General features: G+C 67.9%; 105 protein-coding genes, 1 tRNA gene and 2 other RNA genes (1 of these 108 cut by a window edge). 37 read left to right on the top strand and 71 right to left on the bottom strand.

Annotated elements, in window-relative coordinates:
- The 13 genes from Q8S30_RS10465 to Q8S30_RS10405 all read right to left on the bottom strand — a co-directional run.
- On the bottom strand, positions 1-1,104 hold the 5' portion of the coding sequence (locus Q8S30_RS10465) for a hydantoinase B/oxoprolinase family protein (RefSeq protein ID WP_305665966.1). 597 nt of this gene lie to the left of the window's left edge; only the first 1,104 of its 1,701 coding nucleotides appear in the window; its start codon is at positions 1,102-1,104; the stop codon falls past the left edge of the window.
- An 87-nt stretch (positions 1,105-1,191) separates the two neighbouring features.
- The gene (locus Q8S30_RS10460; protein ID WP_305665965.1) at positions 1,192-3,249 is read right to left on the bottom strand and encodes a hydantoinase/oxoprolinase family protein; all 2,058 of its coding nucleotides are present in this window, start codon (positions 3,247-3,249) and stop codon (positions 1,192-1,194) included.
- A gap of 3 nt (positions 3,250-3,252) precedes the next feature.
- Positions 3,253-3,948: an ABC transporter ATP-binding protein gene (locus Q8S30_RS10455; RefSeq protein WP_305665964.1), complete on the bottom strand. Its 696-nt coding sequence runs from the start codon at positions 3,946-3,948 to the stop codon at positions 3,253-3,255.
- Entirely contained in the window at positions 3,949-4,659 is a 711-nt protein-coding gene (locus tag Q8S30_RS10450) for an ABC transporter ATP-binding protein (RefSeq protein ID WP_305665963.1), read from the bottom strand.
- Positions 4,647-5,594 (bottom strand): branched-chain amino acid ABC transporter permease, encoded by a 948-nt coding sequence (locus Q8S30_RS10445; RefSeq protein ID WP_305665962.1) that lies wholly within the window; start codon positions 5,592-5,594, stop codon positions 4,647-4,649. Before Q8S30_RS10445 ends, Q8S30_RS10450 begins: the two co-directional genes overlap by 13 nt.
- Positions 5,591-6,472 carry a branched-chain amino acid ABC transporter permease gene (locus Q8S30_RS10440; RefSeq protein WP_305665961.1) on the bottom strand — a complete coding sequence of 294 codons (882 nt, stop codon included), beginning with the start codon at positions 6,470-6,472 and terminating at the stop codon, positions 5,591-5,593. The genes Q8S30_RS10445 and Q8S30_RS10440 overlap by 4 nt, the downstream gene beginning before the upstream one ends.
- Before the next feature lie 76 nt (positions 6,473-6,548).
- Positions 6,549-7,835 (bottom strand): ABC transporter substrate-binding protein, encoded by a 1,287-nt coding sequence (locus tag Q8S30_RS10435; protein WP_305665960.1) that lies wholly within the window; start codon positions 7,833-7,835, stop codon positions 6,549-6,551.
- 129 nt (positions 7,836-7,964) lie between these two features.
- Positions 7,965-9,353 (bottom strand): hypothetical protein, encoded by a 1,389-nt coding sequence (locus tag Q8S30_RS10430; protein ID WP_305665959.1) that lies wholly within the window; start codon positions 9,351-9,353, stop codon positions 7,965-7,967.
- Complete coding sequence (locus Q8S30_RS10425) at positions 9,353-9,934, bottom strand: amino acid synthesis family protein (RefSeq protein WP_305665958.1); 582 nt, start codon at positions 9,932-9,934, stop codon at positions 9,353-9,355. Before Q8S30_RS10425 ends, Q8S30_RS10430 begins: the two co-directional genes overlap by 1 nt.
- On the bottom strand, positions 9,921-10,772 hold the full coding sequence (locus Q8S30_RS10420) for a UPF0280 family protein (protein WP_305665957.1): 852 nt from the start codon (positions 10,770-10,772) through the stop codon (positions 9,921-9,923). Before Q8S30_RS10420 ends, Q8S30_RS10425 begins: the two co-directional genes overlap by 14 nt.
- Positions 10,769-12,217: a 6-hydroxynicotinate reductase gene (locus Q8S30_RS10415; RefSeq protein WP_305665956.1), complete on the bottom strand. Its 1,449-nt coding sequence runs from the start codon at positions 12,215-12,217 to the stop codon at positions 10,769-10,771. Before Q8S30_RS10415 ends, Q8S30_RS10420 begins: the two co-directional genes overlap by 4 nt.
- Entirely contained in the window at positions 12,214-14,967 is a 2,754-nt protein-coding gene (locus Q8S30_RS10410; protein WP_305665955.1) for a molybdopterin cofactor-binding domain-containing protein, read from the bottom strand. Before Q8S30_RS10410 ends, Q8S30_RS10415 begins: the two co-directional genes overlap by 4 nt.
- A complete protein-coding gene (locus Q8S30_RS10405) occupies positions 14,964-15,824 on the bottom strand; it encodes a xanthine dehydrogenase family protein subunit M (RefSeq protein WP_305665954.1) in 861 nt (286 codons plus the stop codon). The genes Q8S30_RS10410 and Q8S30_RS10405 overlap by 4 nt, the downstream gene beginning before the upstream one ends.
- A gap of 135 nt (positions 15,825-15,959) precedes the next feature.
- Here Q8S30_RS10405 and Q8S30_RS10400 point away from each other — a divergent pair, with 135 nt between their 5' ends.
- Positions 15,960-16,382, top strand: coding sequence for a MarR family winged helix-turn-helix transcriptional regulator (locus Q8S30_RS10400; protein ID WP_305665953.1), 423 nt, complete (start codon positions 15,960-15,962; stop codon positions 16,380-16,382).
- Between the two features lie 3 nt (positions 16,383-16,385).
- On the opposite strand, the gene Q8S30_RS10395 is transcribed toward Q8S30_RS10400, so the two are convergent.
- A complete protein-coding gene (locus tag Q8S30_RS10395; protein ID WP_305665952.1) occupies positions 16,386-17,207 on the bottom strand; it encodes a VOC family protein in 822 nt (273 codons plus the stop codon).
- 155 nt (positions 17,208-17,362) lie between these two features.
- On the opposite strand from Q8S30_RS10395, the gene Q8S30_RS10390 reads away from it, so the two are divergent.
- Positions 17,363-18,130 carry a type 1 glutamine amidotransferase gene (locus Q8S30_RS10390; protein WP_305665951.1) on the top strand — a complete coding sequence of 256 codons (768 nt, stop codon included), beginning with the start codon at positions 17,363-17,365 and terminating at the stop codon, positions 18,128-18,130.
- On the opposite strand, the gene Q8S30_RS10385 is transcribed toward Q8S30_RS10390, so the two are convergent.
- The 9 genes from Q8S30_RS10385 to Q8S30_RS10345 all read right to left on the bottom strand — a co-directional run bounded on the left by Q8S30_RS10385 (position 18,114) and on the right by Q8S30_RS10345 (position 31,313).
- Complete coding sequence (locus tag Q8S30_RS10385; RefSeq protein ID WP_305665950.1) at positions 18,114-18,992, bottom strand: transglutaminase family protein; 879 nt, start codon at positions 18,990-18,992, stop codon at positions 18,114-18,116. The genes Q8S30_RS10390 and Q8S30_RS10385 overlap by 17 nt on opposite strands.
- 42 nt (positions 18,993-19,034) lie before the next feature.
- A complete protein-coding gene (locus Q8S30_RS10380; RefSeq protein ID WP_305665949.1) occupies positions 19,035-21,437 on the bottom strand; it encodes a circularly permuted type 2 ATP-grasp protein in 2,403 nt (800 codons plus the stop codon).
- 2 nt (positions 21,438-21,439) lie between these two features.
- A complete protein-coding gene (locus Q8S30_RS10375; protein ID WP_305665948.1) occupies positions 21,440-24,766 on the bottom strand; it encodes a DUF2126 domain-containing protein in 3,327 nt (1,108 codons plus the stop codon).
- A gap of 197 nt (positions 24,767-24,963) precedes the next feature.
- A complete protein-coding gene (gene arsJ, locus Q8S30_RS10370) occupies positions 24,964-26,241 on the bottom strand; it encodes an organoarsenical effux MFS transporter ArsJ (protein WP_305665947.1) in 1,278 nt (425 codons plus the stop codon).
- A complete protein-coding gene (locus tag Q8S30_RS10365) occupies positions 26,238-27,245 on the bottom strand; it encodes an ArsJ-associated glyceraldehyde-3-phosphate dehydrogenase (RefSeq protein ID WP_305665946.1) in 1,008 nt (335 codons plus the stop codon). Before Q8S30_RS10365 ends, arsJ begins: the two co-directional genes overlap by 4 nt.
- Before the next feature lie 163 nt (positions 27,246-27,408).
- Positions 27,409-28,245 (bottom strand): ArsR family transcriptional regulator, encoded by an 837-nt coding sequence (locus tag Q8S30_RS10360; protein WP_305665945.1) that lies wholly within the window; start codon positions 28,243-28,245, stop codon positions 27,409-27,411.
- 275 nt (positions 28,246-28,520) lie between these two features.
- Complete coding sequence (locus Q8S30_RS10355) at positions 28,521-28,793, bottom strand: glucose-6-phosphate isomerase (protein WP_305665944.1); 273 nt, start codon at positions 28,791-28,793, stop codon at positions 28,521-28,523.
- Positions 28,794-28,919: 126 nt separating this feature from the next.
- Complete coding sequence (locus tag Q8S30_RS10350; protein ID WP_371135489.1) at positions 28,920-29,852, bottom strand: SDR family oxidoreductase; 933 nt, start codon at positions 29,850-29,852, stop codon at positions 28,920-28,922.
- A gap of 126 nt (positions 29,853-29,978) precedes the next feature.
- Positions 29,979-31,313, bottom strand: coding sequence for an 8-oxoguanine deaminase (locus Q8S30_RS10345; protein ID WP_305665943.1), 1,335 nt, complete (start codon positions 31,311-31,313; stop codon positions 29,979-29,981).
- Between the two features lie 240 nt (positions 31,314-31,553).
- On the opposite strand from Q8S30_RS10345, the gene Q8S30_RS10340 reads away from it, so the two are divergent.
- Together Q8S30_RS10340 and Q8S30_RS10335 are read left to right on the top strand one after the other, a co-directional pair.
- Positions 31,554-32,102 carry a MarR family winged helix-turn-helix transcriptional regulator gene (locus Q8S30_RS10340; RefSeq protein ID WP_305665942.1) on the top strand — a complete coding sequence of 183 codons (549 nt, stop codon included), beginning with the start codon at positions 31,554-31,556 and terminating at the stop codon, positions 32,100-32,102.
- 9 nt (positions 32,103-32,111) lie between these two features.
- Positions 32,112-32,570: a VOC family protein gene (locus Q8S30_RS10335; protein WP_305665941.1), complete on the top strand. Its 459-nt coding sequence runs from the start codon at positions 32,112-32,114 to the stop codon at positions 32,568-32,570.
- 209 nt (positions 32,571-32,779) lie between these two features.
- Here Q8S30_RS10335 and Q8S30_RS10330 read toward each other — a convergent pair whose 3' ends face one another.
- Together Q8S30_RS10330 and Q8S30_RS10325 are read right to left on the bottom strand one after the other, a co-directional pair.
- Positions 32,780-33,595 carry an inositol monophosphatase family protein gene (locus Q8S30_RS10330; protein WP_305665940.1) on the bottom strand — a complete coding sequence of 272 codons (816 nt, stop codon included), beginning with the start codon at positions 33,593-33,595 and terminating at the stop codon, positions 32,780-32,782.
- A 91-nt stretch (positions 33,596-33,686) separates the two neighbouring features.
- Positions 33,687-34,046, bottom strand: a complete 360-nt coding sequence (locus Q8S30_RS10325; RefSeq protein WP_305665939.1) for a helix-turn-helix domain-containing protein — start codon at positions 34,044-34,046, stop codon at positions 33,687-33,689.
- A 364-nt stretch (positions 34,047-34,410) separates the two neighbouring features.
- On the opposite strand from Q8S30_RS10325, the gene Q8S30_RS10320 reads away from it, so the two are divergent.
- Positions 34,411-35,373, top strand: coding sequence for an NADPH:quinone oxidoreductase family protein (locus tag Q8S30_RS10320; protein WP_305665938.1), 963 nt, complete (start codon positions 34,411-34,413; stop codon positions 35,371-35,373).
- A gap of 20 nt (positions 35,374-35,393) precedes the next feature.
- On the opposite strand, the gene Q8S30_RS10315 is transcribed toward Q8S30_RS10320, so the two are convergent.
- Positions 35,394-36,284, bottom strand: coding sequence for a LysR family transcriptional regulator (locus tag Q8S30_RS10315; protein WP_371135488.1), 891 nt, complete (start codon positions 36,282-36,284; stop codon positions 35,394-35,396).
- An 82-nt stretch (positions 36,285-36,366) separates the two neighbouring features.
- On the opposite strand from Q8S30_RS10315, the gene Q8S30_RS10310 reads away from it, so the two are divergent.
- The gene (locus Q8S30_RS10310) at positions 36,367-36,588 is read left to right on the top strand and encodes a DUF1127 domain-containing protein (protein WP_305665937.1); all 222 of its coding nucleotides are present in this window, start codon (positions 36,367-36,369) and stop codon (positions 36,586-36,588) included.
- Positions 36,589-36,717: 129 nt separating this feature from the next.
- A complete protein-coding gene (locus tag Q8S30_RS10305) occupies positions 36,718-37,440 on the top strand; it encodes a Bax inhibitor-1/YccA family protein (protein ID WP_305665936.1) in 723 nt (240 codons plus the stop codon).
- 69 nt (positions 37,441-37,509) lie between these two features.
- Here Q8S30_RS10305 and Q8S30_RS10300 read toward each other — a convergent pair whose 3' ends face one another.
- The 5 genes from Q8S30_RS10300 to Q8S30_RS10280 all read right to left on the bottom strand — a co-directional run bounded on the left by Q8S30_RS10300 (position 37,510) and on the right by Q8S30_RS10280 (position 41,135).
- A complete protein-coding gene (locus Q8S30_RS10300) occupies positions 37,510-38,271 on the bottom strand; it encodes an SDR family oxidoreductase (protein WP_305665935.1) in 762 nt (253 codons plus the stop codon).
- 102 nt (positions 38,272-38,373) lie between these two features.
- Positions 38,374-38,892, bottom strand: a complete 519-nt coding sequence (locus Q8S30_RS10295; protein WP_305665934.1) for an AAA family ATPase — start codon at positions 38,890-38,892, stop codon at positions 38,374-38,376.
- A gap of 85 nt (positions 38,893-38,977) precedes the next feature.
- The gene (gene rpmG / locus Q8S30_RS10290; protein ID WP_017928995.1) at positions 38,978-39,145 is read right to left on the bottom strand and encodes a 50S ribosomal protein L33; all 168 of its coding nucleotides are present in this window, start codon (positions 39,143-39,145) and stop codon (positions 38,978-38,980) included.
- 218 nt (positions 39,146-39,363) lie between these two features.
- An RNA gene (gene rnpB, locus Q8S30_RS10285) (RNase P RNA component class A) lies at positions 39,364-39,806 on the bottom strand.
- A gap of 126 nt (positions 39,807-39,932) precedes the next feature.
- Entirely contained in the window at positions 39,933-41,135 is a 1,203-nt protein-coding gene (locus tag Q8S30_RS10280; RefSeq protein ID WP_305665933.1) for an MFS transporter, read from the bottom strand.
- A gap of 70 nt (positions 41,136-41,205) precedes the next feature.
- Between Q8S30_RS10280 and Q8S30_RS10275 the strand changes: the two genes are divergently transcribed.
- On the top strand, positions 41,206-41,658 hold the full coding sequence (locus tag Q8S30_RS10275; RefSeq protein ID WP_305665932.1) for a helix-turn-helix domain-containing protein: 453 nt from the start codon (positions 41,206-41,208) through the stop codon (positions 41,656-41,658).
- Positions 41,659-41,783: 125 nt separating this feature from the next.
- On the opposite strand, the gene Q8S30_RS10270 is transcribed toward Q8S30_RS10275, so the two are convergent.
- The 3 genes from Q8S30_RS10270 to Q8S30_RS10260 form a co-directional block, all read right to left on the bottom strand.
- A complete protein-coding gene (locus Q8S30_RS10270) occupies positions 41,784-43,031 on the bottom strand; it encodes an MFS transporter (RefSeq protein ID WP_305665931.1) in 1,248 nt (415 codons plus the stop codon).
- Between the two features lie 31 nt (positions 43,032-43,062).
- Positions 43,063-43,404, bottom strand: coding sequence for a helix-turn-helix transcriptional regulator (locus Q8S30_RS10265; protein ID WP_305665930.1), 342 nt, complete (start codon positions 43,402-43,404; stop codon positions 43,063-43,065).
- Positions 43,405-43,542: 138 nt separating this feature from the next.
- Positions 43,543-44,229, bottom strand: a complete 687-nt coding sequence (locus Q8S30_RS10260; RefSeq protein WP_305665929.1) for a GNAT family N-acetyltransferase — start codon at positions 44,227-44,229, stop codon at positions 43,543-43,545.
- A 280-nt stretch (positions 44,230-44,509) separates the two neighbouring features.
- Here Q8S30_RS10260 and Q8S30_RS10255 point away from each other — a divergent pair, with 280 nt between their 5' ends.
- Positions 44,510-45,217: a DNA helicase gene (locus Q8S30_RS10255; RefSeq protein WP_305665928.1), complete on the top strand. Its 708-nt coding sequence runs from the start codon at positions 44,510-44,512 to the stop codon at positions 45,215-45,217.
- Between the two features lie 6 nt (positions 45,218-45,223).
- Here the strand turns inward: Q8S30_RS10255 and Q8S30_RS10250 are convergent, their stop codons facing one another.
- On the bottom strand, positions 45,224-45,820 hold the full coding sequence (locus Q8S30_RS10250; protein ID WP_305665927.1) for a TetR/AcrR family transcriptional regulator: 597 nt from the start codon (positions 45,818-45,820) through the stop codon (positions 45,224-45,226).
- Between the two features lie 104 nt (positions 45,821-45,924).
- On the opposite strand from Q8S30_RS10250, the gene Q8S30_RS10245 reads away from it, so the two are divergent.
- Together Q8S30_RS10245 and Q8S30_RS10240 are read left to right on the top strand one after the other, a co-directional pair.
- Complete coding sequence (locus Q8S30_RS10245) at positions 45,925-46,170, top strand: hypothetical protein (RefSeq protein WP_305665926.1); 246 nt, start codon at positions 45,925-45,927, stop codon at positions 46,168-46,170.
- Entirely contained in the window at positions 46,167-46,787 is a 621-nt protein-coding gene (locus Q8S30_RS10240) for an FMN-dependent NADH-azoreductase (protein ID WP_305665925.1), read from the top strand. Before Q8S30_RS10245 ends, Q8S30_RS10240 begins: the two co-directional genes overlap by 4 nt.
- A gap of 20 nt (positions 46,788-46,807) precedes the next feature.
- Here the strand turns inward: Q8S30_RS10240 and Q8S30_RS10235 are convergent, their stop codons facing one another.
- Genes Q8S30_RS10235 through Q8S30_RS10215 form a run of 5 tightly spaced genes read right to left on the bottom strand, consistent with a single transcriptional unit; the run spans position 46,808 to position 50,822 of the window.
- The gene (locus tag Q8S30_RS10235) at positions 46,808-47,488 is read right to left on the bottom strand and encodes an N-acetylmuramoyl-L-alanine amidase (protein ID WP_305665924.1); all 681 of its coding nucleotides are present in this window, start codon (positions 47,486-47,488) and stop codon (positions 46,808-46,810) included.
- A 4-nt stretch (positions 47,489-47,492) separates the two neighbouring features.
- Positions 47,493-48,302 (bottom strand): hypothetical protein, encoded by an 810-nt coding sequence (locus tag Q8S30_RS10230; protein WP_305665923.1) that lies wholly within the window; start codon positions 48,300-48,302, stop codon positions 47,493-47,495.
- Positions 48,303-48,334: 32 nt separating this feature from the next.
- Positions 48,335-49,822, bottom strand: a complete 1,488-nt coding sequence (gatA, locus tag Q8S30_RS10225; RefSeq protein WP_305665922.1) for an Asp-tRNA(Asn)/Glu-tRNA(Gln) amidotransferase subunit GatA — start codon at positions 49,820-49,822, stop codon at positions 48,335-48,337.
- Complete coding sequence (gatC, locus tag Q8S30_RS10220; RefSeq protein WP_305665921.1) at positions 49,819-50,106, bottom strand: Asp-tRNA(Asn)/Glu-tRNA(Gln) amidotransferase subunit GatC; 288 nt, start codon at positions 50,104-50,106, stop codon at positions 49,819-49,821. The genes gatA and gatC overlap by 4 nt, the downstream gene beginning before the upstream one ends.
- A 41-nt stretch (positions 50,107-50,147) precedes the next feature.
- Entirely contained in the window at positions 50,148-50,822 is a 675-nt protein-coding gene (locus Q8S30_RS10215) for a ceramidase domain-containing protein (protein ID WP_305665920.1), read from the bottom strand.
- 80 nt (positions 50,823-50,902) lie between these two features.
- Between Q8S30_RS10215 and Q8S30_RS10210 the strand changes: the two genes are divergently transcribed.
- Positions 50,903-51,586 carry a metal-dependent hydrolase gene (locus Q8S30_RS10210; protein ID WP_305665919.1) on the top strand — a complete coding sequence of 228 codons (684 nt, stop codon included), beginning with the start codon at positions 50,903-50,905 and terminating at the stop codon, positions 51,584-51,586.
- Between the two features lie 149 nt (positions 51,587-51,735).
- Here the strand turns inward: Q8S30_RS10210 and Q8S30_RS10205 are convergent, their stop codons facing one another.
- Positions 51,736-52,209, bottom strand: a complete 474-nt coding sequence (locus tag Q8S30_RS10205; protein ID WP_305665918.1) for a nucleoside deaminase — start codon at positions 52,207-52,209, stop codon at positions 51,736-51,738.
- A 139-nt stretch (positions 52,210-52,348) separates the two neighbouring features.
- On the opposite strand from Q8S30_RS10205, the gene Q8S30_RS10200 reads away from it, so the two are divergent.
- The 9 genes from Q8S30_RS10200 to dtd all read left to right on the top strand — a co-directional run bounded on the left by Q8S30_RS10200 (position 52,349) and on the right by dtd (position 61,478).
- Complete coding sequence (locus Q8S30_RS10200; protein ID WP_305665917.1) at positions 52,349-54,271, top strand: pseudouridine synthase; 1,923 nt, start codon at positions 52,349-52,351, stop codon at positions 54,269-54,271.
- A gap of 157 nt (positions 54,272-54,428) precedes the next feature.
- Positions 54,429-54,638, top strand: a complete 210-nt coding sequence (locus Q8S30_RS10195) for a hypothetical protein (RefSeq protein ID WP_305665916.1) — start codon at positions 54,429-54,431, stop codon at positions 54,636-54,638.
- Positions 54,638-55,549: a 5-bromo-4-chloroindolyl phosphate hydrolysis family protein gene (locus Q8S30_RS10190; protein ID WP_305665915.1), complete on the top strand. Its 912-nt coding sequence runs from the start codon at positions 54,638-54,640 to the stop codon at positions 55,547-55,549. Before Q8S30_RS10195 ends, Q8S30_RS10190 begins: the two co-directional genes overlap by 1 nt.
- A 49-nt stretch (positions 55,550-55,598) precedes the next feature.
- Complete coding sequence (locus Q8S30_RS10185) at positions 55,599-56,783, top strand: toxic anion resistance protein (protein WP_305665914.1); 1,185 nt, start codon at positions 55,599-55,601, stop codon at positions 56,781-56,783.
- A gap of 3 nt (positions 56,784-56,786) precedes the next feature.
- Positions 56,787-57,749, top strand: coding sequence for a DUF2927 domain-containing protein (locus tag Q8S30_RS10180; protein WP_305665913.1), 963 nt, complete (start codon positions 56,787-56,789; stop codon positions 57,747-57,749).
- Positions 57,750-57,773: 24 nt separating this feature from the next.
- Positions 57,774-58,904, top strand: coding sequence for an SPFH domain-containing protein (locus tag Q8S30_RS10175; RefSeq protein WP_305665912.1), 1,131 nt, complete (start codon positions 57,774-57,776; stop codon positions 58,902-58,904).
- A gap of 4 nt (positions 58,905-58,908) precedes the next feature.
- On the top strand, positions 58,909-60,009 hold the full coding sequence (locus Q8S30_RS10170) for a primosomal protein N' (replication factor Y) - superfamily II helicase (RefSeq protein WP_305665911.1): 1,101 nt from the start codon (positions 58,909-58,911) through the stop codon (positions 60,007-60,009).
- 75 nt (positions 60,010-60,084) lie between these two features.
- Positions 60,085-61,020, top strand: a complete 936-nt coding sequence (locus Q8S30_RS10165; RefSeq protein WP_305665910.1) for a carbohydrate kinase — start codon at positions 60,085-60,087, stop codon at positions 61,018-61,020.
- On the top strand, positions 61,020-61,478 hold the full coding sequence (gene dtd / locus Q8S30_RS10160) for a D-aminoacyl-tRNA deacylase (protein ID WP_305665909.1): 459 nt from the start codon (positions 61,020-61,022) through the stop codon (positions 61,476-61,478). The genes Q8S30_RS10165 and dtd overlap by 1 nt, the downstream gene beginning before the upstream one ends.
- A 3-nt stretch (positions 61,479-61,481) precedes the next feature.
- Here dtd and Q8S30_RS10155 read toward each other — a convergent pair whose 3' ends face one another.
- Positions 61,482-62,405, bottom strand: a complete 924-nt coding sequence (locus Q8S30_RS10155; protein WP_305665908.1) for a DMT family transporter — start codon at positions 62,403-62,405, stop codon at positions 61,482-61,484.
- Positions 62,406-62,621: 216 nt separating this feature from the next.
- Here Q8S30_RS10155 and metH point away from each other — a divergent pair, with 216 nt between their 5' ends.
- The 4 genes from metH to Q8S30_RS10135 all read left to right on the top strand — a co-directional run bounded on the left by metH (position 62,622) and on the right by Q8S30_RS10135 (position 69,312).
- Positions 62,622-66,389, top strand: a complete 3,768-nt coding sequence (gene metH / locus Q8S30_RS10150) for a methionine synthase (RefSeq protein ID WP_305665907.1) — start codon at positions 62,622-62,624, stop codon at positions 66,387-66,389.
- Between the two features lie 48 nt (positions 66,390-66,437).
- Positions 66,438-68,222, top strand: coding sequence for a protein-disulfide reductase DsbD (gene dsbD, locus Q8S30_RS10145; RefSeq protein WP_305665906.1), 1,785 nt, complete (start codon positions 66,438-66,440; stop codon positions 68,220-68,222).
- Positions 68,219-69,016, top strand: coding sequence for a TlpA disulfide reductase family protein (locus tag Q8S30_RS10140; RefSeq protein WP_305665905.1), 798 nt, complete (start codon positions 68,219-68,221; stop codon positions 69,014-69,016). Before dsbD ends, Q8S30_RS10140 begins: the two co-directional genes overlap by 4 nt.
- Before the next feature lie 77 nt (positions 69,017-69,093).
- Positions 69,094-69,312 carry a DUF6324 family protein gene (locus Q8S30_RS10135; protein WP_305665904.1) on the top strand — a complete coding sequence of 73 codons (219 nt, stop codon included), beginning with the start codon at positions 69,094-69,096 and terminating at the stop codon, positions 69,310-69,312.
- A 3-nt stretch (positions 69,313-69,315) separates the two neighbouring features.
- On the opposite strand, the gene Q8S30_RS10130 is transcribed toward Q8S30_RS10135, so the two are convergent.
- Positions 69,316-69,780 (bottom strand): MmcB family DNA repair protein, encoded by a 465-nt coding sequence (locus Q8S30_RS10130; protein ID WP_305665903.1) that lies wholly within the window; start codon positions 69,778-69,780, stop codon positions 69,316-69,318.
- A gap of 105 nt (positions 69,781-69,885) precedes the next feature.
- Here Q8S30_RS10130 and ssrS point away from each other — a divergent pair.
- Positions 69,886-70,042, top strand: a non-coding RNA gene (ssrS, locus tag Q8S30_RS10125) — 6S RNA.
- Positions 70,043-70,132: 90 nt separating this feature from the next.
- Here ssrS and Q8S30_RS10120 read toward each other — a convergent pair.
- From Q8S30_RS10120 to Q8S30_RS10085, 8 genes are all read right to left on the bottom strand, one after another.
- Positions 70,133-70,963 carry a YdiY family protein gene (locus Q8S30_RS10120; protein ID WP_305665902.1) on the bottom strand — a complete coding sequence of 277 codons (831 nt, stop codon included), beginning with the start codon at positions 70,961-70,963 and terminating at the stop codon, positions 70,133-70,135.
- Between the two features lie 266 nt (positions 70,964-71,229).
- Complete coding sequence (locus Q8S30_RS10115; protein WP_305665901.1) at positions 71,230-72,030, bottom strand: YoaK family protein; 801 nt, start codon at positions 72,028-72,030, stop codon at positions 71,230-71,232.
- 124 nt (positions 72,031-72,154) lie between these two features.
- Positions 72,155-72,490 carry a hypothetical protein gene (locus Q8S30_RS10110; protein ID WP_305665900.1) on the bottom strand — a complete coding sequence of 112 codons (336 nt, stop codon included), beginning with the start codon at positions 72,488-72,490 and terminating at the stop codon, positions 72,155-72,157.
- 133 nt (positions 72,491-72,623) lie between these two features.
- Entirely contained in the window at positions 72,624-73,109 is a 486-nt protein-coding gene (gene nusB / locus Q8S30_RS10105; RefSeq protein WP_305665899.1) for a transcription antitermination factor NusB, read from the bottom strand.
- A 15-nt stretch (positions 73,110-73,124) separates the two neighbouring features.
- A complete protein-coding gene (locus tag Q8S30_RS10100; protein ID WP_305665898.1) occupies positions 73,125-73,643 on the bottom strand; it encodes a 6,7-dimethyl-8-ribityllumazine synthase in 519 nt (172 codons plus the stop codon).
- A 5-nt stretch (positions 73,644-73,648) separates the two neighbouring features.
- Positions 73,649-74,749 (bottom strand): 3,4-dihydroxy-2-butanone-4-phosphate synthase, encoded by a 1,101-nt coding sequence (ribB, locus tag Q8S30_RS10095; protein ID WP_305665897.1) that lies wholly within the window; start codon positions 74,747-74,749, stop codon positions 73,649-73,651.
- 97 nt (positions 74,750-74,846) lie between these two features.
- Positions 74,847-75,410, bottom strand: a complete 564-nt coding sequence (locus Q8S30_RS10090; protein ID WP_305665896.1) for a hypothetical protein — start codon at positions 75,408-75,410, stop codon at positions 74,847-74,849.
- Positions 75,407-76,027 (bottom strand): riboflavin synthase, encoded by a 621-nt coding sequence (locus tag Q8S30_RS10085; protein ID WP_305665895.1) that lies wholly within the window; start codon positions 76,025-76,027, stop codon positions 75,407-75,409. Before Q8S30_RS10085 ends, Q8S30_RS10090 begins: the two co-directional genes overlap by 4 nt.
- A 544-nt stretch (positions 76,028-76,571) precedes the next feature.
- Between Q8S30_RS10085 and Q8S30_RS10080 the strand changes: the two genes are divergently transcribed.
- The 3 genes from Q8S30_RS10080 (at position 76,572) to Q8S30_RS10070 (ending at position 81,138) form a co-directional block, all read left to right on the top strand.
- On the top strand, positions 76,572-77,861 hold the full coding sequence (locus Q8S30_RS10080) for a capsule biosynthesis protein (protein WP_305665894.1): 1,290 nt from the start codon (positions 76,572-76,574) through the stop codon (positions 77,859-77,861).
- Between the two features lie 80 nt (positions 77,862-77,941).
- The gene (locus Q8S30_RS10075) at positions 77,942-79,072 is read left to right on the top strand and encodes a polysaccharide biosynthesis/export family protein (RefSeq protein ID WP_305665893.1); all 1,131 of its coding nucleotides are present in this window, start codon (positions 77,942-77,944) and stop codon (positions 79,070-79,072) included.
- 11 nt (positions 79,073-79,083) lie between these two features.
- Positions 79,084-81,138: a capsular polysaccharide biosynthesis protein gene (locus Q8S30_RS10070; RefSeq protein ID WP_305665892.1), complete on the top strand. Its 2,055-nt coding sequence runs from the start codon at positions 79,084-79,086 to the stop codon at positions 81,136-81,138.
- On the opposite strand, the gene ribD is transcribed toward Q8S30_RS10070, so the two are convergent.
- From ribD to Q8S30_RS10015, 11 genes are all read right to left on the bottom strand, one after another.
- The gene (gene ribD / locus Q8S30_RS10065) at positions 81,135-82,229 is read right to left on the bottom strand and encodes a bifunctional diaminohydroxyphosphoribosylaminopyrimidine deaminase/5-amino-6-(5-phosphoribosylamino)uracil reductase RibD (RefSeq protein WP_305665891.1); all 1,095 of its coding nucleotides are present in this window, start codon (positions 82,227-82,229) and stop codon (positions 81,135-81,137) included. The genes Q8S30_RS10070 and ribD overlap by 4 nt on opposite strands.
- On the bottom strand, positions 82,226-82,693 hold the full coding sequence (gene nrdR, locus Q8S30_RS10060; protein ID WP_305665890.1) for a transcriptional regulator NrdR: 468 nt from the start codon (positions 82,691-82,693) through the stop codon (positions 82,226-82,228). The genes ribD and nrdR overlap by 4 nt, the downstream gene beginning before the upstream one ends.
- A 120-nt stretch (positions 82,694-82,813) precedes the next feature.
- Complete coding sequence (locus tag Q8S30_RS10055; protein ID WP_066814406.1) at positions 82,814-83,074, bottom strand: Txe/YoeB family addiction module toxin; 261 nt, start codon at positions 83,072-83,074, stop codon at positions 82,814-82,816.
- Positions 83,071-83,325 carry a type II toxin-antitoxin system Phd/YefM family antitoxin gene (locus Q8S30_RS10050; protein WP_305665889.1) on the bottom strand — a complete coding sequence of 85 codons (255 nt, stop codon included), beginning with the start codon at positions 83,323-83,325 and terminating at the stop codon, positions 83,071-83,073. The genes Q8S30_RS10055 and Q8S30_RS10050 overlap by 4 nt, the downstream gene beginning before the upstream one ends.
- 57 nt (positions 83,326-83,382) lie before the next feature.
- Positions 83,383-83,958: a hypothetical protein gene (locus tag Q8S30_RS10045; protein ID WP_305665888.1), complete on the bottom strand. Its 576-nt coding sequence runs from the start codon at positions 83,956-83,958 to the stop codon at positions 83,383-83,385.
- On the bottom strand, positions 83,955-85,943 hold the full coding sequence (gene rpoD / locus Q8S30_RS10040; protein ID WP_305665887.1) for an RNA polymerase sigma factor RpoD: 1,989 nt from the start codon (positions 85,941-85,943) through the stop codon (positions 83,955-83,957). Before rpoD ends, Q8S30_RS10045 begins: the two co-directional genes overlap by 4 nt.
- 150 nt (positions 85,944-86,093) lie before the next feature.
- Positions 86,094-88,055 (bottom strand): DNA primase, encoded by a 1,962-nt coding sequence (gene dnaG / locus Q8S30_RS10035; protein WP_305665886.1) that lies wholly within the window; start codon positions 88,053-88,055, stop codon positions 86,094-86,096.
- Positions 88,056-88,116: 61 nt separating this feature from the next.
- The gene (locus Q8S30_RS10030) at positions 88,117-88,668 is read right to left on the bottom strand and encodes a sarcosine oxidase subunit gamma (protein ID WP_305665885.1); all 552 of its coding nucleotides are present in this window, start codon (positions 88,666-88,668) and stop codon (positions 88,117-88,119) included.
- Positions 88,661-91,606, bottom strand: a complete 2,946-nt coding sequence (locus tag Q8S30_RS10025; RefSeq protein WP_305665884.1) for a sarcosine oxidase subunit alpha family protein — start codon at positions 91,604-91,606, stop codon at positions 88,661-88,663. Before Q8S30_RS10025 ends, Q8S30_RS10030 begins: the two co-directional genes overlap by 8 nt.
- Positions 91,603-91,881: a sarcosine oxidase subunit delta gene (locus tag Q8S30_RS10020; protein ID WP_305665883.1), complete on the bottom strand. Its 279-nt coding sequence runs from the start codon at positions 91,879-91,881 to the stop codon at positions 91,603-91,605. The genes Q8S30_RS10025 and Q8S30_RS10020 overlap by 4 nt, the downstream gene beginning before the upstream one ends.
- 12 nt (positions 91,882-91,893) lie before the next feature.
- Positions 91,894-93,144: a sarcosine oxidase subunit beta family protein gene (locus Q8S30_RS10015; RefSeq protein ID WP_305665882.1), complete on the bottom strand. Its 1,251-nt coding sequence runs from the start codon at positions 93,142-93,144 to the stop codon at positions 91,894-91,896.
- Between the two features lie 207 nt (positions 93,145-93,351).
- On the opposite strand from Q8S30_RS10015, the gene metG reads away from it, so the two are divergent.
- Positions 93,352-95,070, top strand: coding sequence for a methionine--tRNA ligase (metG, locus tag Q8S30_RS10010; RefSeq protein ID WP_305665881.1), 1,719 nt, complete (start codon positions 93,352-93,354; stop codon positions 95,068-95,070).
- Positions 95,071-95,115: 45 nt separating this feature from the next.
- On the opposite strand, the gene Q8S30_RS10005 is transcribed toward metG, so the two are convergent.
- The 4 genes from Q8S30_RS10005 to Q8S30_RS09990 form a co-directional block, all read right to left on the bottom strand.
- Positions 95,116-95,802 carry a hemolysin III family protein gene (locus tag Q8S30_RS10005; protein WP_305665880.1) on the bottom strand — a complete coding sequence of 229 codons (687 nt, stop codon included), beginning with the start codon at positions 95,800-95,802 and terminating at the stop codon, positions 95,116-95,118.
- 66 nt (positions 95,803-95,868) lie between these two features.
- Entirely contained in the window at positions 95,869-96,513 is a 645-nt protein-coding gene (locus Q8S30_RS10000) for an exopolysaccharide biosynthesis protein (protein ID WP_305665879.1), read from the bottom strand.
- Positions 96,514-96,726: 213 nt separating this feature from the next.
- The gene (locus Q8S30_RS09995; RefSeq protein WP_066814430.1) at positions 96,727-96,933 is read right to left on the bottom strand and encodes a cold-shock protein; all 207 of its coding nucleotides are present in this window, start codon (positions 96,931-96,933) and stop codon (positions 96,727-96,729) included.
- A 235-nt stretch (positions 96,934-97,168) separates the two neighbouring features.
- Positions 97,169-97,252: transfer RNA gene (locus Q8S30_RS09990), tRNA-Leu, on the bottom strand.
- 480 nt (positions 97,253-97,732) lie between these two features.
- On the opposite strand from Q8S30_RS09990, the gene Q8S30_RS09985 reads away from it, so the two are divergent.
- Positions 97,733-98,941: an META domain-containing protein gene (locus Q8S30_RS09985; RefSeq protein ID WP_305665878.1), complete on the top strand. Its 1,209-nt coding sequence runs from the start codon at positions 97,733-97,735 to the stop codon at positions 98,939-98,941.
- 7 nt (positions 98,942-98,948) lie between these two features.
- Here the strand turns inward: Q8S30_RS09985 and Q8S30_RS09980 are convergent, their stop codons facing one another.
- Positions 98,949-99,416, bottom strand: a complete 468-nt coding sequence (locus Q8S30_RS09980) for an Lrp/AsnC ligand binding domain-containing protein (RefSeq protein ID WP_305665877.1) — start codon at positions 99,414-99,416, stop codon at positions 98,949-98,951.
- Positions 99,417-99,538: 122 nt separating this feature from the next.
- On the opposite strand from Q8S30_RS09980, the gene putA reads away from it, so the two are divergent.
- The 4 genes from putA (at position 99,539) to Q8S30_RS09960 (ending at position 105,555) form a co-directional block, all read left to right on the top strand.
- The gene (putA, locus tag Q8S30_RS09975; protein WP_305665876.1) at positions 99,539-102,973 is read left to right on the top strand and encodes a bifunctional proline dehydrogenase/L-glutamate gamma-semialdehyde dehydrogenase PutA; all 3,435 of its coding nucleotides are present in this window, start codon (positions 99,539-99,541) and stop codon (positions 102,971-102,973) included.
- Between the two features lie 455 nt (positions 102,974-103,428).
- Entirely contained in the window at positions 103,429-104,325 is an 897-nt protein-coding gene (locus Q8S30_RS09970; RefSeq protein WP_305665875.1) for a hypothetical protein, read from the top strand.
- Between the two features lie 100 nt (positions 104,326-104,425).
- Positions 104,426-105,166: a rhomboid family intramembrane serine protease gene (locus Q8S30_RS09965; RefSeq protein ID WP_305665874.1), complete on the top strand. Its 741-nt coding sequence runs from the start codon at positions 104,426-104,428 to the stop codon at positions 105,164-105,166.
- Entirely contained in the window at positions 105,163-105,555 is a 393-nt protein-coding gene (locus Q8S30_RS09960; protein WP_305665873.1) for a GFA family protein, read from the top strand. Before Q8S30_RS09965 ends, Q8S30_RS09960 begins: the two co-directional genes overlap by 4 nt.
- Here Q8S30_RS09960 and Q8S30_RS09955 read toward each other — a convergent pair.
- The 3 genes from Q8S30_RS09955 to Q8S30_RS09945 all read right to left on the bottom strand — a co-directional run bounded on the left by Q8S30_RS09955 (position 105,552) and on the right by Q8S30_RS09945 (position 108,731).
- Positions 105,552-106,343: an inositol monophosphatase family protein gene (locus tag Q8S30_RS09955; RefSeq protein WP_305665872.1), complete on the bottom strand. Its 792-nt coding sequence runs from the start codon at positions 106,341-106,343 to the stop codon at positions 105,552-105,554. The genes Q8S30_RS09960 and Q8S30_RS09955 overlap by 4 nt on opposite strands.
- 70 nt (positions 106,344-106,413) lie before the next feature.
- A complete protein-coding gene (locus tag Q8S30_RS09950; RefSeq protein ID WP_371135485.1) occupies positions 106,414-107,634 on the bottom strand; it encodes an MFS transporter in 1,221 nt (406 codons plus the stop codon).
- Between the two features lie 191 nt (positions 107,635-107,825).
- Positions 107,826-108,731, bottom strand: a complete 906-nt coding sequence (locus tag Q8S30_RS09945) for a LysR family transcriptional regulator (protein WP_305665870.1) — start codon at positions 108,729-108,731, stop codon at positions 107,826-107,828.
- A gap of 93 nt (positions 108,732-108,824) precedes the next feature.
- Here Q8S30_RS09945 and metF point away from each other — a divergent pair, with 93 nt between their 5' ends.
- A complete protein-coding gene (gene metF, locus Q8S30_RS09940; protein WP_305665869.1) occupies positions 108,825-109,691 on the top strand; it encodes a methylenetetrahydrofolate reductase [NAD(P)H] in 867 nt (288 codons plus the stop codon).
- Positions 109,692-110,089: 398 nt separating this feature from the next.
- Entirely contained in the window at positions 110,090-110,563 is a 474-nt protein-coding gene (locus Q8S30_RS09935; RefSeq protein WP_305665868.1) for a PaaI family thioesterase, read from the top strand.
- Between the two features lie 4 nt (positions 110,564-110,567).
- Here the strand turns inward: Q8S30_RS09935 and Q8S30_RS09930 are convergent, their stop codons facing one another.
- Complete coding sequence (locus tag Q8S30_RS09930) at positions 110,568-111,674, bottom strand: DUF2235 domain-containing protein (RefSeq protein ID WP_371135502.1); 1,107 nt, start codon at positions 111,672-111,674, stop codon at positions 110,568-110,570.
- Positions 111,675-111,787: the final 113 nt, after the last annotated feature.

The following is a 111,787-nucleotide window of genomic DNA, read 5'->3' as shown; positions in this document are numbered from 1 at the left end:
TGCGGTGACGAGGTCCGGGATCCCCTGCACCAGCGCGGCGAACACAGCCTCGGCAATGCGCTGGCTGACCTCGGCGGCGCAACCAGAGACCGGGCGGGGGTAATGGGCATCGAGGAAAGTGCCCTCGATGCCGATGACCTCCAGCGGCTCGAACGCGCCCGCCGACATCGGCACATCGGGGAAGATGTGGCGCATGGCGAGGTAGACTGACGACAGCGTGGTGGCGCGGACCGAGTTCATCGGCCCGGCGCAGGGCAGCGAGGAGCCGGTGAAGTCGAAGGTCAGCGTTTCCTCGCCCGGCGCGCCGCTGCGGGTGACGGTCAGCGCGATTGTCAGGGGCTCATTCACCACGCCGTCGCTGTCGATGAAGGCACTGGCGGTCAGGCGCCCCTCGGGGATCTGCGCGATGCTGGCGCGCATCTGCCGCGCCGCCAGCGCGCGCACCCGGGCAATCGCCTCGCGCACATCGCCGTCGCCATAGCGGTCGAGGATCGTCGTCAGCCGTTCCGCCCCCACCAGCAGCGCCGAGGCCTGTGCCTTCACATCGCCGATGCGCTGGCCCGAGACGCGGATATTGGAGCAGATCACCTGCCACAGCTCGGGGTCCATCACCCCGCGCTTGAACAGCTTGACGGGCGGCAGGCGCAGCCCTTCTTGCTCCGCGCTGGTGGCGCTGGCGCTGAAGCCACCGGGCACCGCGCCGCCGGTATCGGGCCAGTGGCCGGTGTTGGAGAGCCAGCAGAAGATCTGGCCGTCCCGGTAGAAGGGCATGGCGAAGCGCACATCCATCAGATGGGTGCCGCCAAGGTAAGGGTCGTTGACGATGTAGATGTCACCCGGCTCCGGCGGCAGCGTCTCGCCGCTGGCAATGCGTTGGATCAGGTGGCGGGTGGAGAATTGCATGGTGCCAACGAAGACCGGCAGCCCCCGCGCGCCTTGCGCGATCAGGGAGCCGTCGCTGGCGTCATAGATGCCGTCGGAGCGGTCATCGGCTTCGGCGATCACCGGCGAGAAGGCGGCGCGGGAAAAGCTGAGGTCCATCTCGTCGCAGACCTGCTGGAGGCCGGCCTGGATGACGGCGAGGGTGACGGGGTCGAGGCTCATGGGGTTGCGCCTCTGGCGAGCGAAGCCGGGGGGCTGTCTGCCCCCCGGAGCCCCCCGAGGATATTTGGAAAAGGCAAAGCGGGCATGTCAGGCGCTCCTTACCGTGACGATCAGGTTGCCGTCCGCATCCATCCTCGCATGGTCCCTCGGGTCGAGAACCAGCGTCGTGTCCATCTGTTCGATGATCGCCGGGCCGGTGAGGTTCAGGTCCGCCGGCAGGTGGTCGCGCCAATAGACCGGCGTGTCGGTCCAGCCTTCGAACCAGACCGGGCGGGTGCCAGTCCGGGCTTCCGAGAGGGTGGCGCGGCGGCCGGCGGGGTCGATCAGGGCGGCGAGGTCGATCTCGGGGCGGGCGCCGATGACGGAGGTGTTGAGGTTCACGAGGTTGGCGGGGATGCTGTCCAGATCGACGCGGAAGCGGGCGTGATAGGCGCGCTCGAAGGCGGCTTGCAGTTCGGCCCGGGTGGGCTGGCCGCTTGGCAGCGGCACCCGCAGCAGGTGGGTCTGGCCGACGAACTGCATATCTACGCTGTATTCGGCCGTGATGCCGGTCAGGGCGATGCGCTCGGCCCCGATCAGGGCGCGGCCCTCGGCCTCTTGCGCGGCGAAGATGGCGTGGACGGTGGCCATATCCGCGAGGTCCAGAGGGCGGTTGAGGGTACGCACGAAGTCATGGCGCAGGTCGGCCACCACGCAGCCAAGCGCGTTGGTGATGCCGGGGCGGGCGGGCACCAGAACCTGCGGGATCGCCAGTTCCCGCGCCAGCGCCGCGGCGTGCAGCGGGCCGGCGCCGCCGAAGGCGAAGAGCGCGAAGTCGCGCGGGTCGGCGCCCATGGAGATGGAGACCATGCGGATCGCGCCGGCCATATGGGTATTGCCAAGCCGCAGCACCGCCATCGCCGCTGCCTCGGGCGTCAGGCCAAGGGGCGCGCCGATCTGCTGCGCGAAGGCCTCGCGCACGGCGGCCCGCAGCTCACCCCCGAACCGCTCGGGTGGCAGCCGCCCCAGCAGCAGGTTGGCGTCGGAGATGGTCACTTGCGTGCCGCCGCGGCCATAGCAGATCGGCCCCGGCGTGCTGCCGGCGCTTTCGGGGCCGACGCGCAGCATCCCGGCCGCATCGACCCGGGCCAGCGAGCCGCCCCCTGCCCCGACGGTGCGCACATCGACCATCGGCACATGGATCGGCATTGCATATTCGATCTCGATCTCGTTCGACACAGGCGCGCGGCCGCCGCGGATCAGCGCCACATCGGTGGAGGTGCCGCCCATGTCATAGGTCACGAGGTTCGGCATCCCCGCCCGCCGCCCGGTATAGACCGCCGCCATCACGCCAGAGGCGGGGCCGGACATCACCGTCTTCACCGCCTCGCGCGCCACCAGCCGGGACGAGACCATGCCGCCGTTGCCGTTCATCACCAAGAGCTCGCGGGTGTAGCCGCGGGCGCTCAGCTCCGTCTGAAGCCGGGCGATGTAGCGCTCCAGCAGCGGCTGCACGGCGGCGTTGACGGCGGCCGTCACCCCGCGTTCATATTCGCGGCTTTCGGAGAGGAGGCGGTGGCCGATGGTGATGTGGGTATTGGGCCAGACCTCAGCCGCGATCTCCGCCGCCCGCAGCTCATGCGCGGGGTTGGCATAGGAATGCAGGAAATGGATGACCAGCGCCTCGCAACCCTTCGCCAGCAGGTCCGCGAGGGCGGCGCGCAAGGCGGGTTCATCCAGCGGCGTCAGCACCTGCCCCCGGGCGTCCATCCGCTCGGGCACCTCGGCCCGCAGGTCGCGCGGGATGATCGGCGCGAAGCGCCCGGTCATGCCATAGGGCTGCGGGCGGGTGCGGCGGCCAAGCTCCAGCACGTCGCGGAAGCCCATGGTGGTGACGATGCCGGTGCGGGCCAGCTTGCGTTCCAGCACGGCATTGGTGGTGGTGGTGGTGCCATGCACGATGAGGTCGAGGCCGGTCAGATCCTGATCCGCCGCCGCAAAGGCCGCGAGCACCCCGAAAGCCTGATTGTCGAGCGTCGTCGGCACCTTGGCCAGCCGGACGGTGCCGGTGGCAGGATCGAAGATCACGAGGTCGGTGAAGGTGCCGCCGACATCGACGCCGGCGACGAGGCCGCGCGGGGTGGTCTCCAGTTCCCCTTTGGCCATGGCTCAGATCCCAACGTATTTCAGGAATTCGGGCGAATTGTGCGTCATCCCCGCCGCCGGAACCACCTCGGCGACGCGGCCGTGGTCGACGAAGGCCACGCGGTCGGCGACCGACAGCACCGCATCGACGCGCTGTTCCACCAGCACCGTCGCGACGCCCGTCGCCTTCAGCGCCACCACCGTCTCGCGGATCAGCGCGATCATCGAGGGTTGCAGCCCCTCGGTCGGCTCGTCCAGCAGCAGCACCTTGGGCTCGATACACAGCGCGCGGGCGATGGCGAGCATCTGCTGCTCACCGCCCGACAGGGTGCGCGAGACCTGCCCCATGCGTTCGCGCAGGCGCGGGAAGAGGTCGAGCACCCGCTCGCGGGTGGCGGCGCCGTGGCGGCGGGTCATCAGCCCGATCTCGATATTTTCGGCCACCGTCAGATCGCCAAAGAGCCGCCGCCCCTGCGGGACATAGCCGATCCCCAGCCGCGGCACCTCATGCGCGGGCAGACCGCTGACGCGTGAGCCGTCCAGCGTGATCTCGCCGGCATTCGCAGGCACCAGCCCCATGATCGCCTTCATCAGCGTGGATTTGCCCGCACCGTTGCGGCCCATCACGCAGAGCACCTCGCCCGGCGCCGCCTGCAGGGTCAGCCCCCGCAGCACCGTCACCGCGCCGTAACCGGCCTCGAGTTCGCGCACCTGCAGCATTCAGCCCCCCAGATAGGCGGATTGCACCGCCGGGTTGGCGCGGATTTCGTCCGGCGTGCCGGTCGCCAGAACCTGCCCGAAGTTCAGCACGGTGATCCGCTGCGCAAGGTCCATCACCACATCCATGTTGTGCTCGATCAGCAGCACGGTCATGTCCGGCACCACGCCGCGGACCAGATCCTTGAAGGCGTCGATCTCGGAGTTCGCCAGCCCCTGCGTCGGCTCGTCGAGGATCAGGAGGCGCGGGCGCAGGGCGAGGCCCATGGCCACCTCCAGCAGGCGCTGGTGGCCGTAGGAGAGCTCGCCCGCCAGCATGTCTGCGCGGGAGGCAAGGCCGACGCGGTCGAGCGCGGCCATGGATTCCGCCGCGAGGTGGGAGGCCCCCCGCGACTGCACGGCCAGCGCGATGTTGTCGAGGACGCTCAGCCGCGCATAGATCGCGGTGATCTGGAAGGTATAGGCGATGCCGGCGCGGACGCGGGCGTGCGCCGGCAGGCGGGTAATGTCCTGCCCGGCAAAGCGGATGCTGCCAGACTGCACCGGCACCCGGCCGCAGAGCAGGCTGACGAAGGTGGTCTTGCCCGCGCCATTGGGGCCGATCAGGGCGTGGATCTCGCCCTGCGCCAGATCGAAATCCACCCCGTCCACGGCGCGCAGGCCGCCGAAATGCCGGGTCAGGGCGCGGGCTTCCAGCAAGGTTACGGCAGCCATTTCAGCCCCCTGTCTCGCAGCGCGCCCAGAATGCCCTTGGGCGCGAACAGCACCAGCACCAGCAGCGCGACCCCCACCACCAGCAGATGCGCGGTGGTGATGCCGCTGGCGAGGTCGATCAGGTAGAACATCAGCGCCGCGCCGAGGAACGGCCCGAGCACGGTGCCCGCCCCGCCGAGGAGGACATACAGGAGGGGCAGGATCGAATACTGGATCGAGGCGAAGCTGGCCCCGACATAGCCGAACAGCAGCCCATAGGCCGCCCCCGCCGCGCCTGCATAGATGCCAGACAGCACCAGCGCCGCCAACTTGATGCGGAAGGGATCGTAGCCCAGCATCCGGCTGCGCTCTTCATTCTCGCGCATCGCCACCATGACGCGGCCGAAGGGCGAGCGGACCAGCGCCAGCTTGACCAGCAGCGCGGCGGCGAAGAGGGCGAAGGCGGCGAAGTAGCGCACCCCATCGTCCGACAGGTCGAACCCCAGCAGCACCCTTGCGGCGCGGTCGATGACGATGCCTTCCTCGCCGCGGGTATAGGGGGTGTAGTAGAGGATGGTCAGGTAGCCGGCCTGCGCGAACATCAGCGTGACGATCATGAAGGACACGCCCGCGGTGCGCAGCGCCAGCAGGCCCACGGCCAGCGCCATCGCCCCGCCCGCGGCGATGCCGGCGGTCAGCGCCGCCCCGGCGCCCCAACCGGCCAGCGCGACCAGCATTCCCATCCCGTAAAGCCCCGCTCCGAAGAACAGCGCGTGGCCGAGGCTCAGCAGCCCCGTATAGCCAAAGGCGATGTTGAACCCCATCGCATAGACCGCCAGCACCATAATCCGGGCGAGGTTGCCGTTGTGATAGGCCGGCAGCACGAACTGCGCCGCCAGCAGCGCCGCCAGCACCCCCAGATGCAGGGCCCAGACCTTGAACGCGTTGCCGGTCATGCTGCGCGCCTTCCCATCAGGCCCTGCGGGCGGAAGACCAGCACCAGCGCCACGAACAGCGTGGCAAGGATCTTGGCCAGCGTGGGCGAGAAGAAGACAGAGATCACCCCGTCCGAAAGCCCGATCAGCAGCGCCGCGACCAAGGTGCCGCGCAGGCTGCCAAGCCCGCCGATGATGACCACGATGAAGGACAGCAGCAGCGGATCATGCCCCATCAGGTAATGCGCCTGCTGGATCGGCACGATCAGCACCGCCGCCACCGCCGCGAGGCCTGCGCCAAGCGCGAAGACCCCGGCATAGACCCGGTCCACATTGATGCCGAAGGCGCGGGCGGTTTCCCGGTCGATCTGGGTGGCGCGCATCACAAGGCCGATCTTGGTGCGCGCCAGCAGCAGCCAGACCCCGGCAAGCAGCAACGCCGCCGCCACGATCACCGCCAGCTTGTAGCCCGAATAGCCGAACCACGGGAATTGCACGCGCAGGGTGAAGGGCGCCTCCACCGGGCGGGCATCGGGGCCATAAAGGCTCAGCGCCGCCTGCTGCAGGATATAGAGCAGGCCGATGGTGGCGACGATGGTGGCGTCGGGATCGTAGTTCAACCGCTTCAGCACCAGCGTATCGGCCAGCGCCGCGACCGAGGCGACCAGCAGCGGACACAGCACCAGTGCGGCGATGAAACCCACCGCGGGCGGGCCGGGGATCCAGGTGGTGACGAACCACGCGGCGACAGCGCCCAGCATGAAGAACTCGCCATGCGCGACGTTCACCACGCGCATCACGCCGAAGACCAGCGCGAGGCCGACCGCCGTCAGCGCCAGCACCGCGGCCGTCACCAGCCCCTCCATCAGGGCCAGAAGCAGGAAAGGTCCGAAATCCACGAAATGCCCCTTCTGGAGGACGCCGCTCTGCGGGGCGAGGGCGCGCGGCCCCCGCCCTGCCCCAGATCAGCTCACCTTAAAACGACATCGCGGTGTAGTCGGCCTCGTCGGGATACATCCCGTCCTCGGGCGAGGTGGTGTGCACCTTCACCAGCTTGCCGCCCTCGACCTTCGAGATGTATTGCAGCCCGAACACCTGATGGGTCTTGCCGTTGAAGGTTTTCGCGCCCTGCGGATGCTCGATGCTGTAGGGCATATCGGTCATCGCCTCGATCGCCTCGACCAGCTTCTGCCGGTCGGCCGGGCCCTGATAACCCGCCGCCTCCATCCCCGCCTTCAGGATGAACAGCGTCTCCCAGACCGAGAACATGTGGGCGTAGGTCGAGATGTCCTTGGCATCGGCCACCGAGGCGCCGGTGTCATCCACACCCACCGCGGCGCGATAGGTCGCCTCATGCTCACCCGCATCGGCCTGAAGGTAGCGGCAATGGCCTTCCCAGAAATGCGTGCCCTCGAGGAATTCCAGCCCCGGCGAGGCGATGTTCACCGCTTCCAGCGAGTCGATGAAGCCGAAGATCTGCGGCCGGTCGCCAGAGCCGTAGAACTCGCCCAGTTCCTTGACGAAGGTCAGCACCGCGGGGCCGACCATGACGTGATAGATCACCTCGGTATCGGACGGGATCCGCGGCAGGTAGCGGGTGAAGCTGGTCTCGGTCGGCGGGATGGCGATCTGCTCGATCACCTCGCCGCCCGCGGCCTGAATCGCCGGCACGAAGGCGTCGCGGTGGTCATGACCGAAGGCATAGTCCGGGAAGATCATCGTGACCTTCTTGCCAAGCGTGGAGGAAATCCACGGCGCCATCGCCTGCACCTGCGATTTCACATCGGTGATGCCGGGTTGCAGCGTCCAGCGGTTCAGCTTGCCCGAGGCGACGTGGTGGCCTTCGGAGCAGACAAGGTAAGGCATCTTCAGCTCGCCCGCGCGGGGCGCGGTGCCGACGACGACATGGCTGAACAGCGCGCCGAATACGGCATCGCAATTCGACTGGCTGGCGAATTTCTCCATCACCTCGGCGCCGCGCTTGGGGTCGGTGCCGTCATCCTCGAACAGGATCTCTACGGGCCGGCCATTGATGCCGCCAGCCTCGTTCACCAGCGTCAGCGCCGCCTGCGCCGTACGCTCATACCAGCGACCATAGGCGGCGCCGATGCCGGTGCGGTGCAGCTGGAAGCCCAGCTTGATGGGGGCCGCGCTTTGGGCGCTGGCAAAGCGGGCCGGCAGCGCCAGCGCCGCGCCCGAGGCCGCAAGCCCGCCAAGCACCGTGCGCCGGGACGGGGTCAGTCCGATCAGTCTGGAAGTCATGGGAAGATCTCCGCTGTTGGGGGCTTGGCCCTGATCTTGCGCGCCGGGCCTTGGGAAAATAATGTGAGTGTGCAAATGAAAAGTCCACGCATTTCTGCACGCCTCGATGGATGCCGAACCGCCCTTTTGTCAGGCGCCCGTCGGGGTCGATAGCAGCCAGAGACCAAGCACCGTGTAAAGCACCATCAGCACTGTGACCGGCAGATGTGACCAGCCAGAGAGGCGCGGGGGGGCGTCCGACAGCCGCATCGACAGCACCACGGCCAGCACATGCGCGCCGAGGATCACCACGAACTGCACCGCCCAGATGGCGTGGACCGAGGCTGCATCCGACAGAAACCCGAAGGACACCCAATGCTTGGGCAGGCCCAGAAGCGCCCAGTCCCGGTGCAGGGGGTCGTTCAGCGCGGCAAGGACGTATTGGCCTTGCGTCAGCAGCGCGATGAAATAATGCGCAACGTGATAGCCCGCGGCGATCGGCAGGAAGGACAGCAGCACCGGGCCCGCCAGCGCGCCGAACCTTGCCAAAGGCGCGCCCGTCTGTGAAATTCGGACCAGCCGCAGGCCAAGTGCCAGCGCCGCAAGGATGGTGGCGCCGGTCAGGGCCCAGAGGGCCAGCAGCCCGGCGGTGTTGACCCCGGTCACGGCAGAGCGGCCCGGAAACTCCAGCGGGTTGATGCCGATCAGGGCCAGCCACCAGAAGGTCTCGGCCAGCCCGTCGAAGGTGACGCCGGCCAGCACCAGCGTCACGAAGGCGATGGCGGTCGGCGGCAGCGGCGCCATCCGCAGCACCTGCGCGCCAGGCAGACCGCAGAAGCGGCGCACCGTGGTGCCTTGGGTTTCGTGCCAGAGCGGCGCGATCTTGGAAATAAAGCCGAAATAGACCGTGAAGGCCTCGCCCCGCTCCAGCCAGTCCTCGCCCTCGGCCACCGCCAGCACGAAGACCAGCAGCCAGTACCCCGCCACCACCCGCGCCAGAACGGCGGGGTCGGCGGGGCTCAGCGACACGATCTCGAACCAGGCGAAGGCCAGGTAGAACAGCACCGCGGGCAGGTAGCCAAGCCGCACAAGGCCTATGCTGCCGGTCCGCCCCAGCAGGCGGCGGGCGCTGCGCACCGGGCCGGTCCAAGGGTCGATCCCGCGCCACAGGTCGCCGAAGATCACGCAAGCCAGCGTCAGCGCCACCCACATCACCGTCCAGACCACCAGCGGCAAAGGGTTCGCCATCGGGTCGCGGCTGCCAAGGAGGCCGGTGACCACCAGCGCCGCCCAGACCAGCGCGGCGATCCAGCTGACGGCGGGGCGCGGCACGATCACCCGCCGCTCCCACAGCTGCCGCGCCGTGAAGGCCGGAAGCCGCCCCAGCAGCGCCAGCGCCCCGGTCAGCGCCACGGCAACCGCGGCGCCAAGGATGTACCAGCCGGTCGGCAGCGTCAGGATCACCATCCGCTCCGACGCATGGGCCAGCGCTGCACCCGGCAGCAGCGCCAGCGCCGCCGCGGCGGGCAGCTGACGCATCAGCGCAGCCCGTCCGTTCCGGTGACCTGCCAGACCTCGAGCCCGCCCATCCGCGAATGCACCCGCCCGCCGCGGGCCATCGCCAGCACGAACAGGATCTCATCGGCGCGGGGGCCGTCGGGCATCGACACGGTGAAGGCATCGAAATGGCTGCGGACATAGGCGGCGTTGATATGGCCCAAGGGCACATCCAGCGTCGCCCCCATCGCGCCAACCTTCATCGCCGAGGGCACAATGGCCCGCGATTCGCCCAGAAGCTCGCGCATCGCATAGCCGCCGGGGACGTGCCACAGCGCGCCATGCTCCGCCTCGCCGCTCGCGCCGACCAGCGCGCCCTTGCCATAGCCGTCGATGCCCTCCGGCCCGTCCAGTGCCGCGATCAGGCGGTGGCTCATCGCAAGGCCGAGGGGCTTGAGATCCTCCATCGCCGGTTGCAGATCGGGCTCATGGCGGCCCGCGAAGGGGTTGCGCACCAGCGCCAGCATCGCGGCGCGGCGGCGCGGCTGCTCGGGCGCGGGGCCGCCGTCATGGTGGATGTCTTCCACGATCAGGGCGGTCTTGCGGATCTCAAACTGGGGCAAGGCGGGGCTCCACGGGTTGTTGCAGCAAGGGGCCGGTGACTTGCGCGGCACCCTGCAGGAAAAGCGCCGCCCCGGCAATCAGCCCGCGGGCCTGCAGGGCGCTTGCGAAGGTTGCGCCGCGGTCGAGGGCGGTGGCGATGTCTTCGGCGGGCAGAGGGGCGACGGCGCAGGTGACGAGGCGGTCGCCAAGGTCGCTGTCATGGCTGACCTCGCAAGCCGGGCGGCGGCTGATGGCGGGATGGCCGGGTAGATCCACCGCATTGGCTATCATCGTCGCGGCGGCATCGGCGGCGGCGGCAGTCGCGGCCAGCACCGTCACCGCGTCGGCGATGCCGAGCGACAGGGAGCGCCCGTCCCGGCCCGAAGTGGCGATGCCGCGCACGGGATCGGCGTGGGCGATGCGCAGCCGGTCCGGCGCGCCGGGGCGGGCGGCGATGGCAGCGGTCAGGCCCTGCCCCGGCGCCAGCCACAGCGCGATGTCGCCGCCGTTGTTGACATAGGCGCGGCTGAGCCCGCCCCCCGCCACCAGCGCTGCGCAGACAGAATCGGCCACCGCCCCCGCCACCGCGGCCATCGGGGTGATGAAGTCCGGGCGGAAGGGCGCAACCGCATCGGCCATCGCCTGCGCCACGCGGCCGCGCAGCACGCCGGGTGTGTTGCTGCGCAAGGCCGGCAGTTCTGCAACCAGCGCCGGCAGCACCCCCTCGAACCGGGCCGTGGCGCGGGCATAGGCCGCCCGCACCGCCTCCGGCGCGCCGAAGGCCTCCACGATCAGGTCGATGGGGCCGTGCTGCAGATGCAGGCGGCCATCGGGCAGCAGGGCGGACCAAGCGCTCACTCCGCCGCCCCCGGCCAGGGCTCTACCCGTGCCGCGATCACATACTCCCCGCCCTCCACCCCGATCTCGGCCAAGGGCCGGATCGCGCCGCCATGCCCGCCAAGCGCCAGATAGGCCGCGCGCGGCAGGGTGAACTCCAGGGGCGCCACCAGCGCCGGGGTCGGCACCTGGCCGAACGCCCCCTCCGGCAGCCGCGTCACATCGACCATGAAGGTGATCCCGCCGCCGGGCCAGAGGAACACCCCCGCCCCGCCCACCGTCAGCCGCGTCTCCCCCGCCTGCACCGACCGCGTCAGCCGCACCGGGTTGCGCGTGACCCCGGCGCGCAGGCTGCCGCCCGCCCCGCCGACGAACAGCACGGTACACAGCGACGGCTCGCAATTCTCGTCGATCAGCGCGACCGAGGGTTTCAGCTCCTCGGGCAGCGGCTGCTGTACCGGCTGCAGCGCCTCATCCAGCACGTAATACCCGCAATCCTCGCCAGTGGTGGAGACCATCAGCAGCCGCAGCCCCGGCCGCGCGCCCTTCTTGGCATTCCACGGGCCAAGGATCGCAAGGGGGTCGGTCAGCCGCGTGCCGCCCCATCCCAGCCCCGGCTCCGACACCCGGAAATACCGCCCCGGAGTCGATCGCTGGCCGAGGATCTTGATGCCGGTCTCGGGCCAGCCAATCACCTTGCCCGCCTGATGCTCGGACACGACGCCGGTGATATGGTCATCGACCACCACCACCTCATCCACCAGCCCCAGCCACTGATCTGCGAACATGCCAATGGTGGCCGACCCGCAGCCGACCCGCATCCGCCGCTCCGGCACTCCGTCGACAATCGGCGCGTGGCCCGCCTGCACCACGACGCTGGACCCGCCGTCGATGGCCAGTTCCACCGCAGCGCGGTTGCACAGCGCCAGCAGCGCGGCAGAGGTCGCCCGCCCCTCGGCCTTGGAATGCCCGGTCAGGTGGCTGACCCCGCCAAGCGACAGCATCTGGCTGCCATATTCGGCGGTGGTGACATGGCCGACGGCCTCGCCCCCCGCCCGCACCACTGCGCCTTCGCTGCCAAGGTGGCGGTCGGTGTCGATCTTCACCTTGACGCCGCAATAGGAAAAGATCGCCTCGGTGACCACCGTCACCATATCGGCCCCCTCGATCTGCGAGGAGACGATGAAGGGCGCGGGCTTGTAATCGGGGTAGGTGGTGCCCGATCCGATGCCGGTGACGAAGGCATCCTCGGGCAGCATCCCGTCCTGCCAATCCGCGCCCGCGAAGGGCACCACCGCCCCGCCCGCCGCCACGCTGCGCGACAGCAGCGTCACCGGATCGGTGCGCAGAATCCGGCCCGCGACATTGCCATAGCGGTCGCAGGCGCCGGTCTGGCCGGGGGCGATGTAGCACATCACCGGGCAGGCATCGCAGCGGATCTTGGGGACTTCAGGACGGTCGGTCATGGCGTTCCCTTGGCAAGGATCGCGGCGCGCAGGCGGTGCGGCAGCAGCGGCACGCGGGTGACGGTGACGCCGGTCGCATGGCGCACCGCGTTCAGGATCGCGGGCGCGGTCGGGATCAGCACATGCTCGCCAAGGCCCTTGGCGCCGAAGGGGCCCTCGGGGTCCGCCCGCTCGATCAGCAGGCTCTCGATGGGGGGCACGTCGCCGAAGGTGGGGATCAGGTAGTCATGCAGGTTCTCGGTCCGCCCCGGCAGGTACTCCTCCATCAGCGCAAGGCCGATGCCCTGGGCGATGCCGCCCTCGATCTGGCCCTCGGCCAGCGTGGGGTTGATGACCCGGCCAAGATCATGCGCGGCGGTGATCTTCAGCAGGCGCACCGTCCCCAGCTCGGTGTCCACCTCCAGCTCTGCGATCTGCGCACCGTAGCCATAGACGGCATAGGGCGTGCCCTGCCCGTCGGCATCCAGCGGCGCGGTGGGCGGGTCATAGGTCTCCTCGGCCATCAGCGCGTAGCCGTGTGGGTTTGCGGCCAGCGCGGCAAGGTCGATGCGGTGTGAGGTTTCGCCCTCCACCACCAGTTCCGCCCCCTCCAGCCGCAGGCGCACCGCACCGTTCAGCCCGGCCAGCCGCAGGATCTGCGCACGCAGGGCCGCGCCCGCCGCCTGCGCCGCCCGGCCCGACACATAGGTCTGGCGCGAGGCAGAGGTCTTGCCGGCATCGGGCGTCAGGAAGGTATCAGGGCCGACGAGGGTGAAGCTCCCCACCGGCAGGCCAAGCGCATCGGCGCAGATCTGGGTGATGACGGTGTTGGCGCCCTGCCCGATATCCATGGCGCCCTGATGCAGCACCAGCGTGCCCTCGGGCGTCAGCCCCAGCCGGATGGTGGAGGGGTTGGGCAGCGAGGTGTTGCCGCAGCCATACCAGCAGGAGGCGACGCCGACGCCCCAGCGCAGGTGGCTAGACTTGGCATTGGCGGCGGCGGCATCCGCCAGCGCGCGGGTCCAGTGCGGGGCCAGCGCGGTCAGGCACTCATGGATGCCGGTGCCTTGCAGCACCTGCCCCGTGGCGGTGGCATCGCCGTCGCGGAAGGCGTTGCGCAGGCGGAGCTCCAGCCGGTCGATGCCCGCCGCATCCGCCAGCTGGTCATAGAGCGTCTCCTGCGCCAGTGCCGCCTGCGGCACGCCGAAGCCGCGGAAGGCACCGCCACTGGGGCCGTTGGTGTGGATGGCGCGGGCACGGGCCAGCACCGCAGGGGTGCGGTAGGGGCCGGTGGCATGGACCGGCACCCGGTTCGCCACCGTCGGCCCCCAGCTGGCATAGGCGCCGGTGTCGAAGAGGCCATCGAAGGTCAGGGCGGTGACCCGGCCTTCCGCATCGCAGCCGATCTGCGCCGTGATCCGCGCCGGGTGGCGCTTCGTGGTCGAGGTCATGCTTTCGGCGCGGGAATAGACCATCCGGCACGGCCGCCCGGTCTTCAGCACCGCCAGCCCCAGCAGCGGCTGCAGCGAGACGTCGAGCTTGGACCCGAAGCCGCCTCCCACCGCCGTCGGCAGGATCCGCACCCGCTCGGGCGGCAGGCCGAGGATCGCCGCGGTGTCGTCGCGGTCCATCACCGGGGCCTGGGTGCAGGCGCGGATGCACAGCACCTCGCCCTCCATCCAGGCAGAGCCGGCTTCAGGTTCGATATAGGCATGTTCGACGAAGGCGGTCTCGATGCTGCCCGTCGCCAGATGCACCGAGGCGGCCAGTGCGGCGGCGGCGTCTCCGCGGCGGACAAGGCCCGCGACAAGGTGGTTGCCGGGGCGGCCCGCGTGGACCAAGGGAGCGCCTGTGGCCTCGGCCTCGGCGGGATCGAGGAGGTGCGGGAGTGCCTGCCAAGTCACGGGGAAGTCGGTCAGATCCGGCTCCGCCCCCGGCTCGAAGGCGACCAGAGCCACCGCCTCGCCGCGCAGCCTTGCGGTGCCCTCGGCCAGCGCCGGCTGATCGGCAAAGGCCGGGATCACGCCAAAGCGGTTGCGGCCGGGGATGTCGGCGGCGGTGAAGATCGCGGCCACTCCCGAGCGCACGGCCTGCCAGCCCGAAAGATCGCCAAAGTGAAAGGCCGCGTGGAAGTGGGGCGAGCGGACCGCCTTCAGCAGCAGCGCGCCTTCGGGCCATTCATCTGCGCCGAACCGGTCCGCACCCGTCACCTTCGGCGCCCCGTCCAGCCGCCGAACTCGCGCGCCCACGGCAGCGCCGGCGGGCAGCGCGGCCTCGGGCACATCGACGCGCCAGGCATCACAGACGGCGGCGAGGATCTTGCGATAGCCGGTGCAGCGGCAGAGCACCCCGCCAAGCGCCACCTCTGCCTCGGCCTCGGTCGGGCGCGGGTATTCGGCCAGCAGCGCGGCGGCGGCGGTCAGCATCCCGGGCGTACAGATCCCGCATTGCGCGGCGCCGTGGCGCAGGAAGGCCGCTTGCAGGCGCGAGAGCGCGCCCTGCCCCGCCTCGCCCGGCGCATCGGCCAGCCCCTCGACGGTGGTCACCCGGGCGCCCGCCAGTCGCCCCATCGGCATCAGGCAGGCGCAGACCGCGGCGCCATCGACGATCACCGTGCAAGCCCCGCAATCGCCCGCATCGCATCCCGATTTGGTGCCGCGCAGCCCCGCCTCCTCGCGCAGGAAATCCGACAGGCGGCGGGCGGGATCGCCGGTAGCGGCAATCGCGCGGCCGTTGACGGTGATGGTGGCGAAGCGGCCTGGCTGGTTCATGCGACCTCCTCCACCGGCAGCGCCTGCGCCACCGCCCGGCGCAGCAGCACGCAGGCGGCCTCGAGGCGGTAGTCGGCGGTGCCGCGGATGTCGGCGATGGGCGAGAGGGCGGCGCCGACCTCGGCGGCGGTAATCCGCGTGGCCACCTCGGATAGCGGAGCACCGACCAGCGCCGCCTCCACCTGCGGCAAGCGGCGGGCGACAGCGCTACAGGCCCCGACCGCCAGCACGGCCTCAACCACGCGGCCTCGCTCCGCCACAATCCGCACCGCGACCATCGCGATCGAGATCACCAAATAGGCTCGCGCGCCCAGCTTGACGAAGGCCGAGGTGCCCGCCAAAGCCGCGGCCGGAATATGCACCGCCGTCAGCAGTTCATCAGGCGTCCGTGCCGTTTTCCGCACCCCCAGCACAAACTCCGCCAAGGGCAGCCGCCGGACACCGCGGACCGAGGCCAGTTCCACCTCCGCCCCCAGCACCAGCAGCGGCGGCACTCCGTCGGCGGCGGGCGAGGCGTTGCAGAGGTTGCCGCCGATTGTGCCGGCATTCTGGATTTGCCGCCCGCCGACCAGCCGTGCCGCCTGTTGCAGGGCCGCCAGCGCCGGGGGCAGGTCGGTCTCGGCCAGCTCGGTCCATGTGGTCGCAGCGCCGATGCGCAGGCCTTCCGGCCCCACGGTAACACCCGCCAGCCCCTCAAGCGCGGTGATGTCCAGCAGCGGCCCGGCCAGCCGCTGCGCCTGAGTCGCGGGGTAAAGGTCGGTGCCGCCCGCCAGCACGGTGAGCGGGCCGGCCGCCAGCAGCGCCAGCGCCTCGGGCAGCGCGGTCGGGCGGGCGTAGTCGCTGGTGGCTTCCGTCATGGCCGGCCCGGTCCCTTTGGGTGGAAGGCGTGCTGCGCAGGGGGCAATTCGTATGTGTAGAAACAAGATTGCGGCGTGCCTTGTCCCCTGTCAACAACCTTGCGTGGCGCGAGCGTGGCCTGTATCCCGGGGCCCGTGGAAAGCCCAGAAAAAACCTATGTGCTGGAAGATCAGGTGGGATTCGTGCTGCGCCGCGCGAACCAGCGTCACCTTGCGATCTTTGCCGAAGCGATCCCAGGGCTGACGACCATGCAATTCACCGTGCTGGTGCGGCTGCATGAGCTGGGTCCGCTGTCGCAGAACCACCTTGGCCGCGTCACGGCGATGGACGGCGCCACCATCAAGGGCGTGGTGGACCGCCTGGCGCGGCAGGGGCTGGTCGCCACAGCGCCCGACCCGGGCGACCGCCGCCGCCTGACCGTGAGCCTGACCGAGGCGGGCGCCGCCACCTTCGCCGCCACACGCGACACGGCGCTGGAGGTGTCGCGCCGTACGCTTGCCCCGCTGACCCCGGCGGAGCAGGCGCGGTTCCTGGACCTGCTGAACAAGCTGGCCTGAGCGCTACTTCGCCGCAATGGTGATCGCGGTGCCCCAAGGGTCTTGCAGCGCCAGAGTACCCGCCGCCATTCCAGCCCGGCCCGCGATGGCCGCCAGCTCTGCCGGATCCGCGCGCATCACCACCTCGGCCAGCCCGCTGCCGCCCGGCGCACGGCGCCCGGCCCCGCGGCTTTGCCAGATATTGGTGCCGATATGGTGATGATAGCCACCAGATCCGAAGAAGTTCGCGCTCGGGAAGCGCGTGGTCAGCGCCATTCCCAGCGTCTGGCCGTAGAACGCCTCCGTCCCCTCCATGGCGCCGACGCGCAGATGCACATGGCCGATGGCGGAGCCCTCGGGCATCCCCGCCCAGTGGCTGCCAGCCCCGGCCGCCAGAATGCCCGGATAGTCCAGCGGGTCGCTGGCCATCTGCAGACCGGTAGCCGTCATCGGCCATGCGGCGCGGGGGCGGTCGACATAGACCTCGATGCCATTGCCCTCGGGGTCGGCGAGGTAGATCGCCTCGCTGACCAGATGGTCCGAGGCGCCATCGAGCGGCACGCGGGTCTCGGCGACATGCGCCAGCCAGCGGCCCAGATCGGCGCGGGTGGGGACAAGGAAGGCGGTGTGGTAGAGGCCGGCCTCGCGCGGCGAGCTGGGGCGGGCGGCGGGGTCGCGGCGCAGCTCCAGCAGCAGGCGGCCCCCCGCGCCAAGGCGGAGGGTTGCGCCGTCCTGCGACAGGGGCGCAAGGCCGAGGGCGCGTTGGTAGAAGGCGCCGACAGCGGGAAGGTCACGCACGGTCAGCGCGACATGGCCGATCTCGAGGGGGGCATCACTGGTGGCCATCTCGGCTCTCCCAAATCATCAATTGCTTCGAGCATAACAATGGGGGCCGGTGCTGCGGTTTGAAATTGCAGTTTCGGGACCATGCCATAGCGCATTTCGGCAGACTCGGGCGGCGGCTTGACAGCGCGCGCCGCGGCGAGGCCAATCGGCGGATCATGGATGAGGGAACGATGCGGATCTGCATATTGGAAGCCGACCGGCCGGATGCCGGCTTTGCAGCGCGGCACGGGACCTATGCGGACATGTTCCGCGACTGGCTGGCGCCTGCCCTGCCCGAGGCGGTGTTCACCGTGCATGACGTGACCGCGCCGGGCCCGCTCCCCGATCCCGCGGCGCATGACGGCTTCCTCGTGACCGGATCGCGCGCCGGGGTCTATGACCGGCTGGACTGGATGGGGCCGCTGGTGGCCTTGCTGCACGCGCTGCGCGACCGGCAAGTTCCAGTGACGGGCGTCTGCTTCGGCCATCAGATCATGGCGGCGGCCTATGGCGGGCGGGTGGAGAAATCGGCGGCGGGCTGGGTGATCGGCCGGCACGACCATCGCCCCACCGCGGCCGGGGCGGCGCTGTGGGGGCCGGAGCCCTTCGCCAGCATCTCGTTCCATCAGGATCAGGTGGTGGCGCTGCCGCCGGGGGCGGATGTGCTGGCGGCCAACGCGCTGTCCAAGTTCGGCGGGCTCACCTACCCGTTCCCGGCGCTGTCGGTGCAGTTCCATCCGGAGTTCTTGCCGGCGCATGTCACGGGTACCTTCGATGGCCCCGATGGCGGCATGGTTCCACCCGCCGTTACGGCAGAAGCGCGGGCGTCACTGCCGGGCGCGCTAGACGGCCCCCGCATTGCCGAAGGGTTCGCGCAGTTTTACCGCCGCCACGCAAGCGCCTCCCGGTTCAGCCAAGCTGCCAACCTCAGCCAAGCGGGATGACATCGACGCTGTGGCCGCTGGCGCTACGGCCGGCGGTACGCAGCACGCCCTTGACGGGGGCGACGTCATCATAGTCGCGGCCGACGGCGACCACGATATGATCGCTGCCCACCATCAGGTCATTGGTCGGGTCGAACTCCACCCAGCCGCCCTCGACCCCGCACCAGGCGCGGACCCAGGCGTGCATGGCATCGGCGCCCGCCAGCCGCGCCTCGCCCTTGGGCGGGCTGGTGCGCAGGTAGCCGCTGACATAGCCGGCGGGGATGCCGATGCCGCGCAGGCAGGCAATCATGATATGGCTGAAATCCTGGCACACGCCGTGGCGCGCCGCAAAGGCCTCGGACGGGTCGGTATCGACGGTGGTGGCACTCGCGTCAAAGCGCATGTCTTGGTAGAGCGCGCCGCCAAGCGCCTGCACCACGGCCAGCGTGGTCTCGCCCTTGGCCAGATGGTCGCGGGCATAGGCGGTCATCGCGGCCGAGGGGCGCACCCGCTCCGAAGGACCAAGGAAGTGGTGGGGGGCGGCGGGGCCGAGGTCGTCGTAGTCGTAGAGCTCCTCCGCCAGACGCTTCAGCGGCGGCGACAGGTCCAGCGAGGGCGCCTGCGCGATCCGCTCCACCCGCGCCTGGATGCGGAAGCTGGCGCTGCGGGTCGCCTCGCGGAAGGCCACCTCCGTCACCGGGTTGCCGAAGAAATCCAGCCGGTCGATGCGCTCTGCCGCGGCAGGCGCGGTGGTCAGCGCCCCGGCGATCAGCTTCTGGGCGCCCGGCACCGTGACCGGCAGCAGCCGCAGCAGGGTGCGGCCGAGGCCCGAGGGCTGGTTATAGGCATAGTCGATGCTGGCGGTGATGTCATAGAGCATGGGGGCCGCCTTGGATCCGTGCGGAGGAGTCCGCGCGCCTTCTTAGCCGAAATATGTGTCGGCGATCAGCCCTGAAAGACCAGCCGTCGCCCCGCGCAGTTTCAGCAGCCCGTCGGTGGTCAATTCGTCAGGTGACAGCACCGCGAGCCCGGTATGCAGCTCCAGCACCCGGCGCGGAAGCTGCGGCATCGGGCCGGCGGCATCGCTACCCGGCAGCTTGGCGATCTGGTTGCGGATCTCGCTGAGCTGGAAAAAGATCGCGCGGGGGTTGCGGTCGTCCAGCGCCAGAAGGTCGATCACCGTGGCGCGGTTGGTGGCGACGGTGTAGCGGCGGCGATGCGACATCAGGCTGTCGCCAACCTCCACCGCCAGATCCAGCGCGCCCTCGGGCGCCTTGGCATCGGCGAAGGTCGCCAGCGTCCAGCACATGGAGTTCGCCCGTTCGAGCGCGCGGCCAAGAGTCAGGAAGCGCCAGCCGGTGAAGCGGTACATGTTCTCATGCACCAGCCCCGAGAAGCCGGCGATCTGGCGCAGGAACTGGCCAAGCGCGCGGGCGGTGTCATCGCCCGCATGGTCCGGCCCCGGCATGGCAGAGGCGGCGGCGGCGAGATCGGACAGCGCCATCCAGCCATCGGTGGAGAAACGGTCGCGGACCTTGCCGGCGCAGCTGCGGGCATCGTCCACCCGTTCCGCCAGCGCCTCGGCGATCGGCTGCACCGGATCGAAGCCATGCGCGGCAAGGTATTTGCCAAGGCTCTTCAGCAGCGGCCGGTCTGCGGTGCCGCTTTCGGCAAGCCGCAGATGCCAGGCGCGCAGCAGCCGCACCGCGGTTTCCACCCGTTCCACATAGCGGCCGAGCCAGTAGAGGTTGTCGGCCGCCCGGCTCGGCAGCACGCCAAGTTCCGACCGGCGGAACGTCTCCGGCGCGGCGACCATCGTGTCGGCCTCGACCGGCTTGTCGGACACGATCCACACATCCGCGACCGACCCGCCGCGCTGCATGGCAATGGCGCTGGCATCCTTGGTGCGTCCGATCCTTGCATAGCCGCCGGGCATCACCTGCCAGCCATCAGGCGTGCGCACGACAAAGGCGCGCAGGCTCATCGGCAGCGGGCGCAGGCGGCCGTCAACATAGGCGGGCGTCGTGGACAGCGTCACCGCCTCTTGCCCCACCAGCGCCGGCCCCTCGGCGGCGATCCAGTCGCTGACGGCGGCATGGGCGCCGGGGCGGAAGGCGCGGCCCTGCACGGTGGCGCCATCCGCCTCGAACGGCAGGCGGTTCGACAGCGCCGGGCCGATCAGCATCCGCTCGGCATTGGCCAGCACATAGGCGCGTTCGGCCGACTGCCCGCACCACCAGGTGGCGATGTTCGGCAGCTTCAGCCGCTCGCCCATCAGCACCTCGCAGATGCGGGGCAGGAAGGCGAGGAAGGCGCGGGTTTCCAGCAGGCCAGAGCCAAGCGCGTTGACCATCGCCACCTGCCCGGCGCGCAGCGCGCCGACCATGCCGGGCGTGCCGATGCGGGAGGAGGGATCCAGCTCCAGCGGGTCGGCAAAGCGCGCATCGAGCCGGCGCCACAGCACATCGACCGGCTTCAGGCCCGCCACGGTGCGGACCATCACGGCGCCGTCCTGCACCACCAGATCCTCGCCCTCCAGCAGCATGAAGCCGAGGTAGCGGGCGATATAGGTATGCTCGAAATAGGTGTCGTTCATCGGCCCGGGGCTGAGGATGCCGACGCGCGTGCTCTCATCCTTGCGCAGCCCGTTCATCGCATCGCGGAAGCCGCGGAAGAAGGCGGCGAGCCGGTGGACATTGGCACCCGCAAAAAAGTCGGTGAACACCCGGCTGGTCGCCACGCGGTTTTCCAGCGCGAAACCGGCGCCCGAGGGGGCCTGCGTGCGGTCCCCCAGCACGAACCACGACCCGTCGGGGCTGCGGCCGATCTCGAAGGCGAGGAAATGCAGGAAATGCCCGCCCTTGGGCACCACGCCCACCATCGGGCGCAGCCATTCGGGGTTCTGCGCCACCAGCTGCGCCGGCAGATGCCCGCCCGCCACCAGCTTGTTGGGCCCGTAAAGGTCAGCCGCCACCTTCTCCAGCAGCTCGGCGCGCTGGATCAGGCCGGCGGAAATCTCGTCCCATTCCGTCTCATGCACGATCACCGGGACGTGGCTCAGCGGCCAGGACCGCTCATCCGATCCGCTCTCGGCATAGAGCCGGTAGAACACCCCCGCATCGCGCAGATACTGATCGCCTCGGGCAAAGCGCGCCGCCACCGTGTCGCGCGAGAGGCGGCCCAGATGCTGCACGAAGGGCCGCCAGACCGGGCGCATCTCGCCCTTGGCATCCACCAGCTCATCCGCGACCCCCGCATAACGCTCGTAGCCGCGCAACAGCGCGGCCACGGGGTCGGACGGCGGCGTAGCGACGCGGCCTGTCATGCCTAGAGCCCGGCCAACCGGCGCAGGTCCAGCGTCATCGGGAACTCGGGGTGCGGCACCTCATCGGCGGGCCAGTAGCCGGCGGGCGTGTGCCCGTTCGGCTCGAACCGCGCCAGGCGCCGCGCCTCGGCCTCGTTGCCGTTGACGGGGAAGGTGTCGTAGCTGCGCCCGCCCGGATGGGCGACGTGATAGATGCAGCCGCCAAGCGCATGGCCCGACCAGGTGTCGAACACGTCGAAGGTCAGCGGGGCATGGACCGGCACCACCGGATGCATCGCCGCCGCCGGTTGCCAGGCCTTGAACCGCACGCCCGCCACCGACACGCCCGCCGTTTCCGTGGGCCGCAGCGGCATCTTGCGCCGGTTGCAGGTGACGGTATAGCGCCCCGGGTCCGCAGCGGTCAGCTTGACCTGCATCCGTTCGACCGAACTGTCGGTATAGCGCACAGTGCCCCCGATGGCGCCCGTCTCTCCCAGCACATGCCAGGGCTCCAGCGCCTGCCGCAGTTCCAGGTGGACACCCTCATATTCCGCTTCGCCGCAGAAGGGGAAGCGGAATTCGGCCTGCGCCTTGAACCATGCGGGGTCGAGATCGAAGCCGTGCCGCCGCAGATCGGCCAGCACATCGAGGAAATCGACCCACAGGAAATGCGGCAGCATGAAGCGGTCGGCCAGCTGCGTGCCCCAGCGGGTGAGGGTGCCAGAGGCGGGCGCCTCCCAGAACCGGGCGATCAGCGCGCGGATCAGCAGTTGCTGCGCCAGGCTCATCTTGGCGTTCGGCGGCATCTCGAAGCCGCGGAACTCCACCAGACCCAGCCGCCCGGTGGGCCCATCGGGCGAGAACATCTTGTCGATGCAGATCTCGGCCCGGTGGGTGTTGCCAGTGACATCGGTCAGGATGTTGCGCAGCAGCCGGTCGGTCAGCCAGGGCAGCGGCGGCTGCCCCTGCCACGGCGCGGGGATCTGCGCGAGGGCGATCTCCAGCTCATAAAGCGCATCATGCCGCGCCTCGTCGATCCGCGGGGCCTGGCTGGTCGGGCCGATGAACAGGCCCGAGAACAGGTAGGACAGCGAGGGGTGCCGGTTCCAATGCAGGATCAGGCTGCGCAGCAGGTCGGGCCGGCGCAGGAACGGGCTGTCGTTCGGGGTATTGCCGCCGACGACCACATGGTTGCCGCCGCCGGTGCCGGTATGCTTGCCGTCGATCATGAACTTGTCGGCGCCAAGCCGGCTTTGCCGCGCCTCCTCATACACCGCCTCGGTGGTGGCGACGCAATCGCCCCAGTTATGGGCGGGATGGATGTTCACCTCGATCACGCCCGGATCGGGGGCGACGCGGATCACGTTCAGCCGCGGATCGTGTGGCGGGGCATAGCCTTCGATATGCACTTTGAGGCCGAGCCGTTTCGCCGCCGCCTCGGCCGCGCGCAGAAGGTCGAGGTAATCCTCGATCGACACCACCGGCGGCATGAACACGCACAGCCGCCCGTCGCGCGGTTCCACCGACAGCGCGGTGCGGATGAAGCCATCCACCTCCATCACCGGGCTGCCCTGCGATCCCTGCCAGCCCGGGCCGCTGGGAATGAAGCTCGACATCGGCTGCGAGCGGCGGGTGGGATCGACCGGGGTCACGGGCGGCAGCGGGCCGCGTTCGACGGTCGGGTCCACCGGGTTGATATAGGGATATTGCGAGGCCGGAACCCAGGGCAGCGAATCCAGCGGCAGGCGATAGCCGACCGGGCTGTCTCCCGGCACCAGGAACATGTAGCCGCGGCGCAGACGCCACTTCTCGGTGCGCCAGCGGCGGCCCGAGGCGCGGCCCTGCCAGCTCTGGATCGGCAGGATGAAGCCCGAAGGCACGGTCAGCCCCCGGTCGAACACCGCGGCGATGCGGTGCCGTTCCTCGGCGTCCTTCAGCTTGCTGTTCTCGGGTGTGACGTTGGGCGGAAGGTTCGCTTCTTTCACCAGCCATGTCGCGGGGTCTTCATAGGCGGGCAGGATGCAATCTTCCTCCACCTCCAGCTCTGCCGCGATCTCGCGCAGGAATTCCTGCGCCTGCAGCGGGGTCGCGCCTGCCTGCGCGCCCTCATCCGCGATCAACTCGGGGTCTTCCCAGACCGGCTGGCCATCGGCCCGCCAGTAGAGCGAGAAGGTCCAGCGCGGCAGGGTTTCGCCCGGATACCACTTGCCTTGCCCGTAATGCAGGAAGCCGCCCGGCGCGAAGCGGTTGCGCAGGCGCCGGATCAGCCGGTCGGCGAACATGCGTTTGGTCGGGCCGACGGCGGCGGTGTTCCACTCCTCGGCCTCGAAATCGTCGATGGACACGAAGGTGGGCTCGCCGCCCATGGTCAGGCGCACATCGCCCGCCGCCAGATGCTCATCGACCTTGCGGCCAAGGGCGTTCAGCGCGTCCCAGCTCTCATCCGAAAACGGCTTGGTGATGCGCGGATGTTCCGCCACCCGCGTCACCTTCATGTCGAAGCCGAACTCCACCTCGGCAAAGCTGGCAAGGCCGGAAATCGGCGCGGCATTGCTGTAATGCGGGGTCGCGGCCAGCGGGATATGGCTCTCGCCGGTCAGCAGGCCCGAGGTCGGGTCAAGCCCGATCCAGCCAGCGCCCGGCAGGTAGCATTCGACCCAGGCGTGCAGGTCGGTGAAATCCACCTCGGTGCCCGACGGCCCGTCCAGCGCCTTGAGGTCCGGCGCAAGCTGGATCAGGTAGCCCGACACGAAGCGGGCGGCGAGCCCCAGATGCCGCAGCGCATGGACCAGCAGCCAGCTGGAATCACGGCACGAGGCCAGCGCCTTTTGCAGCGTCTCCTCGGGCGTCTGCACGCCCGGCTCCATGCGGATCACATAGCCGATCTCGCGCGCGACCTTGGCGTTGAGGCCGACGATGAAATCCACCGTGCGGACCCGGTCCCGCGGCACAGAGTCGAGGAACGCCTGCAGCAGCGGGCCGGGGGCCTCCGTCTTGCGGTAGATCGACAGATCCTCCCGCAGGTCCTCGGGATAGTCGAAGGGCCAGGTCTCGGCCGCTTCCTCGACGAAGAAGTCGAATGGGTTGTAGACCGACATGTCGGCGACCAGATCAACCTCGATCTTGAACTCGGTCACCGGCTCGGGAAACACGAATCGTGACAACCAGTTGCCATATGGGTCTTGCTGGTGGTTCACGAAATGCGGCTGCGGGCCGACGCGTAGCGAATGCGAAATCACCCGCGTCCGGCTATGCGGCGCCGGGCGCAGGCGGATCACCTGCGGCCCCAGAATCACCGGGCGGTCATATTTGTAATGGGTCAGGTGGTAGATGCTGGCCTTGATCGACATGAGATCCCGCAACGCTGTTTCCCGGGCAGGGTTGCACGGAAGCGGGCCGGGCTTCCAGCGCCTTTGTCACCTGCCACGCAACCCCCTGTTTCCAAAGCGCCTCTGCCAGCCGGACGGGCCGGAGCCACGGTGGGGCGCCCAAGAAACAGGCAGTTGTGGAGTGGCGCGGCGGTTTGCGCCCGAAAACGCGCCGCCGGTCAGGCGGCCACCGCCGCCCGCGGCTCGATCCGCCGCACCACCAGCCAGCTTGCCCCGGCCATCACACCCGCCGTGGCAAGGCACAGCGGCAGCCCGCCCAGCTGATAGCTGACGCCGGACAGCAGCGTGCCGGTCAACCGCCCCGCCGCATTGGCCATGTAGTAGAACCCCACATCCATCGTCACCCGCTCGGCACTGGTGAAGGCGAGGATCAGGTAGGAATGGACCGAGGAGTTGATCGCAAACACAAACCCGAAGGCCAGAAGCCCGACGATCAGCGTGACGGTCAGCCAAGTGCTCGGCCCATCGGCCAGCAGCGCGGCGCCCGCCAGCGCGAAGGGGATCACCGTCAGCAGCGCGACCCAGCGGGCGGCGATGCGGGTGATCTCGCCCGCCGGGCGCCCCTGCGCCCGCACGATCTTTGGTGCGGCGGCCTGCACTGCGCCATAACAGATGATCCAGGCCGCCATGAAGCCGCCGATCACGAAGAATGCCGCCCGCGCCCCCGCAGGCGTGCCATCCGACAGCACCGACTGGAAATAGACCGGGATGCCGACGACGAACCACACGTCGCGCGCGCCGAACAGAAACATCCGCGCCCCCGACAGCAGGTTGATGCGCCGGTCGCCCGAGAAGATCTGCCGCAGCTTGGTGCCCTTCTTGCCCTTCGGCAGGCCCGAGGGCATGAACAGCGCCACCGCCAGCAAGATCACCGCCAGCACCCCCGCCATCGCCCAGACTGCCGTCTGGAACCCAGCCAGCGCCAGCAGTACCGCGCCCAGGAAGAAGCCCGCGCCCTTGACCGCGTTCTTCGACCCGGTCAGCACCGCCACCCAGCGGAAGAGGGTGCCATCCCCCTCCGGCGCCAGCACCTTGACCGCACTTTTCGACGACATCTTCGCCAGATCCTTGGCAACCCCCGAAGCCCCCTGCACCGCCATCACGAAGGCGACCGAGGCCCCGACCGTCCAGCTGGGATCCAGCTGCGCCAGCGCCGCCAGCGCGAGGATCTGCAGCCCCAGCCCCGCATACAGCGTCGAGGTCAGCCCGAACCGCGCCGCGATCCAGCCCGCCGACATGTTGGTGACGATCCCCGCCAGCTCATACAGCAGGAACAGGTAGGCCAGCTGGATCGGCGAGAAGCCGAGCGCGTTGAAATGCAGCAGCACCAACATCCGCAGCGCACCATCGGACAGCATGAACGCCCAGTAGGCCGCGGTGACGGCGGCATAGGCGGCCAGCCCCTCGGGCCGCGGGGCAGCGGTGGGCGCGGTCATTCCCCCGCCACCATCAGCGCCACATCCGCCAGCCGGCAGCAATAGCCCCATTCATTGTCATACCAGGCATAGACCTTCAGCTGGGTGCCGTTGATCACCATGGTCGACAGCGCGTCGATGATCGCCGAGCGCGGATCGTCGGTGTAATCGGTCGACACCAGCGGCCGTTCCTCATACCCCAGAATCCCCGCCAGCGGCCCCTCGGCGGCGGCCTTGAAGAGGCCGTTCACTTCCTCCACCGTCACCGCCCGCTTCATCTCGAACACGCAATCGGTCAGCGAGGCGTTCAGCAGCGGCACCCGCACCGCATGGCCGTTGAGCCGGCCCTTGAGGTCGGGGTAGATCAGGGTGATCGCGGTCGCCGATCCGGTGGTGGTGGGGATCAGGTTCGCCAAGGCGGACCGCGCGCGGCGCAGGTCCTTGGCCGGGCGGTCGACGATGGTCTGGGTGTTGGTCACGTCATGGATCGTGGTGATGGACCCGTGCTGAATGCCGATCGCCTCATGGATCACCTTCACAACCGGGGCGAGGCAGTTGGTGGTGCAGCTTGCCGCCGTGATCAGGTGATGCTGCGCGGGATCGTAAAGATCATGGTTCACGCCATAGACGATGTTCAGCGCGCCGCCATCCTTGACGGGGGCCGAGACGACGACCTTCTTCACGCCCGCCGCATAATAGGGGGCCACCTTCTCGCCGGTCTTGAAGATGCCGGTGCAGTCGATGACCAGATCGACGCCAAGCTCCGCCAGCGGCAGCTCCTCGATCCGCTTCACCGCGGTCAGCCGCATCGGCTGGCCATCCACGATCAGTCCCGCGTCATCATGGCTGATCGGCACCGGCCAGCGGCGGTGGATGCTGTCGAACTCCAGCAGCAGCGCATGGTCGGCGGGGGTGCCGACCGGATCGTTCAGCAGCACGATCTTGCCGGCATGGCCCATATCCACCAGCCGGCGCAGCACCAGCTTGCCCATCCGGCCAAGGCCGTTGATTGCGATCTTCGTCATCGGTGTATTCCCCTCATCTGGCGCGAGCCTGCCGCGTCTTGTCATTCATCGCCGGCAGCACCAGCGTCTCCCGACGGGAGCCATGCCCGGGGCGACCCGGAGCGGCGCGGCCGCTCGCAGGTGCCAAGGTCAGTTGCGGCGGGGCGAGAGGCCCCGCCCATGCTCATGCGTCGCGGCCGATGTCGTCCAGCTTGCGCTGCAGCGCGACCTTTTCCAGCTCGCCGATCTGCAACGCCGCGAAGGCGATGATCCGGCGGCGCAGCTCGGCATAGGCGCGCGAGAAGGCCAGCGCCTTTTCGGCATCGGTGCCGGTCGCCTTCACCGGGTCGGCCACGCCCCAATGCGCGGTGATCGGCTGGCCCGGCCAGGGCGGGCATTCCTCGTTCGCCGCCGTGTCGCAGACGGTGAAGACGAAATCCATCACCGGCGAGCCCGGCTCCTGAAATTCGGACACATGCTTGGAGCGCATGCCAGACACGTCATGCCCCGCCCGCTCCAGCACTTCGAGCGCGTAGGGGTTCAGCTCGGAATGCGGCTTGGTGCCAGCGGAAAACGCATTGAAGCGCCCCTTCCCCACATCGCGCAGCAGCGACTCGGCAAAGATCGAGCGGGCGGAATTGCCCGAGCAGATGAAAAGTGCGTTGTAAACCCGGTCTTCCATTCGTTCCTCCAACGAAACCCCGGCGCGAAACGCGGCGGGAGTGCAGATATCGGGCCGACCGCGGCAGCAGTCGGCATAAAGGTAGTCGATCAGCCCGCCGATGCCCGGCAGGCAGGCCGTATAGGTGATGGCCCGGCCCTGCCGTTCGGCGGCGATCAGACCAGCCGCCTCCAGCGCCGAGAGATAGGCCGACAGCGTGTTCGGTTTCATCCCAAGCGCCTCTGCCATCTCGCCCGGCCGCGCGCCTTGCGGCATCCGCCGCATCAGCAGGCGAAGCACCGACAGGCGGCCTTCGTGACCAAGAACGGCGAGCGATTCGGAGGCGGCTTTTATTTCCATAATTCGTGAATAATGGAACTGTAGCGGAAAGGCATGTGAAATTGGGAAAGCGGCTGTGAATTTTTGATGACAGCGGGCGCGGGCCCGGCGGTGTGGGTGGCGGTGGCATGGGGTAGGGAATGGGCGGCACCGCGGCGAGGATGGCGGTGCAGCCGGCACGAGCCACATGCCTGCGCGAAGGCCCTAACGAAAAAGGCCGGCTCCCCTGCGGAAGCCGGCCCCGATAATACGGGTTTGGTCAAGACGCGGGGGCGGCAGCCGCCCCCGCAGCCCGATCAGTAGCGCGTCGGGCAAGGCGCCGGGGCGCCGTTGGTATAGGTGCACTTCCGCGCGCCGACGTTGGAGCCGATGGCCGCGCCAGCAGCGCCGCCGCCGAGGGCCGCCGCAACCTTCACGGTGTCGCTGCCATCTGCAAGGTCAGCCGCCGCAAGGCCAGCCGCCGCACCGGTCAGACCGCCAATGGCGGCATTCTGGTTCGGCGTGTAGCCAGTGCAAGCGGACAGCGAAAGCGTGCCTGCGCAAAGGATCATCATAAGTTTCTTGGTCATTGGTCCATCTCCCGGAACTCTGTATCTGATCGCACATACCGCGGATGGATCGCCGCGAGACTGCACAATTCGGTGACCAACGCCCGACACCCGGCGAGGTTCCGCCGCTCTGCCAATGATTTGCGGTCAGTGGATCGGATTGCCGCCGGTAACGCCAATGGTCTCGCCGGTCATGTAGCCGGATTCCTGTGTGGCAAGGAACACGAAGCTTGCCGCAATCTCGGCCGGCTGGCCGGGGCGGCCAAGCGGGGTTTGCTCGCCGAACTTCGCCAGCTTCTCGGCCGGCTGGCCCTGCGAGGGTTGCAGCGGCGTCCAGAACGGGCCCGGTGCCACGGCGTTCACCCGGATGCCGTCCTTGGCCACCTGCCCCGCCAGCGCCTTGGTGAAGCCGAGGATGGCGAACTTGGTGGAGGCATAGTCGAGAAGGTTCGGGGAAGGATCATACCCTTGGATCGAGGTGACGTTGATGATCGTCGCCCCCGGCTTCATCCGCCGCAGCGCCGCCTTCGACAGCCAGAACATCGCATAGACATTGGTCTTGTAGGTGGCATCGAACTGTTCGGTCGTCAGATCCTGGATGCTGGCCTGCGTCACCTGCTTGCCGGCATTGTTCACCAGCACGTCGAGGCCGCCCATCAGCCCGGCGGCGTCAGCGACAAGTGCCTTGCAGAAGGCCTCGTCCATCAGATCGCCGGGGATGGCGTCGATCTTCAACCCCTCGGCGTGCAGCTCTTCCAGCAGGCTGTCGGCATCGGATTGCTCGGCGGGCAGGTGGTTGATGACAACATGCGCGCCCTCGCGGGCATAGGCGATGGCGACGGCGCGGCCGATGCCGCTGTCCCCGCCGGTGATCAGCGCGCGGCGGCCCTGCATCCGGCCGAGGCCCTTGTACGAGGTCTCACCGTGATCGGGCCGCGGGGTCATGTTGCTGGTCAGGCCAGGTTCGGGGACCATCGGCGTGTCGAAAGGCGGCTTGGGATAGAGGCTGCGGGGGTCGCGCATCTCATACTGGGTGTTCGGCGTGTCGGATTTCGGGGCGATCTTGGGGGCATCTGTCATGGCGGGATCCTTTCGGCTTGGTCGTCCTCCGCGCACGCAATCGGCGCGAGAGACCCAACAACGCCCCGCCCGCCGGGATGTTTCCGGCTTTCGGGCCCCTGCCCCAGCTTGTGCGGCTCTCCGCCCTCACCCCCGCAGACGCGCCGCCAGCCGGTTCTGCCGGGCGACCACCTCCGGCAGGTCGATGGTCATCACCTGCCCATCGCGCACCACCTGCCGCCCTTCCACGAACAGGTGCCGCACCCGGGTCGGCCCCGCCAGCAGCAGCGCCGCCGGGTCCCAGCTTCCGGCACTCTCCACCCCCGACACATCCCAGACCGCGATGTCGGCGCGCTTGCCCGGCACCAGCGCGCCGACATCCGGCCGCCCCAGCACCTCAGCCCCGCCAAGCGTGGCAATCTCCAGCGCCTCGCGCGCGCTCATCGCATCGGCACCGTTGGCGACCCGCTGCAGCAGCATCGCCAGCCGTGCCTCGGCCACCAGATTGCCGGCGTCGTTGGAGGCGGAGCCATCCACCCCCAGCCCGACCCGCACCCCCGCATCGCGCATCGCCCGCACCGGCGCGATCCCTGATCCCAGCCGGCAGTTTGAACAGGGGCAATGCGCGACCCCGGTGCGGGTTTGGGCAAAGAGGTCAATCTCTTGCGGGCCGAGCTTCACGCAATGCGCGTGCCATACATCGGGGCCGGTCCAGCCCAGACCCTCGGCATACTGTCCGGGCAGGCAACCGAACTTGGCCAGCGAATAGGCTACATCCTCGGCATTTTCTGCCAGATGGGTGTGCAGCATCACCCCCTTGTCACGGGCCAGAAGCGCTGCATCCCGCATCAGGTCGCGGCTGACCGAGAAGGGCGAGCAGGGCGCGACGCCGACGCGGCACATGGAGCCTTCGGCCGCATCGTGGAAGGCGTCGATGACGCGGATGCAGTCCTCGAGGATCGCATCCTCCCGCTCCACCAGGCTGTCGGGGGGCAGGCCCCCGGCGCTTGTCCCGATGCTCATCGCGCCGCGCGTGGGGTGGAAGCGCAGGCCGACCTCGGCCGCGGCGGCGATGGTATCCTCCAGCCTCACCCCGTTCGGGTAGAGGTAGAGATGGTCCGAGGTCAGCGTGCAGCCCGACAGCGCCAGTTCCGCCAGCCCGACCTGCGCCGAGGAAAACACCTCCTCCGGCCCGAAGCGCGCCCAGATCGGGTAGAGCGTCTTCAGCCAGCCGAACAGCAGCGCGTCCTGCCCGCCCGGCACAGCGCGGGTGAGGGTCTGATAGAGGTGGTGATGGGTATTCACGAGGCCGGGCGTGACCACGCAGCCGCGGGCCAGAACCACCTCTCCGGTCGTCGCGAGGCCGTGGCCGACGGCGGCGATCACCCCGCCGCGGATCAGCACATCGGCCCCGGCAAGCTCGGCGCGGGTGTCGTTCATGGTGAGGATGGCGTCCGCGTTGCGGATCAGGATCTCGGGCATGGCGTTTCCTCGCATCCCTTCGGTGAAACGCCGGCCGCGCGACAGAAGGGGGAAGGACTCGCGCGACTGGGGGAAGATAGCAAGGCGAGGGGTGTGGGGGCTAGGGGATTCTTGGGGGTGGCGAGGCGGCTGTGCGGGCAGCTTCGAGCCCAAAGCGGCCTCACGACTGCAGGGCAGTATCAACGCCAGGAGCCTCTACTGAGTTTTGAAGTCTCAAATAAATCCACCGACATGTTGACAATGACAATGCGCTGTCGTAATGACAATATGCTGTCTACATTAGCGATGTTGAATATGCCCTTTGAACGCCCGTCTTCCAGCCCTGAAAAAATCGAACTCCGCAGTTCGTTGACTGATCTCATAATAGAGATCTTCAGATTGAACGGCGACCTCATCCAATCGGGTGACGCACTGGTCGGCGACCTGGGCTTGACGAGTGCGCGCTGGCAGGTGCTTGGGGCCATATCCCGCTCTCCCGTCTCGTTGCCGGTCGCTCATATCGCGCGAGACATGGGACTGACGCGTCAAGCCGTACAGCGGGTGGTGGACGATATGCATGCGGGTGGTTTGGTCAGGCTAGACCCGAACCCGCACCACAGCAGAGCAAAGCTCGTTGCGATGACCGGGCATGGGCTAGGCGCGTATGAACAGGCAATGGCGCGTCAGCAGGCTTGGGCAGACAATCTCGCCGCTGATCTGCAGGTTTCGAGGATCATCGATACCGTCGATCTCCTGCAAATCTTGAGACGGCGTCTCGCCGGCGAAAACAACACCACCAATCTGAAATAGGAATTTACCATGCTTAACACAGCAACAGCCCCCATCCGGGCCTCCGCGCTCTCAAAGGCGCGTGTCGCACACGTTGCCCTACGTATCAGGGACCGCGAATCTGGCATCGCCTGGTATCGGGACAAACTGGGGATGCAGGTGGTTCGCGCCTTTGATCTGAATGGCATGACATTCACAGAAATGGCGATGGAGAGCGCCGAAGCGTTTCGACTGGAATTAGTTTCGGGCGATGGTGCTGTTGAACGACCGGGTGACGGCGAGCTATTTGACAGCTTTCTGTTGAACGGATGGCATCACTTGGGGATCTGGGTCGACGACGTCGATCTGGCGGTGGTCGAACTAAGGAACCGGGATGTTCGCATCACCCTCGATCCCACCGACAATCACGAATGGATGGTGCGTGTCGCATTCATTGCGGATCCTTGGGGGAACGTGATCGAGCTGCTTCAACCTCTTCAAGCCGAATGACACCCGCCGCCGCCCTGCCACGGGGGCGGCAAGAACCATTGCAATAAACATCACCGCTGTTCCAAGGAAAACGAGGGACAGGGGTGTTTCGAACTTGTTCGAAACATGCCTCGCGAGAACGGTCCATCGCTCCCCAGTCAGTGACTTGGGTCAAGGAACGGCAGATTTGTCCGATGAACGGACATTCCTCCGAGAACAGCGCTGAGCCCTCACCCGTTCAGCAGCGCCAGCGCCTCGGCATGGATCTCGGCATTCGCCGCAGCCAGCATCCGCCCGCCATGATGCGCCGGCCCGCCCTGCCAGTCGGTCACCACGCCCCCCGCCGCCGTGACCACGGCAATCGGCGCCTGCACGTCATAGGGTTGCAGCCCCGCCTCGATCACCAGGTCGATCTGGCCCGAGGCGATCAGCGCATAGGCGTAGCAATCCATGCCATAGCGGGTCAGCCGGGCGCGGCTGGCCACCCTGCGGAAGGCGGCGGCATCGGCCTCGGTACCGACCTCGGGGAAGGTGGTGAAGACGATGGCCTCGGCCAGTGGCCGGGCCTTGCGGCAGCGCAGGGTGCGGGGGCCGTGCGGGCCGGTCATCTCGGACAGGCCAAGCCCGCCCACGAAGCGCTCGCCGATATAGGGCTGGTCGATGGCGCCGAGGATCGGGCCGGTGGCATCCGACACCCCCACCAGCACGCCCCAGGTCGGCGTGCCCGACAGGTAGCCGCGGGTGCCGTCGATGGGGTCCAGCACCCAGGTCAGCCCGCTGGTGCCGGGGGTTGCGCCGTATTCCTCGCCGAGGATGGCGTCGTGGGGGCGCATCCGGGCCAGAACCTCGGTCATCGCGCGTTCGGCAGCGCGGTCTGCGACCGTGACCGGATCGAAGCGCTCCGTTTCCTTGTTGTCGGCCTCCAGCCCCTCGGCCCGGAAATGCGCGAGCGTCTCCACCCGCGCGGCATCGGCGGCTGCGTGGAGCGCCGCGATCAGCGACGCCCGGTCCTCAGCGGTCAGTTCTGTCTTGGCTTGATCGGTCATCGCGCGCCCCTGGCTGCCCCCGCCAGCGGTAGCCGGGGGGCGGGGGCGGCGTCAAGCCGCCGGACAGCAGGCGGCGCGGTCACCGGTTCAGTCAGGCCGCGTCGGACAGCACCCGGGCTAGATCGAACAGCCGGCGACGCTGCGCCTCGGGGATGGCGTAGTAAGAGCGGACGAGCTGCAGCGCTTCCTTGTCGGCCAGGATATCGCCCTCGACCGCATCGACGGCCGTCTTGCCGTCCAGCCCCTCGAAGAAGAATGCCACCGGCACTCCCAGCACTTCCGAGATGTCCCAGAGCCGCGAGGCAGAGACCCGGTTCATCCCGGTTTCATACTTCTGGATCTGCTGGAACTTGATGCCGACCTTTTCGGCCAGCTGCTGCTGGGTGATGCCGATCGTCCAGCGACGATGACGGATGCGCTTGCCGACATGGACGTCCACGGGATGCTTCATGGATATTCTCCCTCTCTGCTGCCCATTTATAAGCAATAACTGTGCCAACGCTGCAGTGCCGCGATAAATTTTTCCCGCGCGACCAGTCGCAAGAGGCACACGGTTAAGTTGTGGGTGACACTTGCCCAAATGGTCGGGGAACCGCAGCAAGTTTTCGGCCGGCCGCAAGCGGGGCTGCGCAATTGGTCAATTCCGAGGATGTTTTCTCGCAATTTTGCATCCTGCATTGCATTTTGCAAAGCAGATTGGGCACAGCTTGGCACTCTGCATCGCGTTTTGCGCCTGCCGAAAGTCCCAGGGACTGGCGCGGGGGCTGCAGCATCGCTAGCGTTGCGCAGCCCATCGCTGCCGCCAGAGGGATCCCATGCGCGCCTACCGTCTTGAAGCCACCGGCACCCCGCCGCGCCTGATGCAGATCGAAGCCCCCCGCCCTGCCCCGGGCGAGGTTCTGGTGCGGATCGCTGCCTGCGGGCTCAACTTCGCCGATACGCTGATGATCAAGGGCAGCTATCAGGAGGCGCCGCCTCTGCCCGCCACGCTTGGCATGGAGCTGGCCGGCACGGTGGAGGCCCTTGGGCCTGGCGTAACCTCCCCCGCCATCGGCGCCCGCGTCGCGGTGTTTGCCGGGCATGGCGGGCTGGCGGAGTATGGCTGCTTCCCCGCCGCGCGTTGCCTGCCGCTGCCCGATACGATGAGCTTCGTGGATGCCGCTGCCCTGCAGGTCGCCTATGGCACCAGCCATCTGGCGCTGACCCGCCGCGCCCGCCTGCAAGCAGGGGAGACGCTGGTGGTGACCGGCGCCGCCGGCGGCGTCGGCCTGACGGCGGTGGAGGTCGGGGCGCTGATGGGCGCGCGGGTGGTGGCGGTGGCGCGCGGGGCGGACAAGTTGGCGGCGGCTGCGGCGGCGGGGGCCACGGTCTGCCTCGACAGCGACAGCGCTGACCTCAGGGCCGAGGTGAAGGCGCTTGGCGGGGCGGATGTGCTCTATGATGCAGTGGGCGGTGATGCCTTCACCGCCCTCTTTCGCGCCATGCGGCCCGAGGGGCGGATCCTCGCTATCGGCTTCGCCAGCGGCACGGTGCCGCAGATCCCGGCCAATCACCTGCTGGTCAAGAATGTCTCGGTGATGGGCTTCTACTGGGGCGCCTATCTTGGCTTTGCCCCAGAGGCGCTTAATGACAGCCTAGCCGAGCTGATGCGCTGGCATGCCGAGGGCAAGATCAAGCCGCATGTCAGCCATGTGCTGCCGCTGGACCGTGCCGAGGAGGCACTGGCGCTGCTGTCGGGGCGCAAATCCACCGGCAAGGTCGTGGTGACGATGGAGTGACGGTGGGGGACTGACCGCGGTCAGTCGCAGCAACCATAGGCCATACGCAGCTCGTCCTTCAGCCGCTCGGTCACCGCGCCTTTCTGGATGCCGGCATCGTAGAGGAACAGCTGGGTCGCGCCGAGCCCAGGCAGCGCGTTGCCCGCCTCGATCACTTCGCAGCCGGGCGGCACCCCGCCGCGCATCCGCACCGTCACCGCCAGATCGGCGGCGGTGGTGGTTTCCATCACATGTTCGGACTGGCCCGAGAAGCCCATCTCCCACGGGATGCCCGCCGCATCCAGCGCGGCAATGGCGCGCGGGCGGAAGATGCAGGCCTCCTCGAAGGCCAGCCGCAGCGGGCGGCGCTGCCAGGCGGTGCCATCCGGCGCGCCGATCCAGACCAGCTCGCGCTCCGCCAGCCGCTCTGCCCCCTCGCCCGGTTGATCCTCGGTGGTGACGATCAGGTCGGCCTCGCCGCGGGCAAAGCCCTCCTTCAGCCGCCGGGTGAAGCCCGAATCGAGCGTGACCTTCACCCGTGGATAATCGGAGGCCAGCCGCTTGAGGATGCCGGGGATCGCCGGGAACACGATGTCATGCGGCACCCCCAGCCGGATCTCGCCGGTGAAATCATCCGCCGTCAGCCGGGCGAGCGCCTCGTCATTCAGCGCCAGCATCTTGCGCGCATATCCCAGCAACTGCTCGCCCTCGGACGTCAGTGCCAGCTTGCGGGCGGTGCGGGAGAAAAGGCCAAGCCCCAGCCCCTCTTCCAGCCGCTTGATCTGCATCGAGACCGCTGATTGCGTGAGGTTCATCAGCCCTGCAGCGCGGGTCACCCCGCCCGCATCGACGATGGAAACGAAGGAGCGCAGCGAGGTGAGGTCGAGGTTGCGGGGCATATCAGGATCCGTGATGAAGAAGCCGTCAATCATTCATTTTCAATATCAAGCATAGACTGCGAACATGATCAAGCCCGCTGATCATTCAGCACCCTGACATCACACGGAGGCTATGATGTTCGCCCTGTTCCGCACCCGCCAGACCCTGGCGCGATTTGTCCCGAAGCTCGGCAGCCTGCTCAAGGCGCTGCGCCTGATGGCCGCGGCCCGCCGCCAGCGCCGGGCGCTGCTGCGGCTCGATGATGCGCTGCTGCGCGACATCGGGCAGGACCACCTGTCCGCCCGCGCCGAGGCCAGCCGCCCGATCTGGGACGTGCCGCAACACTGGCGCCTTTGACCGGCATGACGGATCGTGATGAGTTTCCGGGGCTTGACCCTTGAACGAAAGCCCCTTGTGCCCGATATTGGCTGCAGGTGGGTCTGCCCTCGGGCAGGCCTGCATCAGGGAAACGTAACGGAGGCTTCAATGGCTGACTACAACACGATCCGCGCCGGCCGGGTGGGCGCCGGAGCGGTTCACATCGATGCGGGGCTCAAGGCCCATATGAACAAGGTCTATGGGCTGATGTCCATCGGCCTCGCCGTCACCGGTCTGGTCGCTTATTTCGTCGGCAGCAATGACGCGCTGCTCGCCTCGATCTTCGGCACCCCGCTGAAATGGGTGGTGATGTTCGCGCCGCTGGCCGTGGTCTTCGCCTTCAGCGCGATGATCGGCAAGATGTCGGCCGCGACCGCGCAGCTGGTGTTCTTTGGCTTTGCCGCGCTGATGGGCCTGTCGATCAGCTACATCTTCGCCGTCTATACCGGCGTGTCGATCGCGCAGACCTTCCTGATCACCGCCATCGCCTTCGCGGGCCTGTCGCTTTATGGCTACACCACCAAGCGTGACCTGTCGGCGATGGGTGCCTTCCTGGTGATGGGTCTGATCGGCCTGATCGTCGCCTCGATCGTGAACATCTTCCTCGCCTCCTCGGCGATGGCCTTCGCGATCTCGGTGATCGGTGTGCTGATCTTCGCGGGCCTGACCGCCTTTGATACGCAGCGCATCAAGAACGACTATATCGAGCATGCGCAGATGGGCGATGCCGACTGGCTGGCGAAATCGGCGATCCTGGGCGCGCTGACCCTGTATCTCGACTTCCTGAACCTGTTCATGTTCCTGCTGTCGTTCCTCGGCAACCGCGAGTAACGAAGGACGCAGACGATATTCAGGGGCCGGTGGGAAACCACCGGCCCCTTTGCATGAGCACAGCCGTGCTCAGACCTTGCAGATCGAATTGCCGCCATCCGCCAGCATGGCCGATCCGGTCACGAAGCTGGCGAGCCCCGATGCGAGGAACAGCGCCGCAGAGGCGATCTCTTCCGGGCGGGCCATCCGTTTGAGCGCATGGAGGTTGGAGATGAACGCGGCGGTGTCCGGGTTCGTCGCCGCATCCATCGCCATCGCCGTCATCGTGCCGCCGGGCAGCAGCGCGTTCGCCCGGATCCCGGCAGGGCCATATTCGACGGCAATCGACTGGACGAGACCGATCAGCCCGGCCTTCGAGGCCGCATAGGGGCCCATGCCCGGCAGGGTCGCGCTATGGCCAATGAAGGATCCGGTAAAGATCAGCGACCCGCCGCCCCGCTCCTCCAGCGCCGGGATCTGCGCGCGGGCGGCGAGATAGGCCGCAGTCAGGTTGGTCGCCAGCACCGCCACCCATTCTGCGGGCTCGGTCTCGGCAAGCTTGCTGCCGCTTCCCATGCGGCCGGCATTGTTGAACGCGCCGTCCAGCCCGCCGAATTCCGACCGGGCGAGGGCGACCAGATCGGTGGCAAAGCCTGCATCCGTCACGTCGCCGGCCAGCGCGACGGCCCGCCCGCCGGCCCGGTTGATCTCGTCCGTCACCATGCCGAGTTCATGCTGTCGCCGTGCCCCCAGCACCAGACGAGCGCCTTCGCGGGCAAAGAGCCGGGCGGCTGCGGCACCGATACCGCTGGAGGCGCCGGTGATGATATGGACCTTGTTTTCAAGAAGCATCGCGTTTCCTTTCGCTGACGATGCCTCGGGCCTAGCCGGCGGCCCGCGCCCTCTCGACCCGATACCTGCGCATGGGCGACCCGGATCCTGCGGTTTGGCGCTTCACGGTCGGAACCCAGCCACGAAGCCCCGCACCTGCCCTGGCGAGGTGAGCCGCACCTTGGCCTTGGCCTCGGGCGCGCTGTCCCAGAGGCGCTGGATGTTCGTCCGCGCACTGTGGCGGGTGCGCCAGATGAAGCGCCAGAAGGGCAGCGTCTCGCGGTGGAAGCCTTCGGGGCAGCCCTCTGGTAGGTCGGGGCGATTGCGGCCGTTCCAGACCACGGTGCGCTTCACTACCCGCCACAGGCGCAGGGGCAGCGGCAGGTCGAGCCAGATCAGCATATCCGCGCGGGCGAGGCGGTTGCCCCATGTCGCCGAATGGCCGCCCTCGAAGATCCACGCCTCGCGCGCCTCGACCTCGTGGCAGAGGCGGGTCTTGTCGTCGCGGGAGCGTTCGATCCAGCCGGGTTGCCAATGGATGTGGTCGATATGGACGACCGGCAGGCCGGTCTTCCGGCCCATATCCCGCGCCAGGGTCGACTTGCCGGAACCGGGCTGGCCGACGATCATGATCCGTTGCATGGCCTCTCTCCAGGGTGCAAACTGGGCGCAAAGCAAAAGGCCGCGCCCTGGGGCACGGCCTTGATCCGAAACGGAAAAGAAGATCTTACTTGATCTTGCCTTCCTTGTATTCGACATGCTCCCGCTTGACGGGATCGTATTTACGCACGACCATCTTTTCGGTCATGGTGCGGGCATTCTTCTTGGTCACATAGAAGTGCCCGGTGCCCGCCGTCGAGTTCAGACGGATCTTGATCGTCGTCGGCTTCGCCATTGTCGTGTCTCCTGCAGCCGGGCGGTATGCAGTCTCTCGCCCGCGCCCCGTGAATTCCTTGAAGCCCGCCTTTTAACCGCCCGCACCGCGGAGTCAACCGCATTATCCGGTATAGGGAGGTGGGGGCGGCGTTTTTGCGCTTTGCCGGCAAGGTCGGGGTCCCTCGGCCAGCTCCAAAGCAGAAATTTCCCCGTCTCGCCAATCGTTTGGCCATGTATTTGCGCGGATGGCCTGTAAGCCGGATTCTGTGCGGGAGCTCCGCTTGCACGAACGCTCCGTCCGATGACCATTCCTCTGGCCCCCCTCTTACGAAGGGGATCTAGCTGCCAACCCGGGCCTCTCGGGCTGAAGCGTCCCTGCGGCGGCCGGTTGCCCGGCCTGCCCCGCGCGAGGCCCCTATTCGGCATTGCTCCTGGTGGGGCTTGCCGTGCCGTCCCTGTTGCCAGGTCCGCGGTGGGCTCTTACCCCACCGTTTCACCCTTGCCTGCGTGGCGCGGGTGTAACCCCTTGTCCGCAGGCGGTTTCTTCTCTGTGGCGCTTTCCCTCGGGTTACCCCGGCCGGGCGTTACCCGGCACCATTGCTTCATGGAGTCCGGACTTTCCTCGCACGCCCCGGTTTCCTTGCGGACCCTGTTGCGCACGCGGTCATCCGGCCATCCGCGCGGGGAGACTGCTATGCGCCCCCTGCCCCGCCGTCAATGGGCGGCGGCGTGAGCGGGGCATGTGGAAGGCATACAGAACCCATGCAGAAACGATATGGGAGGTATACATACGATTTGGGGGATCGCTAGCGCCGGGCACGCAAGGCCGGGAACACCGCCACGATGCCGAAGATCGCCGCGGCGCCTCCAAGGATCGACGCAAGCCCGAGGCCGCTGCTGCGCCATCCCCACTCCGCGAGGGCGGGGGTGCTGAGGACTGGCGACAGCACCTGTCCGAGGAACACCGATCCGGTCAGCAAGGCACCGGTCCTGCCCCGGCGCCCAGGCGGGGTTGCGGCCAGCGAGAGCACGACAAACCCCGGGATGGTCAATGCGTAGCCGGCGCCAATCGCGGCGCAGCCGAGGAAGACCGCGGCTTGCGCAGGGCCCCCGACAAGAATGGCAAACCCCGCAGCCATCAGGCTGAAGCCAACGGCCCAGTTTCCGCCATTGCCGATGCGCGCGCGGATCCGTGGATAGAACAGCGCGGTCACGCCGCCGGCCAGCATCAGCGTTCCCAGGGCCGTCCCGGTCATGGCCGGCGAGGTATAGCCGCTTGCCGACAGAAAGAACGGCAGCTGCGTCGGCATGACGAAGAACAGCATTGTCACCGCCATCTGACCACCGGCAAGCACGAGCACCCGCCGCTGAGACGCCCCGGCGACTGGCACGGCATAACCTTGTGCGGACGGGAACTGGCGGGGCGGCTCGACGATCACCCGCCAGATATAGGGAAGGACCAGCAGCGGCAGGGCGTAGATGGCGAAGGGAAGCCTTGGCCCGATTGTCGCCAGCAGGCCTGCGGAGAAGATGAAGACCAGCCCGCCCAGATTGCGGGCAGAGACCTGGGCGCTGGACACCCGTTGCAGCGCCCCGCCCGAGAAATAGTCGCCCAGCAGCGCCGATTGCGCCGTCATGATCATCGCCAGCGCCACTCCCAGACCGAGCCGGCTGACAAGGATCGAGGGCAGCGTGGGCAAGACCAGCCCGGCGCTTCCGGCGAGGATGAACAGAACCAGCCCCGCCAGCAACATGCGCCGCCGGCCCACCCGATCGGCAATCATGCCGCACCACGGGGCGATGAAGACCACCGCCAGCGAGGGCGCGGAGACGAGCATCCGCACCAGAAAGGCATTGGCTTCGGTCTGGGGAAACTGACGTTCCAGCCCCGGCAGGGCCGGGCTGATCGTGGCCGCCGTCATCACCGTCAGCGATGCGGCAATCATCAGGGCAATGGCGCGCGGATCGCGCCAGACCGCTGGGTCTGCAGGGGTGTTTGTGGGGTGCATGGGCCTTGTCCTCTTGCATGATCTGTCACGGGCAGGCAGGCTACGACTTGAAGCCAACTTGAGGTCAAGGGTGAAACTTCTCGATATTTCCGAGGTGGTGGCGTCGAGCGGCCTGCCCGCTTCGACGCTGAGATATTACGAGTCGCTGCGCCTGATCACCTCGGCGGGGCGACATGGTCTGCGCCGCCAATATGAGCCCGAAGTGATCCAGCGGCTGGCCTTGATCGACATGGGGCGAGCCGCCGGGCTGTCGCTTGGCGAGATCGGGGCCCTATTCGGGCGCAAGGCCACCCCCGACATCCCGCGCGAGGATCTGCACCAGCGCGCATTGGCCTTGGACAGCGAGGCGCGGGGGATGATGGCCCTGGCCACCATGATGCGCCATGTCGCCGACTGCCCCGCGGCCTCGCATATGGAGTGCCCGAGTTTTCTGAAGCTGCTGCGCGTCGGCTCTGCGCACCGGGCGCGGGTGAGGGTGCGCAAGCGGCAGGCGGTTCGGACGCCCAGCCGAGGCCGGGTATAGACCTGACCGTCGGCCGGGCGCTGGCCTTGGGACGCGAGCCGGCACAGGGGCCAGGGGTGATGCGCCAGCCACCCGCAGTATTTGGTACGCCTTGAGCAGGCTCCCCGCGTCCGGCAGCTTGCCCCCTAGGCAGACAGTTCCATCTGGACCGGCCGTGACCGGATCGGCGGCACGATGCCGATCCGCCGGAGAGTGCGGTGCAGCAGCAGGAGGGCCGCCAGCCCGGCCAGCGACAGGGCCAGCGCCGCCGCCACGGCGAGGGACATGGAGTGCGCGGCGGCCCAGGCGAAGAGGAAGGGGGCGGAGGCCCCCAGCAGGTTGCGGATCGCGGCCAGCCGGCCCAGCCGCAGGCCAAGGCCGGAGGCACCGAACAGCGCGACCGGGACCGCGCCGCGCACGATGCTGGAGAGGCCCGCCCCCGCCCCGAGGATTGCGGCGAAGGCGAAGGCCAGGGGTTGGGCCAGCGCCGGCACCAGGCCGGGCAGCAGCAGGAGCGCGATGGCGGTGGCGATGCCCGAGGCGGAGAGGAGCGCGATGAACAGCGGGTGCCGGTTGCGCCAGACGGTCGCATCCATCACGCGGACGGCCACCTGCGACGGGCCCATGACCATCGCGGCCAGATAGGCCATCTCGCCAAGGTCCAGCGAGCGGAGGATCTCGACCAGATGCACGGTGATGGCCGAGATCGCCATGCCGGTCAGCGCGAAGCCAAGCGCGAGAAGCTGGAAGGCGCGGCGGGCGACAGAGGCCGTCATGACCGGAAGAGCAGGTTGCGTGTCCGGGCCAGCCTCGGCCTTTGGCAGCCTCGTCTCGGTCACGGGCAGCGCGCCCAGCCCCCAATGCAGGGCCGCGCAGAGGAGATGGGAGGCGGCGAAGATCGCTTGGGTCCCGCGCCAGCCGACCGCCTCCACCAGAAATCCGCTGAGCGGCCAGAAGATCGTGGAGGCGAAGCCGGCGATCAGCGTCAGCCGGGTGATGGCCTTGCGGGTGTCGCCGGGGCGCTTTTGCGCCAGCAGGGCGAAGGCCGCGTCATAGAGGACGGCGAAGCTGAACAGCTCGATCAGCAGCGTCAACCCGCCGAAGACATAGATGTTGGGCGCAGCGGCCAGCAGGGCCAGCAGCAGCGCCATGATCAGGCTGCCCGCCGTCATCACCCGCCCCGCGCCGATGCGGTCGATGAGCCCGCCGAGGCTGGGCGCGGCGAGCCCGCCCAGCAGCAGGCCCGCCGAGAGGAGGCCGAACAGCAGCGGCTCGCCCACCGCGAACTCTTGCGCGACCGCCGGGGCGAGGATCGGGAAGGCGTAGTAGATCGAGCCATAGCCGATGACCTGCGTGGCCCCGAGGGCGCTGACGAGCGGGAGGGTCAGGCGCATGAGGTCGGGGCCTTGGGCGGGACGGGCAGGATCATGGCGCATCCTCCGCCGGCGGCACCGTGACGCCGGAGCAGCATTCGGAGGTCAGGAAGGCCAGCAGCCGGTTCATGGCCGGAAAGTCCACCCGGTTGAACACCTCGCGCCCCTGCCTGTCCTGCAGGACCAGCCCGGCATCGACCAGCGCCGAGAGGTGATGGGCCAGCGTCGAGGGGGCGAGGCCAAGATGCTCGCCGATATCGCTGACCCGAAGGCCGCCCTCCCCCGCCCGCACCAGAAGGCGGAAGATCGACAGGCGGGCATCATGGCCAAGGGCGGCAAGGGCACGGGCGTGGGCGAGGGTTGGGGGGGTGGTTGGGGGGCTGGTTACGGTCATGCGGGCAGATAGAACGGCAATTCCGGTTTTGTAAAGGATTCGGAGTGGGGTGCATTCCGGCCTCGGGGCGACTTTGTGGCCTTGGGTCTTGCGGGCCTGTCTCGGTCGGGATTACGGCACCGAGGCCAGAGCGGTCATTCAAGTTGCAACCGGGCCATTTCCCAGCCGTGTGATCTGCCTACCCGAAGCATCGAAGTTGTCAGCCACGAGCCAGTTGTGCATGGCAAGCCTATGGTGAGGCCATTCATCTTTCAAAATTGAGAACCATGCCACGTCCCGTTGCCAGCCATCGACAACCGCAGCCCTTCTCCATGTTCCTTCGTATGTGAATCCGAGATTCTTGGCGGCCCTGAATGACTTGGTATTCTGGGCCTGACATCTCCAAACAAGACGCTCATATCCCAGATCGTCCATGGCGTGGCACATCAGCAGGAAAATGGCCTCGCGCGCTGCGCGTGTTCCCTGCAGCTCGGGAGAAAACCAGATGCTGCCGATCTCGATGCTGCCATCCTTTGGAAAAACATCACATATAGACAGCCAGCCTTGAGGGACACCGCCCTTCGGGATCACCACCCAAAACGGTTGCTCGGATCGCTGCGAAAGATCGCCGAGCAGCGCGCGTAGGCCCGCAGGGTGGGTGAAGGGGCCATACCTCAGGTAGGTGAAGCTTTCGGGCGCTGCAACGACAGCGGGCCACAGAAGGTCTGCGTGGTCCACGGACAGCGGCACCAGATCGACATAACGACCAGAGCGCGCGGTCCAGACCGGAAGCGGCCAATCTGCCTGAGGAAGCGGGATGCCGAGGGCTTTGTGTTGCGTTGTCATAAGGTTCTGCCGCTGACCCTTGAGGTGTAAACCAGTTCTATGGAACACAAAGAACGTATGACAGCAATTGCCCCCGCCAAGCGGACACTCAAGCCAAGGCACCGCCAGCCCTTGCCCGGCCCCTGCACCTGCGCTAGCTTTCGGGCACAGGCTTGGCCCGCGCCTCCCCCCTCCGCCGGGGAAGTATCGCACATACGGGGTGACGAGGATCATCGAACCATCTGTTCGAGCGCTCGCATAAGGAGGGGTTGCGAATCCGGCTTGGAAGGAAGGTTCCCTCATGCGGCTCTCCGCACCGATCTATCAATTGAAACGCCGGGCCAGGCTGCTGTCCCGGCAAGAGAATATCCCGCTTCATGAGGCGCAGGACCGCATCGCGCGGGCCGAGGGTCTGGCGTCTTGGAGCCTGCTGGCGAGCCGTGTGGCCAAAGGGCTGGCGGGCGTGACGCCGGCCTCGGCGTTGCTGGCCGGGCTGGCCGAGGGCGACTTGCTGCTGATCGGCGCGCGGCCCGGGCAGGGCAAGACCGTGCTGGGGCTGCAGCTGCTCCTCGATGCGCTGCGCGAGGGCCGGCGCGCTGTGTTCTTCACGCTGGAATATACCGACCGGCAGGCGGCCGAACGCTTCGAAGCCTTGGCTCCGGGGCTTGGAAGGGTGCCGGAGATCGTGACCTCGGACGAGATCAGCGCCGGGTTCATCGCGCGGCATCTGGCGGGCGCGCCGCGGGGGACGGTGGCGGTGGTCGATTACCTGCAGATCCTCGACCAGCAGCGCAGCAAGCCGGCGCTGGCCGAGCAGATGGCGGTGCTGCAGGCCTTTGCGCGCAGCACGGGGGTGATTCTGGGGTTCATCTCGCAGATCGACCGCGCGTTCGACCCGGAGCGCGCGGCGGTGCCGGGGCTTGGCGATCTCCGCCTGCCGAACCCGATCCCGGCGGGGCTGTTCTCGAAGGCGTGTTTCCTGCATGGGGGCGAGGTGCGGGTTCAGTAGGGGGCCTCAGGGCCGCCGCTCCAGCCCGCCGACAAGGATACGGACATCGGCCCGGGTCATTCCGGGCGCGGCGAGTTGGCCGGTCAGAAGCCGATACCACAGGTAGGCCACGATCCACCGGGCGGCCTCGGCGGGGCGGATGTCGTCGCGGACCTCGCGGCGTTCAAGGCCCCGCCAGATCAGGAAGCCGGTATCGGCCTCCCGCTCTGTCGCAAAATCGCTCAGGGCGGCGCCCGCCGTCTCATCCGATTGCGCCTCGGCGACGACCGAGCGGAAGATCGTGCCGGCGGGTGTCTCGCGCCAATGCGTCAGAATAGCGTCGATGAACTGGATGATGTCGTCTTCCAGCCGTCCGGTATCGGGCATCTCGATGGACTTTTGCCGCTGGTAGACGTCGAGAAGCAGGGCGGCCTTGCTGGGCCACCACTTGTAGATGGTGGGCTTTCCGGCCCGTGCCCGGCGGGCCACCTTCTCGATGGAAAAGCCGCCGTAGCCTTCTTCGGACAGCAGCGCCTCGGCGGCGGACAGGATCGCCTCAGCGCTGGCGGGGTTGCGCTGCGCCCCGATGGAGCGGCGGGCGTTGGGAGGGGGCGGTTCGGGCATCATGGGGGCAGCCTAGCATCCTTGTTGACAAAACGGAACGGGGCGTTCCATAACATCAATATGAACGATACGTTTCGTATACGCTTCCAGAAAGGATGCCAGCCATGGCAGATGCCCCCTTTTCCCGCCCGCGCTTTGCCCTGCTCGTGCTGATCGGGGTCTATCCGCTGATCACTGCCATCACCTATCTCACCGTCCCGCTGACTACGGGCTGGCCGATCTGGCAACGCAATCTTGTGGTCGCGCCCATCATGGTCGCCGTCATCATCTACGGCCTGATCCCGACAATCCACGCCCGTTGCGGCCGCTTCGTGCGTCCGTCCCGGCCCCTCCGAATGGACATCGCTTGAAACTTCTGCATATCAACGCCTCGCCGCGCGGCGAGGACAGCCAGTCGCTGGCATTGGCCGGACATTTCATTTCCGAACTGGCCAGGGGGCGCAGTGTCGAGGTTGACCGGCTGGACCTGTTCCAGGACGACCTGCCAGCCTTCGGCCCCCTTGCGACCGGGGCGAAAATGGCGCTGTTTTCCGGCCGGGCGCAGACCGAGGCCGAAACTGCGGCCTGGGCCGCGATCCGGACAGTGTTCGACCGTTTCGCCGCAGCCGACATCCATGTGTTCAACGTGCCGGTCTGGAACAATGGCATCCCCTATGTTCTCAAGCAGTTCATAGATCTGGTCACGCAACCCGGCTGGAGCTTTGGTTTCGATCCCGGGACCGGCTATACCGGCCTGATGACGGGCCGGAAGGCGGTTGTCATCCATGCCAGCGGCGTCTGGCATGAGGGGATCGGGGCGAATTTCGGGTCTGATTTCTCGACGCCCTATCTGCAGGACTGGCTGACCTTCATCGGCATCACGGATGTCGAGCATCTGCGCATTCAGCCGACCGTGCTGAATGCCGACTTCGCTGCGACGCGGGCCGAGGCCTGGCAAACGGCAACCCGCCTTGCCGAGGCTGCCTGAAGTCTGGTGGGGGCCCCGCGCTACCCCGCCGCAGGCCAGCGCCGCGCAAGATCGGCCGCGAGCGCGCAGTCGGTGGCGTCCAGCGGCCCCGTGGCCCAGGGGCGGAAGCGCAGGCGGAAGGCGTCCAGCAGCGCCTCCGGCGGCACCTCGGCCGGGTAGCCGAAGCGGGTGAGGCTCGCGTGGAAGGCGGCCTCGCCCGCCTCTGCCCCGCCAGCCTGCGGCCAGACCGACAGCCCCGCCAGAGCGAGGCGGCGCCAGTCGAAGCGGGGGCCGGGGTCGGACTTGCGGCCGGGGGCCATGTCGGAATGGGCGATGATGCCGGCGGGGGGAATCGTCCAGCGGGCCATCACCCCGGCCAGCAGCCGTTCCAGCGCCGCCATCTGCGGCTCGGGGAACGGCCGGTCGCCGGGGTTCGCCAGTTCGATGCCGATGGAGGCGGAGTTCACGTCGCCCCGCCCGCCCCAGCTGCCGGCCCCGGCGTGCCAGGCGCGGGCGGGTTCGGGGACCAGTGCCTCGGCGCTGCCATCCTCGGCAATCAGCCAATGGGCGGAGACTTCGGCGGAGGGGTCACACAGGCGCTCGCGGGCGGCGGCGCAGGTCGCCATCGCGGTGTAGTGGAGCACGATCAAGCTGGGCCGCAGCCCGCCGCGCCGGTCGCCGAAATTCGGCGAGGGGAATCCAAGCGCGCCAACCGTGGTCACAGGATCAGCCGCGCGCCTTCTGGAACGGGGTCGGGTCCCAGCGGCAGGCATAGCCGTCGCCATCGGGGTCGAGGTTGCCCGGGTCGCGCTGCGGGCCGCCGCGGCGCAGGAATTCCATCTGCGCCAGATCCTGCGAGGGGAACTGCGCGCAGTTCTTCTCATAGTTCGACAGGTGCAGGCCGAGGCGGGTATAGACCTTCTGCCCCGGCGGGTTGCTGGCATTCAGGGCATATTCGACGATATTGGGGCCGGTCTCGGTCCGGGTCGGCAGGGCGGTGGGCTGGACCTGCTGGTATTGCGCGGCATTCGCCTCGATCCGCGCGCGGTCGGATTCGATGGTCTCGCGTGAGGCGACGGCGGAGAAGTCGTTCTCATCCGAGATGCGCGGGGCGCCTCCGACGGGGGCGGCAGGAACCGGCACAGCAGTTGTGGGCACCGGCTGATAGGGTGTCGTCGGGACGGGCTGATAGGGCACAGGGGCGGTCGGCACCGGCTGGTAGGGCGTCACGGTCGTGCCGGTCGGCGAGGTCGCGTTCAGCGCGGCAATGGCGGCGGAGCCGATCGCGGCGTCGCCGGTCGGGGCCGTGGAGCCAAGCGGCGCGGAGCTGATCGCGCCGCCGGTGATCGCCGATGCGGGGGCAGTGGCGGCACCATAGCTGCCCTGCGGGGCCGCCTGGCCCGAGTTGTTGCGCATGTAGGTGCCGTAATCGTCAAACCCGACGCCGGCGCCGCTGTCGGGCATGGTCGGCGCGCAGGCGGCGAGGGCCAGCAGCAAGGCTGGTGACAAGATCCGCAGTGAACAGCCCTTGGTCATCGCTAATCCCCGTATTCTGGCAATCGCGCCGCTTACCACCATTTCGCCGGTTTGGAAACGAAGCCCGCCGCACGCTCCAGCACATAGGCGTGATTGAGAAGGTCGCCCTCCTCCCACGGCCGGCCGATCAGCTGCAGCCCCAGCGGCAACCCGCGCCCGTCAAGCCCGGTCGGCACCGCGATGCCCGGCAGGCCGGCGAGGTTGACGGTGACGGTGAACACGTCGAGCAGATACATCGCCACCGGATCGGCATCGGCCATCTCGCCAAGGCCAAAGGCGCTGGACGGCGTGGCGGGCGTCAGGATCGCGTCGATGCCACCCGCGAAGGCCAGCTCGAAGTCGCGCTTGATCAGGGTGCGGACCTTGCGGGCGCGGTTGAAATAGGCGTCGTAGAAGCCCGCCGACAGCACATAGGTGCCGATCATCACCCGGCGCTGCACCTCTTTGCCAAAGCCCTCGGCGCGGGTCTTTTCATACATCTCGGTGATGCCATCGCCCTGCCCCAGCCTGGCGCGGTGGCCATAGCGCACCCCGTCATAGCGGGCGAGGTTGCTGGAGGCTTCGGCAGGGGCGACGACGTAATAGGCGGGCAGCGCGTATTTGGTATGCGGCAGGGAGATATCCACGATCTCGGCGCCCGCATCCTTCAGCATCGCGGCGCCGTCGGACCAGAGCTTCTCGATCTCGGCGGGCATCCCGTCCATGCGGTATTCGCGCGGGATGCCGATCTTCTTGCCGCGGATGTCGCCGGTCAGCGCCGCCTCGAAGTCGGGCACCGGCAGGTCGGAGCAGGTGCTGTCCTTGGCATCGGGCCCAGCCATCGCGCCCAGCATGATCGCAGCATCGCGCACGGTCTTGGTCATCGGCCCGGCCTGATCGAGGCTGGAGGCAAAGGCGACGATGCCCCAGCGGCTGACGCGGCCATAGGTCGGCTTGATGCCGACGATGCCGGTGAAGGCGGCGGGCTGGCGGATCGATCCGCCGGTATCGGTGCCGGTGGCGGCAAGGCAGAGGTCAGCGGCGACGGCGGCGGCGGACCCGCCCGACGATCCGCCGGGGGTCAGCTCGGCCGTGTCATTGCCGCGGCGCCAGGGGTTCACGGCATTGCCGTAGCAGGAGGATTCGTTGGAGCTGCCCATGGCAAACTCGTCCATGTTCAGCTTGCCCAGCATCACCGCGCCCGCGCCGAACAGCTGGGACGTGACGGTGGATTCATACTCGGGACGGAAGCCCTTGAGGATGTTGGACGCGGCCTGCGAGGGCACGCCCTTCGTGCAGAACAGGTCCTTGATCCCCAGCGGGATGCCGCACATCGCGGGCGCCTCGCCTGCAGCCAGCCGCGCATCGGCGGCCTTCGCCTGCTCGCGGGCAATCTCGGGCGTGTGGTGGACAAAGGCGTTCAGCGCGCCGGCGCCCTCGATGGCGGCAAGGCAGGCCTCGGTGAGGGCGAGCGAGGTCGTCTCACCCTTGCGCAGCGCGTCGCGGGCCTCTGCGATGGTCAACTGGTTCAGCGCGGTCATTCCATCACCTTCGGCACGGCAAAGAAGCCCTCGCGGGCATCGGGGGCGTTGGAGAGCACGGCTCCGGGCTGGCCACCATCGGTCACCACATCGGCGCGGCGCTTGAGCCGCATCGGGGTGACAGAGGTCATCGGTTCGATCCCGGTCACATCGACCTCGTTCAGCTGTTCCATGAAGGTGAGGATGCCCGAAAGCTCGCCCGCAAGCGCGGGCAGGTCCTGTTCCTTCACGGCGATGCGCGCCAGATGCGCCACCCGCCTTGCGGTGTCGATGTCGATGGACATGGGGGTGTCTCCCTTGCGCCGGATGCTGTGCCGTGCCGGGTTTACGCGGGCACGGCCCCCGCTGCAAGCATCCGCCGCGCACGGTGACGGCGCCAGACCTCGATCATCCAGCCCAGCATGAGACCGTTGAGGATGTGCCACATGAAATGCGTGCCAAGCGGGATCGCGGCGCAGAGGGGCTCGTCGATGGTGCGGAAGGTGAGCGAGACGATGAGGATGCCCGCGCCAAGCGCGAGGCCGCGGGCTGTGGCGGGATCGCGGTGGCGCATGAGGAGGGCGAAGAGCAGGATCAGCACCGGGACGGGCGCATAGCCGGAGGAGGAGCCGAGGCCGGGCACTTTTTGCCAGAGCGGGACGGTCAAGGCGGCGTAGGGAATGAAGGCGGCGGTTGCCAGCCCGGCCTGCCAGGGTTTGAACCCAAGGAAATCCCGGCTGGCGGCGAAGACATAGAGCAGGATGAAGCCAAGGATCGGCAGCACATCGGCGGTGCTGGCCCAGGCGGTGGCATGGGTGTGGAACAGCCACGAGCCGATGCCGATCACTGCCAGCACCGCGCACATCGCCCGGCCAATCGCCATGCCGGGGCCCTGACAGCGCCGCCACATGATCGCCGCCGCAAGGATGAAGGCGAGGTTGGTGAGCGCGTTCACCGGCTCGGACCAATATTCAGGCCCCGTGCGCTCGCAATAGGCGTCGATCGCCTCGGTCCAGTTCATGCCTGCCTCCGCCTTGCCTATTCCAATCCGCCGCCTGGCGCCTACCTTGGCAAAGGTAGACGCAACACGGAGCAGTGCAAATGCAGATCACCTGGCTTGGCCATTCGGGCTTTCGCATCCAGATCGAGGGGGCGGTGCTGCTGCTGGACCCCTGGCTGACCGGCAACCCGATGTTCCCCGCGGATCGCCGCGCCGAAGCGCTGGCGGGCGCGACCCATGTGCTGCTGACCCACGGCCATGGCGATCATGCCGGCGACGCCGCCGCCATCGCGGCAGAGCTGGATATTCCGGTGGTGGGCATCCCCGAGCTGGTGGGCCTGCTAAAGGCGAAAAAGGGCATCGAGTTCAACAAGGGCGGCACCGTCGATCTGGCCGGGGCCAAGGTGACGATGGTCCATGCCACGCATTCCTCCTCGGTATCCTCGGACGCTGGCCCGGTCTATGCGGGCACCGAGTCGGGCTACATGATCGCCGGCGAGGGCCATGTGATCTATGTCTCGGGCGATACCGATGTGATGGCCGACATGGCCGTGTTCAACGACCTGCACGCGCCCGATATCGGCATCCTGTCCTGCGGCGGGCATTACACGATGGACATGCACCGCGCGGCCTATGCGGCGAAGAAGTTCTTCGACTTCAAGACCGTGATCCCCTGCCACTACCGCACCTTCCCGCTGCTGGCGCAGTCCGCCGCACCCCTGGCCGCGGCGCTGCCGGGGGTGGACGTGATCGAGCCGGAGGTGCTGGTGGCGATCACGCTGTAGGCGGTGCGCCAGCGGGGGCCAGCCCCCGCACAGATCAAGGCAGCGGGGGCCAGCCCCCGCACCCCCGGGATATTTGGGCCAAAACGAATATGGGAGAGTCTGCTATTCGTTCTGGTCCAAGTATCCCGGGGGTGAATTGAGCCGCAGGCTCAAGAGGGGGCAGCGCCCCCTCCCCTTCGCCCGGCGAAGAAGTCCTTCAGCAGCCGTTCCGCATCCTCGCCTCCGATGCCGTCATAGACCTCGGGCGCATGGTGGCATTGCGGGTGGGCGAAGACCCGGGCACCTTGGGCGACGCCGCCGGATTTGGGGTCTGCGGCACCGTAATAGAGCCGCGCGATGCGGGCGAAGCCGATGGCGGCGGCGCACATCGGGCAAGGCTCCAGCGTGACGTAGAGGTCATGGCCCGGGAGGCGTTCGGAGCCCAAAGCGGCGCAGGCGGCGCGGAGGGCGAGAATTTCGGCATGGGCGGTGGGGTCCGAGGTCTCACGGGTGCGGTTGCCGGCGGCGGCGACGATGCGGCCCTCGGGCGAGACCACCACCGCGCCCACGGGCACCTCGCCGCGCGCACCCGCGGCCCGGGCCTCGGCAAGGGCGGCGTCCATATGGCTGCGGAATGGGGTCATCCTTGCTTGATGCCCCGGCCCCGGCCCGCGTGCAAGCCTCCTGTGCAAGACGCTTTTCTTGGCGGCCGCTTTGCTGTAGAGGGGCCGCTTGCACTTTGCAGTCGCGACGAGATGTCGCCGCATTCTCAAGGAGAGACCCATGTCCGACACCGGAAAACCCGACGCCTCCAACGGCGAGCGCATTGCCAAGCTGATGGCGCGCGTCGGCATCGCCTCGCGCCGCGATGCGGAAAAGATGATCGTCGCCGGCCGCGTGGCCGTGAATGGCAAGGTCATCGACAGCCCGGCGCTGGATGTCGGCCCGAATGACCGGGTGACGCTGGACAACAAGCCCATCGACGAGAAGCAGCCGACGCGGCTCTGGCTCTATTACAAGCCGCTCGGCCTCGTCACCACCGAGAAGGACGAGAAGGGCCGCCAGACCGTGTTCGACACCATGCCCGAGGGGATGCCGCGGGTGATGAGTGTCGGGCGGCTCGACCTCAATTCCGAAGGGCTGCTGCTGCTGACCAATGATGGTGACCTCAAGCGGGCGCTGGAGCTGCCGGAGACCGGCTGGCTGCGCAAGTACCGCGTGCGGGTGAATGGCCAGCCGAACAATGCCACCTTCGATCCGCTGCGCCGTGGCCTGACCATCGAGGGCGACGAGTTCCTGCCGATGGAAGTGGAGCTGGACCGCCAGCAGGGCGCCAATGCCTGGCTGACCGTCGGCATCCGCGAGGGCAAGAACCGCGAGATCCGGCGGGCGATGACGGTGGTGGGGCTGACGGTGAACCGGCTGATCCGCGTCAGCTATGGCCCGTTCCGGCTGAACGACATGAACCCCGGCGACGTGACCGAGGTGAAGGCCAAGGTGATGCGCGACCAGCTCGGCCCGCTGCTGCCCGGCGCGGAAGAGCGCGAGGAGGCCAAGCAGGCCGCCCGCAACGAGGCCCGTGGGGGTGCGCGCACCGGCGGCGGCGCCCGCCCGGCCCGCGTCAGCCGCGAGGGTGGCGGCGAGCGCCGATATGGCGACAAGCCACGCTTTGCCGGATCGCGGGACGGGGCCGAGGGCGGTGAGCGGCGGAGCTTTGGGGACAAGCCGCGGAGCTTCGGTGACAAGCCTGCCTACGGGGACAAGCCCGCTTACGGCGCGAAGCCTCGGGCGGAAGGTGCGGGCGGGGAGCGTCGCAGTTTCGGCGACAAGCCGCGGAGCTTTGGTGACAAGCCGGCCTACGGTGCGAAGCCTCGCGCGGAGGGTGCTGGCGGGGAACGCCGGAGTTATGGTGACAAGCCGCGGAGCTTCGGGGACAAACCTGCCTATGGCGACAAGCCGGCTTACGCTGGCAAGCCTCGCGCGGATGGCGACAAGCCGCGCTCGTATGGGGACAAACCGGCTTATGGCGGGAAGCCCCGGGCCGAGGGCGCTGATGGCGAACGCCGGAGCTATGGCGACAAGCCGGCTTACGCTGGCAAGCCTCGTGCCGATGGCGACAAGCCGCGGACCTATGGCGACAAACCCGCTTACGGCGGGAAGCCGCGGGCCGAGGGTGCCGGTGGCGAGCGTCGCAGCTACGGGGACAAGCCGGCCTATGCGGGCAAGCCTCGCACGGATGGTGACAAGCCGCGGACCTATGGCGACAAACCCGCTTACGGCGGGAAGCCGCGCGCCGAGGGTGCCGGTGGCGAGCGTCGGAGCTATAGCGACAAGCCGGCTTACGCTGGCAAGCCGCGCGCTGATGGCGACAAACCCGCTTATGGCGGCAAGCCTCGCGCCGAGGGTGGCGGCGAGCGCCGGACCTACGGCGATAAGCCGGCCTATGCAGGCAAGCCGCGCGCGGACGGTGACAAGCCGCGGACCTATGGCGACAAGCCGGCCTACGCAGGCAAACCCCGGACCGACGGCGACAAGCCGCGGACCTATGGCGACAAACCGGCCTATGCCGGCAAGCCCCGCACGGACGGCGACAAGGCGCGCAGCTTTGCGGGCAAGCCGGGTGGCAAGCCCGGCGGGTTCGGGGGCAAGCCTCGGGCGGGTGGCGGCCAGGGCGGGGCGCCCAAAGGGCCGCGCGGGCCTCGGTGACGGACGCCTTATAAGCACTGCAGCAACGGCCGGGCGGGAACGCTCCGGCCGTTTGCCTTGGTGCTGGCCCCCGCGCCGGGCATCTCATATGATGCCTGCGGAGGCCTTCGCCGCGTGAGCGAAAGCGCCAAGAAATACTGGCCGGATCGGGGTGCCGATGCAGAGACTTGTCCTTGTCGTCGTGCTGGCTGCCGTGCTGGTGGCAGCCGTGCTGTGGGTCGGGCGGTTTGCCGCAGGGCTCGCGCGCAGCTCCGAGCCCGCCGCGCCCGGTCAGGTGCAGGGCACCGGCGCCGTGCCGAAGCTGGCCTATGCGGCGCTGTTCGTGCTGATCGCCGGCACTTCGGCGGGTTGGCTGGAGGGGCTCTGATGGCGCAGCGCTTTGGCGGACGCTACTCGCCGGGCGGCGAGGCAAGGCCGCGCCCCGAACCCGACACTCCCGAACTTCGCCGCGCGCGCGGGCCAGACCCGATGCGGGCGCGGCGCAACCTGCTGTTCCTGGCCCCCGTCCCCCTGCTGTTCACCGCATTCTCCGGCGGCGCGCTGGAGCTGGCGACGGACCTCACGGCGCTGGCGGTGCTGTGGGGCGGCGCCTGGCTGACCTCGGAAGGGGTGCGGGCGCAGGCGGCCTTCGATGCGCGCGCCACCGCAAGGCGCCCGGCGATCCCGCGCAAGCTGTTCGGCGCGGTGCTGAGCGGCACGGGCGTCGCGCTGGCCACAATCTCGCCCGGCGCGCCCGCCGATGCTGGCGCGGTGCTGGCCCCGGCGATCTTCGGCGTGGTTGCGGCGGTGCTGCATGTGCTGGCCTTCGGCGCCGATCCGCTGCGCGACAAGCTGGCGGCGGGCGTCGATGCCTTTCAGTCAGGCCGGGTGGCGCGGGTGCTGGATGAAGGCGAGCGGCATCTGACCGCGATGCGCGAGGCGATCCTTCGCACCGGCGACCGGGCGCTGATCGCCCGCGTCGCCCGTTTTGAAACCACCGTGCGCGAGATGTTCGCCCGGGTCGAGAACGATCCGCGCGACCTGACCGCGGCGCGGCGTTGGCTGGGCGTCTATCTGGAGGGTGCGCGCAATGCGACGGTGAAGTTCACCGATCTGTGGCTGCGCAGCCGTGATACTGACGCACGCGTGCAATATGAGGCGTTCCTGGATGAGCTGGAGGCGAATTTCGCCGCCCGCAGCCAGACGCTGCTGCTGGACGACCGCAGCGACCTGACGGTCGAGATCGACGTGCTGCGCGACAGGCTGGCCCGCGAGGGGCTTCTGCGCGACGACAAGTGACAGAGACAAGGGTGCCCTGACAGGCACCAGGGTAAAAGGGACGATCCGCATGACCGACACCACCCGCCAGCAAGCCGCCGCCGACCTTGCCGAGGTCGAGGCGCTGACCGCCACCATCCTGCCGCAGCCCGGCACCGCCATCGTGGCGCTGCAAGAGGCGCCGCCGCCGGTCGCCGACAATATCCGCAAGGCGATGGGCGAGATCAATCTGGCCGATAGCGGTTCGATCGTGAACTTCGGGTCTGCCGCGCAGGCGGAACTGCAGCAGATCAGCCAGGCGATGCTGGCCGATGTGAAGAACAAGGATGTCGGCCCGGCGGGCGATAGCCTGCGCGACATCGTCAGCACCATCCGCGGCTTCTCGGTGTCCGAGCTCGACGTGCGCCGCAAGGCCAGCTGGTGGGAAAAGCTGCTGGGTCGCGGCGCGCCCTTTGCCAATTTCGTGGCCCGGTTCGAGGATGTGCAGGGCCAGATCGACAAGATCACGGGCACCCTGCTGGGGCATGAGCACAAGCTGCTGAAGGACATCAAGTCGCTGGACATGCTCTATGAAAAGACCCTCGCCTTCTATGACCAGCTGGCGGTCTACATCGCTGCCGGGACCGAGAAGCTGCGCGAGATCGACGGCACCGTGATCCCGGCCAAGGAAGCCGAAGTCGCCGCCGCGCCCGAGGCTGAGCAGGTGATGGCCGCGCAAGAGCTGCGCGACATCCGCGCCGCCCGCGACGATCTGGAACGCCGGGTGCATGACCTGAAGCTGACGCGGCAGGTGACGATGCAATCCCTGCCCTCGATCCGGCTGGTGCAGGAGAATGACAAGAGCCTGGTGACCAAGATCAACTCCACCTTGGTCAACACCGTGCCGCTGTGGGAGACGCAGCTGGCGCAGGCGGTGACCATCCAGCGCTCCACCGAGGCCGCGGCTGCGGTGCGCGAGGCCAATGACCTGACCAACGAGCTGCTGACGGCCAATGCCAAGAACCTGCGCACCGCAAACGCCACCGTGCGCACCGAGATGGAGCGCGGCGTGTTCGACATCGAGGCGGTGAAGATCGCCAATGCCGAGCTGATCGCCACCATCGAGGACAGCCTGCGCATTGCCGATGAAGGCAAGGCCCGCCGCGCCAGCGCCGAGACCGAGCTGCAGAAGATGGAGGCGGAACTGCGCGACACCCTCGCCTCGGCCAGTGCCCGCAAGACCGGCACCGGCGCCAATATCGGCACTTCTGTCTGACCGATGGCGCGCCGCCTTCGCCAGCGCCCGAGGCTGCGTGCGGCAGCGGCCCTGCTGATGGCAGGGCTGCTGACGGCTTGCGAGACTGCGGCGCCGGTCTCGGCGCCGGTGCCGCCGACGCGGCCTGAACGCGCGGCCCCGGCGGTGGCGGCGCCCTCGCCCGCCAGTGCGGCGATGCGGGCGCGGCTGGCGCGGGTCGAGGCGACGCTGCTGTCGCGCGGGTTGATGCGCAGCGATGGCGGCGGACCCGACACGCCGTTCAACGACCGGCAGCTGGCCGAGAACTTCATCCGTATCGCGCTTTACGACGAATATGTCATGCGCAATGGCACCTTCGTGGCGCAGAATACCGCCAGCCGGCTGCGCCGCTGGGAGCAGCCGGTGCGGATTGCGGTAGAGTTCGGGGTGGCCGTGCCCGAGGCGCAGCGCGCCGCCGACCGCGCGTCGCTGCAGGCCTATGCCGCGCAGCTGTCGCGCGCCAGCGACCACCCGATCAGCATGGCAAGTGGCGCCAGCGCCAATTACCATGTGCTGATCCTGAACGAGGATGAGCGGCGCGGCTATGGCAGCCGGCTGGCGCAGCTGGTCCCGGGGATCGACCCGGTGTCCATCGCGACGATCCTCGACCTGCCTGCCTCGACCTTCTGCGTGGTCTTCGCCTTCTCGCAAGGCCAGAGCAGCACCTATACCCGCGCCGTGGCGGTGATCCGGGCCGAACATCCGGACCGCATGCGCCTGTCCTGCATTCACGAGGAAGTGGCGCAGGGGCTGGGTCTGGCGAATGACAGCCCCTCGGCGCGGCCCTCGATCTTCAACGATGACGAGGAATTCGCGCTGCTGACCCGGCATGACGAATTGCTTCTGAAGATGCTCTACGACAAGCGCCTGCGCCCGGGGATGACCCCGCAAGAGGCGCGGCCGATCGTGGAGACAATGGCCTATGAACTGATCGGCGGCGAAAGCTGAGCCGACCCTTGTGGAGGAACAGGTATGAGCATTTTCGATTTTCTGCGGGGCGAGTTCATCGACGTCATCCACTGGACGGATGACACCCGCGACACGATGGTCTGGCGCTTTGAACGCGAGGGCCATGCGATCAAGTATGGCGCCAAGCTGACGGTGCGCGAGGGGCAGGCAGCGGTGTTCGTGCATGAAGGCCAGCTGGCCGATGTGTTCGGGCCGGGCCTCTACCAGCTTGAAACCAACAACATGCCGGTGATGACAACCCTTCAGCACTGGGACCATGCCTTCCAGTCGCCGTTCAAATCCGAGATCTATTTCGTCTCGACCGTGCGCTTCAACGGGCTGAAATGGGGCACCAAGAACCCGGTGATGGCGCGGGACCCCGAGTTCGGGCCGCTGCGGCTGCGGGCCTTTGGCAGCTATTCGATGCGCGTCACCGATCCAGGGCTGTTCCTGAAGGAAATCGTCGGCACCGATGGCGAGTTCACCGCCGACGAGGTCTCCGAGCATATCCGCAACGTGATCGTGCAGGAATTCTCGCGCGTGGTGACGACCAGCGGCATCCCGGTGCTGGACATGGCCGGGAACACCGCCGACTTCTCGCGTATCGTCACTACCGCGATCTCGCCGACCATCGCGGGCTATGGCCTGTCGATCCCCGAGCTTTATGTCGAGAATATCTCGCTGCCCGAGGCGGTGGAGCAGGCGCTGGACAAGCGCACTTCGATGGGGATCGTCGGGGACCTCAGCCGCTACGCGCAATTCTCGGCGGCGGAAGCCATGGGCGTGGCGGCGGGTACGCCGGACTCCGGCATGGGCGCGGGGATCGGCGCCGGGCTTGGCATGGCGATGGGCAGCCAGATGGCGGCGGCCGCGGGGCCGTGGGGCGCGCCGAAGGGTGCGGTCGCGCAGGCCGGGCAAGGGGCGGTGCCGCCCCCGGTGCCGGGCGGCGCGCAGTTCCATCTGGTGGAGGACGGGGCCAGCAAGGGCCCGTTCGGGATGGACGCGCTGCGCGGCATGGCCGCCTCGGGCGCGCTGACCCGCGCGACGCTGGTCTGGTCGGCGGGCATGGCCGGATGGGAGCCTGCGGGCGAGGTCGCCGCGCTGGCGCCGGTCTTCGCCGAGGTGCCGCCGCCCCTGCCGCTGCCGGGAGCCTGACATCTTGCCAGCCCGCGAACACCACTACCCCTGCGAGCAATGCGGCGCCGACCTGCGCTATGCCCCCGGGCAGACCCGCATGGTCTGCGCCCATTGCGGCCATGCGCAGGAGGTGCCCGAGGCCGAGGACAAGCTGTCCCGCACCGGCCTTGTGGAGCTGGACCTGCAGGACGGGCTGTCGGCCGACCTGCCGCGCGAGGCGGTGGCCGAGCATCGCACCACCCATTGCCCCAATTGCGGCGCGGTGGTGGAGTTCACGGGCGAACGCCACGCCGCCGAATGCCCGTTCTGCGCGACGCCGGTGGTGGTGGATACCGGCACCAGCCGCAGCATCAAGCCCCAGGGCTTGATCCCCTTCGCGGTGACCGAGGAAGCCGCGCGCGAGGCGCTTGGCCGCTGGCTCAAGGCGCGCTGGTTCGCGCCCTCTGGCCTTGGCGACTATGCGCGCAAGGGGCGGCGCATTCAGGGCATTTACACCCCGTTCTGGACCTTCGACGCCGATACCCGCAGCCGCTATACCGGCCAGCGCGGCGACTACTACTACGAGACGCGCACCCGCACAGTCACCGTCAACGGCAAGTCGCAGCAGCGGACCGAGCAGGTGCGCCACACCCGCTGGCGCGCCGCCTCTGGCGCCGTCGCGCGGAAGTTCGATGATCTTCTGGTGCTGGCCGCGAAAAGCCTGCCGCGCAGCCATACCGATGCGCTGCAACCCTGGGACCTCGGCGCGCTGGTGCCCTACCGCGAGGACTACCTGTCGGGCTTTCTGGCCGAGGGCTATACGGTCACGCTGCCCGAGGGTCACGGGGTCGCGCGCGAGATCATGGCGGGGGTGATCCACGGCGATGTGCGGGCCGATATCGGCGGAGATGAGCAGCGGGTTTCCGCAATCAACACAACGCATTACAATGAGACGTTCAAGCATGTCCTGCTGCCGGTCTGGACCGCCGCCTATAAGTATCGCGGCCGCAGCTTCCGCTTCGTCGTCAATGGCCAGACCGGCAAGGTGCAGGGCGAGCGGCCCTACTCGCCCTGGAAGATCGCCTTCGCGGTGCTGCTGGCGCTGCTGGTGGCGGGGGCGATTGCGCTGCTGTCGCAAAACTGAGCCGGGCTTGTCGCAGCCCCGGCAAAGGCGCTATGACACGGCGGCGTTACCGCTATCACACCCACGGAGGCGACCATGATCCTGAGCTGCGGCGAGGCGCTGATCGACATGCTGCCGCGGACAAGCGCCGCGGGCGAGCCGGCCTTCGCGCCCTATCCCGGCGGCGCGGTGTTCAACACCGCCATCGCCCTTGGCCGCCTTGGCGCGCCGGCGGGGTTCCTGTCGGGCCTGTCGACCGACCTCTTCGGGCAGATGCTGGAGGCCTCCTTGGCTGCCTCGGGCGTGGACACCTCGCTGGCCATCCGCAGCGACCTGCCGACGACGCTGGCCTTCGTGCGGCTGGTGAACGGTCAGGCGAGCTATGCCTTCTATGACGAGAACACCGCCGGGCGGATGCTGACAGCGGAGGAGATGCCCGCGCTGCCGGATGCGGTGACAGCCATCTTCTGCGGCGGGATCAGCCTGATGGTAGAGCCGGGCGGCGCCGCCTATGAGGCGCTGTTCCTGCGCGAGGCGCCTGCCCGCGTGGCGATGATCGACCCCAATATCCGCCCCTCGTTCATCAGCGATGAGCCCGCCTACCGCGCCCGCATCGCCCGGATGATCGCCGCCGCCGATATCGTGAAACTGTCGGATGAGGATCTGCGCTGGCTGGCCGGGCCGGGCGAGATCCCGGCGCTGGCGGCTTGGCTGCTGGAGGCGGGGCCCAAGGCGGTGTTCGTGACCGAGGGTGCCGCGGGGGCGCATGCCTTCACCGCGGATCAGGCCATCTTCGCGCCGGGCCTCAAGGTGACGGTGGCCGATACCGTGGGCGCGGGCGACACGTTCAACGCAGGCATCCTTGCCGCGCTGCACCAGGCCGGGGCGCTGACCAAGGCTGGCGTCGCCGCGCTTGGTGCGGACACGCTGCGCGCCGCGCTGGACCTTGGCAACCGCGCCGCCGCCGTCACCGTCTCGCGCGCCGGGGCCAACCCGCCCTTCGCGGATGAGCTGCCGCGGGCCGCTGGCTGATGCGCGCCCTGATCCAGCGGGTCAGCGAGGCTCGGGTGAGCGTGGGCGGCCGTGTGACCGGCGAGATCGGGCCGGGCCTGCTGATCCTCGTCTGCGCCATGCAGGGCGATGGCGAGGCCGAGGCCGCCGCGCTGGCCGCCCGCATCGCCAAGCTGCGGATCTTCAAGGACGAGTCCGGCAAGATGAACCTCGCGCTGGCCGAGGCCGGGGGCGCCGCGCTGGTCGTCAGCCAGTTCACCCTGGCCGCCGACACCTCGCGCGGCAACCGCCCCGGCTTTTCCACTGCCGCCCCGCCCGAGGAGGGCCGCAGGCTCTACGAGCAATTCTCCAGCGACCTGCGCGCGCTTGGCTTCACCGTCGCCAATGGCGAGTTCGGCGCCGACATGCAGGTGGCGTTGGTCAATGACGGGCCGGTGACGATCTGGATGGATACGGCGGACAGGGCGCGGGGCGCCTGACCCCTACCCCTGCGGCGTCATCGACCGGCGTTGCCGCGCCCGCTCCAGCCCCAGTTGCCGTTCGCGCCAGATGATGATGATGCCGGCGGAGACGACCAGCGCGGCCCCGAACAGCACCACCAGCGTCGGCGTCTCGCCAAAGGCGAAATAGCCGACCAGCAGCGCCAGGATCATCGAGAAATACTCGAAGGGCGCGATCACCGAGGCATCGGCATAGCGGTAGGAGGAGGTGAGCAGCACCTGCCCCACCCCGCCCAGAAGCCCCGTCAGGATCAGCAGCACCAGTGTGCCGGGCGCGGGGATGACCCAGCCCCAGGGCAGCGAGATCAGCGACAGCAGGGCAGAGTTGACCGAGAACCAGAAGACGATGGCGGTCGTGCGCTCCTCGGCCACCAGCTTGCGTACGAAGACCTGCGCCAGCGCGGTGAAGACGGCGCCGATCAACACCACCATCGCGCCGAACGCCTCTGTCGCCACCACATCGCCGCTGCGCAGGGCGGTCAGACGCGGCGAGAGCACGATCATCACGCCGACCAGCCCCAAACCGACCGCGATGATGCGGAAGGCGCGGATCTGCTCGCCCAGGAACATCGCGGCGAAGATCACCGTCAGCAGCGGCGCGGCGTAGCCGATGGCCGTGACCTCGGGCAGCGGCAGCAGGCCGAGCCCGGCAAAGCCGCAGGCCATGGCGCCGGTGCCCATCAGCCCGCGCCAGAAATGCCCGAGCGGATTGGAGGTGGCGACGCCGGCGCGCAGATCGCCGGTGACGGCCAGCCAGACCAGGATCACCGGCAGCGCGAAGGCAGAGCGGAAGAACACCGTCTCGCCCGGCGGGATCTCTACCGAGACCAGCTTGACCAGCGAGGCCATCGCCATGAACACGATGACGGCACAGATCTTGAGGGCGATGCCCCGAAGCGGCTGCATGATGGGTCTCCTGATGCGCGGGTTGCGGGCATAAAGCCTTCAGCGGCGGGGGGTTGCAAGGGCCGGCGGGGCGCTTGCGGCTGTATGCAGGGTGACGAACATGAGATCGATGCATAATCAACATGACCAACATGAATTTCACTAATGCTGCCCATTGGTCTAGAAGGCGGGATTGGCCGCGCCGGGTTTCGGCGGGGCCGCAGGAGACGTGCCCAGATGACCGAGACCCAGATCCCCACCCGTTCCGACGTGTTCCGCCGGCTGGAGGCTGCCGCGCGGGAACGGATCCTGATCCTCGACGGGGCGATGGGCACGCAGATCCAGAACCTGGGGCTCGATGAGGCGGCGTTTACCGGGCACGGGTCGGGTTGCGCCTGCCATCACCATAGCGACCATCCTCAGCAGGGCAACAATGACCTGCTGATCCTGACCCAGCCCGAGGCGATCGAGGAGATCCACTATCGCTATGCGATGGCGGGGGCGGATATCGTCGAGACCAACACCTTTTCGTCCACCAGCATCGCGCAGGCCGATTACGGCATGGAACATGCGGTGCATGACCTGAACGTGCAGGGCGCGCGGCTGGTGCGGCAGGCGCTGGACCGGGCCACGGCGGTTGACGGGCGCGAGCGGTTTGTGGCCGGCGCCTTGGGGCCGACGAACCGGACCGCGTCGATCTCGCCCGACGTGAACAACCCCGGCTACCGCGCTGTTTCGTTTGACGATTTGCGCATTGCCTATGGCGAGCAGATCCGCGGCCTGATGAAGGGCGGCGCCGACCTGCTGCTGATCGAGACGATCTTCGACACGCTGAACGCCAAGGCGGCGATCTTTGCCTGCGAGGAGGTGTTCGTCGAAACGGGTGTGCGGCTGCCGGTGATGATTTCCGGCACGATCACCGACCTTTCGGGCCGCACCCTTTCCGGGCAGACGCCGACCGCCTTCTGGCACTCCGTCCGCCATGCCGCGCCCTTCACCATCGGCCTCAACTGCGCGCTTGGGGCGGCGGCGATGCGCGGGCATCTGGCCGAAATCTCGGGCGTGGCCGATACCTTCACCTGCGCCTATCCCAATGCCGGGCTGCCCAACGAGTTCGGCCAGTATGACGAAAGCCCCGAGGCGATGGCGGCGCAGATCGAGGAATTTGCCCGCGATGGCCTGCTGAACGTGGTGGGCGGCTGCTGCGGCTCTACCCCGGACCATATCCGCGCCATTGCGGCGGCGGTGGCGAAATACCCGCCGCGCGCCATTCCCGAGCAGGCGCCGATGATGCGGCTGTCGGGGCTGGAGCCCTTCGTGCTGACGCCCGACATCCCCTTTGTGAACGTGGGCGAGCGCACGAACGTCACTGGTTCGGCCAAGTTCCGCAAGCTGATTACGGCAGGCGATTATGCCGCCGCGCTGGATGTGGCGCGCGACCAGGTCGAAAACGGCGCGCAGATCATCGACGTGAACATGGACGAGGGGCTGATCGACTCCAAACAGGCGATGGTCGATTACCTGAACCTGATTGCCGCAGAGCCGGATATCGCCCGGGTGCCGGTGATGATCGACAGCTCCAAATGGGAGGTGATCGAGGCGGGGCTGAAATGCGTGCAGGGCAAGCCCATCGTCAACTCGATCAGCATGAAGGAGGGCGAGGAAGCCTTCCTGCATCACGCGCGCCTCTGCCGGGCCTACGGCGCCGCCGTGGTGGTGATGGCCTTCGACGAGCAGGGCCAGGCCGATACCGAGGTACGGAAGGTGGAAATCTGCACCCGCGCCTACAAGCTGCTGACCGAAGCGGTAGGCTTCCCGCCCGAGGATATCATCTTCGACCCCAACGTCTTTGCCGTGGCGACGGGGATCGAGGAGCATGACAATTACGGCGTCGATTTCATCGAGGCCACGCGGCGGATCACGGGCACCCTGCCCCATGTCCATATCTCGGGCGGCGTGTCGAACCTTTCCTTCAGCTTCCGCGGCAATGAACCCGTGCGCGAGGCGATGCATGCGGTGTTCCTCTACCACGCCATCCAGGTCGGGATGGACATGGGCATCGTCAATGCCGGTCAGCTGGCGGTGCTGGACAGCATCGATGCCGAGCTGCGCGAGGCCTGCGAGGATGTAGTGCTGAACCGCCAGCCCAAGGCGGGCGGGTCCGCGACCGAACGGCTGCTGGAGATCGCCGAGCGCTTCAAGGGCACCGGCGCGCGCGAGGCGAAGGAGCGCGATCTGCTCTGGCGGGAATGGCCGGTGGAAAAGCGGCTGGAACATGCGCTGGTCAACGGCATCACCGAATTCATCGAGGCCGATACCGAAGAGGCGCGGCTTGTGGCCGCGCGCCCGCTGCATGTGATCGAGGGCCCGCTGATGGCGGGGATGAACGTGGTGGGCGACCTCTTCGGCGCGGGCAAGATGTTCCTGCCGCAGGTGGTGAAATCGGCGCGGGTGATGAAGCAGGCGGTGGCGGTGCTGCTGCCCTACATGGACGAGGAAAAGCGCCTGTCGGGGGGCGAGGGGCGCGAGAGCGCCGGCAAGGTGCTGATGGCGACGGTGAAGGGCGATGTGCATGACATCGGCAAGAACATCGTCGGCGTCGTGCTGGCCTGCAACAATTACGAGATCATCGATCTGGGCGTGATGGTGTCCGCGGCGAAGATCCTTGAGACGGCCCGGGCCGAGAAGGTGGATATCATCGGGCTTTCCGGCCTCATCACCCCCTCGCTTGACGAGATGGCGCATGTGGCGGCCGAGATGGAGCGCGAGGGCTTCGACATTCCGCTGCTGATCGGCGGGGCGACGACCAGCCGGGTGCATACCGCGGTGAAGATCCACCCGCGCTATGGCAAGGGTCAGGCGGTCTATGTGACCGATGCCAGCCGGGCGGTGGGTGTCGTCTCGGCGCTGCTGTCGCCGCAGCAGAAGGACGGCTATGTGGCCGATGTGCGCGCCGAATACCGGCAGGTCGCGGACCGCCATGCCCGCAATGAAGCCGACAAGAAGCGACTGCCGTTGGCGGCCGCGCGGGCCAATGCGCTGAAGCTGGACTGGAGCGGCTACAAGGTGCCCGCGCCGTCCTTCCTGGGCACCCGAAGCTTTGACGACTGGGATCTGGCAGAGCTGGCGCGCTATATCGACTGGACGCCGTTCTTCCAGACATGGGAGCTGAAGGGCGTCTATCCGCGGATCCTGGAGGATGAGGCGCAGGGCGCCGCCGCCCGCCAGCTGTTCGAGGATGCGCAGGGAATGCTGCGACGCATCATCGCGGAACGCTGGTTCCAGCCCCGCGCCGTGGTGGGCTTCTGGCCGGCGAATGCGGTGGGCGATGACATCCGCCTGTTCACCGGCGAGGACCGGCAGGTGGAGCGTGCCACCCTGCACACCCTGCGCCAGCAGGTTGCCAAACGCGACGGGCGGCCCAATGTGGCGCTGTCGGACTTCGTAGCGCCGGTTGGCTCGGTGCCCGACTACGTCGGGGCCTTCGTGGTGACGTCAGGGATCGAGGAGGTCGCCATCGCGCAGCGCTTCGAGCGGGCGAATGACGATTACTCAGCCATTCTCGTGAAGGCGCTGGCCGACCGCTTTGCCGAGGCTTTTGCCGAGCGGATGCACGAAAAGGTGCGGCGAGAGTTCTGGGGCTATGCGCCCGAGGAGGAGTTTGCGCCCGACGCGCTGATCGGCGAGCCTTACCGCGGCATCCGCCCTGCCCCGGGCTACCCGGCGCAGCCCGACCATACCGAGAAGACCACCGTCTTCGATCTGCTGGATGCCGAGGCGGCGACAGGCGTGCGGCTGACGGAAAGCTTTGCGATGTGGCCGGGATCGTCAGTGTCCGGCCTCTATCTGGGGCATCCGGAGAGCTATTACTTCGGGGTGGCGAAGGTCGAGCACGATCAGGTGGTGGATTATGCGCTGCGCAAGGGCATGGACGTGGCCGAGGCGGAGCGCTGGCTGGCGCCGGTGCTGAACTACATTCCGCAGCCGGCGATGGCGGCGGAATAGGGCGCAGGCGTTAAGGCCGGCTTAAGCACGGGGGGCGAGAGCGGCGGAATGATGACATGCCCCGCCCCCCGCCCCGCCCTTCGCGCCCTTCTGCCGATCCTTGCCGCGCTGGCCGTGATGCTGGCGCTGGCCTCCGGCCTGCGCCCGGCCCTCGCGCAAGAGAGCCTTGGCCCGCTCACCAGCTTTTCCAGCGCGGGCCAGCCGATGGGTGCCGATGAGGCGTTTTTGCTAACGGTGGCGTCGGAAGGCGATGCGGTGCGGCTGACTTGGCAGGTGATGCCGGGGCATTACCTGTACCGCGAGTTCTTCCGAGCCACGGCGGCGGATGGCACCGGGCTGCCCTTGGACCTGCCGCCCGGCACGGCGAAGGACGATCCGGGCTTCGGCGCGATGGAGGTCTATTACGATGCCGTCTCTGCCGCGCTGCCCGCCGCGGCCTTTCCGGTGACGCTGACCTGGCAGGGCTGCCAGGATGGCGGCATCTGCTATGCGCCGATCACCCGGACGATTGCCGCGGATGGCGCCGCGGCCGAGCCTGCGCAGGGGATGCAGATGGCGGAATCGCCGGGGCTGGTGGACGGCATCGCGGCAAGGGGCGGCGCGGCGCTGGTCATCGCCAGCTTCTTCGGCTTTGGCCTGCTGCTGGCCTTCACGCCCTGCGTGCTGCCGATGGCGCCGATCCTGCTGGGCCTGCTGTCGCGGCAGGGCGAGCGGCTGACGCCGCTGCGGGGCGCGGTGCTGTCGGGCGTCTATGTGCTGGCGATGGCGCTGGCCTTTGGTGCGCTTGGCGTGGCGGCGGCGCTGTCGGGGCAGAACCTGCAGATGGTGCTGCAATCGCCCGCGGCGCTGATCGCGGTGGCGGCGCTGTTCGGGGTGCTGGCGCTGTCGAGCTTTGGCCTGTTCGAACTGTCGATGCCTGCCCGGCTGACCGCGGCGCTGACGCGGCCCGGCACCGGGCGCCGCGGGTCGCTGGCGGGGGCGGCGGGGCTTGGCTTCACCTCGGCGCTGATCGTCGGGCCCTGCGTGACCGCGCCGCTGGCGGGGGCGCTGCTGTACATCGCGCAGACCGGCGATGCAGCCCTGGGTGCGGCGGCGCTGTTCGCGCTGGGGCTTGGGCAGGGCGCGCCCTTGCTGGTGGCGGGGACGCTTGGCGCCCGCGCCCTGCCCCGCGCCGGGGCGTGGATGGAGGCGGTTCGGCGGGCCTTCGGGTTCGTCTTCCTGGGCATGGCGGTGTGGTTGCTGGGGCGGATCCTGCCGGGGCCAGTGGTTCTGGCGCTCTGGGCGCTGCTGGCGCTGGGGCTTGGGGTGGCGCTTGGCGGTGTGGATGCTGCCGGGCCACGGCTGCGGCAGCGGCTGGCGAAGGTTGCGGGCCTCACCGCCATCGTTGCCGGCGCGGCGCTTGGCTTTGGCGCGGCGGCGGGCGGCAGCGATCCGCTGCGCCCCTTGGCGCCGCTGGTGGGGGGCGCGCCAACAGCCGAGGCGCTGACCTTCACCACCGCGACCGGCAGCGCCGGAATTGACCGGGCGCTTGCACAGGCAAACGCGCCCGCGCTGGTCTATGTCACCGCCGACTGGTGCGTGACCTGCCGGGTGATCGAGCGCGATGTGCTGGCCGATCCGGCGGTGCAGGCGGCGCTGGAGGGGCGCGCCCTGATCAAGGCCGACGTCAGTGACTTCGGCCCCGAGGCGCAGGCGATGCTGGACCGCCTGCAGTCGGTCGGCCCGCCGACGATGGTGTTTCTGGACAGGGGCGGGGCCGAGGCGCCGGGCACAAGGCTGATCGGCGACATCAAGGCCGCCGACATGCTGCGCAGCGCCGGGGCGGCGCCATGATCGCGCTTGGCCCCTTCGTGCTGTCAGCCGAGCGGTTCTCGGCCGGAATCGGCATCTTCGTGTTCCTGCTGGCGGCGGCCTTGCTGACCCGCCGCCACGGGCCGCTGGCCGACCGCCGCGCCACGCGGGCGGTTGTGCTGGGGGTGATCGCGGCGCGGCTGGCCTTCGTGCTTGCCAACCTGCCGGTGTTCCTGAGCGACCCTGTCAGCGTGCTTTATGTCTGGCAGGGCGGCTATCTGTCCCTTGCCGGGGTGGCGGTGGCGGCGCTGCTGCTGGCGCTCGACCTGCGCCGCCTGCCCGGTCAGGCGGCGCCGCTGCTGGTGGCCGCGCTGCTGGCTGGGGCCGCGTGGAACACCGCCCGGCTGCTGTCGCCGGACCCTGCCGCCAGCCAGCTGCCCGAGGCCACCTTCGCCGCGCTGGACGGCGCCCCTGCGGGCTTCGTGCCGGGGCAGCCGGTGGTCGTGAACCTCTGGGCCAGCTGGTGCCCGCCTTGCCGGCGCGAGATGCCGATGATGACCGAGGTTGCCGCCAATGAGACCGGCGTGCAGATGGTGTTCCTGAACCAAGGCGAGGGCGAGGCGGTGATCCGCCGCTTCCTGACCCGCGACGGCCTGCCAGAGGGCGGCATGTGGCTCGACCCCGGGCAGGCGATGCAGGCAGGGTTCGGCATCCCCGGCCTGCCCGCGACGCTGTTCTTCGATGTCGCGGGCCAGTTGCATCACCTGCATGTCGGCGAGATTTCCCGCGCGGGGCTGCTGTCGCGGATGGACCAGATCCGGGCGGGCGCGCCATAGGCGGCCCGGGGGGCCTTGTCATCCGGGGGGCAAACGCGCTAGCTGCCGGGGATTGCCGCGTACCGACGGAGGACCCGATGGGGATCGACAAACAAAGCGAAGTTGCCGCAAACCTGCAGATCGGGCCGACCACGCTTGGCATGGTGCGGATCTATGTCGAGGGGGAGGGCGTCGATCTGCCGCTGGATTTCGACCCGGATGAGGCCGACGAAATTGCCGAAGAGCTGCGCGCCGCGGCCGAGGCGGCCCGGCAGATGGGCGGCAGCAGCGCGCCCAAGGGCAAGGGCCGGCGCTGAGCCCTAAATAGGCAGCCGCCCGCCAAGCCGCAGCCCGGGATCGCGCAGCGCCTGCAGCCGCGCGGCCGCGTGGCGGGCGAAGGTCTGCAGCACCGCCTTGCGCCGCGCCCCTGCCAGCCTTGTTCCGGGGGCCATGCGCAGGATTTCCGCGTCATAGCCGTCGGCGAGGATAAGTCCCGTGCCCTCTGGCAACAGGTCGGTCGGGAAATCGGCATCCACCGCCCAGAAGAAGCGGTCGGCCCAATCGAGATAGCCCTGCCATTTCCGATCCGTCATGTAATCGGCGCGACCGGATTTGCATTCGACGATCCAGACCTCACCCCTCGGCCCAAGCGCCATCACATCGACGCGCAGGCCGGGGGCCGGCACCAGTTCCTCCACCGTCACGAAGCCATGCGACAGCAGATGCCGGCAGACCCCACGGGCGAGGGTCTGGCCGGGCATCAGGGGGAACGGAAGGTCGGTCATTTACCAACCATGAACCAAAGGGGAACACCGCGCAAGCCTTGCATCCCCGCTGATTTGCGCAAAGCCTTGCGCGGGCGCCATCGCGCGCCTATGTCAAGGATGTGGCGGGTTCTGCCCCTCTCGTGCGAGGCACTTTTCCAGTGGCCGATAAGCATCTCCGAGGGAGCTGGCTCTGCCGGGATCCTGGTCTCGGTATCTGGCGCCCACCTGGTAAAACCAGGCTCTCGGGAAATTAAGCCTTCACGGCTGCCGCGGATCCCGCCACACCTTTCCTCAAAGGCCAACGCCCCCCGCACGTGAAAAAGGGGCAGGTTTCCCCGCCCCCCTTCAAGCTCTCAGCAAAAGCGGCTGATCAGAAGCCCATGACGAGCGACACGCCGAGGCGGTTGTCGGTCTTCTTGGTGCCTTCGATAGCCTCGTCATTGTAGTCGGTCCGGTAGCTCACGCGGGTCGACAGCTGGTCGGTCATGGCGAAGTTCAGGCCAAGATCGTTGCTGACCAGCGTGTTGGCATCCGACGCCAGGATGTCGGTGTCGTTGGTCAGGTACACCGTCTCGTTGAACGCGTGGTAGAGACGCGAGGAGGCGATCATCGCCGCTTCGGTATCGTCTTCACCGAGTTGGTCTTCGACATAGCGGATACCCGGGCCGGCCTGCACACGCCAGGCGGTCTGCGGCGTGTTGATGATCCGGTAGCCCGGACCGAAGCCGAGGAAGGCGTCGGTTTCGAAGGCGGCATATTCGTCGAATTGCGCGCGGGCCAGACCGAAGACGTAGAAGCGGTCGGTCAGCGAATAGTTGGCGTCATAGACCGTGAAGAACTCTTTCTTGGTCTCGTCGCCGTCATCCTCGCCATATTCGACGCCGAAGCCGACGGTATGGGTCCACTGGCCCTGGCCATAGCGCAGGCGGCCTGCCAGCGCGAGATCCTGGGTCTCGGTGTTGCCCGAGGAGCCGGCATAGGTCATGGCAACGCTGCCCGACCAGCCCGGCTGGAACTGCTCGGGGCCGAAGCGGGCGTCGTCGCGCGCTTCTTCCAGATCGTCCTGGGCGTCTTCCGAGATGTCGTCAATCCGGTCGTCCAGAGCCTCGGTGCCGACAAGGGTACCCTGCGCGTAGATCGCAGAGGTCCCGATCAGCAGCGCAAGGGTCGAGGCAGACGCCATGGTCAGAATGGTTTTCATGGGTGCGATCCTTTTCACTGTCACATGTGCGGGCGGGGGTGGACCGCCGCAGTCACACGACGCCGTCACCTGTGTGGCCGCGCCGTCTGCGGGGACTTATGAGCGTTACATAGCCAGATGCAGAGTCTTGAAATCTCAAGGTTTACCGCTAGCAAACCGGCGCAGGCGACATGCCGCCAAGGGGTTCCCCCCGAACGGGCGCCGATCCGCCGGTTCCTTCGCACACGCAGAAATGAGCGGGGCGTGAGGGGGCTTCGGGGTACGCGTTACGGCTGCTTCCGAGTCGGCCTGACAAGGCCGGGCAAGCCAAGGGCCAGTAGGACAACAGCCAGCGGCAGCGAGAAGAAGAACCCCGCCTGACCATAGCCGATGGCGCCGGTGATGCCACCCAGCAAGAACGCCGCGACGAGCTGAAGGAGGATGTGCAGTTTTGGCCCGTCAACCCGGATGCCGGAGCGCGGCAGCGCGAGGCCATACGCGGCTCGCCCCAGCTCGATTCCGATATCTGTCACCATCCCGGTGGCATGGGTGGTGCGGATGCGCGCGCCCGAGATCTTGGTGATCGTCGCATTCTGCATCCCCATGATGAAGCACAGGCAGGCGAGCGAGAAGAGCCGCCCGGCCTCGCTGCTGAAGATCCCGCCCCAGGCGAAGCAGGCCATGAAGCTGCCCTGGATCACCAGCGGCCAGGCATATTGCTGGCGGCCTGCATGGCTGCGCGCCCAGTGGATCAGGATGGTGCTGAAGCCGGCGCCGGCGGTGAAGGCGGAAATGGCGAGGATGCTGACGAAGATGACCTTCAGGTTCAGCAGCGCAACGTTGTCGGCCAGCTGCGACAGATAGCCGGTCATGTGAGAGGTGTATTGGCCGAGCGCAAAGAACCCGCCCGCGTTCGCCGCCCCGGCAATGGCCGCCAGAACTGTCGCCAGAACCAGGTCATTGCCCTGTGACCGCCGATGCGCGACCAGCACGCGGGCCGAGCGGACCGGCTGCAAGATGCGCCGCCCGGTTTTCCACCGCACCCGCCGGTTGCGGATCGGCAGGGCGGGTGGAAGTGCAGAGGTCATGCAGGCGGTCCCCGTTCCCTGATCATGCGCGGTGGCTTTGGCCTGCGGTCGCGGTCAGGGGATCACATGCACGACGGCGAGCGCCGCGATACTGCAGCCGGGGTGCTGCAGATGCAAGGTGCGGTCAGGCGCCGCGGCTGCGATGCGGGGCGCGGGCGCCTACGGTCACCGGGATCAAGGTGCCCGTGGGCTGCGCCACCGGCTCGGGCATCTTGCGCCCGCCGGTGCCGCGATCTTCGGGCTCGGCCATCCGCATCACCGCGATGCCGAACTGCACGCCCGAAAAGACCACCGCGTTGAACATCACCAGCATGACCACGGCAATCGGCCCTTCTCGGGTCGAGGTGACCAGATGCCAGAGGTTGCCGATGTTGAACCACAAGAGCGCGCCGACGAAGACCAGCGACAGCAGCAGCCCGAGGGCGACGTTGCGGATATAGAGGCGCACGAGTTTGGGCATGGAGGGGTCCGCCTGACGAGGGATCATTCGCCACGATAGCGCGTGCTGCAGCGAATCACATCGGCCAATGCGCCGCAGCCAGACTGATCCATGTTAGGATCGGGGCACCGGCAAGCCCGCTCAGAAAACGAGGTCAGAACGCGTCTGGCCGCGCCTCACGCGCCATGTGGTCCAGCACGGCGTTGACGAATTTCGCCTCTTTCCCCTCGGGGAAGAAAGCGCGGGCCACATCGACGAATTCGTTGATCACCACCTTGGGCGGGGTGGCGGGCGTCATCAGCTCTGCCCCCGCGGCACGGAACAGGGCGCGCAGGGTCGGGTCGATGCGGGCGATCGGCCAGGTTGCCATCAGCGCCCGGTCGGTCATCTGGTCGATCTTGGCCTGCCATTGCACGGCATCTTCCAGCAGGCGGCGGAACAGGTTCGGGTCACCCTCGGCCATCTCGTCGCCTTCGTAGACCGCGCCGAAACGATGCGTCTCGAACTCCAGCCGCACCTTGTCGACCGGCTGCCCCGCCGCTTCCATCTGGAACAGCGCTTGCACGGCATAAAGCCGGGCGGCGGATTTCATCTGCCGCTTTTCATCCTGGCTGCGCTTGCGCGGGGTCTCTTCAGTCATCTGGTTGCCTATGGGTCAGGTCTGTTCCGACGCGGCGGGGCGAAAGCCCATGCCCTTCGTCTGGCGGGCCCATTTGCGGGAAAGCGCGACAAGATGCAAGGCCGCCGCTGCGGCGCCGCCGCCCTTGTTCTGCCCGGCCGGATCGGCGCGGACCACGGCCTGCTCGCGGTTCTCCACCGTCAGGATGCCATTGCCGACGCAGGCGCCCTGCAGGCCCAGCATCATCAGCCCGCGCGAGCTGTCGTTGCACACAGTATCGTAATGCGTCGTCTCACCCCGGATCACGCAGCCAAGGGCGACGAATCCGTCATAATCGGTCATCCGCCCCGCCATCGCGATGGCCGAGGGGATCTCCAGCGCGCCGGGCACCTCGATCACGTCGATATCGGCCCCGGCATCATGCGCCACGGCGCAGGCGCCCGCGACCAGATCGTCGGCGATGTCCTTGTAATAGGGCGCGACCACGACCAGCAGTTTCACCGCGCGGTCGAAGACCGGCAGCGGCAGGGTGTAATGAGTCTCAGAACCGGCCATCGGCGTTACTCCGTGATCGGGCGGGTGCCCGCGATTTCGAGCCCGTAAGCCTCCAGCCCCACCACCCGCGGCGCGGCCGAGTTGGTGACGAGGATCAGCTTCGACAGCCCCAGCGAGGACAGGATCTGCGCGCCAAGCCCGTATTGCCGCAGCGTCTGCGGCGAGGCCTCGCCCTCCATCACCAGCTTCATCGTGGTGTCGCGCAGCAGCACCACGACGCCGCGGCCCTCGGCGGCGATCACGCGCATCGCGCCCTGCAGCTCGCCCGACTGGCCGCCGCCGATGCCAAGCACATCTTCCAGCGGGTTCAGCGCATGGACCCGCGCCAGCACCGGTGCGTCGCCCGAGATATCGCCCTTGGACAGCACGACATGTTCGGCGCCTTGCGTCTCATCGGTGAAGATCCGCATCAGCCAGTCGCCGCCATGGACCGAGGTCACCGGCTTGACCGCGCGTTCCGTGACCAGATTGTCATGGCGGCGGCGATAGGCGATCAGGTCGGAAATCGTGCCGATCTTCAGGTTGTGCCGTTGCGCAAACGCCACCAGATCGGGCAGCCGCGCCATGGTGCCATCGTCATTCATGATCTCGCAGATCACGCCCGAGGGGTTGAGCCCGGCAAGGCGGCTGACATCCACCGCCGCCTCGGTATGGCCAGCGCGCACCAGCACTCCGCCATCGCGGGCGCGCAGCGGGAAGACGTGGCCGGGGCTGGCGATATCGGCTGCACCGCGGGTCGGGTCGATGGCGACGGCGACGGTGCGGGCGCGGTCATGCGCCGAGATGCCGGTGGTCACGCCCTCGCGCGCCTCGATCGACATGGTAAAGGCGGTCTCGTGGCGGCTGGAGTTCTTGGGGCTCATCAGCGGCAGGCCGAGCGCATCGATCCGGGACCCCGGCAGCGACAGGCAGATCAGCCCGCGACCATGCGTCGCCATGAAGTTGATAGCCTCGGGCGTGGCCATCTGGGCCGGAATCACCAGATCGCCCTCATTCTCGCGGTCCTCGTGATCGACGAGGATGAACATGCGCCCGTTGCGGGCATCCTCGATGATCTCTTCAACGGTCGAGATGGCATCGCTGTAGTCGGTCTTGGTATCGGTCATCGCAGCACTCCCCGGGCTTTCGCCTGATAGCGCAGGGCGCGCGGCTTTGCCAGCGCAAGGGTGCGGGGGGCCTGTGCGGCATTGCGCAGCCCCGGGCTCAGGCGAAGAAGCGCTCCGCGGGCATGTAGCCGGCCAGCCGCCCCGCCGCGCACCATTCGCGCTCCACCGCCGTGTCGCCGACCAGCAGCACCCGGTCGCCCGGCACACCGCCCAGAAGGCCGCGCACCGCCTCGCGCAGGGCGGGGAAGGTCAACAGGCCCGGGGCGCGGCCGGCACCGTCAAAGCGCAGCCCCTGCCCGGCGAGGCCGACGAGAGTGGCGGCCGGGTCCAGCGGCGGCTGCGCGGCGATCTGGCGCTGAACGCCGATCTGCGCCGCGAGCTTCGCCGCACGGTCTGCCGCCAGCGCCTGATCGGCGCGGAACAGGTGCAGCGCGTTCGAGGAGTAGAGGAAGGCGACGATGTCATGCCCCGTCGTCGCGCGGACGGTGGCATAGCTGGTGTAGTCGAGCCCGATCTCCTTGGCGCGCCGCACCCGCAGCCGGATCACCTCCAGCGGCAATTGCGGCAGCAGGTCCGTGCGGGCCTTGCGCCAGCAATGCACCTGCCAGCCCTTGCCGGTTGTCGGCAAGGCCGGGCCGAGGTTATGGCCGATGCCGCTCATGCCTTGAGGCTCGCCGACCACTCCGTCATCCGCGCCACATAGCGGGCCAGCGTGTCGATCTCGAGGTTCACCGCATCGCCGACCTTGGCATCGCCCCAGGTGGTCGCGGTCTTGGTATGCGGGATCAGGTTCACGCCGAAGCTGTCGCCCTCCACCTCGTTGACGGTCAGCGAAGTGCCATTCAGCGCGACCGAGCCCTTGGGCGCAATGAACCCCGCCAGCGCGGCGGGCACGCGGAAGGTCAGCCTTGTGCTGTCCCCCTCCTCCCGCATCGCGGTGATCTCGGCGACGCCATCGACATGGCCCGAGACGATATGGCCGCCAAGCTCGTCGCCCACCTTCAACGCCCGTTCCAGGTTGATGCGCCGACCCGGGCGCCAGACATTGGGGCCGAGGTTGGTCTTGTCCACCGTCTCGGCCGAGATCTGCACCTCGAACCAGTGGCGTGTTTCGGCAGTGCCGGTGGCGATCACCGTCAGGCAAACCCCGTCGCAGGCGATGGAGGCGCCGATGTCGATCCCGGCCGGATCATAGCTGGTGCCGATCCGGGCCCGCAGGTCGCCCTCCTGCCGCAGATCGAGGATTTCGCCGATGTCGGTGATGATGCCGGTGAACACGCTGGGGATCCTTCTTGCTTGCGGCTTCCGAAGTAAGCCTGCGGCGGGGTTCCGGCAAGGGTGAAGGCGGATGCTGAGCATTGTCAGAGGGCAGCGCCCGTCCGCCGGGTGGGCGCTGCAACGGCTATTCTAGGTAATTTATGGTGCGGCGTAACTCCACGTGGTTCTGGGCGGAGCCGTTGAGTAGCGCCCGCCCGAGGGGGGTGATGAGCGACAAGAAATCCTCCAGTGGAGGATTTCCGCGAAGAACGCCCGGCCCGTGGCCGGGCCGGGAGGCGGGCGCTGCCCGGCGGCGCTAAAGCGCCTTGATTCCGGGCAAGGGGGGCTCTCGTGGGAAGCTATTGAGCCCGAAAACGACCCTTTCCCGCCCCCAAATCGCCCGCTTTGCCTCGCAGACATCCTCAACGCCCCACAAAGGGCCGCGCTCGACTTTGCGGGCGCGCTATGCTTTCACGGACCCGTGGGGCGGCAAGCCTGCGCCGTCCCTTGTTTGAGGTGTCGTCATGATCGGACCCGGAGTGCTGACCAACCACCAAGGGCGCGCATGACCGCCTCTGCCGCCTCGCGCAACTTCCTGTTCCTGCAGGGCCCGCATGGCCCCTTCTTCGACCGTCTGGGCGCGATGCTGCGCGCGGCTGGCGCCGCCACCTGGCGCGTTTCCTTCAACCGCGGCGATGATCGGTTCTGGCGCGACCGCTCGACCCTGCTGCCCTATCCCGGCCCGGCCGAGGACTGGCCCGCCGCGCTGCGCGGCATTCTGGCAAAGAAGGGCATCACCGACCTCGTGCTCTATGGCGACACCCGCCCCATCCATGCCGAGGCGGTGCAGATCGCCCGCAGCCTCGGCCTGACGGTGCATGTGTTCGAGGAGGGCTATCTGCGCCCCTACTGGATCACCTATGAGCGCGGCGGCTCCAATGGCCATTCCCGGCTGATGGAGATGCCCATCGCCGCCATGCGCAAGGCGCTGGAGCAGTCCGAGATGGAGATGCCCGACGCCCCCGCCCGCTGGGGCGACATGCGCCACCATGTGTTCTACGGCGCGCTCTACCATTTCTACGTCATGTTCCTGAACCGCCGCTATGCCGGCTTCCGCCCGCATCGGGGCATCGGTGTCGCGCGCGAATTTGCCTTGCACCTCAAACGGCTGGTGCTGATGCCGCTGCACGGGTTGGAGCGCTTCGCCGCCAGCCAGCGCATCCGGCTTGGCGGATTTCCCTATCATCTGGTGCTGATGCAGCTGGAACATGATGCCAGCTTCCGGATGCATGGGCCCTTCGCGAACATGACCGAGTTCATCGACACCTGCCTGCAGGGCTTTGCCAAGGGCGCGCCGCGGCACCACCATCTGGTGTTCAAGGCGCACCCGCTGGAGGATGGGCGCAGCAGCATGGTCGCCGATATCCGCCGGCTGGCGCAGAAGTACGGCGTGACCGGCCGGGTGCATTTCGTGCGCGGCGGCAAGCTGGCAGGCCTGCTCAATCAGGCGCGCTCTGCCGTCACGGTGAATTCCACCGCCGCGCAACAGGTACTGTGGCGCGGGCTGCCGCTGAAGGTGTTCGGCGCCGCGGTCTATTCCAAGCCCGAGTTCGTCTCCACCCAGCCGCTGCCCGAGTTCTTCGCCCGCCCCCGCCGCCCCGACGGGCGCGCCTATCGCGACTACCGGCACTACCTTCTGGAAACCTCTCAAGTGCCGGGCGGCTTCTATTCCGCCCGCGGCCGGCGCCACGCCCTGCGGCAGGTGGTGGACATGATGCTGATCCCCGAAGACCCCTATGACGCGCTGATTTCGGGCGCCGCGTCCCCACGGCAACAATTGCGGGTCGTGCAATAAGGTTGCTGGCTTTTTGGGACGGTTTTCCGTAAGGTTGCTGGAAAAAGACGAGGCAAGTTCCGTCATAAGGAGCGAGAGCAGTGACAATCAAGGCAAGCCGCGGGGCCAGAGTGCTGGCCCTGTTCGTCATCGCGGCGACCGTAGCGGGCTGCGGCCTGCCGCGCTCCGGCCCGAACAAACGCGAAATCTATGCAGGATCGGTGGAACGGCAGGGCAATGCCTTCATTGTGTCCGTCAATGACCGGGTCACGCGCGCCACGGCAGTGGTGCCGTCGCTTGGCTTCTCCTCTGCCTTCCTGAATGCAGGGATCGTCGGGTCCGACGATATCCGCGCTGGCGACGTGCTGGGGCTGACGATCTGGGAGAACGTCGATGACGGGCTTCTGGCCGTTGCCGGCGCGCCGGCAACGCAGTTGAGCGAGGTTCAGGTCGATGGCGCGGGGTTCATCTTCGTGCCCTATGCTGGCCGCATCAAGGCCGCGGGCAACTCGCCCGAGGCGCTGCGCCGGATCATCACCGAAAAGCTGGATGCGCAGACGCCCGATCCGCAGGTCTCTGTCACCCGGATCGCCGGGGATGGCTCGACCGTCACGCTGATGGGTGCCATCGGCGGCCAGGGTGTCTATCCGATCGAGCGGCCGACGCGGACGCTGTCGGCGATGCTGGCCCGCGCCGGCGGCATTGCCATCGAGCCCGAGACCGCCAAGGTCACCGTCACCCGCGGCAAGCAGACTGGCACCATCTGGCTGACCGACCTGTGGGAGAACCCGCAGCTGGATATCGCACTGCGCCCCGGCGATACCATCGTGGTGGAACAGGACGACCGTTCTTTCACCGCGCTTGGCGCGACCGGCGGGCAGAACCGGGTCAAGTTCGACACGCAGACCATTTCCGCCATCGAGGCGATTGCGCAGGTGGGCGGGCTGAACACCAGCCTTGCCGACCCGACCGGCGTCTTCGTGTTCCGCAACGAGAAGGCCGAGATTGCCAACATGGTGCTTGGCCGCAGTGACCTGCGCGGCGATCAGCGCATGGTCTATGTGCTGGACCTGACCGCACCGACCGGCATGTTCGAGGCGCGGGATTTCGTGATCCGCGATCAGGACACGGTCTATGTGACCGAGGCGCCGTTCGTCCAATGGACCAAGACCCTTGGCGCGCTGACCGGCACCGCGAACTCTGCCAATTCGGTCGCGGCACTGGGCGAATAGCGGCGCCCGCGATGAGCCTTTCCGAACCACAAGCCGCCGGGAGCGATCCCCGGCGGCTTTTCTTCTACAGCAGTGGGTTTCTGACCCAGGGCCGGCTGCGGCACATGCTGGCGGCGGCGGGCTGGCGACTGTCGCTTGGCCTGCCCGGCCCCAGCTCCGGCGACGCAGTGGCGGTCTGGGGCCACAGCCCGACGGCGGCGCGAGGCGAGGCGGTGGCGACCCGGCGTGGAGTGCCGCTGGTGCGGATCGAGGACGCCTTCCTGCGGTCGGTCCACCCCGGGCGCAGCCGGTGTGAGCCGCCCTTGGGTCTGCTGATCGACGAGACCGGCGGCGCGCATTATGCCAGCGCCGCACCCTCGGCGCTCGAGGTGATGCTGGCCCGGCATCCGCTCGATGATGCACATCTTTTGCAACGCGCAAGGGATGGGATGGGGCGGCTGAAAGCCCTAAACTTGTCGAAATACAACAATTTTGACCCTGCGCTGCCGCCACCAGATCCCGGCTATGTGCTTGTCATCGACCAGACGCGCGGCGATGCCTCGATCCGCTTGGGCGGAGCGCGGGAGTCTGTGTTCCGCGAGATGCTGGTCTTCGCGCAGGAGGAACATCCCGGGGCGCGGATCGTCATCAAGTCGCACCCCGAGACCCATGCCGGCCACCGGCCGGGGCATTACGGGCCGGAGGATGCGGGGGGCCGCATCACCCTGCTGACAGATCCCGTCTCGCCCTGGGCGCTGCTGGAGGGGGCGGTGGCGGTCTATACCGTTTCCTCGCAGATGGGGTTCGAGGCGATCCTGGCCGGGCACCGGCCGCGGGTGTTCGGGCAGCCCTTCTATGCAGGCTGGGGCCTGACCGGGGACGAAAACCCCGTTCCCCGCCGCCAGCGCAAGCTGACCAAGGTACAGTTGTTCGCGGCCGCGATGGTCCTCGCGCCGGTCTGGTATGACCCCTGCCGCGGCAAGCTGTGCAGTTTCGAGCAGGCGGTGGATCAGATGGAGGCCGAAACGCGCGCCTTCCGCGAAGACCGGCATGGCCATGTCGCGGTGGGCATGAGGCTGTGGAAGCGCGCACCGCTGCAAAAGGTGTTCGGGCGCGAGGTGCGGCTGGTCTTCGAGAACGACCCAGCGCGCGCCGCGGCCAAGGCCCGGCAGTCCGGCCGCGGTCTGCTGGTCTGGGCCGGCAAGGAGACGCCGGCGTTGGTCGAGGCAGCCGAGTGTCTGCGCCTCGCCCGCGTCGAGGACGGCTTCCTGCGCTCGCGCGGGCTTGGCGCCGAGCTGGTGCCGCCGCTCTCGCTGGTGACCGACCCGCTGGGGATCTATTACGATCCCAGCCGCGAGAGCCTGCTGGAACGACTGATCGCCGCGCCCCCTCCCCCCGGCGGCCTGCGCCGGGCCGAGGATCTGGTGGCGGGCCTGATCCGGGCAGGGGTGACGAAATACAACCTAGGCGGCGCGCTGCCCCCCCTGCCCGAGGGGCACCGGATTCTGGTGCCGGGGCAGGTGGAGGATGACGCCTCGATCCTCCGCGGGGGCGGAGAGGTACGGCACAACCTTGACCTTTTGCAACTTGTGCGGGCCAAGAACCCGGGCGCTGTGGTTATTTTCAAGCCACATCCCGATGTCGAGGCCGGTCTGCGCCCCGGCGCGGTGGCGGAGGCCGACCTGCGGGACCTAGCCGATGCGGTGGTCCGGCGTGGCGATCCCGCCGCGCTGCTGGCGGAGGTGGCCGAGGTCTGGACCATGACCTCGCTGCTGGGGTTCGAGGCGCTGCTGCGGGGACTGCTCGTTACCTGCCTCGGCGCGCCCTTCTATGCCGGTTGGGGTCTGACGACCGATCTTGGCCCGGTCCCCGCCCGTCGGCAGACGCGGGTAACGCTGCTGCAGCTCGCCCATGCCGCGCTGATTGCCTATCCGCGCTACACCGATCCGGTGACCGGCCTGCCCTGCCCGCCCGAGGTGGTGGCCGAGCGGCTGGCAAGCGGCACCGTGCCGCATCCGGGCGCCGCCAACCGGGCACTGGCGAAGCTGCAGGGGGCCTTCGCCTCGCAGTCAAGGTTCTGGCGTTAGACCCGCCGCCAGCGGTGCAAGACATCTCCGCCCACCGCGCGCGTCTCGATCAACGTGAACCGGGGGGCCTCGGCCAATGCGCCCTCCGGCAGCGCCCCGAGTGATGGCAGCCCCCCCGCCCCCAGTGCCAGCCCGGCAGTGAAGCCGATCACCTCATCCACCAGCCCCGCCGCCAGCAGCGACGCGGCAAGCCGGCCGCCGCCCTCGCAGAAGACCCGGGTCAGGCCCTGTTGCCCCAGGGCCAGCAGCATAGCCGCGGGATCAAGGCCCGCGCCGCTTTGCGCCACCTGCAGCAGTCGCGCGCCAGCCGATTCCCACGCGGCCCGCGCCTCCCTAGGCGCGCCCTCGCCATGCAGCAGCCACACCGGAATGTCGCGCGCCGAAGCCGCCAGCCGCCCCAGCGGCAGGTTCAGCCCGGCCGAAGCCACGATCCGCACCGGCTGCCGGACCGTGCCCATCCCGCGCACCGTCAGCATGGGATCATCGGCGCGCAAGGTGCCGCCGCCGACCAGCACCGCATCATGCCGGGCGCGCATCGCATGAACCAGATGCCGCGCCTCCGGCCCGGTGATCCAGCGGCTTTCGCCCGAGGCGGTGGCGATGCGGCCGTCAAAACTTGTGGCGAGCTTCAGCGTGACCATCGGCCGCCCAAGGCGGATGCGGCTGAGGAACCCGGCCTGCAGCGCAGCCGCCTCTGCCGCCATCACGCCGGTCGTGACCTCGATCCCCGCCGCGCGCAGCCGGGCATGGCCGCGGCCCGCGACGCGCGGATCTGGATCTTCCAGCGCCGACACCACCCGGGCGATGCCCGCCGAGACCAGTGCATCGGCGCAGGGCGGGGTCCTGCCGTGGTGTGAACAGGGCTCGAGGCTGACATAGGCGGTGGCACCGCGGGCGGCCGCGCCGGCCTGCGCCAAAGCGACGGTTTCCGCATGGGGGCGCCCGCCCTCTTGCGTCCAGCCGCGGCCGAGGATGCGGCCGCCCTGCACGATCACGCAGCCGACTGCAGGGTTTGGCCAGACCCGCCCCAGCCCCCGCGCGCCGAGCGCGATCGCCAGCGCCATGAAGCGGCGGTCGTCTTCGGCTGTCACTCTTCCGCAGCGCCGGTGGGGCGCAGTTCGGAAACGAACTTGTCGAAATCGTCCGCGGCCTGGAAGTTCTTGTAAACGCTGGCAAAGCGCACATAGGCAACGGTGTCGATCCGCGCCAGCGTCTCCATCACGATCTCGCCGATGGCCTTGGAGGGGATGTCGGTCTCACCGAGGCTTTCGAGCCGCCGCACGATGCCGGAAATCATCTGGTCGATCCGCTCGGGATCGATCGGACGCTTCTGCATGGCGATGCGGATCGAGCGTTCCAGCTTGGTCCGATCGAATTCCTCGCGCTTGCCGCTGGTCTTGATGACCACGAGGTCGCGCAGCTGGACCCGTTCATAGGTGGTGAAGCGCCCCCCGCAGGCCGGGCAGAACCGCCGCCGCCGAATGGCGACATGGTCCTCGGCCGGGCGGCTGTCTTTCACCTGGGTATCGACATTGCCGCAAAACGGGCAGCGCATGGCATCTCTCCCTCGTCGTGCTGACGATATTGTTTCCAGCACTATAGGGGGGACGCGATTCGTTGGGTAGAGGGTTTCGGTGGCCACAAGATGCAGGGGGCGGGGTGTGGCCGCGAAGACTCAAGCGCCGTAGTGATAGCGGCATTGCAGGATTTCCAGCGTCCCGGCCGTGGCGCGATAGACCAGCCGGTGTTCACGGTCGATCCGCCGCGACCAGAAGCCCGCAAGATCACCCTTCAGCGGTTCGGGCTTGCCGGTGCCCTCGAACGGGTGGCGCAGGCATTCCTTGATCAGCGCATTGATCTTGCGGAGCGTCGCCTTGTCGGTGGCCTGCCAATAAAGGTAATCGTCCCAGGCCTTGTCCCAGAAGGTCAGGGTCATTCGTCGATCAGGTCACGCGGGCCGGCCTCGCCCCGGTTCAGAGCCGCCACCCCTTCGCGCAAGCGCCGGGCGTTTTCCGGGCTGGTCAGAAGATAGGCCGTCTCATCCATGCTCGCCCAGTCCTCAAGGCTGACCATGACCACGGGCTTGCCGGTGGCGCGGGTGACGATGACCGGCTCATGGTCGTCGTTCACGCGGTCCATGACGGTGGACAGATTGGCGCGAAGATCGGTGGAGGAGAGGGTTTTCATGGGAGGGGTGTACGCGATTGCGTACAGGAAGTCAAGGAGGCGCTAGACGGTCGTCAGTCAACCCCACCCTCTATCATTGGCAACAGACATTTCGAACGCGTCCAGCATCAACCGGTTACGATCTTCAAGATTCTGGCCGCGATACTTATCGAGCATATTTGGATCCAACCCAACGTCCGATAAGAAACCGGAAAAATTGAACCACTTCTCATTCTGAAGCCCGCAATAAAAAAGGCCGATAGCAATGCGGACATGCAAGGGTCGCTTTACTTCCCAGTACGCCAGTATACAGATCTGGAGCTCAATATCATTCAGAGCGACCAAATTTACACCCTCGATAACGCCTTCCGGGTCTCTATCAGCATGCTTGAGGAAGTTGGCGACTCTGTTCTGGTAGAATAGCCAATCTCTCTCGCGGCCTGGCACAACCCGCGAGAGAATCTTTTCGTTCCACTCTGCCAAGAACTTGTTGGGTGTGTTCTTGTGCAGCCCATCCAAAATCCCCCTACATGCACCAATCAGCGTATGAATTGGCTCTGGGGGAAACCCCTTTAATATCAGAAAAACCGCGGCTTCGATTTGCCTTTCCAAGGCACCAACTTTGGTGATGGGCGGTCGCGCTACTGCACTCACTGATCCAGGAAACTCCGCAGCTTCCGGCTCCGGCTCGGGTGCTTCAGCTTGCGCAGCGCCTTCGCCTCGATCTGGCGGATCCGTTCCCGCGTCACCGAGAACTGCTGGCCGACCTCTTCCAGCGTGTGGTCGGTGTTCATGCCGATGCCAAAGCGCATCCGCAGAACCCGTTCCTCGCGGGGGGTGAGGCTGGCCAGAACCCGGGTCGTGGTTTCCTTCAGGTTCTCCTGAATGGCAGAATCCAGCGGCAGGATCGCGTTCTTGTCCTCGATGAAGTCGCCAAGCTGGCTGTCTTCCTCGTCGCCGATGGGCGTTTCCAGCGAAATCGGTTCCTTGGCGATCTTCATCACCTTGCGGACCTTTTCCAGCGGCATCTGCAGCTTTTCGGCCAGCTCTTCGGGCGTCGGCTCGCGGCCGATCTCGTGCAGCATCTGGCGGCCGGTGCGGACCAGCTTGTTGATCGTCTCGATCATGTGCACCGGGATACGGATGGTGCGCGCCTGATCGGCGATGGAGCGGGTGATCGCCTGACGGATCCACCAGGTGGCATAGGTCGAGAACTTGTAGCCGCGGCGATACTCGAACTTGTCGACGGCCTTCATCAGGCCGATATTGCCTTCCTGAATAAGATCAAGGAATTGCAGCCCGCGGTTCGTGTATTTCTTGGCGATGGAGATGACCAGACGCAGGTTGGCCTCGACCATTTCCTTCTTGGCCTGCCGCGCCTCCTTCTCGCCCTTCTGGACCTGGTTCACGATCCGGCGGAATTCGGTGATGTCGACGCCGACATATTGGCCGACCTGGGCCATATCGGCACGCAGATCCTCGACCTTGTCACGGCTCTTCTCGATCAGCGATTGCCAGCCGCGGCCAGCCTTGGCCGCCATCCGGTCGAGCCAGACCGGGTCCAGCTCGTATCCGCGATACTCGTCGATGAATTCGCGGCGGTTGATCCGCGCGGCATCGGCCAGCTTCACCATGGCCGAGTCGATGGACATGATCTTGCGGTTGATGCCGTAAAGCTGGTCGATCAGCGCTTCGATCCGGTTGTTGTGCAGGTGCAGGGCGTTGACCAGCAGCACGATTTCCGACCGCAGCTTCTGATAGGCGGCTTCCTCTGCGGCCGAGAAGGTGCCGTCCTCGTTCAGCGTGGCCGACATCCGCAGGTCCTGCATCTCGGCCAGCGTGGTGTAGTCGCGCGCGATGACTTCCAGCGTTTCCAGAACCTTGGGCTTCAGCGCCGCTTCCATCGCTGCCAGCGACATCGCCGAGGCTTCGTCATCCTCGTCGTCATCTTCGGCCTGCAGGATCGGGTTGCCGTCGGCATCGAGCTCGGGCTCGTCGCTGGCGGGCTTCTTCGGGGCAGCAGAGATATCGACCTCGCCCACCACCGGCTCGTCCAGATCTTCCTCGCCGTCGAGCGAGCGGCCGAAGGTGGCCTCGAGGTCGATCACGTCGCGCAGGAGGATATCTTCCGACAGAAGCTCGTCGCGCCAGATGGTGATCGCCTGGAAGGTCAGCGGGCTTTCGCACAGGCCCGCGATCATCGTGTTGCGGCCGGCCTCGATCCGCTTGGCGATGGCGATCTCGCCCTCGCGGCTGAGCAGTTCAACCGAGCCCATCTCGCGCAGATACATGCGCACCGGGTCATCGGTACGGTCCAGCGCTTCGGCATTGGTGGTGGAAACGGCAAGCTCGCGCGAGCCCGAGGAAGCGTCGACAACCGCGCCGCCGGTCTCGCCCTCTTCGGCCTCGTCATTCTCGATGACGTTGATGCCCATCTCGGACAGCATCGACATGACGTCCTCGATCTGCTCCGAGGATGCCTGTTCCGGCGGCAGCACCGCGTTCAGCTGGTCATATGTGATGTAGCCGCGCTCACGCGCGTCCGCGATCATCCGTTTGACGGCAGCCTGGCTCATGTCGAGCGAATGATCGCCGTCCTGCTCGTCGGGCTTCACGTCGTCGGTGTCTTTTGCGGCCATGGGGGCTCCTCATAGGCGTCGGCGCGGGGCATCGTCACGGCGGACATCAGCAAAACTGGCGATTCGCGGCGCGATCCACGAATCATGTCCGACTCTCTTAGCGAATCAAGTGAGCGAGTCACAGGGGCAGTCACATAAGCGGCGAAGCGGTCAGCTGCGGTTCTTTCGCCAGATTTCCTTGTCGATCAGGCTTTGCAGATGCGCTGACAGCGCCGCCCGGTCCTCGCCCATGTCCTTCGCATCGTCCAGATTCGATCTCTCGGCGCGGTGGCGGGCGCTGGCCGCCTGGGTCAGCCGCCAGGTCACGCCTTCGTCGGCGAGCCCTGCGAGGTCCTCCATCGCATCCTCGATCTCGGCCCGCGCACCGCGCCTTGCTTCCAGTTTCGCCAGCTCCTCGGCCAGGCACATCAGGGCGAGGTCGGGGTCGCCTGCATTGCGAACGGGCGGGGCGATGGACACATGGGGCAGCGAAAGCAGCTTTTCAACCGCATCGCCCGCTTCTGTCATAAGTCGTTCACGGAAATCGGGGCCCGCATCGTGGCTCAGATTCAGCAGCAACAGCCGCAGCGCATCATGCCCCTCGCCGCTGAACTGCACGGTTTCCAGCTGGCTTTCGAAGCGGGTGATGCAGGCCGGATGCGTGGCGCAGATCGCCAGGATCATCGCCTCGCGCAGCAGATCCTCGGGGTCGGACTGCCCGGCAGAGGCCAACACCGTCGCCCGCGTCACCGAATAGGCGCCTACCTCGAAGGGCACGAACTTGCCGCCGAATCGCGCTTGGCCGCCCGGGCCGGCCGCCTGCCACGCCTTTGGCGGGCGCTGCCAGTTGGTGCCGAACAGGTCGCGTTGCAGGCGCTTCAACTCCTGCTCGTAATGCGAGCGGATCGAGGTATCGCGGATCTTGTGCGTCACCTCGTTGAAGGTCTTCTCCAACGCCGCGCGCCGTTCGGGGCTGTCGAAGCTGCGCCCTTCGGTCTCGCGCTGCCAGAGCAGGTCCACCATCGGGCGCGCGCCCTCCAGCAGCTTCTGCATCGCGCCGGCACCCTGGGCGCGGATCAGGTCATCGGGGTCCTGCCCCTCGGGCAATATCACGAAGCGCAGCCCCTGCCCCGCCTCCAGCAGCGGCAGCGCGAGGTCCATGACCCGCTGCGCGGCGCGGATGCCGGCCTTGTCGCCGTCCAGCGCCACGATGGGCTCGGAGGAGATGCGCCACAGCATCTGCAGCTGCGTCTCGGTGATCGCGGTGCCAAGCGGCGCCACCGCGCCGCCAAAGCCGGCCTCGGCCAGCGCGATCACGTCCATGTAGCCCTCGGCCACCACCAGCGGCGCGCCCTTGGCCACCGCCTCGCGCGCCGGGCCGTGGTTGTAGAGGTTTCGGCCCTTGTCGAACAGCTCCGTCTCGGGCCCGTTGAGGTATTTGGCCCGGGCATTCGGGTCCATCGCCCGCCCGCCAAGGCTGATCGCGCGGCCGCGCGCATCGCGGATCGGAAAGATGATCCGGCCGCGGAACCGGTCATAGGGCGCGCCGCCATCGTCGGGCTTGGCACAGAGCCCGGCATCGACCAGCAGGTCCGTCGCGATGCCCTTGGCCGTCAGCGCCTGGAACAGCCCCTGCCGCGTGTCGGGCGCAAAGCCGATCCCGAACCGCTCCTGCCCAGCCTCGCCCAGCTTGCGCTTCGCCAGATAGTCGCGCGCCGCTGCCGCGGCCCCGGTGCGCAGTTGCAGCCGGTACCACTTCACCGCCTCGTCCATCACCTCGGCCAGCTGGGTGCGGCGGTCGGCCCGTTGCGCGGCCTGCGGATCGCGCGCGGGCATCGTCATCCCCGCCTCGCGCGCCAGCGCCTCCACCGCCTCCATGAAGCCCATATTCTCGGTCTCGCGCAGGAAGCTCAGCGCGTCGCCCTTCGCGTGGCAACCGAAGCAGTAATAGTACCCCTTGCGGTCATCGACATGGAAGCTGGCCGATTTTTCCTGATGGAAGGGGCACGGCGCCCACCAGTCGCCCTTGGCCTGATTGGACTTGCGGTTGTCCCACATGACCTTGCGGCCGACGACGCGGGACAGCGTCGTGCGGGTGCGCAACTCATCAAGGAAACCCGGGGGAAGACTCATGCCTTCCTATATCGGGCCGGTGCGCACACAAGTCCAGATCGTTGTCAAGATGGGTGACGGGTCAGCCGCGCGCGGCCACCGCCTGCATCGCCACCGCCAGCTCATGCACCGCGGTGCCAGCCATCGACCGGAACACCCAGATTTCAAAGGCTTCGGCCCCGCTGCGGTGCAAGATCGCCATCATGTGCCCCAGCGGCGCGCGCGCGACATGCCCCGGCGCAAACTCCGCCAGCCGCAGGTCGAGCGGGCAGAGCCGCGCCAGCACCGCCTCCGCCTGCGCCCCCTCCAGCCGCAGCACCGCCCAGCCATCGGACTGATCGGTCAGAGCCGCCAGATCCTCCAGCCCCTGCGGCACGAGGCCGGTGACAAAGGCCACGCCCCGCCCGGCCCAAAGGCACCGGCCCGCAGGCGCCACCACCGCCCGGCCCACCTCGGGCCAGCCAAGCCCGTCCGCCGCCAGCGCCCGCGCCGTGGCCGCCTGCCGGCCCTTGAACGGCGCGACGGAGGTGACGGGGCCGGGCTGCGCCTCGGTCAGCTGCGCGCCGGGGGTGATGCCCGGACTGATAACCGGCAGCAGATCCTCGCAGGGGGATTTGTCGATGAGGCTAGCCACGCGCGCGCCCTCCTTCGGGATCAAGGAACACCGGATGCGCCACTTCGCACAGCAGATCGACATCGCGGAGGTGATCGACCAGCCGCACCATCTCACCCGTGCGCGCCCGGCCGTCCTGCAGGAAGCCAAGGCCAAGCGCGCCCTTCAGCACCGGCGACCAGCAGGCCGAGGTGACATAGCCCTGATCGTTCGCGGGCGTCAGGTCCGCCCCCGGCGGAAACAGATGCGCCCCCGCGGTCAGCATCCGCCCCGGATCGACCGGGCGCAGGCCCACCAGCTGCTCACGTGCCCGGCCGGTCAGGCCGGGGCGCTGCGCGGCGGCACGGCCGATGAAATCCTTCTTGCTGCTCAGCATCCCCTGCAGGCCGATATCGAAGGCGGTGACGCGGCCGTGGATCTCTGCATGGGTGATGAACCCCTTCTCGATCCGCAGCACATTCAGCGCCTCCATCCCATAGGCGCAGCCCCCCATCGCCTCGGCCCGTGCCACCAGATCGCGCCACAGCGCATCGCCAAAGCGGGCGGGCACCGCGATTTCATAGGCATGCTCGCCCGAAAAGCTGATGCGGAACAGGCGGCCCGCGACGCCGTGCACGGTAACCGCCCCGCAACCCATGAACGGGAAACTCGCGTCATCCAGCGGCCCGGCCAGAATGCCGTCCAGCAACCGCCGCGACAGCGGCCCCGCCACCGCGAACTGCGCCCAGCTTTCGGTGACCGAGATCAGCCGCACGTCCCAGTCGCCGCAGAAGGCCTGCGCCACGAACTCCATGTGCCGCATCACCAGCCCGGCGGCCGCGGTGGTGGTCGTCACCACGAAGTGCTGCGCCCCCAGCCGCGCGCAGGTGCCATCGTCCAGCACCATCCCATCCTCGCGCAGCATCAGGCCATAGCGGGTGCGGCCCACCGCCAGCGTCGACATGGCATTGGTATAGACGAAATCCAGAAACCGAGCCGCATCAGCGCCTTGCACGTCGATCTTGCCAAGGGTGGATACGTCGCAGACGCCCACCTTGGCCCGCACCGCCAGCACCTCGCGGTCACAAGACTCGCGCCACGTCGCCTCGCCGGGGCGGGGGAAATAGCTGGGGCGATACCACAGCCCCGCCTCGATCATCGGCGCGCCGCGGTCGCGGCTGGCCTTGTCCGAGGTGGTCAGGCGCTGCGGCGCGAACCCCTCGGCCCGCCCGCCCGCGCCCATCGCGGCGATGGAGACGGGGGTATAGGGCGGCCGGAATGTGGTGGTGCCGGTGCCCGGGATGCTGCGCCCGGTCGCATCGGCCAGCACCGCCAGCGCCGCCACGCTGGAGGTCTTGCCCTGATCCGGCGCCATCCCTTGCGTGGTGTAGCGCTTCATATGCTCGACGCTGGCAAAGCCCTCCTTGGCCGCCAGCCGCACATCCTTGCTGGTCACGTCATTGGCAAGGTCGAGCCAGGCGCGGTTTCGCTCTCCCGGCACCTCCCAATAGGGGCGGATGACGTAGCCGCCATCCTCGGCCACCGGCAGCGGATGATCGACCGGAGTCAGGCCGAGGCCCTCGACCACCTCGCGCGCAGCGGCCAGCCCCCCGGCCAAGGCGGCAGAAGTGGAGAACTCGCCCGCCGCGGCCCCGCAAGCCACCATCCCCGGCACCGATCCCGGTTTGCCCGGAACCGGCGGCACGAAGGCGGCGATCTCTTCACGCCAGAACGGCCGCCCGCCCATATGGCAGGTCAGATGCAGCGCCGGGTTCCAGCCGCCTGAGACGGCAAGGCAATCGGCCGCGATCCGCTCTGGCCCGGTATCGGTCTGCACCGTGATCTCCCGCAGGCCGCGGCGACCACGGGTGGCGATCACCCGCGCCCCGGCAAGCACCGGGAACTCTCCCGCCACCCGAACGCCCGGCCGCACGTCGATCAGCGCCGCGACCTCCACCCCCGCCGCGACCAGATCGCGCGCGGTCTGGTGGGCATTGTCATTGTTGCCGAACACCGCGACCCGCCGCCCCGGCGCGACGCCCCAGCGGTTGACATAGGCACGCACCGCCCCCGCCGCCATGATCCCCGGCCGGTCATTGGCCGGGAAGGCGATGCCCCGCTCCAGCGCGCCCGTCGCCAGGATCGAGCGCCTGGCCACGATCCGCCAGAAGCACTCTCGCGGCAGCGCTTCGGGGCGCTGCGCCAGATGCAGCCCCACCCGCTCCAGCGCGCCAAAGGTGCCGCCGTCATAGGCGCCGGTCACCGTGGTGCGCGGCATCAGCCGCACCTTCAGCAAGGCCAGTTCCGCCAGCACCTCGGCCACCCAGACCGGGCCGGGCTTGCCATCCACTTCCTGCGTCTCGGCCAGCAGCCGCCCGCCCATCCGCGCATCCTCATCGGCCAGGATCACGTCGGCCCCGGCCCGGGCGGCCGCCAGCGCCGCCATCAGGCCCGCAGGCCCCGCGCCGATCACCAGCAGATCGCAATAGGCAAAGGCCTTTTCGGAATGCGCCGTGTCGCTCTCCCCGGACAGCGCCCCCAGCCCCGCCGCGCGGCGGATCGCAGGCTCATAGACCCGCTCCCAGAAGGCCCGGGGCCACATGAAGGTCTTGTAGTAGAACCCCGCCCCCAGGAAGGGTGCAAACAGGTCGTTCACCGCCAGCATGTCGAAGTTCAGGCTCGGCCAGCGGTTCTGGCTGCTCGCCTCCAGCCCCGCGAACACCTCCTGCACCGTCGCGCGGGTATTGGGCGTGCGGTCCGCGCCCTGCCCCACCGTCACCAGCGCATTCGGCTCTTCGCTGCCCGCCGACCAGATCCCGCGCGGGCGGTGATACTTGAAGCTGCGCCCGACCATCCGCACGCCCGAGGCCATCAGCGCCGAAGCCAGCGTATCGCCCTCGAACCCCACGAACTCGCGCCCGTCAAAGCGGAACCCCAGCGGGGTGGAGCGGTCGATCAGCCCCTTGCCATCGATCCTCATGCCTTGCCCCCCTCGGCCTGCGCATCGGTCACCAGCCGCACCGACAGCACTGCGTGGCTGACGGTATCGCGGTTCACCACCAGCCAGGCGGCGCAGCCCATCTCGTGATACCACAGGTCGCGCAGCGCCCCGGCGGGGTTGTCGCGCAGGTGCAGGTAGGCGTCCCACTCCTCGGCCGGGGCCTCCATGCCGGGACGGTCCAGATAGTCGGCGGCGCCGTAATAGGTGAACTCGCGCCGGTCGCGGTCGCCGCAGAGGGGGCAGGTGATGCGCATCTGGTCAGTCCCTCAATGCAGGTTGTGCTGGCTGCCGGTGCCTTCTTCGTCCAGCAGGTGCCCTGTGGCAAAGCGGTCCAGCCGGAAGCGCCGCGCCACCTCATGCGGGTGATCGGTCGCCATCAGATGCGCCATGCACCAGCCGGATGCCGGCACCGCCTTGAACCCGCCATAGTTCCAGCCGCAGTCGATATAGAGCCCCTCGACCGGCGTGCGGTCGATGACCGGGCTGCCATCGGGCGACATGTCCATGATCCCGCCCCAGCTGCGCAGAACCTTCGCCCGGCCGATCATGGGCATCAGCGTCATCCCTGCCTCCATCACATGCTCCACCATCGGCAGGTTGCCCCGCGCGGCATAGCTTGCGTAGAAATCGAGATCGCCGCCGAAGACGAGGCCCCCCTTGTCCGACTGGCTGATGTAGAAATGCCCCATGCCGAAGCTGATGACGTGGTCGATTACCGGCTTCAGCCCCTCGGTCACGAAGGCCTGCAGGATATGGCTCTCGATCGGCAGCCGCAGCCCGGCCATCGCCGCCACCTGGCTGGAGCGCCCGGCAACGACGATCCCCACCTTCTTGGCCCGGATCGCGCCGCGGGTGGTTTGCACGCCGGTGACGCGCCCGGCAGAGATGTCGATCCCCGTCACCTCGCAGTTCTGGATCAGGTCCACGCCCCGCCGGTCCGCCCCGCGCGCATAGCCCCAGGCCACCGCATCATGCCGGGCGGTGCCGCCGCGCCGGTGCAGCAGCCCGCCATAGACCGGGAAGCGGGTGTTGTCGAAATCGAGATAGGGCAGCAAGGCCCGCACCCCGTCGCGGTCCAGCAGCTCGGCATCGTCCCCTTGGGTGATCATCGCATTGCCGCGCCGGGCGAAGGCGTCGCGCTGCCCGTCGGAGTGGAAGAGGTTGATCAGCCCGCGCTGGCTGTGCATCACGTTGTAGTTCAGCTCCGCCTCCAGCCCCTCCCACAGCTTCAGCGAGTGGCTGTAGAATTCGGAATTGCCCGGCAGGAAGTAGTTGGCCCGCACGATGGTGGTGTTGCGCCCGATATTGCCGCCGCCCAGATAGCCCTTCTCCAGCACCGCGATGTTGCGGATGCCGTGGTTCCTGGCGAGGTAATAGGCCGTCGACAGCCCATGCCCGCCGCCGCCGATGATCAGCATGTCATATTCGGGCTTCGGATCGGGCTCGCGCCAGACCGGCTTCCAGCCGCGGTTGCCCCGCAGCCCTTCGGCAATCACCTTCAGCCCGGAATAGCGCATGTCTGCCCCCATTGCTCCGGCCCAGTGAACCCGGTTGTGGCGGAGTTTTCAACGGGCCTGCGAAAATTCCCCGCCCGCCTGCGACATCACATGGTCGCAATCGGCCCCCTGCAGCGCGTGTGCCGTGGCCCTTTGCCGCGCAACCCTCTGGCCCTTCCCGCGCAACGCCTGTAAATCGCGCAGCGACACCAAAGGATAGGCGCGGCAATGGCACGGATTCTGATCACCTCGGCACTGCCCTACATCAACGGCATCAAGCATCTGGGCAACCTCGTCGGCAGCCAGCTGCCGGCCGACCTCTATGCCCGCTACATGCGCGCCCGCGATCATGAGGTGATGTTCATCTGCGCCACCGACGAACATGGCACACCGGCCGAGCTCGCCGCCGCCAAGACCGGCGAGGCGGTGGACGCCTATTGCGCCCGGATGCATGAGGTGCAGGCCGACCTCGCCCGCGGCTTCCGGCTGTCCTTCGACCATTACGGCCGCTCCTCCAGCGCCCGCAACCGGGCGCTGACCCAGCATTTCGCCGGCAAGCTGGCCGAGAATGGCTTCATCGAGGAGCATTCGGAAAAGCAGGTCTATTCCATCGCCGATGGCCGCTTCCTGCCCGACCGCTATATCGAGGGCACCTGCCCGAACTGCGGATACGACCGCGCCCGCGGCGACCAGTGCGAGAACTGCACCAAGCAGCTGGACCCGACCGACCTGATCAACCCGCGCTCAGCCATCTCCGGCTCCACCGATCTGGAAGTGCGCGAGACCAAGCATCTCTACCTGCGCCAGTCGCTGCTGAAGGGCGAGATCGATGCCTGGATCGACGCGCAGACCGACTGGCCGCTGCTGACCACCTCCATCGCCCGCAAATGGCTGCATGACGGCGACGGCCTGCAGGACCGCGGCATCACCCGCGACCTGCATTGGGGCGTGCCGGTCAAGAAGGGCGACGCCGAATGGCCGGGGATGGAGGGCAAGGTCTTCTACGTCTGGTTCGACGCACCCATCGAATATATCGCCGCGACCGCCGAATGGGCCGATGCAACGGACAAGTCGGATAAGGACTGGGAACGCTGGTGGCGCACCGACAAGGGCGCCGAAGATGTTCGCTATGTGCAATTCATGGGCAAGGACAACGTGCCCTTCCACACGCTCAGCTTCCCCGCCACGATCATGGGTTCGCGCGAGCCGTGGAAGCTGGTCGATTACATCAAGTCCTTCAACTACCTGAACTATGATGGCGGCCAGTTCTCGACCAGCCAGGGCCGCGGCGTGTTCATGGATCAGGCGCTGTCGATCCTGCCGCCGGACTATTGGCGCTGGTGGCTGCTGAGCCACGCCCCCGAAAGCAGCGACAGCGAGTTCACCTGGGAGAATTTCCAGGCCTCGGTGAACAAGGATCTCGCCGACGTTCTGGGCAATTTCGTCAGCCGCATCACCAAGTTCTGCCGCTCGAAATACGGCGAGGTGGTGCCCGAGGGCGGCGAGACCGGCGAGCGCGCTGCGGCACTGGTCGCCGAGCTGGAGATCCGCGTGCGAGCTTACGAGTCGCACATGGAAGCAATGGAAGTGCGCAAGGCCGCGGCCGAGCTGCGCGCCATCTGGGCCGCCGGCAACGAATACCTGCAATCGGCCGCGCCCTGGACCGTGGTCAAGACTGAACCGGAGCGGGCGGCGGCGATGGTGCGGCTGTCGCTGAACCTCGTGCGGCTTTACGCAGTGCTGTCCGAACCCTTCATCCCCGACGCCGCCGCGGTGATGCTGGAAGCCATGGGCACCACCGACCGCAGCTGGCCCGGCAATGTGGCCGCGGCGCTGGAAACCCTACCTGCGGGCCATGCCTTCACCACGCCCGACAACCTGTTCCGCAAGATCACCGACGAAGAGCGGGAGGACTGGGAGAAGCGGTTTTCGGGCGTGCGCAGCTAAGAACGCCTGAGCCGCCGGCGCCAAGACATGCCCCGCGTCGGCGGCTCAGGCCGCCGGAACCAACACATGCATCGTGACGGCGGCGTAGAACACCATGCTCGCCACCAGCACAAAGCCGTGCCAGATCGTGTTGTGGAACGGCAGGCCTTCATAGAGGTAAAAGCCGACCCCGACCGTATAGATCAGCCCGCCGATCACGATCAGCGCCAGCACGGGGGCCGAGACGGTGGCGAAGACGCCCCAGCCAGCCACGGCGCCGACCCAGCCCATCCCCAGATAGAGCCCCAAAGCCACCCAGCGGAACCGCTCGGGCGAGACCATCTTCAGCCCGGTCCCCGCCACCGCCGCGCCCCAAAGGCCCGCCAGCAGATAGCCCTGCCCGCCCGCCAGCATCGTGAACGGCGTGTAGGTGCCGGCGATCTTCAGGTAGATCGCGGAATGGTCCAGCCGGCGCAGCACCGGCGTCCAGCTGCCATGGGGCACCATGTTGTAAAGCCCCGAGAACAGGATCATCGCCACCAGCGTCACCCCGTAGATCGAGGTGGCAAAGATCGCCGTGGCATCGCCGCGCAGCACCACGGTCAGCGTCACCAGCACCGGCACCGCCATCAGCGCGGCGGTGAGGCCGGAGACATGCATCACCGCATCGCTCAGCCGCTCGGCACGGCTGTAGCCATCGCGCACGAAGGGCGCGCGTCCGGGGCGGGCGAGGTCGGAGGAATTAGGGGTCATCCGCCCATCCTAGCGCAGATTGCGGGGCGTCGGTATGGCCCTGCCCTCACAGCAGCGTGACAAGGTTCAGCCGCCAAGAACGGCACCCAGCCCCTGCCCGGCGCGCACCGCCAGCAACGCCAGCACCACGAAATACACGACGGTCAGCACGATGAAGCCATAACCGGCCAGCACCATCACCCCGTCGCGCTGCATCATTCCCATCGCGAGCAGCAGCACCGCAATCGCCGGCAGCGTGTTGGAAAACGGCACCAGCCCCAGCGGCGCCATCAACAAGATTCCCGCCAGCATCAGCATCAGCCCGTTGAAGCGCGACACCATGCCGGCCCGCGTCAGCCCTGTCAGCCGCGGGCGCACGAAGCGCTCCACCTTGCCGACCAGATCCAGCCCGCGCCGCAGCGCCGCGCGCAGCTTTTCCGAGGGCATTTCCCGGTCCAGCACCCGCCGCGGCAGCCAGGGCAGCCGGTTTAACGTGATCGCCAACGCCGCCAGCACGATGGCCGCGCCGAACACCGTGCTGACGCCCGGAATCGACACCGGCAGCAGGAAGGGCAGCGAGGCGATCCCGCACAGAAGCAGCAGCCCCTGCTCGCCAATGGCCTCGATCAGCCGGCGCAGGGTGATGGTCTCTCCGGCGATCCCGTCGATGGTCGCGCGCAGGGAGGCGCTGAACGAGGTGGTCGTGTCGTGGAAGTCTTCCTGGCTGCTCATGGTCGCGCCTGTCCTGGTTGGGCGGCGCATCAAAGCCGCAGTCGCCCTCATTGTGCCATGCTGCACTGCCGCATGGCAACCTCGCATCGCCTGCGGCGGCACCCTGCCGCCCACCGGATATGCAAACGGGGAGGGCCCAAGCCCTCCCCGTTCAGATCTGCACACATTGCGGGCCGAAGCCCTGCCGCTGCCTGCGCCAGTTGATCGAACCGATCAGGCCAGCGCGAGGTTGGTCGCGGATTCGCGGCCGTCACGGCCGGTTTCGATGTCGAAGGTCACTTTCTGACCGTCATTGAGCTGACGGATGCCCGCACGCTCGACCGCCGAGATATGGACGAAAATGTCCTTTTTCCCGCCGTCCGGGGCGATGAAGCCGAAACCCTTGGTGGTGTTGAACCATTTCACGCTGCCGGTGGCCATCGTGATGTCTCCTTCACATATGCCGCCCGCACCATTGCGACGGCCCGGCTCTGTCAGTTCAAAATCGATAGGACTGCAGCCGATGAAGCGAGACAGGGATCGATAGAGATAACGTAGCCGCCCCAATATGGGCCCGAACCGGCCCAAAAGCAACTGATTTCAGAGTGGCCGGCGGGGGCCCGCTTGGCCGCTGCGGCCTGTGTGGGCACGGCTTTCAGCGCCGGATCGAGGCAGCTGGTGCCCGCGGCCGGACTCGAACCGGCAAGGCCAGGGCCGAGGGATTTTAAGTCCCCTGTGTCTACCATTCCACCACGCGGGCCGCCAAAGCCAGGCACAGATCCCGGCTCTGGCGCGGACCATAGCGGGGGGGATGGGCGAAGGGAAGGTGGGTGGAGGAGGGGTCTGGGTTGAACGTCTGCTCAGCGGGACGAAGCTGGCGCTTGTCGACCCGGCTGCATCGCCTGCCTTGGCGAAGGCCATCGCCTTCGCCACGCACCGCCCTCTCACCCCACACCGGACGGGCCCCAAAGGGCCCGGCCAGCGCCCGCCCCGCCCTCGGCGGGCGCTTCTCGCCCGCCAGGTCGGGCGCTGGCCTCATTCGGTCGCGTGCTGCCAGCGGCTCTGGGGGAAAGGTCGCGCACGGGCGGGGCCGAGGCAGTGCCTCGCCTATTCCCGCCCGAGCACAGCGGTCCGCACTCCCAAAAGGCCCAGAACGGACAATCCAGTTCGAGACACGTCCCCCCCCCCGCTGGCCCCCGCCCCCAACCCGCGCTATGCCTGCGGCAACCCGCCTTGCCCGATGAGCCCACCCATAATGCGCCTTGCCCTCGCCCTCGCCGCCCTCTTGGCCGCCGCCCCGGCCCTCGCCGAGCGCATCCTGACCGGCAGTGCCAGCTATCCGCAGCGCATCGCCCTGCCCGAGGGCGCCGAGCTGGCGCTGGACCTCACCGACGCCTCGGGCGCCGTGGTGGCCGAGCGGCGCCAGCCGCTGCAGGGCGCGCAGGTGCCGCTGCCCTTCACCCTCACCGCGCCGGGCGATGCCCTGACCTTGCAGGCGGCGGTTCTGGCGCGTGGCGCCCCGCTCTGGGTCAGCGAGCCGCTGGCCATCCCCGCAGGCACAGGCCCCGCCGAGCTTGGCACCCTGCGCCTGCGCCCGCATCGGCCGATGGGCTTTGCCACCCGTTTCCGCTGCGGCGAGGCGGGGCTGGAGCTTGGCTATACCGCCGAGGGCGCCCGCCTGCGCATCGGCGCCACTTACTTTGACCTTGCGCCCGGCGAGGCAGGCACCTTCACCGACGCCGCCGATCCCGGCACCTTCGCCACCGTTCACGGCAACTCCCTGATGGTCAGCCTGCGCGGCACGCCGCTGCCGGCCTGCCACCCAGAGCTTCCGGGGCTCGTCCCCTTCCGCGCCACCGGCAATGAACCCGGCTGGGCGCTGATCATCGAGGCCGGCACCGTCACCTATACCGGCGATTACGGCGCCACGACGCTGACCGGCGACCTGCCCGCGCCGGACGCCAGCACCGGCCCGGTCCGACGCTACGCGCTGGAGGGCTTCACCTTCACCGTCGCCGATCAGCTCTGCCGCGACGGCGCCACCGGGATGCCCTACCCTGCCACGGTCACCATCGTGACAGGCGATGCCGCGCTGCCCGGCTGCGGCGGCGATCCCTTTGCGCTGCTGGCCGGCGTCACATGGCAGGTCGAGGATATCGGCGGCCGCGGCATCCCCGACAATGCCGCCGCGATGCTCACCTTCCTCCCGCTTGGCCGCGTCACCGGCCGCACCGGCTGCAACAGCTTCACCGGCAGCGCCGAACTGTCAGCCGAAGGCCTCCGCTTCGGCCCCGCCGCGCTGACCCGCATGGCCTGCCCCCCGGCGCTGACGCGGATGGAGGCGGATTTCCTGTCGGCCTTGCAGGAAACCGACCGCTTCGATTTCACCCCCGATGGCGCGCTGCAACTGATCGGCGGCGACCGGGTGCTGCTGACGGCCAGATTCTAGGACGGGTCTAACCCAGCCCGACCTCCTTCACCGTCTCCATCGCCACATAGGTCGAGGTCGAGGCGACATGCGGCAGGGTGGAAATCCGCTCCGCCATCACCCGGCGATAATCGGAGATGTCCCCGGTCCGCACCTTCAGCAGGTAATCGAAGCCGCCCGCGATCATGTGGCATTCCTCGATCTCCGGCACCCCGCGCACTGCCCGGTTGAAGCCCTGCAAGGCAGCCTCGCGCGTATCGGATAGCCGCACCTCGACAAAGGCGACATGCGCCAGCCCCATGCGGATCGGGTTCAGCAGCGCCCGGTAGCCCGCGATATAGCCCGCCTGCTCCAGCCGTTTCACCCGCGCCTGCACGGGCGATTTCGTCAGCCCGACGCGCCGCGCAAGCTCTGCATGGGCGATGCGCCCGTCCGCCGCCAGCTCTCGCAGAATCGCCGCGTCGAAACGGTCGAGGGCAGGAAGGTCATTGGACATGTCAAATTCCCACAAATCAGGCGAACCGCCCGCCTTATCGAGATCTACAGGCGAACCGCCTTCAGACTTGCCGGTAGAATGCCGCGATTGCAACCTCCCCTCTCGCCCCACAGGATCCCCCCATGCAGGACATCTGGCACCGCCTCGACTCTGGCACCCTCGCAGCCGAGGGGCCGCTGCTGGCGGGGCTGATCGCCAGTGCCGGGCTGGACGGGGCCACCCGCGCCCGCATCGCCGCCCGCGGGGCCGATCTGGTCCGCGCCATCCGTGCCGATGCCCGCCCCGGGCTGATGGAGGTGTTCCTGGCCGAATATGGCCTCTCGACCGACGAAGGCATCGCGCTGATGTGCCTGGCCGAGGCGCTGCTGCGTGTGCCCGATGCCGATACGATGGACGCGCTGATCGAGGACAAGATCGCGCCCTCCGATTGGTCGCGCCACCTCGGCGGCTCCGCCTCCACCCTCGTCAATGCCTCGACCTGGGCGCTGATGCTGACCGGCCGCGTGCTGGATGAGCGGGAGCCGGGCGTCACCGGCCATCTGCGCGCCGCGATCCGCCGTCTGGGAGAGCCGGTGATCCGCGCCGCCGTCGCCCGCGCGATGAAAGAGATGGGCCGCCAGTTCGTGCTGGGGGAAAGCATCAAGTCGGCGATGACCCGCGCCGAAAAGCTGGAAGAGCAGGGCTACACCTACAGCTATGACATGCTGGGCGAGGCCGCGAAGACCGGCGAGGATGCGACTCGCTATGCCAAAAGCTACGCCGCCGCCATCGCAGCCATCGCCGCCGCCTGCCGCACCGCCGATGTGCGCGCCAATCCCGGCATCTCGGTCAAGCTCTCGGCCCTGCATCCGCGTTACGAGGTCGCGCAGGAACATCGCGTCATGGCCGAACTTGTGCCTGTAGTGCAGGCGCTGGCCCGCGAGGCCGCCCGCGCCGGCATGGGCTTCAACATCGACGCCGAGGAAGCCGACCGCCTGACCCTGTCGCTGAAGGTGATCGAGGCGGTGCTGGCCGATCCTGCGCTGGCCGGCTGGGACGGGTTCGGCGTGGTGGTGCAGGCTTACGGCCGCCGCGCCAGCGCCACGCTGGACTGGCTGCATGCGCTGGCCCTCAAATACGACCGGCGCATCATGGTGCGGCTGGTCAAGGGCGCCTATTGGGACGCCGAGGTGAAGCGCGCGCAGGTTCTGGGCCTGACCGACTTCCCGGTCTTCACCCGCAAGCAAGCCACCGATGTCAGCTATATCTCGAACGCTGCCAAGCTCTTGGCGATGACGGACCGCATCTATCCGCAATTCGCCACCCACAACGCCCATACCGTCGCCGCGATCCTCGAGATGGCCACCGACCCCGCGGCCTATGAGTTCCAGCGCCTGCATGGCATGGGTGAGCGGCTGCACGACATCGTCCACCGCGGCGAGGGCACCCGATGCCGGATCTACGCCCCCGTCGGCGCGCACCGTGACCTGCTGGCCTACCTCGTGCGGCGGCTGCTGGAGAATGGCGCCAACTCCTCCTTCGTCCACCAGATCGTCGATGCCGAGGTGCCGCCCGAAACCGTTGCCGCCTGCCCCTTCGTGGCGGTGGAGGCGATGCTGCCCAACGCCGCCAACCCGGTCCTCCGCCCCGGCCCCGCCCTGTTCCCGGATCGCACCAACAGCCGCGGCTTCGACCTGACCGACGCCGCCACCCTCGCCGCCATCGAGGCCGCCCGCGCGCCCTTCGCCACTGCCACCCCCACCGCCGCCCCGCTGATCGCCGGCCCCCTCGCCGCCGCGCAAGCCGAGCCGCTCCACAGCCCCGCCACCGGCGCGCTCATCGGCCACGCCGCCCTCGCCACAAGGGCCGACGCAGAAACCGCCCTCTCCGCTGCGACGGCATGGGACGCCCCCGCCCAGACCCGCGCTGAAATCCTCACCCGCGCCGCCGCCCTCTACGAAGACCACTTCGGCGAAATCTTCGCCCTCCTCGCCCGCGAGGCCGGCAAGACCCTGCCCGATGCCGTCGCCGAACTGCGCGAGGCGGTGGACTTCCTGCGCTACTACGCCGCCCAGGGCGCAACCCTCACCGCCCCCGCCCGCGGCACCATCACCTGCATCAGCCCCTGGAACTTCCCGCTCGCCATCTTCACCGGCCAGATCGCCGCCGCCCTCGCCGCCGGCAATGCTGTCCTCGCAAAACCGGCCGAGCAGACGCCGCTGATCGCCCATCTTGCCACCCGCCTCCTCCACCAGGCCGGCGTGCCCCGCACCGCCCTGCAACTGCTGCCCGGCCCCGGCGCCAGCATCGGCGCCGCCCTCACCGCCGACGCGCGCATCGCCGGCACCGTCTTCACCGGCTCCACCGCCACCGCCCGCGCCATCCGTTCGGCCATGGCCAGCGCCACCGCCCCCGGCACGCCGCTGATCGCCGAAACCGGCGGCCTCAACGCCATGATCGTCGACTCCACCGCCCTCCCCGAACAGGCGGTGCGCGACATCGTCGCCTCGGCCTTCCAGTCGGCGGGACAGCGCTGCTCGGCCCTGCGCTGCCTCTATGTGCAGGAGGACATCGCCGCCCCCCTGCTCCACATGCTGTCCGGCGCGATGGACGAGCTGGTCCTCGGCGACCCTTGGCACCTCGCCACCGATATCGGCCCGGTCATCGACACCGCCGCGCTGGACAAGATCCGCGCCCATGTCGCACGCGCCCGCAGCGAAGGCCGCCTCATCAAGGAACTCGCCACCCCCGCCTCCGGCACCTTCGCCGCCCCCGCGATCCTGCGCATCGGCGGCATCGCGGACATGCAGGAGGAGATCTTCGGCCCCATCCTCCACGTCGTAACCTTCCGCGCCACAGACCTGCCAAAGGTCGTCGCCGCCATCAACGCCAGCGGCTACGGCCTCACCTTCGGCATCCACAGCCGCATCGACGGGCGCGTGCAAGAGGTGACGGCGGCGCTGCAGGTCGGCAACCTCTATGTCAACCGCAACCAGATCGGCGCCGTGGTCGGCAGCCAGCCCTTTGGCGGCGAGGGGATGTCGGGCACCGGGCCCAAGGCCGGCGGGCCGGACTACCTGCCCCGCTTCACCGCCGCGCCCCGGATCGAGGTCGCCGCCGAGCCCGCCGCCCCCGAAGCCGAGCCCGCCCTGCAGGCCCGCCTGACCGCCGCCGCCGCCCCGGCCGCCGCGGTCGAGACCCACGCCCTCCCCGGCCCCACCGGCGAGTCCAACCGCCTCTCGCTCCACCCCCGCGCGCCCCTGCTCTGCGCCGGCCCGGGGACCGAGGCCGCCGCCGCGCAAGCCGCCGCCATCCGCGCCCTTGGCGGCACGGCGGTCGAGGCCCCCGGCATCCCGCCCGAGGCCCTGACCCGGCTGCAAGGCTTCTCCGGCGTGCTCTACTGGGGCCCGGACACGCAGTCCCGAGCCATGACGGAAGCCCTCGCCACCCGCCCCGGCCCGATCCTGCCGCTGATCACCTCCGCCCCCGACCGGGCCCATGCGCTGCTGGAGCGGCATGTGTGCATCGACACGACGGCCTCGGGGGGGAATGCGGAGCTGCTGGTGCAGGCGGGGTGAGGGGGGAGGCTTGCCGGAGGCTTGTTGATAGGGCACGATAGCATCGTAATGACCCATCTAGTTGCCGCACCAACCTTGCGAGCCGGCAGCCTACCTTTTTGACAACCCTCAGCTCGGCGGCTGAAGACAGATGTCAGGGATTATTTGTGCCGCAAGAAAACCTTTCTAGCTTCTTGCATCGACACCGTTTTAACATGCGAGATATATTGTCCCGCCCAGCGCAGGGCATATATTCTCGCGACATAAATATTTGCAGATCATTCCCTGGATACCATTTTTTTCGGTGGAATATCAGGAGCGATCAACTCGCAGAATTGCAGCGAGCCTTCACGGTCGCAGAGTATGTGTCGCGATGCGAAACCAATGAGCCAGAGGCATTCTCACAATACGTGTCACACCTCAGCGAAGAGGCATGGAGATTTACAATTCGTTTCTGCCCTTTTCATAAGGTGCATATGGCGCTTGAGAACCTAAAACAAATACATGTAGCGATGCTTGAAGCATGTCTCGGAATGAACTCGGCCATGGCCGGCATGGCGTCCGCAATGGAGATTGCCGAAGTACCATCAGGCACCTATGAACGCGAGCAGTCAAAGTCCACCTCTCATCTCCTTAACTTTCTAGCGCTCTATAGCCTTTACGTGGATATTTGCCGACGCATAAAATCCGAGGCAGGCATACCAAAAACTAGCGCACCCTACCATCGCGCAATTCGGCGGATCACGAAGAGCAACTGGGGCAAGCACAGCGTCACGGGAGACTTAAGAAACTACGTACTCCACTATCTCTTGGAGAATCCCAGGACGGTCATTCATATAAATGAAACGCGGACAGTCAACCTAGTAATGGATGCAAATGCACTCTTGTACTCTGGGTTTGACTGGAAATCTGATGCGAAGTCATTTCTTCAGACCAGTCCCGATCTTGACGTTATAGAGGTAACGAGAGCCGTCGCCAAAGATGTTGCCAGGCTTATAAAGTTTCACGAGAATCTTGTTGAGAGCAGGCTATCCCACCAGAAGATTGCTTATGACACCTACATACACGAGCGAGCCAGATTCAAGCACCTGCAGAAGTCGGCAGTTGATATGGGCAGAGTGATCAAACGCCCCACCTCAATGCTGTCTCGCTTGATCGACAAGACAGTCATTGAGGGCACCATCAATAGTGCCCTATCCGATGAAGACGTTCGGACAGTGCTTTGTACCTTAGCCAACAAGTATGACAACCTTTCCGCCGATGCGATGCGCAACCTCACCAGTGAGGTAAACCTCCTCCTAAGGCAGCGCCGCAGGTTCCCGAGTGCGGGAGCTTACCTCCAAGGTCGACATTTTCCGCCTCCCTTACGTTGACTTCCCCCAACACCCATACGCCTCCCATATCCTTTCCATACGCTTTCCAGCCCCCCTCCCCGACCTTGACGCGGCCGTCCGGACCCGCCACCCTCCCCCCATGTTCCCGATCCGAGACCACAACCCCTCCCGCAATCCGGCTTACGTCACCTGGGCGCTGATTGCGGCGAATGTGGCGGTGTTCCTCTATTCCTGGCCGCTGTTTTCCGACGAACAGGCACTGCTCACCTTCTGGGCCAACTGGGCGATGATCCCCGGATTCGTGACCGAGGGGCACAGCTGGCACGGGGTGGTGACCTCGATGTTCCTGCATGGCGGGCTGATGCATCTGGCCGGTAACATGCTGTTTCTATGGATCTTTGGCGACAATCTCGAGGATGAGATGGGCCATGCCCGCTTCCTCGGATTCTACCTCGCCTGCGGCATCGCGGCGGCGCTGGCGCATCTGATGGCGGACCCCTACAGCTACATCCCCACCGTCGGCGCGTCCGGAGCCATCGCCGGCGTCATGGGCGGCTACCTCTTGATGTTCCCGCGCGCCCGCGTCGATGTGCTGGTGATTTTCATCATCTTCTTCAGGGTCTTCCCCGTCCCGGCATGGGTCATGCTCGGCCTCTGGTTCGCCCTCCAGCTCTTCAACGGCTCCGTCACCGACGCCTCCACCGGCGGCGTCGCCTACTGGGCCCATGCGGGGGGTTTCGTGGCCGGCCTCGCGCTGGCCCTGCCGCTCTGGCTGCGCCGCGGCGGCCCCGGCTTCTGGTCGCGCACCCACGGCTTGCCGCCGCATCCCGGCACCACCTACGCCCCCTCCCGTATCCCAACAGTCAGGCGCCGCAGATGACCCTTCCCCAGATCCGAGCCAACCACCCCGCCAGCTGCCATTGCGGCGCCATCCAGTTCACGGTGACGCTGGTGCCAGAGGGGCTCGCCACCGCCCGCCGCTGCGATTGCTCCTTCTGCCGCCGCCGCGGCGCCATCGCCGTGACCACGCTGCCGGATGGGGTGAAGATATTGACAGGGCAGGACAAGCTGACGCTCTACCAGTTCGGCACCAACACGGCGCAGCACCATTTCTGCGCGGTCTGCGGGATCTACATCTACCACCGCCGCCGGTCCAACCCCAATGAGCTGGGGGTGAACGTGGCCTGCCTCGAGGGCCTGAACCCGCGCGATCTGGGCGATGTGGAGTGGAGCGACGGGGTCAACCACCCGTCGGATGCGCGGCCTTAAGCAGGCTCGCGCAGGATCTTGCACAGCGGCTCGTAAAGCTCGCCATTGCCGGCGATGATCGAGCCGGACTCCAGCATGTCGCGCCCCTCGCGCACCGGCCCGACAAAGCCGCCAGCTTCCTTGACCAGCAGCAGCCCCGCCGCCATGTCCCAGGAATTCAGCCCGCGCTCCCAATAGCCATCGTAGCGGCCCGCCGCCACATAGGCGAGGTCCAGCGCCGCGGCGCCCCAGCGACGCACCCCGGCGCAGACCGGCATCAGCCGGGCGAGGTCTTGCAGCGTGGCGGGCAGGGTCGCGCGGCCGCCAAACGGCACGCCGGTGGCAAAGATCGCCTCGATCATGTGCCGGCGGCCCGAAACCCGGATCCGGCTTTCGTTCATCCAGGCGCCCTGGCCCTTCTCGGCGCGGTACATCTCGTCCTTGGCCGGGTCGAAGACCACGGCAGACACGATCTCGCCCTTATGCTCCAGCGCGATCGACACGCACCAATGCGGCAGGCCGTGCAGGAAGTTGGTGGTTCCGTCCAAGGGGTCGACCAGCCAGCGCCGGGTCGGGTCCTCGCCCGCCTCTTCGCCGGTCTCCTCGCCCACCCAGCCATAGGAGGGGCGCGCGCCGCGCAGCTCTTCCTTGATGATCCGTTCGGCCTCGCGATCGGCCTTGGTGACGAAGTCGCCCGGGCCCTTGGCCGAGACCTGCAGGTTCTCGACCTCGCGGAAGTCCTTCACCAGGCTGCGGCCTGCCTTGCGGGCGGCCTTGATCATCAGGTTGAGATTTGCGCTGCCCTGCATGCCGGAAGGCTCCTTTGTTCAAGCGCGGTCCTATACAAGCCGGCGGGCCGAAAGGAAAGGGGCTCTGTCCTCATCCCGCCCGCACAAAGGCACTCCGCCGCGGCAGAAGAATGGTCATCACCCCCAGCGCCGGCAGCCCCGAGCAGATCAGGTAGACAAAGCGGATGCCGTGGCTGTCGGCCAGCACCCCCAGCACCGCGGCGGCAATGCCGCCCATGCCGAAGGCGAAGCCGAAGAAGATCCCCGCCACCATCCCCACCCGGCCCGGCACCAGCTCCTGCGCAAAGACCACGATGGCCGAGAAGGCCGAGGCAAGGATCAGCCCGATGAACACCGACAGCACGCCGCTGCCGACCAGCCCGACATGCGGCAGCGCCAGCGTGAAGGGCAGCACGCCCAGGATCGACACCCAGATCACCGGCATCGGGCCGAACCGGTCGGCCGCCGGGCCGCCCAGGATGGTTCCTGCCGCCGCGGCGCCCAGAAACAGGAACAGCATCAGCTGCGAGGCTTGCGTGCCGATCCCGAAACTCTCGATCAGGTAGAAGGTGTAATAGCTGGAAATGCTGGCCATGTAGATGTTCTTGGTAAAGGTCAGGAAGGCCAGCACCACCAGTGCCAGGATCACCGTGTTGCGCGGCAGCGGCAGCGTCCGGTCCGCCGCGCGCCGGCTCGCCGCCGCCAGCGTCCGGCCATACCAGCGCCCGACGCGGCCAAGGATGATCATCCCGGCCGCCGCCAGCACGCAAAACAGCGCCACGCTTGGTCGGCCAAGCGGCACCACGATAAACGCGGCCAGCAGCGGCCCCAGCGACGTGCCAAAATTGCCACCCACCTGAAACACCGACTGCGCCATCCCGAAGCGGCCACCCGAGGCCATCCGCGCCACGCGCGAGGATTCGGGGTGGAAGATCGCCGAGCCGATCCCGATCAACGCCGCCCCGCAGATCAGCAGCGGATAGCTGGGCGCGAAGGCCAGCAGCAGCAGGCCGCAGAAGGTCGAGCCCATCGCCACCGGCAGCGACCAGGGCTGCGGGTGCTTGTCGGTATAGATCCCGATGGCCGGCTGCAGCAGCGAGGCCGTCACCTGAAACGCCATCGTCAGCAGCCCGATCTGCCAGTAATCCAGCGCGAAATCGTCCTTCAGCATCGGATAGAGCGCGGCCAGCAGCGACTGCATCACATCGTTGAGCATGTGGCACAGGCTGATCGCCAACAGGATCGGGAACACCGTGGCCCCCGCCGTACCGGGCTTCGGCAAGGGGGGAGCAGAGGGGGAGGCAGCAGTCATCGGCATCTCTCGCGGGTTCGCAGCGCCCGCAAGGCTTAAACCTCCGCCTCGCCCCCGTCACCCGCGCAATTGTACCCGTCACAGCGGGCCAGAGCCTGCCCCCTCTTCCCCTTCTTGCTGGCAGAAATATCCTCGGGGGGTTCCGGGGGGCAGACGGCCCCCCGGCGCCGGCCACAAGCACACCGGCCGGGTCACCCCCGCTGCAGCTTCAACGGCTCCGTCCGCGCCAACCGCAGCACATGCGCCATGAAGGGCTGCGTCGCATCCACCGCCCGCGTCGCCGCATAGAGCCGTTTGGTCAGCCCGGCCTCCGTCACCGGCCGCGTCACATAATCCGGCTGATACTTCGCCTCGCGCAGCACCCAGTCGGGCAGTACCGCCACCCCGCGGTTCGAGGCGACCAGCATCAGGATCACCGCCGTCAGCTCCACCTGCCGCACGGCGCGCGGCTCCACCTTCGCCGGCGTCAGCAGCTGCGCAAACACGTCCAGCCGGCCGCGGTCCACCGGATAGGTGATCAGCGTCTGGTCGCGGAAATCCTCGGCCACCACGAAAGGCTTTTCGGCCAAGGGGTTCTGGGCCGAAGCTATGAAAGTGGGTGAATAGTCGAACAGCGGATGGAACACCGCCCCCGGCAAGTCCTCGGGGTCCGAGGAGATCACCAGATCCACCTCTTCGCGCATCAGCGCCGGCAGCGCGCCGAAGGCGAGGCCGGGGCGGATGTCGACATCCACCTCGGGCCAGGCGCGGCGGAACTGTTCCAGCACCGGGAACAGCCAGTCGAAACAGGCATGGCATTCGATGGCGATGTGCAGCCGCCCGGCCCGGCCGGAGCGCAGCCCGCGGAACTCCTCCTCCAGCGCCTCGATCTCGGGCAGGATCCGTTCGGCCGCGCGCAGCATCCGCAGCCCCGCCGCCGACAGCTTCAGCGGCTTGGAGCGGCGCACGAACAGCTCCACCCCCGCCTGATCCTCGATCCCCTTCACCTGATGGCTGAGGGCCGACTGGGTGATGTTCAGCGTATCGGCCGCCCGGGCCAGCCCGCCGGTGTCATGGATCGCCTTCAGCGAGCGCAGGTGTCGAAGCTCCAGGTGCATAGTGCAAACAAACTCATGTTTATCATTAGGATTATGAATTTGTCTCACTTTGGGGATCATGGCACAAGGGGCCTAACAAAAGGACTCCGCATCATGACCTCGCCGCGCATCTCGTTCGAATTCTTCCCGCCGCAATCGCTCGACGCCTCGTTCCGGCTGTGGGAGACGGTGCAGGTGCTGGCCCCCCTGAAACCCTCTTTCGTGTCCGTGACTTACGGTGCCGGCGGCACCACCCGCAAGCTGACGCATGAGGCAGTGACGACCATTGGCAAGAACTACGGGCTGAACGTCGCGGCGCATCTGACCTGCGTCGATGCCACCCGCGCCGAGACGCTGGAAATCGCGCAATCCTACGCCGATGCCGGGGTTACCGAGATCGTCGCATTGCGCGGCGACGCGCCCAAGGGCCAGGCCCGCTTCACCCCGCATCCCGAAGGCTTTGCCGATTCGGTCGAACTGATCGCGGCGCTTGCGGAGACTGGCCGCTTCACCCTGCGCGTCGGTGCCTATCCCGAGCCGCATCCCGAGGCAGCCAACACCGCCGCCGATGTCGCCTGGCTCAAGTGCAAGATCGACGCGGGGGCCAGCAGCGCCATCACCCAGTTCTTCTTCGAGGCGGAGACCTTCCTGCGCTTCCGCGATGCCTGCGCCGCCGCCGGGATCAACGCCCCGATCCTTCCCGGCATCCTGCCGATCGAGAACTGGGAGGGCACCAAGCGCTTCGCCGCCCGCTGCGGCACGCAGGTGCCGGCCTGGCTCGACGAGGCCTTCACCACCGCCAAACGCGACGGCCGAGAGGCGCTGCTGTCGACCGCGATCTGCACCGAGCTGTGCGACACGCTGCTGCGCGAGGGGGTGGAGGACCTGCATTTCTACACACTGAACCGCCCGCAGCTGACCCGCGACGTGTGCCATGCGCTTGGGGTGGTGCCGGAGGTCAGCCTCGAGAAGGTGGCCTGAGGGGGGCGAAGACGGGTCTGTCGGGAGCGTCTTTGTTTGAAAGGCTGCTCGGCGGACCGAGCGGATTTCGTGTCTGACACGCCATCCGCCTTGGCGAAGGCCATCGCCTTCGCCACGCTGTGACGTCTCCACTCCACCGGACGGGCCCCCAAAGGGCCCGGCCAGCGCCCGCCCTCCCGGCCCGGCCACGGGCCGGGCGTTCTTCGCGGAAATCCTCCACTGGAGGATTTCTTGCCGCTCATCACCCCTCGGCGGGCGCTTCTCGCCCGCCAGGTCGGGCGCTGTCCTCATACGGTCTCGTGCTGCCGCTGGCTCCGGGTGAACAGTCCCGCAGCACACGGGGCTGGACCCCACCCCCTCGCCGCGGCATCCTGCCGGCCAATCTCCCGGAGACCCGCATGGCCGACCAGACCCCAGCCCCCGCATCCGCCCGCCCGCTGCTGGCCGACATGTCAGGCATCGACCTTCTACGCGCGATGGCGCGAGGCGAAATCGACGCGGCCCCGATGGCCACCACCACCAACATCCGGCTGGGCACCATCGAGCCCGGCCGCGTCAGCTTCCGCGGCCAAGCCGAACCGCATCACTGCAACCCTTTCGGCGCGGTGCATGGCGGCTGGTTCGGCGTGCTTCTCGACAGCGCGCTTGGCTGCGCGGTGCTAAGCGTGGTGCCGCAGGGCCGCTGGTACACGACGCTCGACTATGGCGTGAACCTGACCCGGGCGCTGGCCCCCGGGACCGAGGTGATCTGCACCGCCGAGATCATGCATTCCGGCCGGACCACGGCCGTCGCCCGGGGCGAGATCCGCGGGGCGCAGGACGGCCGGCTCTACGCCACCGGCCAGACCACCTGCCTGATCATGGACCTGTAAGGCGCTAATGCGCCAAGGGCGTGACACCGCCCGGCAGCCGCAGCCGGCGCGCCCGGGGTGACAGTTGCGCGGTCGGGTGCAGCCGCTCTGATGGATCGCTGCCGACCTTGCGCAGCCCCCGCAGCATGAACATCTTGCCCAGCCCGCGCCAGCAGCCGACGCTAGGGGCCTCGGGATCGGTTGCAAAGCGCTCGCGCCAGCCCTCGGGCAGCGTCAGCCCGCAGCGCTCTGCCTCGGACAGCATCCAGACCAGCGGGATGTTCGACAGCCCCCGCGCCTTGTGAAACCCGCCCAGCTGGCCGCCGATATCGCCATGGGCGCCGCGGAACCACACCTGCTCCACCCGCCCGGTCCAGCCCTCGGGGCAGTCCCACAGCACCGGCGCGAACACCGCGCGGGTCTCGTCCAGCGCCAAGGCATGAAAGCCGTGGCGGATCGCCGGGCCAAGCCGGTGGTTGTGGAAGGCGTGCTGCGGTTCCGTCAGCATCCACAGCAGCGGCAGCCGTAGCCCCAGCGCCTTCACCGTGTCGAAAGCGCCGACCATCTCGATCTCGGCGGCGGGATGGCAATACAACTCGGCGAAGGTGCGCGAGGCAGGGCTGCCCGCCGACAGTTCATAATGGCGAAAGGCCTGGCGGATATTCCGCTCCGTCGCCTCGTCATGGCGCAGCAGGCCGACGCGGTCGATGACCCCGGCCAGCGAGCGCACCGCATAGGCGCCGCGGGAATAGCCGATCAGGAAGATCCGGTCGCCCGGGCGATAGCGCGTGGCCAGCCAGCCATAGGCGCGGCGGATCTGCCGGTCGATGCCGCGCCCCAACGCCACATCGCCGATATCCCGCCAGGTGCACCATTGCACGCCAGCCTCGTAATACATCATCTGCTGATCGGCGCGGGCGGCATCGCGCGGCATGTCGCGCAGCAGCTTCCAGATCAGGCCGACATTGGTCTCGTCCCCCGGATCGAGCGAGGACATGGTGCCGTCAAGCAGGATCACATGGTCATAGCGCGGACGGACGGGGCCGCTTGGCGCAGCGGGGCCGGTGCTCTCGACGCGAGCGCCAAGACCGAAGAGATTGAGAAGCCCGTCACGAAGCCATTTCACCTTGATCCTTCGCCTCCCTCATCGGCACCGCAGCCGCCACAGCAAGGATGGCACAAGGGTGCCGACCCCGCCCCGGCCAATCAAGGATATAGTCGCGGAAGAAGATGTAAGTTCCGTGC

Source organism: Frigidibacter sp. (genome assembly GCF_030695035.1).
Taxonomy (GTDB): domain Bacteria; phylum Pseudomonadota; class Alphaproteobacteria; order Rhodobacterales; family Rhodobacteraceae; genus Frigidibacter.
Note: the sequence above shows the minus strand (reverse complement) of the source record. Positions and strands in the feature narration are given on the sequence as shown.

Excerpts from the sequence above, each read along its gene's own strand:
- Q8S30_RS10280 (WP_305665933.1), bottom strand. The coding sequence starts at position 41,135 with ATGCACCCCACAAACACCCCTGCAGACCCAGCGGTCTGGCGCGATCCG.
- Q8S30_RS10140 (WP_305665905.1), top strand. The coding sequence starts at position 68,219 with ATGATCGCGCTTGGCCCCTTCGTGCTGTCAGCCGAGCGGTTCTCGGCC.
- Q8S30_RS10245 (WP_305665926.1), top strand. The coding sequence starts at position 45,925 with ATGGCAGATGCCCCCTTTTCCCGCCCGCGCTTTGCCCTGCTCGTGCTG.
- Q8S30_RS10215 (WP_305665920.1), bottom strand. The coding sequence starts at position 50,822 with ATGAACTGGACCGAGGCGATCGACGCCTATTGCGAGCGCACGGGGCCT.
- Q8S30_RS10205 (WP_305665918.1), bottom strand. The coding sequence starts at position 52,209 with ATGACCCCATTCCGCAGCCATATGGACGCCGCCCTTGCCGAGGCCCGG.
- Q8S30_RS10100 (WP_305665898.1), bottom strand. The coding sequence starts at position 73,643 with ATGGCCGGTTCTGAGACTCATTACACCCTGCCGCTGCCGGTCTTCGAC.
- metF (WP_305665869.1), top strand. The coding sequence starts at position 108,825 with ATGACCTCGCCGCGCATCTCGTTCGAATTCTTCCCGCCGCAATCGCTC.
- Q8S30_RS10300 (WP_305665935.1), bottom strand. The coding sequence starts at position 38,271 with ATGCTTCTTGAAAACAAGGTCCATATCATCACCGGCGCCTCCAGCGGT.
- Q8S30_RS10175 (WP_305665912.1), top strand. The coding sequence starts at position 57,774 with ATGAGCATTTTCGATTTTCTGCGGGGCGAGTTCATCGACGTCATCCAC.
- Q8S30_RS10130 (WP_305665903.1), bottom strand. The coding sequence starts at position 69,780 with ATGACCGACCTTCCGTTCCCCCTGATGCCCGGCCAGACCCTCGCCCGT.
- gatA (WP_305665922.1), bottom strand. The coding sequence starts at position 49,822 with ATGACCGCGCTGAACCAGTTGACCATCGCAGAGGCCCGCGACGCGCTG.
- putA (WP_305665876.1), top strand. The coding sequence starts at position 99,539 with ATGCAGGACATCTGGCACCGCCTCGACTCTGGCACCCTCGCAGCCGAG.
- Q8S30_RS09980 (WP_305665877.1), bottom strand. The coding sequence starts at position 99,416 with ATGTCCAATGACCTTCCTGCCCTCGACCGTTTCGACGCGGCGATTCTG.
- Q8S30_RS10445 (WP_305665962.1), bottom strand. The coding sequence starts at position 5,594 with ATGACCGGCAACGCGTTCAAGGTCTGGGCCCTGCATCTGGGGGTGCTG.
- Q8S30_RS10210 (WP_305665919.1), top strand. The coding sequence starts at position 50,903 with ATGCAGATCACCTGGCTTGGCCATTCGGGCTTTCGCATCCAGATCGAG.
- arsJ (WP_305665947.1), bottom strand. The coding sequence starts at position 26,241 with ATGACCGCGCCCACCGCTGCCCCGCGGCCCGAGGGGCTGGCCGCCTAT.
- Q8S30_RS10450 (WP_305665963.1), bottom strand. The coding sequence starts at position 4,659 with ATGGCTGCCGTAACCTTGCTGGAAGCCCGCGCCCTGACCCGGCATTTC.
- Q8S30_RS10230 (WP_305665923.1), bottom strand. The coding sequence starts at position 48,302 with ATGACCAAGGGCTGTTCACTGCGGATCTTGTCACCAGCCTTGCTGCTG.
- Q8S30_RS10325 (WP_305665939.1), bottom strand. The coding sequence starts at position 34,046 with ATGAAGCATCCCGTGGACGTCCATGTCGGCAAGCGCATCCGTCATCGT.
- Q8S30_RS10265 (WP_305665930.1), bottom strand. The coding sequence starts at position 43,404 with ATGACCGTAACCAGCCCCCCAACCACCCCCCCAACCCTCGCCCACGCC.
- Q8S30_RS10395 (WP_305665952.1), bottom strand. The coding sequence starts at position 17,207 with ATGGCCACCAGTGATGCCCCCCTCGAGATCGGCCATGTCGCGCTGACC.
- Q8S30_RS10110 (WP_305665900.1), bottom strand. The coding sequence starts at position 72,490 with ATGCCCAAACTCGTGCGCCTCTATATCCGCAACGTCGCCCTCGGGCTG.
- dnaG (WP_305665886.1), bottom strand. The coding sequence starts at position 88,055 with ATGAGTCTTCCCCCGGGTTTCCTTGATGAGTTGCGCACCCGCACGACG.
- Q8S30_RS10405 (WP_305665954.1), bottom strand. The coding sequence starts at position 15,824 with ATGACGGAAGCCACCAGCGACTACGCCCGCCCGACCGCGCTGCCCGAG.
- Q8S30_RS10155 (WP_305665908.1), bottom strand. The coding sequence starts at position 62,405 with ATGCAGCCGCTTCGGGGCATCGCCCTCAAGATCTGTGCCGTCATCGTG.
- Q8S30_RS10320 (WP_305665938.1), top strand. The coding sequence starts at position 34,411 with ATGCGCGCCTACCGTCTTGAAGCCACCGGCACCCCGCCGCGCCTGATG.
- Q8S30_RS10410 (WP_305665955.1), bottom strand. The coding sequence starts at position 14,967 with ATGAACCAGCCAGGCCGCTTCGCCACCATCACCGTCAACGGCCGCGCG.
- Q8S30_RS10330 (WP_305665940.1), bottom strand. The coding sequence starts at position 33,595 with ATGACCGATCAAGCCAAGACAGAACTGACCGCTGAGGACCGGGCGTCG.
- Q8S30_RS10355 (WP_305665944.1), bottom strand. The coding sequence starts at position 28,793 with ATGACCAAGAAACTTATGATGATCCTTTGCGCAGGCACGCTTTCGCTG.
- nusB (WP_305665899.1), bottom strand. The coding sequence starts at position 73,109 with ATGACTGAAGAGACCCCGCGCAAGCGCAGCCAGGATGAAAAGCGGCAG.
- Q8S30_RS10380 (WP_305665949.1), bottom strand. The coding sequence starts at position 21,437 with ATGACAGGCCGCGTCGCTACGCCGCCGTCCGACCCCGTGGCCGCGCTG.
- Q8S30_RS09985 (WP_305665878.1), top strand. The coding sequence starts at position 97,733 with ATGAGCCCACCCATAATGCGCCTTGCCCTCGCCCTCGCCGCCCTCTTG.
- Q8S30_RS10345 (WP_305665943.1), bottom strand. The coding sequence starts at position 31,313 with ATGCCCGAGATCCTGATCCGCAACGCGGACGCCATCCTCACCATGAAC.
- Q8S30_RS10435 (WP_305665960.1), bottom strand. The coding sequence starts at position 7,835 with ATGACTTCCAGACTGATCGGACTGACCCCGTCCCGGCGCACGGTGCTT.
- Q8S30_RS10055 (WP_066814406.1), bottom strand. The coding sequence starts at position 83,074 with ATGACCCTGACCTTCTGGGACAAGGCCTGGGACGATTACCTTTATTGG.
- Q8S30_RS10315 (WP_371135488.1), bottom strand. The coding sequence starts at position 36,284 with ATGATTGACGGCTTCTTCATCACGGATCCTGATATGCCCCGCAACCTC.
- Q8S30_RS10200 (WP_305665917.1), top strand. The coding sequence starts at position 52,349 with ATGTCCGACACCGGAAAACCCGACGCCTCCAACGGCGAGCGCATTGCC.
- Q8S30_RS10005 (WP_305665880.1), bottom strand. The coding sequence starts at position 95,802 with ATGACCCCTAATTCCTCCGACCTCGCCCGCCCCGGACGCGCGCCCTTC.
- Q8S30_RS10270 (WP_305665931.1), bottom strand. The coding sequence starts at position 43,031 with ATGCGCCTGACCCTCCCGCTCGTCAGCGCCCTCGGGGCCACGCAGGTC.
- Q8S30_RS09945 (WP_305665870.1), bottom strand. The coding sequence starts at position 108,731 with ATGCACCTGGAGCTTCGACACCTGCGCTCGCTGAAGGCGATCCATGAC.
- Q8S30_RS09935 (WP_305665868.1), top strand. The coding sequence starts at position 110,090 with ATGGCCGACCAGACCCCAGCCCCCGCATCCGCCCGCCCGCTGCTGGCC.
- gatC (WP_305665921.1), bottom strand. The coding sequence starts at position 50,106 with ATGTCCATCGACATCGACACCGCAAGGCGGGTGGCGCATCTGGCGCGC.
- dtd (WP_305665909.1), top strand. The coding sequence starts at position 61,020 with ATGCGCGCCCTGATCCAGCGGGTCAGCGAGGCTCGGGTGAGCGTGGGC.
- Q8S30_RS09950 (WP_371135485.1), bottom strand. The coding sequence starts at position 107,634 with ATGACTGCTGCCTCCCCCTCTGCTCCCCCCTTGCCGAAGCCCGGTACG.
- dsbD (WP_305665906.1), top strand. The coding sequence starts at position 66,438 with ATGATGACATGCCCCGCCCCCCGCCCCGCCCTTCGCGCCCTTCTGCCG.
- Q8S30_RS10250 (WP_305665927.1), bottom strand. The coding sequence starts at position 45,820 with ATGCCCGAACCGCCCCCTCCCAACGCCCGCCGCTCCATCGGGGCGCAG.
- Q8S30_RS10385 (WP_305665950.1), bottom strand. The coding sequence starts at position 18,992 with ATGCTCTATGACATCACCGCCAGCATCGACTATGCCTATAACCAGCCC.
- Q8S30_RS10310 (WP_305665937.1), top strand. The coding sequence starts at position 36,367 with ATGTTCGCCCTGTTCCGCACCCGCCAGACCCTGGCGCGATTTGTCCCG.
- Q8S30_RS10020 (WP_305665883.1), bottom strand. The coding sequence starts at position 91,881 with ATGCGCATCACCTGCCCCCTCTGCGGCGACCGCGACCGGCGCGAGTTC.
- Q8S30_RS10185 (WP_305665914.1), top strand. The coding sequence starts at position 55,599 with ATGACCGACACCACCCGCCAGCAAGCCGCCGCCGACCTTGCCGAGGTC.
- Q8S30_RS10295 (WP_305665934.1), bottom strand. The coding sequence starts at position 38,892 with ATGCAACGGATCATGATCGTCGGCCAGCCCGGTTCCGGCAAGTCGACC.
- Q8S30_RS10115 (WP_305665901.1), bottom strand. The coding sequence starts at position 72,030 with ATGACCTCTGCACTTCCACCCGCCCTGCCGATCCGCAACCGGCGGGTG.
- Q8S30_RS09965 (WP_305665874.1), top strand. The coding sequence starts at position 104,426 with ATGTTCCCGATCCGAGACCACAACCCCTCCCGCAATCCGGCTTACGTC.
- metG (WP_305665881.1), top strand. The coding sequence starts at position 93,352 with ATGGCACGGATTCTGATCACCTCGGCACTGCCCTACATCAACGGCATC.
- rpoD (WP_305665887.1), bottom strand. The coding sequence starts at position 85,943 with ATGGCCGCAAAAGACACCGACGACGTGAAGCCCGACGAGCAGGACGGC.
- Q8S30_RS10460 (WP_305665965.1), bottom strand. The coding sequence starts at position 3,249 with ATGGCCAAAGGGGAACTGGAGACCACCCCGCGCGGCCTCGTCGCCGGC.
- Q8S30_RS10015 (WP_305665882.1), bottom strand. The coding sequence starts at position 93,144 with ATGCGCTATTCCGGGCTGAAGGTGATTGCCGAAGGGCTGCGGGGCAAC.
- Q8S30_RS09960 (WP_305665873.1), top strand. The coding sequence starts at position 105,163 with ATGACCCTTCCCCAGATCCGAGCCAACCACCCCGCCAGCTGCCATTGC.
- Q8S30_RS10190 (WP_305665915.1), top strand. The coding sequence starts at position 54,638 with ATGGCGCAGCGCTTTGGCGGACGCTACTCGCCGGGCGGCGAGGCAAGG.
- Q8S30_RS10135 (WP_305665904.1), top strand. The coding sequence starts at position 69,094 with ATGGGGATCGACAAACAAAGCGAAGTTGCCGCAAACCTGCAGATCGGG.
- Q8S30_RS10375 (WP_305665948.1), bottom strand. The coding sequence starts at position 24,766 with ATGTCGATCAAGGCCAGCATCTACCACCTGACCCATTACAAATATGAC.
- Q8S30_RS10120 (WP_305665902.1), bottom strand. The coding sequence starts at position 70,963 with ATGAAAACCATTCTGACCATGGCGTCTGCCTCGACCCTTGCGCTGCTG.
- nrdR (WP_305665890.1), bottom strand. The coding sequence starts at position 82,693 with ATGCGCTGCCCGTTTTGCGGCAATGTCGATACCCAGGTGAAAGACAGC.
- Q8S30_RS10305 (WP_305665936.1), top strand. The coding sequence starts at position 36,718 with ATGGCTGACTACAACACGATCCGCGCCGGCCGGGTGGGCGCCGGAGCG.
- Q8S30_RS10165 (WP_305665910.1), top strand. The coding sequence starts at position 60,085 with ATGATCCTGAGCTGCGGCGAGGCGCTGATCGACATGCTGCCGCGGACA.
- Q8S30_RS10350 (WP_371135489.1), bottom strand. The coding sequence starts at position 29,852 with ATGACAGATGCCCCCAAGATCGCCCCGAAATCCGACACGCCGAACACC.
- Q8S30_RS10025 (WP_305665884.1), bottom strand. The coding sequence starts at position 91,606 with ATGAGGATCGATGGCAAGGGGCTGATCGACCGCTCCACCCCGCTGGGG.
- Q8S30_RS10195 (WP_305665916.1), top strand. The coding sequence starts at position 54,429 with ATGCAGAGACTTGTCCTTGTCGTCGTGCTGGCTGCCGTGCTGGTGGCA.
- Q8S30_RS10360 (WP_305665945.1), bottom strand. The coding sequence starts at position 28,245 with ATGGAAATAAAAGCCGCCTCCGAATCGCTCGCCGTTCTTGGTCACGAA.
- Q8S30_RS10000 (WP_305665879.1), bottom strand. The coding sequence starts at position 96,513 with ATGAGCAGCCAGGAAGACTTCCACGACACGACCACCTCGTTCAGCGCC.
- Q8S30_RS10335 (WP_305665941.1), top strand. The coding sequence starts at position 32,112 with ATGCTTAACACAGCAACAGCCCCCATCCGGGCCTCCGCGCTCTCAAAG.
- Q8S30_RS09995 (WP_066814430.1), bottom strand. The coding sequence starts at position 96,933 with ATGGCCACCGGCAGCGTGAAATGGTTCAACACCACCAAGGGTTTCGGC.
- Q8S30_RS10080 (WP_305665894.1), top strand. The coding sequence starts at position 76,572 with ATGACCGCCTCTGCCGCCTCGCGCAACTTCCTGTTCCTGCAGGGCCCG.
- Q8S30_RS10260 (WP_305665929.1), bottom strand. The coding sequence starts at position 44,229 with ATGACAACGCAACACAAAGCCCTCGGCATCCCGCTTCCTCAGGCAGAT.
- Q8S30_RS10180 (WP_305665913.1), top strand. The coding sequence starts at position 56,787 with ATGGCGCGCCGCCTTCGCCAGCGCCCGAGGCTGCGTGCGGCAGCGGCC.
- Q8S30_RS10070 (WP_305665892.1), top strand. The coding sequence starts at position 79,084 with ATGAGCCTTTCCGAACCACAAGCCGCCGGGAGCGATCCCCGGCGGCTT.
- Q8S30_RS10430 (WP_305665959.1), bottom strand. The coding sequence starts at position 9,353 with ATGCGTCAGCTGCCCGCCGCGGCGGCGCTGGCGCTGCTGCCGGGTGCA.
- Q8S30_RS10415 (WP_305665956.1), bottom strand. The coding sequence starts at position 12,217 with ATGACCGACCGTCCTGAAGTCCCCAAGATCCGCTGCGATGCCTGCCCG.
- ribB (WP_305665897.1), bottom strand. The coding sequence starts at position 74,749 with ATGACCGATACCAAGACCGACTACAGCGATGCCATCTCGACCGTTGAA.
- Q8S30_RS09970 (WP_305665875.1), top strand. The coding sequence starts at position 103,429 with ATGGCGCTTGAGAACCTAAAACAAATACATGTAGCGATGCTTGAAGCA.
- Q8S30_RS10050 (WP_305665889.1), bottom strand. The coding sequence starts at position 83,325 with ATGAAAACCCTCTCCTCCACCGATCTTCGCGCCAATCTGTCCACCGTC.
- Q8S30_RS10455 (WP_305665964.1), bottom strand. The coding sequence starts at position 3,948 with ATGCTGCAGGTGCGCGAACTCGAGGCCGGTTACGGCGCGGTGACGGTG.
- Q8S30_RS10365 (WP_305665946.1), bottom strand. The coding sequence starts at position 27,245 with ATGACGAAGATCGCAATCAACGGCCTTGGCCGGATGGGCAAGCTGGTG.
- Q8S30_RS09955 (WP_305665872.1), bottom strand. The coding sequence starts at position 106,343 with ATGCAGGGCAGCGCAAATCTCAACCTGATGATCAAGGCCGCCCGCAAG.
- Q8S30_RS10090 (WP_305665896.1), bottom strand. The coding sequence starts at position 75,410 with ATGAGCGGCATCGGCCATAACCTCGGCCCGGCCTTGCCGACAACCGGC.
- rpmG (WP_017928995.1), bottom strand. The coding sequence starts at position 39,145 with ATGGCGAAGCCGACGACGATCAAGATCCGTCTGAACTCGACGGCGGGC.
- Q8S30_RS10340 (WP_305665942.1), top strand. The coding sequence starts at position 31,554 with ATGACAATGCGCTGTCGTAATGACAATATGCTGTCTACATTAGCGATG.
- Q8S30_RS10255 (WP_305665928.1), top strand. The coding sequence starts at position 44,510 with ATGCGGCTCTCCGCACCGATCTATCAATTGAAACGCCGGGCCAGGCTG.
- Q8S30_RS10390 (WP_305665951.1), top strand. The coding sequence starts at position 17,363 with ATGGATGAGGGAACGATGCGGATCTGCATATTGGAAGCCGACCGGCCG.
- metH (WP_305665907.1), top strand. The coding sequence starts at position 62,622 with ATGACCGAGACCCAGATCCCCACCCGTTCCGACGTGTTCCGCCGGCTG.